The organism is Streptomyces sp. NPDC048507, from assembly GCF_043199995.1.
Lineage (GTDB): Bacteria > Actinomycetota > Actinomycetes > Streptomycetales > Streptomycetaceae > Streptomyces.
The window spans coordinates 120,007-228,360 of sequence record NZ_JBICWZ010000011.1; the positions used below are offsets into that span (position 1 = coordinate 120,007).

The window sequence follows — 108,354 nt, forward strand, 5'->3', positions numbered from 1 at the left end:
GAGTACTCGCGTGCGGTGAGCCGGTCCAGCCCCCGGCCGGGGGCGCTGCCCGTCAGCAGCTTCGCGATCACCGCCGGGTCCATGGCGGTGCCGCCCGCCGCGACGCGTTCCAGGGAGCCGATGAACTGCTCGGCGTCGAAGACGCTCTCCTTGAGGAGGTAGCCGACGCCGCCGGAGCCGTCGGCCAGCAGTTCGCGGGCGTACAGCTGCTCCACGTGCTGGGAGAGGATCAGGACCGGCAGGCCCGGGATCTCCGCGCGGGCGGTGAGGGCCGCGCGCAGGCCCTCGTCCGACTGGGCCGGGGGCATGCGCACGTCGATGACGGACACGTCCGGGCGGTGCGTCCGCAGGACTTCGAGGGTCTCGGGGCCGGTGGCGGCCGTGGCCACCACCTCGTGCCCGAACGCCTCGATCAGGCGGACCATCCCGTCGCGCAGCAGGTACAGGTCTTCGGCTACGGCTATGCGCATGGCAGGGTCATCCTCACACGGGTCGGGCCGCCCGGGGGGCTGGTGATCGCGAGCGTGCCGTCGAAGGCGGCCAGGCGGCGGCGCAGTCCGGCGAGGCCGCCGCCGGGCGGGGCGCCGGCCCCGCCCCGGCCGTCGTCCTCGACCTCCACGACGAGGCCCGTGCCGTCCCGTACGAGGCTGACGTGCGCCCGGGCCGCTCCGGCGTGCTTGACCGCGTTGGTGAGGAGCTCGGCGACGCCGAAGTAGACGGCCGACTCGATCGGCGGGTCCAGGCGCAGCGCGGCGCCGGCGCTGACGGCCACGTCGAGGGGGACGTCGAGCGCGAGGGCGCGGACGGCGTCGACGAGCCCGCGTTCGCTGAGGACGGGCGGGCTGATGCCCCGGATCAGCTCGCGGAGTTCGCTCAGCGAGGCGGCGGCGCCGGTGCGCGCCTCCCGCATCAGCGCCTTGGCCCGGGCGGGGTCCCGGTCCATCAGCGCCTCGGCGGTGGCGAGGGCGAGGCCGAGCGCGACGAGGCGGGCCTGGGCGCCGTCGTGGAGGTCCCGCTCGATGCGGCGGATCTCGGCGGCCTGCGCGACGGTGGCGTCGGCGCGCTGGGCGGTCAGCTCGTCCACCCGCCGCGCCAGCGCCATCGCGGGCGAGGGTCCCAGGAAGCGGACCGCCACCCGGGGCAGCGCCCGCCAGGCGTACGGGGCGCAGCCGGCGGCCACGGCGAGGGCGCAGGCCCCGGCCGGGCGCGGGGCGGCGAGTACGGCGAAGGCCAGCGCGGCCGGCGGGAGGGCGGTGACCGGCCCGGCGGTGAGCGGGGCGATGACGGCGAAGCGCAGGTCGCGCCAGGTGGCGGGGTCGCTCCAGAACAGCCGTATCCGCTGGTCCATGACGGCGTCCCGGCGGCTGCGTTCGTAGCTGAAGCCGTTCCACCAGTACCCGGTGGACAGTTGTGTCACGGGGCCGGCCTGCCGGTGACCGGCGGGGATGACGGTGCCGGTCCAGCGCGCGACGAGGTGGCGGGCCGCCCGGCAGACGGGCCGCGCCAGTGCGAGGGTGCCCGCGCACACGATCACGGCGGGCCCGATCCACGACCACGGGTGCTCCGCGCCGCTCCACGTCCCCAGCACCACCGCGCCGGCCCACACCAGCGGCACGAGCAGGCAGACGGCGGCGCCCGCACACGCCCGCCCGAAGCCCACGCCGGCCGACGCCGCCACCCGCACCAACCGGGATCCCACCCGTCCCATGACTCCCCCTCACTTCGCCTGCCCCGCCCCACTGTGCACCGCCCGGCGCCCCCTTCGCACCGGCCCGGTCCAGGAGTGGGTCTGGACCCACCCCCCGGTGGGTCCAGGCCGGTACCGCGCCGGGGGGCCGGTTCCTAACGTCGTGGTCATGGAAACCAACGCGCACACCACGGCCACGACGACGACCGCCGACGCCACCACCACCGCGGATCCGGCCCTCCTCGACGGTCCCGGCGTCCGGGCCGCCTTCGGCAGGGTCCGGGCCGCGGTCAAGGTCTACGGCGTGCTCACCTCGGCCGCCCTCCTGACGGTCGTCGCGGTCGCGGGTACGGGCCACCTGGTCAACCCGTTCATGTGGATCCGGGCGATCCTGCTGCCCCTCGTCGCGGTGCTGCTGCACCGGCTGGCCCGTTCCGCCGCCGGGGGTGCGCGGCGCCCCTTCGAGCGGCTGCGCGGAGTCTCGGCCGTCTTCCCCGTCGCGATCGTCGGGGTGGACCTGATCCCGGGCGTCTGCCCGTGGTGGTACGCGGCGCTGCAGGCGCTGTGCGTGCTCCCGGTCGCCCGCGTCGCCCTGACCCTGCGCGGCGCCGCCCTGCGCGCGGTGTTCGCTCCGCTCCCGAAGACGCGCTGAGCACCGGGCGACGCCGGTCGCGGGGCGCGCGCAGAACGAGGGCGCGCGGAGAACGCGGGGCACGCGGGGCACGCGGGGCACGCGGGGCACGCGGGGCACGCGGAGGGCCGGGGGCGCGCGGGGCGCAAAGAGCGCAGAGGGGGCGCGAGTTCTCGAAGATCAATTCGAGTGCGCCCCTGGGGGTACGGGCCCCCTTTTCTTGATCGCGCAGTTGTTAGCGTCCTGGCCGTGACTCACTTCATGGAGTCCGGCCAGAAGCCGGACCACGTCATGCTGCCCGCGCCCGGGGAAGCGAGCGAATCGTTTCGTCCCGTCGTCCTGGACCCCGGACGGCCCGTCGACGCCGCGGCCCTGGCCGCCCTGCGCGACGCGCCGCACCTGCGCGAGGTCCACGACCGGATCGAGGAGCAGGTCGAGGAGCTCCTGCGCTGCCGGGCACCCCGGGACCCCTTCGGCGGCCGGTCCGCCGCCCGGGCCGTCGCCGACGTCACGGGCGGGCGGCCCGGGACGTACGGCAGGTGGGTCTGGTACCCGTGGTCGGGCCGGCTGGTGCACCTGCTGCCCGAGGCGGAGTTCCGGCTGGTCCGCACCGACCGCAACCGCGACAAGATCACCCGTGACCAGCAGCGGAGCCTGCTGGCCCGCCGGGTGGGCGTCATCGGGCTCTCGGTCGGCAGCAGCGCCGCACTGGCCTGTGCCATGGAGGGCGTCGGCGGGGCCTTCAGGCTGGCGGACTTCGACCGGCTCGGCCTGTCGAACCTGAACCGGCTGCGGGCCGGGGTGCACGAACTCGGTCTGGAGAAGAGCGTGCTGTGCGCCCGCCGGATGTACGAGCTCGACCCGTACCTGGACATCGAGGTGGTGCGGGGCGGAATCACCGAGGAGACCGTCGGGGACTTCTTCGGCGATCCCGCCCGCGGTCAGGGGCTGGACCTGCTCGTCGAGGAGTGCGACGCCCCCTGGGTGAAGGTCGCCGCCCGCGAGCACGCCCGCCGCCACCGGATCCCCGTCCTCATGGACACCAACGACCGGGGCCTGCTCGACATCGAGCGCTTCGACCTCGAACCGGGCCGCCCCCTCTTCCACGGCCGCATCGGCGCCACGACCGCCGCCGACGTACGGGACCTGGGCCGGGAGGAGACCATCCGCTTCCTGCTCGACATCGTCGACGGGGACCGGCTGAGCCCCGCCATGACCGATGCCCTCACCCGGGTCGGGCACTCGCTCTCCAGCTGGCCCCAGCTCGCCAGCGGGGTCATGCTCGGCGCGGCCCTCGTCGCCGACACCGCCCGCCGCGTCCTGCTCGGCGAACGGCTGCCCTCGGGGCGCCACTCCGTCGACCTGGAGGCCCTCGTCCCCGCCGCCGAGGCCCTGCCCGCACCGCACGGGGGCACACCGTGACGCGCGTACCCGAACTGCGCGGCGCCCGCCTGCGGCTGCGCGAACTGCACGCGGACGACCACGCGGCCTTCGCGCGGATCCTCACCCACCGCGTGCTGACCCGCTACCTCGGCATCGACCGCATGGACGCCGGGCAGGCCCACGACACCTTCGCGCGGAGCCTGGCCCAGCGCCACACCGACCCGCGCCGCCGGTACACCCTGGCCGTGTGCTCCCCCGACGACGACGCCCTCATCGGCACGATGGGGCTCCTCGTCGAGGACTACGGCAGCAACGCCATGCTGACCAGCCTGGTGCTGCTGCCCGGGGCGCCCGTACGGGGGCACGGGCACGAGGCGGGCCGGCTGCTGATGGCGTACGGGTTCGGCCACCTGGGCCTGCACCGCATCTGGGCCGGACACCGCAGCGACCACCAGTTCATGCCGCAGGTGATGCACGCCGCCGGGCTCCGCCCCGAGGCCACGCTGCGCCAGCTGTTCCGGACCCAGGGGTGCTGGCACGACGTCACCACGTACGCCGCCGTCGCCCCCGAATGGAAGCTCCAGGCCACCCCCGCCGAGCTCGCCATCCTCGACGGCGCGGAGCTGCTCGACCCCGTCTGAGCCCCCTCCGACCCCCCTCCGACCCCCTCTGACCTGCCCGTGAGGGGCCCGGGACGCGCGCGGGAGCCGCTGCGGGGACACTGGCAGGACCACGAACGCAGGGAGGCGGGATGAGCTGGGCTTCATGGACCACCCGCGGTGTCTTCGCCGGGCGCTCCGGAGTGCGGACGGGCGAGGAGGGTCCCGTCCTGACCGGTGAGCTCGACGTGCACACCACCTGGATCGAAGACACCGGCCTCGCGCAGGTCACCGTCCAGTACAGCGGCGCGTCGGAGTGGCTCCCGCTGGCGGAGAGTCCCATTCCGTGCACCAGCGAGGACGCGAGCCGCGCCCTACACGACCTGGTGATCGACTCCATCCGCAGCGGGGCCCCGCTCCTGCTGGGCCCGGCCGCCCCGGCCGGCTAGGCCGTCTCTTCCGGACCTTGCCGGTCAAGACACCGCGGGGGCGCGGCCCGAAGGCGCGCCCCCGCGGTGTGGCCTGACCGGATCAGGCGGGTCAGGCGTTGACGCAGGTGTTGCCGAAGGCCGGGTTGAGCAGCCCGATGACGCTGACGGTGTTCCCGCAGGCGTTGACGGGGATGTGGACCGGCACCTGGATGAGGTTGCCGGAGAGCACACCCGGCGAGTACGCGGCCACGCCCTGCGCGCCCGCGTCGGCGCTGGCCGCCGACGCGCCGCCGGCCAGCACCGCACCGGCCGCCAGGGCCACTGCCAGACCTCGTCGCACACGAACCATGAGAAGTACCTCCGTAAGGGTGCCGTCGCCGTGCGGAGGGCCCGCGCGGCCGGTGCGGGGTCCGGGGAACCTTCCCCCGGCCTCCCCCACGTGCTGTCTTCGCCGCCGCCCTCGCGCCGGTTTGGCCGGTGCGGCATGCTTCCCCCGATCGGAGCAGTCGCGGACGCGGGGAGCGGACGCCTCCCATCCGCGGGGCCCCTCCGTCCTCGGGGGCGGCCGGGCCCCCTACCAGCGAGGACGAAGGACGACCGGTATGCGAGGAAGCCGCCCCGCCGGGGGCCGGACATGAGCGTGACGCGCGGCGGCGCGGGCGGCCCGGCGGGCCCCGCCCTGGTCCCCGTACGCCCGGGCGCGGCGCCGGGCGGCGCGAGGGCGGCGGTGCTCGTCCTGCACGGCGGACGCGCGGACGCGCGGACGACCTGCGGCCCCCGGACCGGCTGAGCCTGCCCGCCCCGCGCATGCGGCCCTTCGAGGCCGCCATCGCCCGCGCCGCCGGGGACGACGGCGTACTCGTCGCCCGCGTCCGCTACCGCCACCGCCACCGGGGCTGGAACGGCCGGCAGGCCCACCCGGTCGCCGACGTACGGCGCGCCCTGGACGAACTGCGCGCGCTCGCCGGTCCCCTGCCCGTCGTCCTGGTCGGCCATTCGCTCGGCGGCCGGGCCGCGCTGCGGGCGGCGGCGGACCCCGGTGTCACCGCGGTCGTGGCCCTGGCGCCCTGGTGCCCGCCCGGCGAGCCCACGGCCCCTCTGGACGGCCGTACGGTGGTCGCCCTGCACGACGAGGCTGACCGCGTCACGTCCGCGGCGGACACCTGGGCCTACCTGACCCGCGCCCAGCAGGCGGGCGCCCTGGTCCGGGGGGTCGCGATGCCCGCGGGCGGCCACGCCATGCTCCGCGACGCCCGCCGGTGGCACCGGCTGACGGCGCGGGCCACGGCCGCGCCCCTCGGACTCGGACCCGTCCCGGACGCACTCGCCGACGGCCCCGCCCGGACGGGCCGGCCCCCCCGGCCGCTCCGGCCCGAGGGGGCCGGCCCGGCGCCGTCCTAGCGGCGTACGTCCATGTGCAGGCGGACCGTGGTCCCCCGCTCCCGGGTGGAGCGGATCTCCACGAGGTCGCACAGCTGGTGCGCCAGCCACAGGCCCCGGCCGCCGATCTGCTGCGGGTCGGGGCGGCTGCGGCCCGCCATCACGTCGGCGATGTAGCCCGCGTCCCGGAACTCGCACAGGAACATCGCGTCCCGGGACCAGGTCCGCAGGGTGCCGCGGCCCCCGCCGTGCCGGATGCTGTTCGTCGCGATCTCCGTGACGGCGACGGCGAGCTTGGAGAGCCGCTCCTCGGGCACGCCCGCGTCGGCCGCGCACTGGGCCACCTTCGACCGGACCGCACCCAGGTCGCCCTGCGTGTAGCCGAACTCCTGGAACGGATCGCACGCGGCCGACAGGACGTCGAAGGGGTACTCGTCCCCGCCGAGGTACTCCTCGTTGGCCGCGTGCAGCCCGTCGCGGCGGATCAGCGGGTGGCAGCGCGACAGCGAGCGCAGGGCGTCCTGGTCCTCGTCCCCGGCGTCGTAGGGGCACAGCATCGACCAGGTGGGGCTGTGGGCGAAGGCCCGGTTCAAGAGCCACTCGTGGTACCGCAGTTCGGAGAGGTGCGCGGGGCTGCGCGCTTGACGCCAGGCGGTTTCGCCGATGCCGCGCACGGGCCGGTCGCCCTCGCCCCGCTCCCTCATCCAGGCCGACCAGGCGGCCACGAGCCGGCCGGGGTTGGGGCCCGCCGTCGTCGCGTCGACGAAGGTGACGGCGGGTTCGTCGGCGAGTTCGCCGCGCAGCAGCGAGGTCTTGTCGGAGGGCACGGCGACGACGACGGCCTCGCCGCCCTCCAGGGCCTCGTGGATGAAGTCCAGCGTCCCGGACAGGAACTCCGCGTCGCCGCGGTAGGGGTACAGCTCGTGGCGGAAGGGGCCCTCGGCCCCGCCGGACGCCGCCGCGCGCACGGTCTCGGTCATGACGTCATCACCACCGGTAGGCCTGCGTCCGCATAGCCCGCGAGTTCCCAGCACAGGCGCACGGTCTCGTTGGCTCCCTCGACGTCGATCCGGCGGCCGGGCAGGTGACGGGCCGCGTCGACGAGCGCGTGCATCCCGGCCGCGTCGATCATCCCGAGGGTGGCGAACTGCAGCCTGACCTCGGCCGTGTGCCGCATGGCGGCCCGTAGCGCGGCGTTGAACGCCGACGCGCACTCCGAATCGATCACTCCGTCAACGCTCCACCTGTCGGCACCGGTGCTGAACATCCGGAAGGCCGGACGCGGTGCGCGCGTGCCCGTCTCGTGGGGATGCATACATGCCGCCCGCTCCAGCGTCGGCGCGTCCCACAGCGAAGGCCGGAAGGCACACACGACGATGGCGCCGCTCTCGGAGGCGAATTCGTCGAGCTTGAGCTCCTGGGCGAGCAGTTCCTCGGCCCCGCCGGGCGCCGTCGCGGGGAGGCGCTCGGTGAGCACGCGGACCGACCGGAAGCCCTGGCGGGCAGCGGTACGGGCCTCCCTGCGCACCGCGGCCAGCACGGATTCGGTGTCCGCGTGGTCCGGCAGGTCCAGCACCACCGAGGCCGGGGGCAGGCCGTCGGGGGCGGGCCGGGTCAGGCCGGAGGCGCCGCGGGCGGAGGCAACGAACACGAGCTTGTCCCCGTAGAGGGCGCCGTCGGCCACGTACGCCCGCGCGTCCGTGAGGAAGGCCGCGGACGGATCCATCCGCCAGCAGACGTGGTCACCGAGCTCGACCTCGTCCAGCGTCGCCAGCGCGCGTGCCGTTCTCACCTCGCCCCCTTCCGGCCTGCCGGCCCTCCGATCGGGCTGTTCGCCCCCACCCGGCACCCTACTGCGCCCGACCCGCGCCCGGGGGCCGCACCGCATGCTGTGCGACTGCCCGCTCGGCGGGCTCCCAATCAGGCGGGCCCCGGCCGGCGGCTCCCAGGGCCCGGCCGGCGGCGGACTTCCGCCGGAGCGCCGCCGGAGCCTCCTGAAAAGTGCCATTCAGGATCTTGATGTTTGTTGATCCCCCTGCCAGATTCGGCGCCACCACCACGACGGGGGAGAGGCCACCCACATGCCGGCAGAGCGGCGGACCATCGAAGCCGTCCCGGACGCCGAACGGCACGGCACGCCGCGCAGCCAGTTCACCCTCTGGTTCGGCGCCAACATGCAGATCACCGCGATCGTCGACGGCGCGCTGTCGGTGGTCTTCGGCGCCGACCCGCTGTGGGCGATACCCGCGCTGCTCCTCGGCAACGTGCTCGGCGGCGTCGTCATGGCCCTGCACTCCGCGCAGGGGCCGCGGCTGGGCGTACCGCAGATGATCTCCAGCCGGGCGCAGTTCGGCGTGTACGGGGCGGTCCTGCCGCTGCTGCTGGTGATCCTCATGTACCTCGGCTTCGCCGCGACCGGCAGCGTGCTGGCCGGACAGGCGGTCGCCGCGCTGCTCCACGTCGGGACGGCCGCCGGGATCCTCGTCTTCGGAGCGCTGACCGCCGTCGTCGCCGTGACCGGCTACCGCCTCATCCACGTCGCGGGCCGCGTCGCGACCGTCGCCGGCGCTCTCGGCCTCGGTTACCTGATGGTCCGGCTGTTCACCCGGTACGACGTCGGCGCGCACGTCGGCGTCAAGGGGTTCGAGGCGGCGACCTTCCTGCTCGCCGTGGGGCTCGGGGCCGGCTGGCAGCTCACCTTCGGGCCCTACGTCGCCGACTACTCGCGCTACCTGCCGCGCGACACGAGCGCCCGGGCGACGTTCTGGTGCACCTTCGCCGGCTCCGTCATCGGATCCCAGTGGGCCATGACGCTGGGCGCGCTCACGGCCGCCGTCGCGGGCGCGGCCTTCCTGCCCGACCAGGTGGGCTTCCTCGGCGAGCTGGCCGGTCCGGCGTTCCCGGCGTTTCTCGTCTACCTGGTGATCGTCGTCGGCAAGCTGACCGTCAACTGCCTGAACGCCTACGGCGGATTCATGTCGGTCCTGACCACCGTCACCGCCTTCGACCGTCGCCCGCACGTCGCGCCCGGGGTGCGCGCCGCTTCCATCACCGGTTTCATCGCGGTGTCCCTGGCCATCGCGCTGGCCGCCAGCGACGACTTCCTGACCCACTTCAAGAACTTCGTGCTGCTGCTCCTGACCGTGTTCACGCCCTGGAGCGCGATCAACCTGGTCGACTACTACCTGATCTCCCGGGAACGCGTCGACATCCCGGCCCTCTACGACCCGGCGGGCCGCTACGGCCGCTGGAACGTCACCGCGCTGGCCTGCTACCTCCTCGGCATCGTCGTGCAGGTCCCGTTCCTGGCCACCGCGCTCTACACCGGCGCGGTCACCGAGCGGCTCGGCGGCGCCGACGTCTCGTGGATCGTCGGACTGGTGGCCACCTCGGCCCTGTACTGGCTCTGGGCGCGGCGCAGCGCCGACCCGCCCGCCGCGACCGTCCGTCCGGCCGCGGACGCGTAGAGGCGTAGAGGCGTAGAGGCCTAGAGGCGTGGGCCGGGACCCGCGTCCTCCGGGGGTGTCCGTGCGCCGTGGGGTATCCATGGGGCATGGAAACCGAACGGCTGACCTTCGACGGGTGGATCGCCGCCGTCGGGACGGGATCCGGCGCGCGGGTGGTCGTGGGCCACTGGCCGCGGTCGCCCTTCGGCCCGTTCAGCGACGTGATGCTGGAGCGCGCTGACGGCCTGCGCACGCTGCTGGCGCCCACCGCCGAGACGGCCGGGTACGTCGCCTCCGTCTACCACTTCGACGAGGTCCGGACGGTCCCGGTGAGCGTACGCGGCCGCGACGGCCTGTGGGAGGTCGCGGCGGGGCCGCTGGAGCTGTGGTTCCGGGCGGGTCGCCGGGGCCCGCTCGGCCTCGCCCTGCGGGCCGTCCCCCGGCCGCTCGCCCGCAGGCCGCTGTGGGCGGCCCTGGCGGACGCGCCCTCCCGCCTGATGACCGGCGTACGCACCCGGGGCAGCTCGCGCCCCGGATGCCGCCAGTGGTACGCCGCCTGCGACCTGCGGCCCATCGTCGCCGCCCGGGCCCGCCTCGACGGCGCCGACCTCGGCCCGCTGGCTCCGGTCTCCCCGCCCGTGCGGTTCGGCTTCGGGTCGGCCCCCGCGGCTCCGTCCCTGGTCCGGGTGGTCTCCACCGTCGAGCGCGCCGTGCCCTGACGGCCCCGGCCGGGCATGGGCGGCGCGCGGGCGGGGATGCTGTGGGCGGGGGGTGGTGCGGCATGGCGTCGACGGCTTGGGCGGTGACCGGCGCGGCCTGGTGCCTGGTGCTGCTGGCCGGGGCGCTGCGGCTCGGCGGCGGGCGCGTTCGGGTGCCCGTCGGGGCGCTGTCGCCGGTCGAGGCCGGGCTGTTGCGCGGGGGCGTACGGGCGGCGACGCAGACCGCGCTGGTCGAGCTCTACCTCGGCGGCGCGGTGCGGGCGGAGTTCCGGCGGACGGTCCTGAGCGTCCCCACCCGGGTGCCGCCGAAGGGCTGCTCCGGGCCGGCCCGCGCCGTGTACGGGGCCCTGTACCGGCGGACGCACCCCGGCAGGCTCCACGACCACGAGCGGGTGCGGGGCGCCCTCGGGGAGACGACCCGCAGGCTGGAACGGGCCGGGCTGCTGGTGTCCGCGAAGCGGCGGTGGGCCGAACGGGCGCTGCTGCTGCCGGTGTTCGCCGCCCTGCCGGTCACGGCCGGGGCGGGCGGGGCGGCCGGGGCACCGGCGGCATGGCTGTGGCTCGGCGGCCTCGCCGACGTGGGCGCGCTCGCGCTGTGGGCGGCGTCCCGGCGCACCCGGCGCGGTGCGGCCCTGCTGGCCCGGCTGCGTCTGCTGCACGCCGGGACGCGCCGGGCCACGGAACGGGGCGACCCCGGCGCGGTGTTGCTGAGCGCGGCGCTGTTCGGCGGGCCGGCGCTGCGCGCGCAGCTGCCCCGGTTCACCGAGGAGAGCGGGCTGCTGACCCGCCCCCCGAGGGAGCCCATGGAGCGCAGCGGGCAGGGGGGCTGGCACCCGTCGCAGGGGGGATGCGGAGGCTGAGGAGGCCGTCGGGGGCGAAGGGGCGGGGGGCCGGTGCGCACGGGGGAAGGGCACCGGCCCCCCGGGGGCCCGCGGCGGGGTTCCGGCCGCGGCCCGCACGGCGCCGGACGTCGCGGTGACCACGCCGGGGGGCGGGCGGGCACCGACGTCACAGCACCGGTTGAATCGTAAACCATTTGGCGGGAGGTGCGTCACGCACCCACCCGGTGGCGGAGCGGGGCGAAGGCCAGGAGGTAGAGCAGCCCGCCGAGCGGCAGGAAGTCGAGGTTCGCCGCGATGGCGACCGTGCCCAGGACGAACGCCACGAGCGAGGGGACGGCCCGGGGGCCCTTGAGCGCGGCGAGGAGGGCGATCACGCCGATGTAGAGGAAGACCGGTACGACCGTGTACACGACGGGCATCACCCCGGGCACGTCCTGCACCCGGGCGAAGATCTCGCTCATCTCCGCCTTGTCGTCGGCCCGGATCCCCGCGTAGATGTCGATCGCCGCCTGGGCCGTGGCCGCGGCCACGCCCGCCCACGCGACCGGCCAGGCCACGTTGACCACCCTCCGCCGGACCGGGCCGGCCTCCGCGGCCGCCGCGCGGCGCAGTCCGTCGCAGACCACTCCGAAGAGCAACACCCCGGAGAGGAAGGCGAGATGGCCGGTGATCCACGCCGCGCCCGGCTCCTTGGACCCCTCCACCAGAAGTCGGATGGACCCGTAGACCACGAGGAGGACGGGGGCCGCGATGAAGGAGATCCGGGTGAGTCGCACTGCTTGCTTTGTCATGACCACAGCTTGCCGACGGGTGTCGTGGCGCCGCCATTGGTGATCACCCTGACAACACCCCCAGGACATCGCGGGGTTGGATCAGGGGGCGGCTCGGGGTCGGAGTCCGGGTCCGAGGGCCCCGGGTCCGAGGGCCCCGGGTCCGAGGGCCCCGGGTCCGAGGGCCCCGGGTCCGAGGGCCCCGGGCCCCGGGGTCGGAATCCGGGGCCGGGGCCGGGGCCGGGGCCGGCGGTCAGCGGTCAGCGGTCAGCGGTCAGCGGTCCTGGGAGAGTTCGAGCAGTTCCGCGAAGGTACCGCCGGCATGGACCAGGTCGTCGTAGCGCCCCTGCTCGGTGATGCGGCCGTGTTCCATGACGACGATGTGGTCGGCGATCTTCGTGTTCTCCAGCCGGTGGGTGACCACGATGGTGATGCGGTCCCCCGCGATGGCCTTGATCCGCTCGAAGATCTGGTGCTCGCCGCGCGGATCCATCTGCGAGGTGGGCTCGTCCAGGATCAGCAGCCCCGGGCGCCGGTACAGGGCCCGGGAACAGGCGACGCGCTGCCACTGCCCGCCCGACAGCTCCGCGCCGCCGAAGACGTCGCGCGACAGCAGGGTGTCCAGGCCCGCGGGCAGGTCGTCGACGGCCTCGCGCAGACCGACCGCGTCGATCGCCTCCCACACCGGGGCGTCGTCGTGGGTGCGGGGCTGGCCCAGCGTGACGTTGTCGCGCACCCGCAGCGGCCACTGCGCGAAGATCTGCGGCACCAGACCCGTGTCCTGCCACACCGTGACGGGATCCACCTCGGCGAGGTCGGTGCCGTTCCAGGTCACCCTGCCCTTGTCCGGCAGGTAGATCCCGGTCAGCAGCCGGGTGAGGGTGGACTTCCCCGAGCCGTTCGCCCCGACGATCGCGAGGATCTGGCCGCGCCGCAGGGTGAGCGAGACCCCGTCGACGGCCGGCCTGGCCTTGCCCGGGTAGCGGTACGCGACCTCCTCCAGCCGGATCTCCTCGGCCGGTCCGGCGTGGGCGCGGGGCCCCCGCCGGGGGGCGCGGGCGGTGGCCTCGTCGAGGAAGGACTGCATGTCGCCGAGGTACAGGCTGGTGTGGAAGACCGCGGCTCCGTTCACGACGACCTGGGAGAGCGCGGCGAGCGTGCTCTGCACGGCGATGACGGCCGTCGCGGCCACCGCGAGCCCGATCCGGCCGGACACCGCCAGCCACGCCAGCGCGCCCCAGGTCACGACGAGGAACACGCCGCCGGCCCCGGCGGACAGCAGGGCGATCCGCAGGGTCCGGGGCGCCGCGGCGAGGGTGCGCCGGTCGCACCGGTCGGAGAGGGCCCGGTACCAGTAGACGAGGTAGTCCGTCATCGAGTTGGCGCGCACCTCGTCGGCGTACTTCGGCGTGGTCGCCCACCAGCGCATCATGCCGCGCACGTTGCGGTCGGCGACGTTCGCGTAGTGGATCTCGTAGTCGACCCGGGCGGTCAGGACGGCGCCGACGCCGGCGGGCAGCACGGCGAGCAGGAGCAGGGGCAGCAGCAGCGGGTTCAGCACGGACAGCACGCCGACGGCGCTCACCATGCGGATGAGCGCGGAGAGGAACCGCTGGGCGTCGGTGACCATCACGTGGGTGCGCATGACGCCCATCTCGGCCGCCTCGTGCCGGTCCGCGAAGCCGTCCTCCGCGTACGCCGAGGCCTCGACGCGGCACACCGCCTCGACCAGCGCCGTGTCCGTCTCGGTGGTCAGCCGCGGGGTGATGCGGCGCTCGGCGTACGCGGCCAGCGCCCCCGACACCCGGGCCAGCGCGGCGGCCGACGCCACCACCAGCAGGGCGGGCAGCGCACCGCGCAGCCGGTCGGGTGCGGAGCCGTCGCCCAGGACGGACCCCATGGCGCGGGCGGTGGCCGCGAGCAGCACGGCGGCCGCGACGCCCGTGACCGCCTGGCAGCCGGCGAGCAGTTGGACGGCCCGCCGGTCCGTCCGCCAGGACACCCGGGCGATGCGGGTGAGGACGGCCGGGATCTGCCCGCACATCCGCCGGAAGGAAACGGTGGCGAGCGGATTGACGGAGTACTGCCCGCTGTAGGTGATCTCCGCCGGCGGGGGCGGCGGGGGCCGCCGGCTGCCGGTGGTCTGCTGCTCTTGCGCATCGGCCGAGGTCAACTGCTCCCCCTGGAGGTCCGTCCGGCATCGTCACGGGGCTCAACGACGGGGCCGCAATATCGAACACATGTATTTCGGTCGGCCTCGGACCCCCGGGATCGCGGGCTTCGCGGAGCGTGCCGGGTGCATCGACCCGTCTCCCGCAACAGGAGTGCCACGCAAGGGGGTTGGCCGAATCGCCGAGGGCTGCCCGGGAGGGCGCGGCCGGGTGCCCGGGCGGCCGGGGCGAAACTGCGTGGACCGCTCGGGCCGGGACGTGATCCACTGCGGGCATGAGCCTGTCCGTCGATGTGTTCACCGCCGACGAGAACGGCGGCGTCCGTTTCCTCGACGTCCCTGCCGGGTCGTCGGACCTGGCGGGCTTCGAGAGCTGGCGCACCGAGGTGTGGGGATCGCCCGCCGTCCGCGCGCTCGGTGCGCGGTTCTTCCCCCAGCTGGCCGGGGGCGACCTCCGCGTCGCCCCGCACGACGTACGGGAGTTCCTCGCGGAGGCGCTCCTGCTGCGGGACCACCTCGACGCCATCGCCGCAGGCCCGGACCCGGCCGGGCCCGCCGCCCGGCGGACCGCCGCGATCGGCGACCGCCTGGACAACATCCTCGACGCCGCCCGGCGGGCCTCGCGGGCCGGCGGCGGGGTGCAGATCTGGTAGCGCGTCGCCGACCTGGTCAGGGACATCGTCGCGACCAGCAACCCCAACCTGCTGATCGTCACCGATGACGTCCACTGCACCTTCGTGCCCGGTTTCCGCTCGCTCGCCGCGGACCTCCCGCGCAACCCCCTGCTCGTGTACTCGTACTCTAAGCACTACGGCCGCACCGGGTGGCGGCTCGGCGTCATCGGGCTGCACGACGGATTGCCGACCGGGGCGGCCTCAGGGGCGGAGCGGCGCCCGCTCCCAGGTCCGTGCCGCGTTGAGGTCTGGCGCAGTACCGGCCGGTGCGTAGGCGTAGCCGTCCCCCTGTTGGAGGAGTCGGGGCTCCTCGGGGCGCAGGTGGCTCGCGCCTCCTCCCGCCGGTCGGTGGCGGCGCACGATCCCGGCCGGAGGTTGCCGGCGTTCCTCGAACTCGGCGAGCGGGCCGTTCGGCTTCGGCCAAGAGCCCGACTCCGGCTCGGTGCGGCGGTGTCGTCCCATCGGTGTCACATCCTCTCGGCTCGGGGCAGTGGCCGGCGTCGGCATGGGGATGGGGAGGTCCTGGCTGCGATCGTCTTCGTGGCCACCTCCGGGTGCACCTGATCGGCGGGCTGGACGCGCCGGGCGGCTTCCGCTACTTGCGGCTGAGGGTTTGAGCGTCCCCGTTGTCAGGATCTCCCACGCCGCGCCGCATCGTCGGATGCGCCCTCGAGCCGCCGAATTCCCACGGGTTGCCGTCGCAGACGGTGGTCCACACCTTCTCCGCTTCCTTGTCGTCGGGATAAGCGCCCCACTTGCCGGTGCCGCTACACTCCGACACCTTGTCGCCGTCGTTATTGAACTCGGCAAGGTTGGTTGCGACGACGGTGCCGTCGTTCTTGAAGAGCAGGGTTCCGGTATTACCCTCGGTCCAGGTGCCTACAATGTCGGGCCGAGCCAGTTTCTGTGGCTGCCCTAGGCACCCCGTGGCCAGCGTCAGCCCCGCGACTGCCAAGACCACTCCACGCAGCCCCGCAGCGACTCGCCCTCGTTCATCACGCATGACTCCCCCTTGCGTACGTCAAGCCCCGACTGCTTCGCACAGCAGATCGCCTGGCCCTCACACTGCCACGAAGCTTGAACATGTTCAACTCTGCTCGATGCGCACTGACAACCCCGCTGTGCACACCGCATTGAGCGATGGGCCGCTCGCCGGAGGACGCCATTTCATTTGATGATGCGGCGGTAGCAGATGAGGGTGCTGGCGATGCCGGCGAAGGCGAGGAAGCGCTCGGGCTTGCGTTCGTAGCGGCGGTGCAGGCGTCGGCATCCGTTCAGCCAGGACACTGTTCGTTCGACCACCCAGCGGTGCCTGCCCAGCGTGTCGGAGGCTTCGATCCCCCGTCGTGCGATGCGGGGCACGATCCGTCGACGCCGCAGCCAGTTGCGCAGATGGCCGTAGTCGTCACCCTTGTCGCCGTGGAGCTTGGCGGGGCGACGGCGTCGCGGGCCGAAGCGGGAGCGGATCGGAGGTATCCCGCGCATCACCGGAATGCGGGCCAGGCTGTCGTGGTCGTTGGCGGCCGAGACGCCGATCGAAAGGGGCAGACCGTTGCGGTCGACGATGAGGTGGATTTTCGATCCGGCTTTGCCACGGTCGGTCGGATTCGGTCCCGTCAGCGGCCCCCTTTGAGGGCCCGGACGCTCACGGAGCCGATCGCGCACCTCGACCAGTCCAACTCGCCGCGAGCACCGAGTTCATCCAGGACCAGACGGTGCAACTTGCCCCACACCCGGGCCCGCGACCACTCAGTGAACCGCCGGAACGCCGTCACTCCGGAGGGGCCGAAGCCGGGTGGCAGCTGATTCCACGTGCACCCTGACGTGGCCACGAAGATGATGGCGGCCAGCACCTCACGATCCCCATGCCGACGCCGCCCGCCGCCCTGGGGGCGTTCCGGCGCTGGCGGCACCACACGTTCGAACAACTCCCACAAGCCGTCCGGCACCATCCGCTGTACGAGCCCAGTCGTCACCACACCAGACTGCCGCAAGATCACGCCAAACCCGGAGGACGATTCAACCCGGGGCCTGCTCCTCGAACTCGCTGCCTTCGAGTCCGACCGCGCCGGCGAGCAGTGGAAGGAGCCCCACGATCTACGCCGCAGCCGGGGCCTTCCCGCGACGGGTGGCAAGCGGTGGGGTTCCGTCTGGCACCCGCGGCGTGTACCGGACGGGCAGGGCGGCATGCCGCTCCAGGAGGACCGGTACATCGCCGATCCGGACATGACGGAACTCTCCCTGGAGTCCTTTCCGGGCCCGGCGGTTGCCCCCGCGCGGGGGCCGGGGCAACCGCCTGACGCCCGGGGCGAAGGGTCACCCGGCCGCGGGCCGGGCGGGGATGTGGGGGGTGCCGGCCGGCTGGGTGACCGTACGGGCGCGGGAGGCCTCGCCGCCCTTCACGTGCTCGGTGCCCGCGGGCACCTCGACGGTCCGGGCGTACCGGCTCTGCGACGCTCCCGCCGCGCCGTCGGCCGCCTTGCGGGCCGGGACGTGTTCCGTGGACCGGGGCGCCTCGACCGTCCGGCGGTGGTCCTGGGCCGGGTGCGCCGCGGGGGCGGCACTGGCGGCTCCGGCCACCGCGAACGAGCCGATCAGCGCCGCGACGGAGGTGGCGACGATCTTCTTGCCGATGTGCATGGGAACTCCTCTGTTTACCTGCCGTGGTTGTCGTCTTCCGACACCGCCGAAGGTAGAGGAAAGGAACATTTCGGATCCTTAACGCAGCGGATCCGGACGTTCGAGCGAGATGCCCTCCGATCGTGAACAGCCGCCCCCCGCGACCCCGCACGGCGCCATGCTGGTGCACACGGCGTGTGACCGACGCCGCCGGACGTGCGAGGGGCGGGGAGTGACATGGCGCAGGAACCGGGGCGGCACACGGGCCTGGACGAACAGGCGGTACTACTGGCCGCCGGGCTGGCCGACCTGGCCCTGAGCACACTGGGCTCGGCCCTGGGCACGGTACGGGGGCTGCTGCGCCGCTCGGACACCGGCGCACTGGCGGCCGAAGCGGAACACGATCTGATGGCGCGCGGACGCCTGGCCCTGGACCGGTACGCGGCCCCGCCCCCCGCCCACCTGGAGATCCTGGCCCGGACCGTCCTGGCCCGGCAGCGCGCGGCGGCCGGCGCCGCAGCAGCGGACCCGGGCCCGGCGGGCCGGCCATGACGCCCGGCGAGGGCTGGGACCCGGCCGCGTTCAAGGCCCGCGTCGACGAGGTGCTCCAGCGCTACGTCGCCCGGGAGGCCGACCGGTTCGCCGCCGTGGACCCGCTCCTGGCCCCGGTGGCCCTCCAGCTCGAAGCGGCGGTCGCACACGGCAAGCGGCTGCGGGCGGCGTTCTGTTACTGGGGCTGGCGGGCGGTCGGACAGCCGGACAGCGACGCGCTGGTACGGGCCGCGGCCTCCATGGAGCTGGTGCACGCCGCGGCCGTGACGCACGACGACCTCATCGACGACAGCCCGCTGCGCCACGGCCGCCCGACCGCGCACGTCGCGCTGCGCACCGCCGTGCGCGGCCCCCGGGGCGGCCAGGACGCCGCGAAGTCGCTGGCCATGCTGACGGGCGACCTGCTGATGGCCCTCGCCGGCGACCTCTTCGCCACCAGCGGCCTGCCCGCCGCCTACCTGACCCGGGCCCGGCCCCTGTGGCTGCTGATGGCCCGGGAACTCATCGCCGGCGAGTGCCTGGAGATCCTGCGCACCGGGGCCCGCCCGGACGTCGCCCAGTCGCTGAAGGTCATCCGGTACAAGACGGCCAAGTACACCGTCGAGCAGCCCCTCCTCATCGGCGGCGCCCTGGCCGGGGCCGGGCGGCCGCTGCGCGAGGGCTACTCCGCGTACGGGCTGCCGCTGGGCGAGGCCTTCCAGCTGCGCGACGACCTGCTCGGCCTGTTCGGTGCCACCCGGGACACCGGGAAGGCCAACGCGGACGACCTCCGGGGCCACCGCCCCACGGCCCTGCTGGCGGAGACCTGGCGCCTCGCCGGGGACGACGAGCGCGAACTGCTGGACTCCCTCCTCGGCCGGAGCGACCTCGGCCGGGACGGCGTGGACGCGGTCCGCGAGGTGATGCGCGACCTGGGGACCCCCGACCGCATCGAGGACATGATCAGCGCCCGGGTCGGGGAGGCGCTCGACACCCTGCACGCGCTGGACGTCCCGGCCCACGCCGCGACGGCCCTGACCGCGCTGGCGCACTCGGCCGCGGTCCGCCCTTCCTGACCCGGACGACGACACGAGGAGCCCCGCCATGATCCACACCGCGGCGTCCATGGACGCCCTGCGCCGCAGCGGTGACGAGCTCGCCGACGCGACGGTGGCCACGCTGTTCGAACGCGGCGAGGTCGGCACGTTCAACACCCTGATGCGCTACGTGTCCACCGCCGGCGCCCCGCTCCCGGACGGACTCCCCGAGGTGGCGCGGGAGTACCTGGAAGCCACCCGCGTCCCGCCCTCCTGGGTGGACTGGGAGGAAATGGAGAGGGCCCGGCTCTTCTTCATCGACAACAACGTGCACATCACCACCGCGCTGTCCTTCGCGGCCATGCCCGCCTGCTACCTCGTCCCGCACGTCGCCAGGCTCCTGTCGGCGACCCACGGACTGCAGTACCCCTCCAAGCGGATGGCGGAGACCGGCCAGTTCACCGTCTACCTCATGCAGCCCGACGCCTTCGAGGCCGGCAGCCGCTTCATCCCGGCCGCGCAGAAGGTCCGCCTCCTGCACGCCTCCATCCGCCACCACCTCACGCGCGAGAACCGCTGGGACGGCGACGCGCTCGGCACCCCGATCTGTCAGGAGGACATGATCGGCGGGCAGATGTTCTTCTCGATGCTCGTCCTGGACAGCCTGCACCGCCTCGGCATCCACATGTCGGAGGAAGGCGCGCGGGCGTACTACTACGCCTGGCGGGTCGTCGGCGCCATGCTCGGCGTCGACCAGGACGCCGTACCCGCCTCCCTCGACGAGGCACGCCACTTCCTCGACCGGTACATGCTGCGGCACATGGGGCCCTCGGAGGAGGGCGCGCACCTCACGAGGCAACTGATCGACCTCTACGAGGAGGTGGTGCCCGGCACCCTCTTCGACCCGGTCGTCTCCGCGCTCATCCGGCACCTCGTCGGCGACACCCCGGCCGACTGGCTCCGGGTCCCGCGCACCTCGTGGGACACCCTCGTCAAGGCCGTGCCCCACCTGCTGGGCGTGCTGGAGACCCTGGAGGACCGCTCGCCGCTCGGGGCCTGGGCCCTGGACCGCCTCGGCCATCTGAGCTCGGTCTTCGCCCTGTCCTCCCTCACCCGCGGCCGCGTCATGCACTACGCCGTCCCCGAACACCTCAGGAAGGACTACGGCGTGCCCGGCTCCGTCTCCGGCAGCCGCCGCTGGACGCCGCCGGCCCCCGCGCCCGCCTGAGCCATGCCGAACCGCAGCGGTCCCACCCCGTGGTCCCCGCCGTCCGCGGGGCCGCCCGGCCGGACGGTCCCACGGACGACAGGGCAGGCGGAGCTCCCCCGGGTCAGCCGGCGATGGCGATCTTGCCGTCGGCGGCGGCCCGCGGCTCCCGCTCCGGGGCGGGGGCGGTGGCGGGGGCGGTGGCGGTGAGGCCCTTGAGGAGTCCCGCGAGGTCGATGCCGGTGGTGGCGCCGAGCAGTTCCATGCCCTGGGCGACGTTGTCGGCCACGCCCCGGGTGAGCTTGCCCGCGCCGTCGGTGGAGATGACGGTCAACTTGTCGATGGCCGCCAGCGGTTCGGCCGCCTTGGCCACGATCTGGGGCAGCGCCTCGACCAGCATCTGGACCACGGCCGCGTCGCCGTAGCTCTCGAAGGCGTCGGCCTTCTGCTGCATCGCCCCGGCCTCGGCGGAGCCCCGGGCCGCGATGGCCGCGGCGTCCGCCTCGCCCTCCAGGCGTACGGCCTCCGCTATCGCCGCGCGCCGGGCGCGTTCGGCCTCGCCGCGCTTGGCGCCCTCGATGGCCTCGGCCTCGGCCAGGGCCGAACGGCGCTGCTTCTCGCCCTCACCGGTCAGCCGGGCCCGCTCGGCTTCGGCCTGGGCCCCGGCGATGTCGGCCAGCCGCTCGGCCTCGGCCTGCTTGACCCGGGCCACGCGCAGCGCCTCGGCCTCCTGCTCCGCCTGGTAGCGGCGGGCGTCGGCGGGCTTGCGGACCTCGGTGTCGAGCTGGCGGTCGGTGAGCGCCGCCCGGCGTTCGGCCACCTTTTCCTGCTCGGCGAGGATCTGCTGCTGGCGGTCGGCGTCGGCCAGCGGGCCGGCGGCGTTCGCCCGGGCCGCCGCCGCGTCCGTCTCCGCCTTGATCTCGGCCTGGCGCAGGTACAGCGTCCGCTCGGCGACCGCGATCTCCTCCTCGGCCCTGAGCCGGGCCTGTTCGGCCGCCTGGCGGGCACTGGCCTCCGCGATGTCCGCCTCCTGCCGGGCCCGGGCGGCCTCCGGGCGTCCGAGGTCCTCCAGGTAGGAGCCCTCGGTGGTGATGTCCTGGATCTGGAACGCGTCGAGGACCAGCCCCTGCCCGGACAGGCTCGCCTCGGCCTCTTCGGCGACCTGGCCCGCGAACGCGGCACGGTCACGGATGATGTCCTCCACCGACATCCGCCCGACGATGGCCCGCAGGGCGCCCGACAGGACCTCCTGTGTGAAGCCGACGATGCCGTCCTGCTGCTGGAGGAAGCGCTGGGCGGCGGCGCGGATGGCGTCCTCGTTGCCGCCGACCTTGACGATCGCGACGCCTTCCAGGTTGGCCTTGATGCCGCGCAGGGTGACCGCGCCCCGCACCGCGATGGGGATGTGACGGCTGGACAGGTCGAGGGTGTAGCGCTGCTGGACGAAGGGGACGACGAAGACCCCGCCGCCGACCACGACCTTCTGGCCGCTGTTGTCGGTGAACACCGCCCCGGTATCGGGGTCGGTCGACCTCTTGCCACGGCGGCCCGTGATGATGAAGGCCTCGCTGGGCCCGGCGACCTTGTAGCGGGTGACGACGACGAGGGCGAGCAGCACGAGGAGTACGACCACTCCCACGACCGCGGTGACGACAGAACTCATGTGGATCCCCCCTGCCTCCCTGGGGGGGGGCAAGTTCGGTGGTGAACGGAACAGAACTGATGGGAAGGGGTACGGGAACGGGTACGGCCCGGTCAGGGCGCGACGGCGCGGACGACGACCGAGGTGGACGACGGCGTCGCCAGCACCCACACCTCGGCGCCGAGGGCGACGGGGCCGTCGGCGGTGGCCGCGTACTTGACCGGCTGGCCGCCGAGCCGCAGCAGCACCTCGCCGTAGCCGGCCGCCGGAATGGCGGTGACGACGGATCCGGCCGAACCGACGAGCTCGCCCTGCCGCGGGGCGGCTCCGGCGTCGTCCCGGGCGAGCGAGCGGGAGAACCGGTACGTGAGCCAGCCGGTGGCCGCTCCGGCGGCGGCCCCCGTGGCGGCCGCCGCTCCCGGCCCGAGACCGGTGGTCCCGAGCACGATCGCCCCCGTGAAACCGAGCATCGCCACGAAGCCCGCGATCACCGGGAGCGACAGCCACCCGTCGAACGGTCCGAGCGGGACACCGCCGAGGCTGCCTTCGAGCACCCCGTCGAACACCAGCGAACAGGCCAGCAGGGCGGTTCCGAAGATGCCGAGTCCCAGCAGTACCCCCATGGACGGCCTCCCCCGCGGCTGACGTTTTCGCCGGACAGCCCCATCGTGCCAGCGGGGGCGGCCCGCGTTCATTGCCAGGTTCCGGCAGTCTTTACGCGCCTTTGACGCAGCCAGGCCCGGCCGCCCACGGGGCTACGGCTCGATCAGGCCCACGCGGATCGCGTAGCGGGTCAGTTCGAGACGGTCGCGCAGCCCGAGCTTCTGGAGCAGATTGGCCCGGTGCCGCTCCACGGTCTTGGGGCTGATGACGAGGAGGTCGCCGATCTCCTTGGAGCTGTGGCCCTCGGCGACGAGCTTGAGGATCTCCTCCTCGCGTTCGGTGATGGGCCGTTCCGGGATCGGACCGCCGTCGCGGGCGCGGTCGAGGTAGGTGCGGATGAGGGTGGATTCCGCCCCGGGGTAGATGAACGGCTCGTCCCGCAGCACGGCCCGGCACGCTTCGACGAGGTCGCGGTCGGCGACGGATTTGAGGACGTAGCCCGAGGCGCCCGCGCGCAGCGACTCGAAGAAGTACTGCTCGTTGTCGTACATGGTGAGCATCAGGATCCGCAGCCCCGGGCGGGTGCGGGCGAGTTCCCGGGCGGCCTGCAGACCGGTCCTGCGGGGCATGGCGATGTCGAGGACGGCGAGGTCGAGGTCGAGGCGGTGTGCCAGGTCCACGGCTTCGGCGCCGTCGGCGGCCTCCGCGACCACGGCCAGGTCGGGCTCGGCGTCGAGGATGAGGCGGACGCCCCGGCGCACGAGGGTGTGGTCGTCGGCGAGCAGGATGCGGGCGGGCCGGGAGCCGGGCCGGGAGCCGGGGCCGGGGTGGGTCGTCATCGTGTGGCCCTCGTCGAGTCGGGGGAGGCGGCGGCGCCGGTGGTGTCGAGCCGGACCTCGGTGCCGCCGTACGGGCCGGGGCCGATGGCGAACGCGGCACCGATCAGCAGCGCCCGTTCCCGCATGCCCCGGATGCCGGCGCCCTCGGCCGCGTCCCCGAGCCCCCGCCCGTCGTCCCGGACCAGCAGGACGACGCCGCCGCGCGGCTGCGGCCGCAGGTGGACCTCGACGCGGGTGGCGCCGGAGTGGCGGGCGGCGTTGGTCAGGCCCTCCTGGGCGACGCGGTAGAGGACGAGCTCGGTGGCGGGGTCCAGGTGGGGCGGGCCGGGGGTGATGTGGGCGCTCACACCCAGCCGGCGCGGGGTGGTGAACTCGGCGGCCAGGGACCGCAGGGCGCTGTGCAGGCCGAGTTCCTCCAGGACGCCGGGGCGCAGCCGGCGGGCGATGCGGCGGATCTCGTCCAGGCTGGCGCGGGTGGTCTCCTGGGCCTGGTGCAGATCGGTGCGGACCGGCTCGGGGGCGCGGTCGGCGGCGTGCTTGATCTGGAGGAGGACGGCGGTCAGGGTCTGGCCGATCTCGTCGTGGAGTTCCCGCGCGATGCGCGTGCGCTCGGCCTCCAGCGCGGTGAGCACCCGGCCGCTGCTGGTGGCCCGCTCGGCTTCGAGGCGGTCGAGCATGGCGTTGAAGGTACGGGTGAGTTCGGCGACCTCCCCGCCGCCCGTGACGGCGGGCCGGGTTCCGGGCCTGAGCAGGTCCGCGGTGGCCATCGCCCGGTTCAGGCGGGCGAGGGGGGCCAGCCCGACCCGCAGCAGCACCGCGTTGACGACCAGCATCGCGCCGAGGCCGCCGAGGACGACGAGCGCCTCGCCGGCGCGCACGGGCGTGGAGACGGTGACGGGGCCCAGCAACAGGCCCACGGCGACGGCCAGGACACCGGCGTTCAGGAGGAAGATCCGCCAGTACAGAGACACGGACACACGCCTTTCCGGCCGGTCGCCCGGCATCCGCCGCGGCCACCCGGCCCGCCCGGCCGTCCCGCCTGCGGCCGTGCTGACCTGCGGCGGAACCCACGTCCCCGCCCCATCCTCACCGGGACGGCGGGCCGCTGTCCATCCGTGCCGACACCCATATTTCCGTCATGCGAAAAGTGGCACCATGGGCCCGCCGAGCGGCCTCCCCCTGCCCGGGGCCGAGCCGCCGGCTGTAGCTGTGTACGGAACGAACACGAGGGGGACGGCTGTGCCCGCCGCACGGATGCGCACCACACCACTGCCCGGCATCGGGGTCCAGTACGACCTCACCACCCGCGAACGCCGCCACCTGTCGGTGATCGCCCACCGTGACGGCACCCGGACGGTGAACGTCTACCGGGGCGACGACCCCGACGCGTGTGCCCAGTCACTGCACCTGACCGGGGCGGAGACGGGCTCGCTGATCGACGCGCTGATGCCCGCCCACCACAGCCCGAGCCTGCTGCACACCACCGACCTGGGGCTGGTCGCGGAGCGGATCGAGCTGTCCGGGCACTCGTACTGGAACGGGCGGCTGCTCGGCGAGACGCGGATGCGGACGGAGACGGGGGTGTCGATCGTGGCCGTACTGCGGCGCGCGGAGGCCCGTCCGTCACCGGCGCCGGACTTCCGGCTGGCCGGCGGGGACACGTTGATCCTGATCGGCACCCGCGAGGGCGTCGACGCGGCCGCCTCGATACTCGGACGGGAGTGACGCCCGTGCACTCCGCTGTCTTCCTGATCGAGTTCGGTGCGATCATCCTGGGCCTGGGGCTGCTCGGCAGGCTCGCGGGCCGCTTCCACTTCTCGCCGATACCGCTGTACCTGCTGGCCGGGCTGGCCTTCGGGACCGGCGGGCTGCTGCCGATGGGGGCGAGCGAGGAGTTCGTCGCGATCGGCGCCGAGATCGGCGTCATCCTGCTCCTGCTGATGCTGGGGCTGGAGTACACGGCCAGCGACCTGGTCTCCAACCTGAAGACCCAGTACCCGGCGGGGCTCGTCGACTTCGCGCTCAACGCCGTACCGGGCGCGGCCGCGGCGCTGCTGATGGGCTGGGGGCCGGTCCCGGCCGTGGTGCTGGCCGGCGTCACGTGGATCTCCTCCTCGGGGGTGATCGCCAAGGTGATGGGGGACCTGGGGCGGCTCGGCAACCGCGAGACGCCGGTGATCCTCAGCATCCTGGTCCTGGAGGACCTGGCGATGGCGGTGTACCTGCCGATCATCACGGCGCTGCTCGCCGGGGTGAGCCTGGCGGCCGGCAGCGCGACCCTGGCCATCGCGCTGGGCGTGGCGGGCGCGGTCCTGTTCGTGGCCGTCCGCTTCGGGCGCGTGATCTCCCGCTTCGTCTCCAGTGACGACCCGGAGAAGCTGCTCCTGGTCGTGCTCGGGCTGACGCTGCTGGTGGCGGGCATCGCCCAGCAGTTGCAGGTGTCCGCCGCGGTCGGTGCCTTCCTCGTCGGAATCGCCCTGTCCGGTGAGGTGGCCGAGGGCACGCACACCCTGCTCAGCCCGCTGCGCGACCTGTTCGCCGCCGTGTTCTTCGTCTTCTTCGGCCTGCACACCGATCCCGCGAGCATCCCGCCGGTGCTGCTGCCCGCGCTGGCGCTCGCCGTGGTCACGGCCGGTACGAAGATCGCGACCGGCTACTGGGCGGCCCGGCGGGCCGGGGTCGGGGTCAAGGGGCGCTGGCGGGCGGGGGGCACGCTCGTGGCCCGCGGCGAGTTCTCGATCGTCATCGCGGGCCTCGCGGTGTCGGCGGGCATCGAGCCCGCCATGGGGCCGCTCGCGACCGCGTACGTCCTGATCCTCGTGGTCATCGGCCCGTTGACCGCCCGTTACACCGAGCCCGTGGCCGCCTGGATCGGCGCCCGCCGGGCCCGCTCCGGGCCGGTCCGGGCCGCCGTACCCGCCGGGGCGGGGTCCGCGGAGGAGCTCAAGGAGCAGGCCGGGGCGCAGGATCCGGCCGGACGGCCCTGAGCGGCGGTCCCGGCCGGGGCGCGCATCCGGGCCAGGGGGGAGCCGGGCGGCCGGGGTAGGGTTGCCGGGGCCGTGGGCGGCGTCGCGCCGCCCGGCCCCTGCCGGCCGGCCCCTCCGTATCCTCCCGCACACCCGGCCCTGCCCGAACGGGTGTGCCCGAGCACGACAGGTTCCGTCTCCCGTGTCCTCCCCTTCCGCCGACGCGTCCACCGACGCTTCGGCTGACGCTTCCACCGGCGCTTCCACCGGCGCTTCCACCGGCTCTTCGGCTGACGCTTCCGCCGGCGCCGCCCGCGCCTCCGCGCCCGCCCCCGCCCCCGCCCCCGGCTCCGCCACGGCCGCGCGCCTGCGGGGGCTGAAGCCCGGCTGGATCTCCGACCCGAAGGTCTGGCGCACCGAGGTCCTCGCGGGCCTGGTCGTCGGCCTGGCCCTGATTCCCGAGGCGATCTCGTTCTCGGTCATCGCCGGCGTCGATCCGGCGCTCGGCCTGTTCGCCTCGTTCACGATGGCGGTCGTCATCTCGGTCGTCGGCGGCCGGCGGGCGATGATCTCCGCGGCCACCGGCGCCGTCGCCCTCGTCATAGCCCCGCTGAACCGCGAACACGGTCTCGGGTACCTGATCGCGGCCGTGATCCTGGCGGGCGCGTTCCAGATCGTCCTGGGCGCGCTGGGGGTGGCGAAGCTAATGCGGTTCGTGCCGCGTCCGGTGATGGTGGGCTTCGTCAACTCGCTCGCCGTCCTGATCTTCATGGCCCAGATCCCCGAGCTGTACGACGTCCCGTGGGCGGTCTACCCGCTGCTCGCCGCGGGCCTGGCGCTCATGGTGTTCCTCCCGAGGATCACCACCGTGATCCCCGCCCCCCTGGTCTCGATCGTCGTCCTGACCCTCATCACCGTCGGCGCGGCCATCGCGGTGCCGACCGTGGGCGACAAGGGCGAGCTGCCCTCCTCCCTGCCGGTGCCGGGGCTGCCGGACGTGCCGTTCACGCTGGAGACGCTGACCACGATCGCCCCCTACGCGTTCGCGATGGCCCTGGTCGGCCTCATGGAATCGCTGATGACGGCCACGCTCGTCGACGAGATCACCGACACCCGCTCGAACAAGACCCGCGAGTCCGTCGGCCAGGGCGTGGCCAACATCGTCACGGGCTTCTTCGGCGGCATGGGCGGCTGCGCCATGATCGGCCAGACGATGATCAACGTGAAGGTGTCCGGCGCCCGCACCCGGCTGTCCACCTTCCTCGCGGGCGCCTTCCTGATGGTGCTGTGCGTCGTCTTCGGCCCGGTGGTCTCCGACATCCCGATGGCCGCGCTGGTCGCCGTCATGGTCATGGTCTCGTGCGCGACCTTCGACTGGCAGTCCATCGCCCCGGGGACGCTGCGGCGGATGCCGGCCGCCGAGACCGTCGTCATGCTCGTCACCGTCGCCTGCGTGATCGCCACCCACAACCTCGCGATCGGCGTCGTCGTCGGCTCGGTCCTCGCCATGGTCCTCTTCGCCCAGCGCGTGGCCCGCTCCGCCGGGCTGAGCGCCGTCGTCGACCCCGACGGCGCCACCGTCGTCTACCGGGTCACCGGCGAGCTGTTCTTCGCCTCCGCCAACGACATCGTCGGCCGGTTCGACTACGCGGGCGACCCCGGCCGGGTCGTCATCGACCTCGGCGCGGCCCACGTCTGGGACGCCTCCTCCGTCGCCGCCCTCGACGCCGTCACGGCGAAGTACGCCCAGCGCGGCAAGACCGTCGAGATCACCGGTCTCGACTCCCCCAGCGCCCGCCTCCACGAACGGCTCAGCGGCGCGCTCGCGGCGGGCCACTGACCGCACGGTGCGGGTTCGGAGGCGGAGCGGCCTCCGGGCCGTCGCGGCGCAGGTCGGCCAGCAGCCGTCCGGCGTCGTTGAGGAGCGCGCCCTGCACCACGGGCACCGACGCGGGGGTCTCGGCGGTCGCCCGGGCCTGCCGTCGGATCCGCTCCAGCTCCCGCCGCGCCCCCTCGATCAGCTCGTCGAGGTCGCCGTCCTCCCCGGGAGAAGCGCGGCCGGTCTCCCGCAGCGCACGGCCCGCCGTCCGCAGCAGGCGGGCCAGCCCCTCGCGGAAGGGGGCGGTCAGGTGCTCCGTCTCCCGGTCGGCGAGGGCGTGGTCCAGCGCCCGGGTCATCGACCGCAGGTGGGTCAGGCAGCCTTCGGCGACGGCGACCGCTTCGCGCGCGCGGGGCAGCGCCTCGACCGCACCGGCGGTGCTGCGCCGGGGATTGAGGCGGCCGTTCTCGATCTCGGCCCCGATGCCGTGGCGCACGTCGTGGCAGCGCGCGGCCAGCTCCCGCCCTTCGCGGCGCCGGCGCCGGACCTGCTCCGCGTCGGGTCCGGCGGTGTCGAACGCCCCCGCGAGGTCCTCGGCCAGCAGTGCCGTCGCGTCGAAGAGGTCGGCGACGGCCTGCCGCCGGTGGTCGGTGTGGCGGGCGGGGGCGAGGATCAGGTGGGCCCCGAGGCCGCAGAGCGCGCCGATGGCCACGGAGGCGACCAGGTGTCCGATGTAGTCGATCCGCCCCGCCCCGGAGGAGAAGGCGAAGAAGCCGATGACGGCGACCTGGGTGCCGTGCTGCCCGAACCGGCGGATCCGTCCCAGGCACAGCGCGATCAGGGTGAGCAGGGCGAAGGTCCACACGCGGATGCCCGCCACGGCGGCCAGGGACGCGGCGAGCAGGGCCCCCACCGTCATCGCCACCAGGTACTGCACGCAGTCCCGCACCGAGCGGTACACCGTCGCCTGCAAGGTCACCAGCGCGGTGAAGGGCGCGAAGGTGGAGACGGCCGGCGGCAGCAGGTACCGGGCCAGCGTCCACGCCCCCACCGCCGCGCACACCGACTTCACGCCCAGTACCAGCGCGTCCCGTTCGCTCCCCGTCCCGCGCAGGGCGCGGCTCAGGTACCGGCCCCGCCCGGCCGCCGCCGCGGCGGCCCTCGCGGGCAACGCACGCCATCCGGGCAACGTCGACCACCTCCTGCCGCCCGCCTTCCCGGCCGCCGCGCGGCGAACCCCCCGCGCCCGGACCGCTCCGGCAGGGCTCCCGCAACCGCGCGGACCGGGCACCGGGGTGGGATCGGGAACTCCGGGTAGTCGCAGGTCATGGATGCCACAGAGAACACCCCGCTGCGCGCCGTCGCGCTGGTCTGCACCCTCTCCCCGTCCCCGGCCGCCTCCAGCTCCGAGCTCCTCGCCCGGCAGACCCTGGACGCGCTCGCCGAGCACGGCGTGAGCGGCAAGACCATCCGGATCGCGGACCACGACGTGAAGCCCGGCGTGGAGACCGACATGGGCGAGGGCGACGCCTGGCCCGACATCAGGGAGACGGTCCTCGGCACCGACATCCTGATCATCTCGACGCCGATCTGGCTCGGCCACCCCTCCAGCGTCTGCCAGCGGGTGCTGGAACGCCTCGACGCGGAGATCGGCGAGAGCGACGAGGAGGGCCGCATGCTCACCTACGGCAAGGTCGCCGCGGTGTGCGTCGTCGGCAACGAGGACGGCGCGCACAAGGTCAGCGCCGACGTCTTCCAGGGCCTGAACGACGTCGGCTTCTCCCTCGCCCCGAACGCCGTCACCTACTGGGTCGGCGAAGCCATGCAGGGCACCGACTACCAGGACCTCGACAAGACCCCCGAGAAGACCGCCGCCACCACCAGGACCCTCGCCGCCAACACCGCCCACCTCGCCCGCCGCCTCAAGCGCAGCGTCTACCCGCCCTCCTGAGCGCGGCGGCAGGGCCCCGCGACCGCGAAGGAACCGTGTACGGAGGAGTACGGAAGTGATCCGGAAATTGCAGGCGGTCGCGCTCGACTGCGCCGATCCGGCCGGGCTGGCCCGCTTCTACGCCGAGCTGCTGGGCGGCCGGGTGGTCCAGGACCCGCAGGACCCCGACTGGGTCGAGGTGCACGGGTTCGAGGGGACGCCGCTGGCCTGCCAGCGGGTGGCGGACCACCGGCCGCCCGAATGGCCCGGCGGACGCCCGCCCCAGCAGCTGCACCTGGACTTCGACGTGGATGACCTGGAGGCCGAGGAGGCGCGTGCCCTCGCGCTCGGCGCGACCGTGCTGGAGCGCACGGACCGGATCCGCCCGGACGCCAACTGGCGGGTCTACGCGGACCCGGCGGGGCACCCGTTCTGCCTCTGCCTGCACTGAACGTTTGGCGGCCGCGTACGGGGACATACGCGCGGTGGACGGTGGCGGCGGTGCGCCTCAGGAGACGGGCGCACCGCGGCGGCCGGGCGGCCGCAGGCGGCTCCGTTCCCCCCGGAGCCGCCAGGGCCGCCGCCGAACGCGGCCCCGGCGGGCAGGAGACCGGCATGGACGAGTCCCGGGGCGACGGGCGGCGCCGCCTGCGGGAGCGGGCCGGGGCGACGCTGTTCGGCCGGGTCGCCGGACCCTCGGGTCCCGCCAACCGCGCCCGGATCCACACCACGCCCGGACCCCGCTGGTTCGGCCCCGAACGCCCCATCCGCGCCGTGCACGGCGACGCCTCCATGTTCATCGGGGGGCTGAGCGCGCTCCTGCTCCAGTCCCTGCACCCGCTCGCCATGGCGGCGGTCGCCGCGCACTCCGGCTTCCGCGGCGACCCCTGGGGCCGCCTCCAGCGCACCAGCACCTTCCTCGCCGTCACCACCTACGGCACCGCGCACGACGCGCAGCTCGCCGTGGACCGGGTCCGGGCGGTGCACGCGGCCGTACGGGGCACGGTGGCGGGGCAGCCCTACACCGCGGCCGATCCGCACCTGCTGGGCTGGGTGCACGCCGCCGAGGTGGACAGCTTCCTGCGGGCCCACGAGCGCTTCGGCGCGCACCCCCTGGACGCCGCCGGGTACGACGCCTACGTCGCGGACACCGCCCGGGTCGCGGCGGCCCTCGGCGTGCTGGACCCGCCCCGCGACCGGGCCGCGCTGACGGCCCTGCTCGCGCGCTACCGTCCCGAGCTGGCGGCCACGCCCGCGGCCCTGGACGCGGCCCGCTTCCTGCTGCGCCGGCCGCCCCTGCCCCGCTCCGCCCTGCCCCCGTACGCCCTGCTCGCCGCGAACGCGGTCGCGCTGCTGCCCCCCTGGGCGCCCGGCCTGCTCGGCCTGCGCCCCGCGACGGGCCCGGCGGCGGCCTGCGTCCGCCTGTCGGGTCACGCCCTGACCCGCTCGATCCGCTGGGCCCTGACCCCACCCCCGCCCCCGCCCCCGTCACCGGCCGGCGGTATCTGAGGCCCGCGCCTCGTCCGCGCCGCCGTCGCCGGGGGGCTTGCGCCCCGGCGTGCGCTGGAGCCAGGCGGAGTCGGATGGTCGTGGACGACCGTGGCGGAAGGTCGCGCCGGGGCTGTCCGGGCCCATGGTCGAGCTCGTGGCACTGCTGCGCCGGGAAGTCGCTCCCGGCCGCCGCCCCGGCGCGCAGGGCCGGGTCAACGAGCTCTTCCGGCGCGTGCAGGGGACGAGGATCACCACCACGGCGGTCAGCACGGTCGCCATGCAGGCCGACGGCGCCAGGCGCGTCCGTGGTGCCCGTGCGGTCCTCGGGCGCGAAGGGGTCCTCGTACTCGGACGCCTCCCCACCGATCGGCGGGTCGCGCGGAGTCTGGGGCTTCCGCAGCTCGGCCGGGGGGAGTGGCTCGGCGTCAGGGTCGCGCGGGCGGCGGACGGCCCGGCCCCCGGCGCCTCCTTCGAGGCCGACGGGCGGCGGTGGGTCGTCGCGGGACCCGACGACCCCGTGGAGCCCGCACCGGACCTGCGCACCGTCGAAGCGGGCGACTGAGCGGACGACGGCCGGCTCCGCGAGGGACGGTCGCTCTCGGCCTGCGTCTGGCGGGTCAGGGGGCCGCGAAGGGGCCCGTGGGGGCGAAGGCGCGTGCCGCGAAGCGCTCGCCGATGCGCCGGTGGGCGGCCGCGTCGGGGTGGAGCCGGTCGGGGAGGGGGAGTTCGGCGCAGTCCTGCTCGCCGTAGAGCTCGCGGCCGTCCAGGTAGTGCAGGTGCGGGTCGGTGGCCGCCCTGGCCTCGACGACGCGGGCGAGGGTGTCCCGTACGACCTTCAGGGTGAGCTTGCCCGCCGCGACCTCGGCCGGGTCCCCGGCGGCCTTGAACTTCAGGCGGCCGGTGCCGAGGTTCTCGAAGTCCGCGGCGGTGGGGCCCGGGGTGTCCTCGTGCATGGGGCACAGTACGGGCGACACGACCAGCAGCGGGGTGTCCGGGTGGCCTTCGCGCAGGGTGTCGAGGAAGCCGTGGACGGCCGGCCCGAGGGCGCGCAGCCGCATCAGGTCGGTGTTGACGATGTTGATGCCGATCTTGACGCTGATGAGGTCGGCGGGGGTGTCGCGCATGGCGCGTGCGGTGAACGGGTCGAGCAGGGCGCTGCCGCCGAAGCCGAGGTTGACCAGCTCGACCCCGCCGAGCCGGGAGGCCAGGGCGGGCCAGATGGTGGTCGGGCTCTCGGCGTCCGAGCCCTGGCTGATGGAGCTGCCGTGGTGCAGCCAGGTCCTGCGCCCGCCGGGCACCGGGGCGGGGCGGACGGGGAAGTCCGTGCGCAGGGCGACGAGTTCAGTGATCTCGTTGTACGGCAGCCAGATCTCGACGTCCTTCTCCCGGTCGGCCAGGCCGGTGAAGCGGACGGTGCCGACGGGGCCGGCGACGGTGCTGGTGGTGCCGGCGGACGTGTCGAGGAGCAGGGTGTTGCCGCCGGTGGTGCTCGCCCGGCCGGCGAGGCGGCCGTCGATGACCAGGTCGTAGACGCCGTCGGGCCGTTCCGGGGCGCCCGCGTAGGCGTTCTTGGTGCGCAGGGTGTCCAGTTCGACGGCGGTCGCGCGGGTGCGGAAGGCGAGCCGTACGCCGCTGGGCTGCATCTCCGCCATGGCGATCAGGTCGCCCTCGGGGATCTGCCGGCGGGCCCGGGCGGGGAGCCGGTGGGGCAGCAGGCCGTGCGCGGTGCGTTCCAGTTCGAGGGCGCCGCGTACGAGTCCGTCGGTGAGGGGGGTGGTGGTCCAGCGGTGGCCGGGGGTCGTGCCGGGCATGGTGGGTCCCTGGTGCTCGGAGTGTCGGGGGCGGCGGGGGCCTCGGGGGCCGGGTCAGGGGGCCGGGTCAGGGGCGGGCCAGTTGCGCAGGAGCGCGTCGAGGGCGTTCAGGCACTCCTCCCAGGACTCCTGCGACCCGGGGGCGCTGTGGCTGAAGCCGCCCGCGAGTTCCAGGCTCACGTAGCCGTGGAAGAAGCCGCCGAGGAGGCGGACGGCATGCGTCTGGGCAGGCTCGTCCAGGTCGTAGCCGCGCAGGACGGCCCGTGTCATCTGCGCGTGGCGGCCGCCGGCACTGGCGGCGGCGGCTTGCGGATCCAGGGGGAACTGAGCGGCGGCGTAGCGGCCGGGATGTGCGCGGGCGTAGTCGCGGTACACGTTCGCCTGGGCGGTCAGGGCGTCCTTGCCGGCCCTCCCCGCCAGCGCCTCGGCACCTCGGTCGGCGAGCTCCTCCAGGGCGAGGAGGGCGATGCGCGTCTTGAGGTCGCGGGAGTTCTTCACGTGCGCGTACAGGCTCGCGACCTTGACGCCGAAGCGCCTGGCCAGCTCGGAGACGCTCACCTGGTCGAAGCCGAGCTCGTCCGCGAGCTCGGCGCCCGCCCGGACCAGTCGTTCGGTCGTCAGTCCCACTCGTGCCATGAACATCCTCCTGTTTGCCTTGGGCCAGTATGCATTTGCCTAAGAGCTTTAGGCAAACTAGCGTGGGCTCCATGAAGCCGTTGACCGAGCAAGAGATCCGCGCCGCGTTCGTGAACTGTTCCAAGGGGGAGGCCAAGCGCCTGTCGGTCCCCCGCGACCTGGACGAACGCCCCTGGGCCGACCTGGAGTACCTGGGCTGGCGGGACCCGCAGGCCCCGGACCGCACCTACCTGGTGGCCGAGCGGGACGGGACCGCCCGGGCCGTCGCGATGCGCTCACCGAACCACCTGGTGGGGCAGGGCAAGCGCAACATGTGCTCGCTCTGCCTGACGACGCACTCCGGGGGCGTCTCGCTGATGGTCGCGCCGAAGGCGGGCAGGGCCGGCAAGGAGGGCAACTCGGTGGGCACCTACATCTGCAGCGACCTCGCCTGCTCCCTGTACGTACGGGGCAAGAAGGACGCGGGCATCGGCGGCCGCCTGCACGAGACGATCACCCTGGACGAGAAGGTCCAGCGGATGGTGGAGAACCTGTCCGCCTTCCTCGCCAGGGTGACCGCGTGAGCCCCGGCTACCCGGTGTCCGCGGACCCGGCCGTCGCGTTCCCCGTCAGCACGCGGACGACGGCCGCGTTGCCGGCGGTCCGCTGGAGGAGCCGGAGGCGGGCCACCACCGCCGGATCCACCTGCGGCCCCACCTGCGGACCCGGCGGTTCCGGCCGTTCCGCGGCCCCCGGCGCGGGGACCGCGGAACCCTCGTGATCAGCCACTCAGCTTGATGGTGAGCGTCGCGCCGACGAACTGGCCCGTACCCGTCCAGCCCTCGTGCCAGGTGCGGCCCGCTTCCTGGCCGTACATGCGGAAGTACCACAGCGGATCGTTGCCGCTCGTGGTGTCCAGGCCGCCCTCGGGCTGTTCGCGGTAGTAGTTCTCCATGGTGACGTAGTCGTTCCCGCTCCTGGCGACGACCCCACCGAAGTGGTAGGGGGTGGCGCCCTGCGCCTCGTCGACCTGGGTGGCGTCGGGCTGCGCCATGACCGTCATGCCCTCCCCGACGTCGGGGGTGGGCGCGTGCTCGTTGACCCCCAGGTCCCTGAGCACCTCTTCGGCCCGCTCCGCGTCGTCCCTGACCAGCTGCTGGAAGCGCCCGCTCATGCCCCGCGTGATCTCCAGGTACCGCTCCGCGCCCGGTCCCCCGCGCGCACCGAAGCCCACGGCCTCCTGGTAACGGCCGCTCCACTCGCCCTGCGGATCCAGCCGCACGAGGAACCTCTCCACGACGTCCCAGTACGTCCGGTCGGCTCCGCTCGCGATGCCGGGCTTCCTGGTGACGAACCAGATCATCTCGTTGCAGCGCTGCGGTCCGTGCACCTGCGCACCCTTGAGCTTGTCCCCGCCCTTCTTCGCGCGGTACTTGGGCTCGACCTCGTACAGCGTGACCTTCCTGCCCGGTCCGTTGAGGGTCAGGGTCCGGCCCGTCTTGGAGAGGGAGATGCCCGCGCCCTTGTCCTTCCCCGGAAGCCGCGCGGCCGAGGCGCTGATCTGCTTGTCGGTGGCGAAGAAGTTCTTCGGCTCCTGCCCGCGGCCCGCGTGTTCCACGGCGAGGTCGAACCCGTCCGACACGGCGAGGTCCACCTTGCCCTGGTACACCAGGTGCGGCTTGGGCGGGTCGTCGGGTGAGATCTCGTCGAACCAGCTCTCCCGGACGTTCGTGTCCTGGCCGACGAAGAACGCGTCGGAATCGGGCTTCTTCACCGGATACTCCGCGGAGTCCGCCCGGATGACGTGCATCCGCTGGACGGCCGGGGTCCGGCCGCCGCCGCAGCCGTCGCCCGGGGAGCAGCCACCGCCCGCCGGATGCCCGGCGGGACCCTTGTCCGCGGTGTCGGGGCCGTGGTCCGCGCCGGTCGTGCGCTGCACGCTCGCCGGCCCGCTCATGACCGCCTCCGCCTTCCGTTCGGCGTGCCGCTCCCCCGCGTCGCCGGGGCTGGACATGCTGACGCCCGCCCCGCTGTCCGTACCCGGGACCGGGCCCGCCCGCTGGTCCTCGTAGTGGGTCAGCTCGTGGGCCCACGCCTTCTTGCTCATCTCGCCGCCGACGACGATGTGCGGACCGGAGGTGAAGGCCTCGGCGTCCAGCAGGGCGGCGGACTCGCGGGCTTGCGTCCCCTTGTGCACGAGGACCCCGCTGAAGTCGGCTCCCCCGAAGCGCTGCTCCATCTCCGTACGCAGGCCGTCCTCCATCGGCGTGGCAGGCGAGGTGATGCCCAGCTTGAGGGCGGAAAGCTGTAGCTGGGCGTGGTCGGGGGCCTGCTCCAGCGGACCCGGCCGGACCGGCGCCACGGCCTCGCGCTGGACGTGCTGGGGGTGTTGGACGTGCTGGGGGTGCTGGGGGTGCTGGGGGTGATTGACGCGCTGGACGCGCTGGATGTGCTGGATCCAGGCGCCGCTCAGCGTCGGTGCCGCAGGTCCGCCGACGGGCTTCCCCGCCGCCGTGCCCTCCGGCCGGCCGGTCCTCGGATGTAGGTTCCGCACGCGTTGTCCTCTCCGCCGCACAAGGTCACCTGACCCGCCATCACTACCGCGGCGGCCACCCGGCGGGAAGGTCCGCGAGTGCACCACCGGGGGCACGCGTGGCCGGACGGGCCCCGCCCCGCGGTCAGTCCCCCGCCGGACGGGGGTCCGCCGTCGCCAACGGGCCGGCCAGCGCCCGCCCTTGCCCCCGGGGCCGCCGGGCCGCGGCCGGGGCGGGGTCCAGGGCCGTGGTGAGGTGGCGGCGGAGCAGGGGGCCGAGCCGTCGGTCGACGTACCGGTTCAGCACGGCCGCCAGCAGCAGCGAGAACAGCAGGCCCACCGAGATCGACGGCAGCAGGCCGAGGTCCGGGACCGCCTTGAGGACGCCGCGGGCGACGGGTATGCCCACGCTCTGGTGGACCAGGTAGAAGGGGTAGGTCAGGGCCCCCGCGTAGATCAGCACCCGCCACCGGAGGTGGCGCATCCGGCTGAGGCCGGCCAGCAGGAGCAGCGCGAGGAAACCGGTGAGCACGGCCGCGCTGACCGGCCAGCCGGAGGTGGGGTGCGTGGCCACGCGGTCCTGGAGGACGGTGAGGGTGTAGCACCAGGCGAAGCCGGTCAGCAGCCACAGCAGCGGGTTGGGGCCGAAGCGGTGCATCAGGTAGCAGGCGATGCCGGCGACGAAGAGGCCGACGTACTGGCTCAGCAGGAGCTCGTCCAGGACGGCCGAGTCCAGCTCGCGGCCGATGGACGCCAGGAGCAGCCAGAGGAACCCGAAGGCCACGACGCGCAGATAGGTCAGGCCGATGAGCAGCAGGGCGCCCATGAGCAGGTAGAAGCGGGCCTCCACCCAGAGGGTCCAGGCGACGCCCGCGGTGAAGTCCACGCCCAGCGGGCCGGGGATCATCGTCAGGTTGCCGAGGGTGGTGCGCAGGTCGGTGGGCGCCCCGGAGCGCTGTCCGATGAGCACGGTGACGGTCCCCATCGCGACGACGAGCAGGACGACGGCCCAGTACAGGGGGAAGAGCCGGGCGATGCGCGAGACGGCGAACCGGGCCGGGGTGCGGTCCCAGCAGCTCATGCAGATGACGAAGCCGCTGATCAGGAAGAACGCCTCCACGCCGAGCCAGCCGTAGCCGCTGACGGCGTGGAGCAGCGGGGCGGCCTGGGGCAGGTCGTGGGTGTCGCCCCAGAAGCGGGGGGTCGGGGTGCCGACGTAGTGGTACGCGGCCACCGCCAGGGCCGCCAGCAGCCGCAGCGCGTCGATCGCGGCCAGGCGCCCGCCGCCGTCCGGCGCGTCCGCCGGTCGCGTTCGGGTGGCCCGGGCGGGACGGAGCACGGTGCGGGCGGCGTCGCGGACTGCGGACTCGGACATGGGTTCTCCTGTGGCGGGGCGGCCGGTCGCGGGACCGCCGGTGGGGGAAGGAGGAGGGCGGGCCGCCCCGGCCCGGCCGGGCCGTCAACTCGCCGGTGTCAGGCCGGGTTCACCGGACCGGAGCCGGCGCGGCGGCCGATGCGCAGGGCCACGGCGGCGAGCGCGAGGGCGCCGACGGCCGTCAGGATCTCGTCGGCGTCGACCCAGCCCGAGAAGGACAGGGTGACGAGGAGCGGCGCCGCCGCGAAGGCGAGACCGGCGGTGCTGCGGATCCCGGCGAAGGCCGGGCGGCCCGCCAGGACGAGGGCCGCGGCGAGCGGGACGCCGAACCGCCAGGGCAGGACGAGGCCGATGCCGAGCGGGTCCGTCACGACCATCACGCCCACCAGCAGTACGGCCCAGGCCACCAGGGCGAGCAGCCCGGCCGTGCCGCGCACGCGGCGCTCCGGGCGCAGGTCCGGCGGGCACGCCAGCGGGAGCGCGGCCATCAGGACCGGCGCGAGCAGGAAGCCCACCGCCCCCCACGGCAGTTCGAGCGGCTCGTGCCGGATCGGGTACAGGAACTCCGCCGCGCCGCCCACGGTCCCGGCGACGGCGCACAGCACCCCGGGGACGTGGCGTCCGGCCAGCGCGATGACCGCGCCGATCAGGGTCAGCAGGTAGCAGCCGTTGGTCAGGGTCATGAGCGGGCCCGCCGCGCCGTCGGCCCCGGCGGTGCGCATGACGTACCAGTCGCCGACGGTTCCGATGAGGTTGAAGGCGGCGTACGCGGCCGTCGCGGCCAGGGCGAAGGGGGCGGCGCAGGCGGACAGCCGGCCGCCCGGCTGGGCGGAGCCGATGCCCAGGCGCAGGCGCAGGGCGTGCGCGACGATGTCGGCGGCCTCGCGCATCCGGGCGCGCGGGCCCGCCCCCTCGGTCGCCTCCCGGTAGGACTCGGCTATCTCGCCGCCGAACGCGCGGCGGAACCCGGCCGGGTACAGGCGCAGCAGTACGGGGTTCACGCGGTGGCCGCCTTGCCGGTGGCACCGCCCGGGCGCCGGGCGGCACCGGCCAGGCGCCGGGTGGCCTCGCGCGCGGTGGTGGTGATCCGCTCTGCCTCGGCGGCCAGGGCCGCGCGTCCGGGAGGGGTCAGGGTGTAGGTGCGGCGCAGACGGCTGTCGACGACCTCCTCCTTGTGGACCTCGATCAGCCCCTGCTGCAACAGGCGCTCCAGAGCGCCGTACAGGGTGCCGGTCCGGAGCTTCACCCGGCCGCCGGAGATGGCCTCGACCTCGCGGGCGATGGCGTACCCGTGGCGTGGTTCGTCGGCGAGCGCGGTGAGCAGCAGCAGGGTCGGTTCCTGCATCGCACGGTCAGTCATGTGACCAGCATATGTCATTCACCGGCATATTCCGTCAGGTGGAGGGTTAGGCCAGGACACCGTCCCCTTGCCGTTGCCCTTGCCGTTGCCCTTGCCGTTGCCCTTGCCGTTGCCCTTGCCGCGGCGGGCGAACTCGTCCACGATGCTCCACAGCACACAGGACAGGGGAGACAGTGACCAGGAACAGCAGCCCAGGAAAGCGCCCCGCAGCGGCGGCAGCCCTCGTACCGTTCCTGGTGCTGGCCGGGTTGCTGCTGGGCCCGACGGCCACCGCGTCGGCGACCACGTCCGCCCCGGCCGCCGTGCGGCAGGCTCCCGCCACGGCGGCGCTCGCGCACGACGCCCTCGCGGCGGGCTCCGGCGTGGCGAGCGGGCTGCGCGCGCCGACGTCCGCCCAGGCCCGGGCCGTCACCGGCATCAAGAAGGGCAAGAAGAGCAAGAAGAAGAAGAGCGGGTTCCTCGGCAAGCTCGTCCTCATCGTGCTCGTGGTGCTCGTCCTGATCGTCGTCCTCTACCTGGTCCGCCGGACCCTGCGGCGCAGGTCCTCCTGAACTCTCACGAACCTCTTAGAACCGCTCCCTAGCCTCACCGGTCATGACGATCCGACGGACCTTCACCATGATCGGCGTTCTCCTCGCCGCGGCCCTCGCCCCGTCCGGCCTCGCGCCGGCGGCCACCGCCGCCCACGCCGCCCCCGCCCCTCCCGGCGGCGGGGCCGCGGGCCGGGGCCCGGCCCAGTACCTGTACTCCTCGATCGGGGACTTCGACACCGAGGTGAAGCCCCTGGCCGGGCGGTCCGACATCGCGGGCGTGCAGGTGGTCGTGCCGTGGAAGGCCCTCGAACGGCAGGAGGGACAGTACGACTTCTCCGCCATCGAGGAGGCCCTCGCCTACCTCCGACCCCGGGGCAAGAAGCTGTTCGTCCAGGTGCAGGACCGCTTCTTCAGCGCCCCCACCCGGCTCCCGGACTACCTGCTCACGGATCCGCGGTACGCGGGCGGCGCCGCGGCGACCACGAACGAGAACGGACTCGGAGCCGGTGAGCCGGGGGCCGTCGCGGCCCAGTGGAACCCCGGGGTGCGCGAGCGCTTCCAGAGCCTGCTGGCGGCCCTCGCCGACCGCTTCGACGGCCGGCTCGCGGGGGTGAACCTGCCCGAGACCGCCACGCAGGTGGACACGGACAAGGACCACAGCGGCTACACCGACGAGTCCTACTTCCGGGCCGAACTCGACAACATGGCCTTCGGCGCCAAGGTCTTCAAGCGGACGCAGTTCATCCAGTACGTCAACTTCTGGCCCGGGGAGTGGAACAACGACCACGGCCGCATGGCGGAGACGTTCGCGTTCGCGCGGGCCCACGGCGTGGGGCTCGGCGGGCCCGACGTCCTGCCGAACCGGCAGGCGCAGATGGAGAACTCCTACCCCTTCTTCGAGCGCTACCGCGGCCGGCTCCCGATGGTGGCGATGGCGGTGCAGGAGCCCGACTTCGAGTACACCAACCCCGCGACCGGCAAGCCCTACACCAAGCAGGAGTTCACCGACTTCGGCGGCCGGACCCTGGGCGCGGACGTGATCTTCTGGGCCACCAGCGCACCCTGGCTCCACCAGCCCGCGTCCTGACGGCAGCCGTGACCGGCTTGACCGCCGTGACCGACATGACCGGTATGACCGGCATGACCGGCGTGTGGTGATCGCACCCTCGTCGATCCGGGGCGGTCTGCCCCATAGTGGGCGGTATGGGAGATCACGAGGACCGCGCCGCGGGGCTGTGGCTGGACGGCGACGACCGGCGGGTCGTCGTGTACGTCGGCGGTGAGATGGACATCGACCGGGCCCCGATGCTGTACGACGCCCTGCGGGCGGCGATCGTCCGGCCGGACGGGCCGGGCGAGGTCATCGTCGACGTCGCCGTCATGTCCTTCTGCGACTCCTCCGGGCTCAACGCCCTCATCGGGGCCCGGCAGATCGCCGAGGAACACGGCAAGCGGCTCAGCCTGCGCGCGCCCCGGCCGCAGTTCCGGCGGCTCCTGGAGGTGACCGGCGTCATCACGCTCTTCCACGTCACGGACACCTGACCGTTCGGGAAACACACCGGCGGTTAGCCTGAGTTCCATGATCGGGAAGCATCTCAGCAAGCGGACGCCGGGTGCTCCGGCGTCGGACGGCCCGCAGCGCGCCCTCATCGGGGCGAACTTCGTCAGCCGGGTGGGCAACGGGCTGTTCAACGCCGCCTCGGTGCTCTACTTCACCCTCGTGGTGCACCTGCCCGCCGCACAGGTCGGCATCGGACTCACCATCGCCGGGCTGGTGGGGCTGCTGGCCGGGATACCGGCCGGGAACCTGGCCGACCGGTACGGGCCGCGTACGGTCTGGCTGGCCTCCCTCACGGTGCAGGCCGCGTCGATGGCCGCGTTCGTCCTCATCGACGACTGGGTCACCTTCACCCTGATCGCCACGCTGGACCGGCTCGCGGCGACGGCGAGCGGCGCCGCGGGCGGTGCGCTGATCGCCCGGGCCGGGGGCGAACGCCCCGCGGTGTTCAGGGCGCGGCTGCGCACGTTCGTCAACCTCGGCGTGGTGCTGGGCACGCTCGGCGCCGGCGTCGCCGTCTCGGTCGACACGCGCACGGCCTACACCGTGCTGATCCTCGCCAACGCGGCCAGCTTCGCGGGCGCCGCCCTGATCACCCTGCGCGGAGTCCCCGCCTACCGGCCGCTGCCCCGGCCCGCGCAACACCACCGCTGGGCCGTCCTGTCCGACCGGCCGTACGTGTCCTTCGTCGCGCTGTACGGGGCGATGGGCCTGCAGTACCAGACCGTCTCCCTGCTGCTGCCGATCTGGCTGTCGGCGCACACCGACGCACCGCGCTGGACGGTGGCGGCGGTCTACGCGGTCAACAGCGGGGTGTGCGTGCTGCTCCAGAGCCGGCTCGGCTCCCGGGTGGAGACACCGCGTCAGGGCGGCCGGGCGTTGCGCCTCGCGGGGCTGTCGTTCCTGGTGAGCTGCCCCTTGATGGCCCTGACCGCGGACGTGCCGGTCTGGATCGCGCCGCTGCTCGCCGTCCTCGCCGTCGCTCTGCACAGCCTCGGCGAGGTGTGGGAGTCCTCGGGCGGGTTCGCGCTCGGTTTCGGGCTCGCCCCCGACCACGCCCAGGGGCAGTACCAGGGCCTGTTCGGCCTCGGCTTCGGCGCCGGGCAGGCGCTGGCTCCGCTCGTCCTGACGACGGCGGTCCTCGGGCTGGGCCACGCGGGCTGGCTGGTGCTCGGGGTGTTCTTCGCGGCCCTGGGCGCGGCGGGGCCGCCGGTGGCCGCCTGGGCGGAGCGCACCCGCCGCCCGCCCCTCGACACCGCCCCGGCCCGGCCCGGCCGAGTCGGGGAACTCCCGCTCCCCGACTCGGCCTGAGCCGCGGAGCGGTGCCGTTCAGCGGGTCGTAGCGAGCCAGTCCCGGTAGGAGGTGGGGGCCGGGCGGACGTCGGGGCCGCCGGTCAGGACCTCGCCCTCGACGGCCGCGAACAGGCCGGCCCGCTCGTCGGTGACGACCGTACGGGGGTCCTTCCGGGTCGCCAGGGTGAGCCGGCCGAGCTCGTCGAGGGCGAAGACCTCGGGGCCCGCGACGTCGACGGTGGCGTTCAGGGGCGCGCCGGTGGCGACGTCCGCGAGCGCGGCGACGACATCGGCGGCGGCCATCGGCCGCAGGGGGGTGGACGGCAGCCGGACCGTGCGGTCGTCGGCGACCCAGGACAGCACCGCGTCCATGAACTCGAAGAACTGGGTGGCGCGGACGATCGAGTACGGGGTGGCCCCCTGCTTGAGGAGGTCTTCCTGAAGGGTCTTCGCCCGGTAGTAGTCCAGCTGCGGAACCCGGTCGACGCCGACGATGGAGAGGACGACCTGGTGGCGTACGCCGGCCCGCTCGCCCGCGGCCAGCAGGTTGCCCGTGGTGGTGCGGAAGAAGTCCGGGGAGGCCTCGTCGAAGGTCGGCGAGTTGGTCACGTTGACGACGGTGTCCGCGCCGGCGAGCGCCCCGTCCAGTCCGGTGCCGGTGAGCAGGTCGACCCCGCTCGACAGGGATGCGGCGACGACCTCGTGGCCGGCGGCGCGGAGCGTGTGGACGAGCTGGGAACCGATGAGACCGGTGCCGCCGATGACCGTGATCTTCATGACCGTGCCCTTCCGTGCGGGGAAGAGGGCGGCCCGCCGCCGCCCGGACAGTTCCACGCGCCCTTCCATGTGACCATCCCGGACGAGAAACGTCTGAGTTCGGGGGTACGTCCTGACCGTGCTCCCCCGCGAGATCACCGGTCCGGCCGCCCGACGCACCGATGCCGGAAGGCACCCCGTACAGTGCGCCCGAGGGGGGCTGACGGTGCAGCGGGTGCTCGCGGTGGGCGGCGACCGCATCACTCCGCCGACTCCCGCTACCGGCTCGATCTCACGCCGGGGGGGACGGTCCCCGACACGGCCGTGAAGGGCGTCGCCATCGACGGGAACGCCCCCCTGGTCACCACTGTGCGGTCCGTGACCTTCGCCGGGATCGCCCTGCTGGTGGCCGGCGCCGTGTGCGGCGCCCTCGCCCTGCGCCGCCGCCGCGCGCTGTCCGCGCTCCCGCGCGGCTGACGGCCCGGCCGCTCCGGCCGCCGCGCGGGGGCGCGGGCCGGCGGGCCTCGTCCGCCCGGTCGCGTACGTACGGATCGGCGTCCGCCGCCAGCCGCTCCAGCACGGCCGCGGCCCCGGCGGGTCCGTCCGGGGTCAGGAGGTGAGGGACTCCTGGAGCCTGGTCAGCATGAGGCGGGCGGCGGGGGCGCGTTGGTCCGGGCGGACGGCCAGGCCGAGGCAGGCGTGCGTCGGGGCGTCGGTGATGACGGCCGGCTCCAGGCCCTCGCCGGCCCCGGAGGACGGGCTCAGCACGGCCACGCCCGCTCCGCGCCGGGCGAGGCCGAGCAGGGTCTGCGGGGAGGCGGCCTCGATGTCCACGCGGGGTTCGGTGCCGCGCTGGAGGCAGGACCGCTCGTACGCCTCGCGGATGCCGGTCCCGCGGGGCAGGCAGAGGATCTTCTCCCCCTCCAGGTCGGCGAGCCGCACCGGCCGCCCGCCCCGCAACCGGTGGCCCTCGGGTGCGGCGACGGCGATCGGCTCGTCGACGATCACGACGGTGTCCAGACCGGGCTCGGGGTGTCCGGCGAACGCGATCAGGGCCAGGTCGAGGGAGCGGGCGAGCACGCCGGCGCGCAGGGCGTCCGAATCGTCCTCGTGGAGGCTCAGGACGATGCCCGGGTGGGTCCGTCCCAGGCCCGCGACGGCGTCCAGGAAGCCCGGGATCGCACAGCCCCTGATCATGCCCAGCCGGACCCGGCCCCGGACGGCCCGCGCGAACCGGGCCGCGGTGTCCTCGATGCCGTCGACCGTCTCCAGGGCCGCCCGGGCCAGCGGCAGTACCGCCTCCCCCGCGGCCGTCAGCCGGACCCGGCGCCCCGACCGCTCCAGCAGCCGTTGCCCCAGCTCCCGTTCGAGCTTGCCCACCTGCGTACTGATGCCCGACTGGCTGACGTGCAGCCGCGCCGCGGCGGCGGTGAACGTCCCCTCGTCGACGACGGCGGCCAGGTAGCGCAGCTGATGGAGCTCCATATGCCCTGATGATAGTGGGTATCCGGTCCATCTGTTGGACTGATGGGCGGCCCTGCGGGATCCTGGACGCATGAAGACACCGGCAGAGATTTCCGAGCAGTACTTCACCGCCTGGCAGCAGGGCGACTTCGACACCCTGCGCGGCCTGCTGGCCGACGACGTCGACTTCGTCGGCACCCTCGGCCGGGCGCGGGGCGCCGAGGAGTGCATCGCCGGCCTGCGCGGCATGGGCCGGATCCTGGAACGGATCGAGGTGCGCGCCCGGGTGGCGGACGACACCGACGTGATCACGTGGTTCGACCTCCACACGGCGGACGCGCCGCCCGCCGCCACCGCGAACTGGACCCACGTCGAGGACGGCAAGATCACCCGGATCCGCGTCACCTTCGACCCCCGGGAGATCCTGGCGCAGTCCGCCCGGTAACCGAGGCCGGGGTCACCGGACGCTGCCCTGTTCCCCCACCTCCGGGACCTGGCGTCGCACTTCCGACATCCACAGCCCCGCACCACCACGTGTCGTGGACTCAGCGGTTTCCCAGGCCACTTCCTCCAGGTACTCCACCCGCGCCCGCGCCAGGCCCAGCCGGCATTGGGACGTGCGACGGGGCCGCTCGCGGCAGGACTCGCGGGACGGGCGGGGCTGGTGGCCGTTTCGTCGGAGAACATGGCCACCACCGTCCCGCGCCCCGGAACGATGGACTCGGGGGTTCACGTGCGCGTCGCCCGGGCGGAGCGGGACTGGGCCCGCAGCGCGGACAGCCGGGCCCGGTCCTCCACTCCGGCCAGGCTCTCGTCCAAGGTCAGGAGCGAGAGGAGCCGCACCGGTCGGCCGGCGGCGGCAGCGGCCTCCAGTTTGTGGTGCCCGTCGAGGAGGAAGTGGGTCAGGCCCCAGTGCACGGAGGGGTCGTCACCGAAGCCGGTCTCGGGCCCGCACACGTCCAGCGTGGAGACCGCCACCGCCGTGGGGATCGTTCCCCGTTCCATGCTCGCGGTGTACGCCTCGACACGCTCCCGGTCGTTCCAGGTCGGGGGGACCATCGGCACGACGAATTCGTAGAGGTGAGCGTCCGTGGCGACCGCGGTCTCGAAGGTCCGGTAGTACGGGGTGCGGGGGTGCTCCGGGAGGCCCCAGAACTGGTCGACCCCCCACGACGTGACCTGTTCGGCACTGAAGTAGTCACCTTCCCTGCCGGGGATGATCAGCCGTGGTTCCACGTCCAGGAGCAGCGGACGGTACTCGCCCTCCGGCAACAACGCTCCGAAAGCGTCGATCACCCCGGCGAGATCCGGATCGTCCAGCGGGCCGCGGAGCCGTTCCTGCATGGCTTCCAGGGACAACTTCTCTGTCGCGGTGACCAGCCGGCGGAAGAGCAGTGGGCACGTGCCGCAGTAGAAGCTGAGCTCGAAGGCGGGCTGGTCGTCGACCATGAGCAGGCGGCGCCGCGGCCCACCGCCGAGTTCTTGCGCTTCCGTGTCGAAGCGCAACCGCGCTTCGGAGGAAGGGACGCCGAGCGTCCGGGGGTCGCCCGTCTTGATCATCACGGACCGACCGTACGGGAGACCGTCAAACAGCTCCACCGAGTACCGGGGCGGCGCCCGGGGCAGGGCGGGTGAACTGCCTTGGTGCGGGGTGCGGGTGGGGTGCGGGGGCGTCGGCCGTCACCCGAATGCCTGGTCAGCCCGTGCTTCGAGTGCGCGGGGAGCGGGCCTTGTGGTTTCCTGGGCCCGCCCCGCAGCGTGACGGGGCGATCACATGACGTGAGGGGATGCTGTCATGAGCGTTCTGGACATCAAGCTGGAGCGGGCGTTCGACGTCTTCGACGCGGACCGCGACGGGAAGCTCGACAAGGCGGACCTGACCCGTCTGTCGGACCGGCTCGCCGAGTCGCCCGACTACACCCCGCAGGACGTGGCCGGGCTGCGGAACTCACTGGCGGACCTCTGGGACACCGTCTTCCACAAGATGGACAAGAACGACGACGGCGGGGTCGACCGGCAGGAGTTCCGGGCGGCGTTCCGGGCCCGGATCGTCTCCGACCAGAACCGGATCTGGGAACGGATCAGGGTCATGAGCAACGCCTGGACCGAGCTCGCCGACCGCGACGGCGACGGCATGCTGAGCCGCGAGGAGTACACCTCCCTCCTCCACGGCATGTTCCGCCTGCCCCGGGAGACCTTCGACGAGGCCTTCAACCAGCTCGACGCCGACGGTGACGGGCGGCTGAGCCGTGACGAGATCAGCTCCGCGATGAAGGAGTACTACACGAGCGAGAAGCATTCGGCGCCCGGGAACCAGTTCTTCGGCCGGCTCTGAGCAGCGCGCAGGGGGCGCGGGGGGCTCCGCGCCCCCTGCGTCCCTGCCGGCGCGCCGCGTTCCCGACCGCTCGTACGACCCACCTGGAGGACCCCTTGATGGCCGATGCCGCACTGCCGGTGATCGTTCTCTCCGACTCCGATCCGATCCGCCGGCACGAGACGGCCGAGCTGGTGCAGGGCTGGTACCGGACCTCGTTCCGCGTCCTGCAGGTCGCCGGACCGGCGGAGGTGGTCCGGGCGCTGAAGTCGCTGGCCGACCGGAACGTGCCCGTGGCGGCCGTGCTCGCGGACGAGGCCCCCGGGCCCGGCGCCGCGCATCCCGGCGTGCGCTGGCTGCCGTTGGCCGGGCACCGCGGCATCGTGCCCGGCGCCCGTACCGGGGAGGAGCGGGAGGAGCGGGAGGAGAGTCCGGCCGACCGGCTGCGCAGCGCGCTCGACGACTCCCTGTGCACCTGGAACGCCGACTGCGAGGGGGAGCTGCCCACCGCCGAAGTGCGCGGCAGCCGGTTCTCCCCCGCCGCCTACGCGGTGCGCGACTTCCTCGGGCGCAGCGGCGTCCTCTTCCGTTGGCTCCCCGAGGAGGACGCGCGGGAGGCGCCGGTGACCGTCCGGCTCGGCGACGGCACCGAGATGGTGGACCCCACGATCAGCGCGCTGGCCGAACGCCTCGGCCTCATCCGGCCTGCCGGACGGGACCACTACGACGTCGCGGTGATCGGCGGCGGCCCGGGAGGCCTGTCCGCGGCGGTGTACGCGGCCGCCGAGGGCATGAGCGTGGTCGTCATCGAGGACGACGCGCCGGGCGGGCAGGCGGGATCGACCTCGCGGATCGAGAACTACCTCGGCTTCCCCGTCGGGCTCAGCGGCGGCGACCTGGCCCAGCGGGCCCTCCAGCAGGCGCGCAGGGCCCGCGTCGAGTGGCAGCCCACCCGGGTGGCCAGCCGGGTGACGCCGCTGGAAACGGGCGGCCACCGCGTCGAGTTCGTCAAGGCCGGAACCGACGAGGCGGCCTCGGTGACCGCCGCCGCCGTGGTCGTCGCCACGGGCGTGGACTGGAACCGCCTGACGGCTCCCGGTGTCGACCGGCTCCTCAACTCCGGCGTGTACTACGGTTCGTGCCTGTCCGACGCCCCCTCGACCGCGGGCGAGGACGTGTACATGGTGGGCGCGGGCAACTCCGCCGGACAGGCCGCCCTCTACTTCGCGCGCTACGCCCGCTCGGTCACGCTGCTGGTACGGGGCACGGACCTCGGCGCGTCCATGTCGAGCTACCTGGTGCAGCGCATCGAGCGGACCCCGGGCCTGTCCGTCCTGCTGGGCACCGAAGTGGCGGGCTGCCTCGGCGAGTCCACCCTCACCGGGCTCGCGCTGCGCGAGCGCGGGGGCCGGGAGCGGACCGTCGCCGCGCACTGCCTGTACGTGCTGATCGGCGGCCGCCCGTCGAGCGAGTGGCTCGGCGGGACGCTGGAGCTCGACGACCGCGGGTACGTCCTGACCGGCAGCGGCGGGGCCGCCCCGGAGGCGCTGGCGATGGAGACCAGCAGGCCGGGCGTGTTCGCCGTGGGCGACGTACGGTCCGGATCGGTCAAGCGGGTCGGCGCCGCCGTGGGCGAGGGCGCCGCGGTGGCCCAGTCCCTGGTCGAGTACCGGCGGCGCCACCCGGAGCGGTTCCAGGACGCGCGCACGCCCTGCGGTTTCTGACCGGCGGACCCGGCGGACCCGGCGGCGCGTCGGCGGCGCGTCGGCGGCGCGTCGGTCATCCGTCGGTGGCCGCTGCGAGCGTGGGCGTCGCGCCGCCCGAGGGGGCGGCGCGGCCGCCTCCGACAGCAAGGAACCCGTCGCCATGTCGTCCACGCCCGCAGCCCCGCCGCCCTGGAACGTCCGCCGCCTGCCCGGCGCCGGTGACCGCGTCTTCCTGGTCACCGGCGGCAACGCCGGCATCGGGTACTTCGTCGCGGAGCAGCTGGCGTCGACCGGGGCCACCGTCGTCCTGGGGAGCCGGGATCCCGCCCGGGCCGGGGCGGCCACCGGCTCGATCCGGGCGCGCGTCCCCGGCGCCCGGGTGCGGGCCGTACGGCTGGACCTCGCCTGCCTCGCCTCGCTCGAAGCGGTACCGGGCGCGTTGGGGGCGCTGGGGGTGGACCGCCTGGACGCGGTCGTCCTCAACGCCGGTGTCGCGCTCGACGACCCTCCGCGCCGGGAGACAGGGGACGGCCACGAGCTCATGTTCGGCACCAACCACCTCGGCCACTTCGCCCTCACCCGGTGGCTGATGCCCCTGCTGTCGGCCGCGCCGGCGGCCCGCGTCGTGACCACGGGCAGTTTCGCCGCGAAGTCCGAGCGGCTCGACCTCGACGACCTCCAGTCCCGGCACGACTACCGGCCCGGGCGCGCCTACGGACGCTCCAAGCTGGCCCAGATGTACTTCGGCGTGGAACTGGAGCGCCGGCTGCGTGCCGCCGGCAGCACGGTGGCCGGTGTGCTGGTCCATCCCGGTGGCGCGCTGGACTCCCTCACCCCGTCCCGGCCACCGGTGCACGTACGCGGCGCGGGCGCGCGGCTGGGCGCGGCTCCCGCGGCCCTGTTCCTCCAGGGGAAGCACGCCGGGGCGTGGCCCGCCGTCCGGGCGGTGCTCGACCCGGCCGTGCTCGGCCCGGCCGTACCGCCCGCGAGCGGGCTCTGGGAACCGCGCGGCTTCGGACTGCGCGGCGCACCCCGGCGCGCACCGCTGTGGAGCCACCTCGCCGACCCCGCCGTCGCGGCCCGCCTGTGGGAGGCGAGCCGCGCCCTGACGGGCGTGGACGTCTGCGCCCGGCCGGGGCCATAGTCTGGCCGGATGCCCGATGACATCCTCGCCCGGTGGCCCCGCGCGTCTGCCTCCGAGACCGACTGGCTCGCCGAACTCGCCCAGGACGAAGGCCTCACCGGCTACGAGGCACCCGGGCGACCCGACGCCGCCTGGGTGCTCGGCGGCATGTACGAGCGCGGAGCGGCCGCCGAGGATTCGGTCAACCACAGCCAGAGCCGGGACGAGCACCCCGGCCCGGGCTGGCAGCGGCTGCGCTGGGCGGAGCTGGCCGCCGGAGTCGGTGATCCGGTCGTGCCGCAGGGCCTGTACCCCTGCTGCCGCTGCTTCCCCTCCGCGAAGAAGGGGGCGGACATCCGGCGCGGCACCATCGAGTGGCCCGCCGAGGGCAGTCTCGACAGGCCGACGTGGGACCAGCTGATCCGGTTCCTCACCGAGCACAGCCCGCAGGGCGCGGACACCCCCTGTCTGGCGTACTACAACCCGATCATCGTGCGGGACTTCGAGATCGGGCACGTCCGCTCCGGCCGGCTGGGGGACGCCCGGGCCCTCTTCGACCACCCGGACATCCTGTACACCCCCTCCAACCTGTGGGCCGCGAACCGCTCCTGGGTCGTCTGCACCGACTACGACCTCTGGGCCACCAAGGTCTGCGGCCCCCGCCCGCTCGTCGAGGCGCTGCTCGCGGACACGGAGATCGAAGCCGTCCGCCTCCCCTGGACCAGCTGACGCCGCGACCGGGCACAGACTAGGCAGGTTCGGGGGTGGTGGGGTGGGGGTGGTGCAGGGTGTCGGGGAGTTCCGACCTGCGGCGGATGCCCAGTTTGCGGTAGGTGCTCGTCAGGTGGGTCTCCACGGTACGGCGGGCCACGTGCAGCAGGTCGGCGATCTCGGTGTTGGTCCGTCCCGCCGCGGCCAGTTCGGCGATGCGGCGTTCGCTGCCGGTCAGGGCCCCCGAGCCGGTGCGGGTGGCGGCCGGGAGCCGGGCGCCGCCGTCGCGCAGCGCCTGCTCGGCCAGGGCGAGCAGGCGCAGGCCGCCCTTGCGTTCGGCCAGGTCCGCGGCCTCGCGCAGGCGGTCGCGGGCGCGGGTGCGTTCACCGGCGGCGTGTAACTGGCGGCCCTGGGCGAGGAGGGCCTCGACCAGTTCCATGCCGGCGTCGGCGGGCGCGTCCCTGAGGGTCTCGACCGCCTCTTCGGCGAGGTACAGCCCCCGGCGGCCGCCGGTCGCGGCGCCGAGGACGCGCAGGGCGCGTCCCACCGTGCGGGGGGTGTTCCACACCCGGGCCAGCCGCAGTTCCTCGGCCGCCAGGGCGAGGGCCTCCTGGCCGCCGCCGAGGGCGAGGCGGCACTGGGCGACCGCCGTCCGCCAGGGGGTGACGACCGGGCTGAGGACTTCGCGGGCGCTCTGGCGGCGGCCGCACTCCAGGAAGTCGTGAAGGGCTCCGGCCGGGTCGCCGGCGGCGAGGCGCTGCACTCCCCGTGCATAGAGGAAACGGTTCAGCTCCCATGACTCCGGCGCCCGGCGCAGGTCGAAGGCGTCGGCGAGCCGTGCCGCTTCCCGTGCGCGCCCCGTGTGGACGAGGGCCATCAGGACGTGGGCGTCCCGGTTGGAGGGGCCGCCGTGGGCGCGGGCGGCGACGGCCGCGCCGTCGCCGCGTACGGAGATCAGGCGTTCCACGTCGCCCCGGGCGGCGGCGATGTCCGCGCGGGTGTTGAGCAGCGCGTGCTCCATGGGGTGCAGCAGGGCCGGGTGCTGGCCGGCCAGGCCGCGGTCCACGAGGCGCTCGGCCTCGTCGAGTTCGTCGGCCCATTCGGCCACCGCCGCCGCCGTGCCGAGCAGGAACGGCTCGGCCAGCGGGTCGGAGGGCTGGGCGAGCAGGGCCCGTACGCGGGCCATGGCCTCCCCTGCCGAGATCAGGCCGGCCGTGGCCTCGTAGCGCACCAGCAGCGCGCGGCTGGCGGTGCCGACGAGTTCGGGGGCGTGCCGGCCGCTCTCGGAGAGGTGACGGTAGGTCTCCTGCCGGGTCGCGAGGTCGGCGTCGGACAGCAGGGCCGTGGCGGTCCGTACCGTACGGGTGAGTCCCGGATGTCCGTCCAGGCCGTCCTCCGTGCGCCGCAGCACCTCCAGCGCCGTGGTGACCTCGCCCCGGCCGACCAGGGCCGTACCGAGGGCGACGGCCGCGCGGACCCGGTCGCGGGGGGCGGCCCGCAGGTGCTGCGCCTCCGCCAGCCGCGCGATGGCCACCGCGCCGTCGGCCGAGGCGTACTCCAGCGATCCCAGTTCGGTCAGCAGCCGTTGGCGCCGGTCGTCGGAGAGGGGTTCGTCCAGGGCTCGGCGCAGGTAGCCGGCGGCGTCGTGCGGGCGGGCGTCGTGCACGGCGACCGTCGCCGCCTCCCGCAGTACGCGCAGGGCCCAGGGCAGGCCGATGCCCGGGGCGCGCAGCAGGTGGGCGGCGACCGCCTCGACGCGCTCGCCGCGCCGCAGCAGCGTCGTGGCCGCCGCGCGGTGCGCCGCCGCGCGGCGCTGCGTCGGCCAGCCGGTCAGCACGGCGTCCCGCAGCAGCGGATGGGCGAAGCGGGGCAGGCCGGCGGGGTCCGGGCGGAGGAACCCGATGCGGATCATCGCGGTGAGCCAGCCCGTGACGCGCGCGGGGTCCGCGCCGGTCGCCCCGGCCAGCACCCCGGCCACGTCCGGAGCGGCCGGGTCGCCCCCGGTGGGTCCGGCCGGCCGGTCCGGCGGCAGCGGCCACGCCTCCTCCAGCGCCGCGAGGCAACGGGCCACCTCGGCCGTCGCCGCACCCGCGCTGTCCAGCCACCACGCGACGGCCGCGGGGTAACTGCCGGGGTACAGCCCGGCGCAGGTGTCCGGCAACGGCGCGGGCACCCCCGCCCGCGTTCCGCCGTGACCGGCGGGGCCGTCGGGGCCGCCGGGGCCGCCGGGGCCGGCGGGGCCGGCGGTAGCGGGGTAGGCGGGGCCGCCGGGGCCGGCGGGGCCGTCGGGACCGCTGGGACCGCCAGAACCGCGGGGCCCAGCGGGACCGCCGGGGGCGACGGAAGCGCAGGGGCCTCCAGGACCATCGGAAGCACCCGGCTCGCTGGGGCAATGGGGGTCACCAGAACCGCCAGGACTACCGGGGCCACCGGGACCGCCCAGGCCACCGGGACAGTGGGGACCGCCCGGGGCGACGGGACCGCCCGGACCGCCGGGGCCGCCAGGGCCGCTCGGGGCGTACGGGGCTGAGTTGGCGAGGTCGGCGAGGAGGGCGTGGAGGAGGAGGGGGTTGCCCGTGGCCGCCCGGACGCACTCCGCGGTCCAGTCGGGTCCGGCCGCCGGCAGGGCGGCCCGGACGAGCTCCGCCGCCGCCGTGTCGCCCAGGGGGCTGAGGGTGTGGCTGCGGACGAGGGACGGGGGCAGGGACTGGGCGAGCCCGGTCCGCCGGGGGTCGATGTCGTACTGGCTGCGCTCGCCGGCCACGAGCAGGACGGGTAATCGGTCGATGCGGCGCACCGCCTCGCGCAGCCAGCGGCGTGACGCGGCGTCGGCCAGGTGGACGTCGTCGACGGCCAGCAGGAGCGGGCCCTCGGCGGCGTACCGCAGGAGCAGCCGCCACAGCCGGGCGGCGCTCCCCCGGTCGTCGGAGTCGGGCGCGAGGTCGGTGAACTCCGCTGTCGGACCCAGGAGTTGCAACACAGTGGCGAACGCCACCCCGGTGTCCTCCGGCGAGCACCGGGCCCACAGCACCCGCAGCCCCCGCCCCGCGGCGTCCCGGGCGGCGCTCTCCAGCACGGAGCTGCGTCCGGTACCGGTGGCCCCCTGGAGCAGCACCAGGCCGCCGGAACCGGAGCGGGCCCGCTCCGCCTCGGCCGCGATCAGTGCCAGGGCGCGGTCGCGTTCACGGAGCGGTCCGGTCATCAGTGCCTCCAGTGGTGAAGGGGGTGCTCCGCCGCCGGGTGAGACGACGGAATCCGTATCGGGGTGACGCGAAGTGGCGCAGGTCACTGCCGCCCCCGGCGCCCGCCACCGCGCCAGGGCCGGCGCCGCCGGGACCGGCTGTGACCTGCGGCGACACACACGGCGGGGGCCGGTCTCGTGGTGGCCCGCGACGCGGCCTCGTGGTGCGGCTCGTGGTGCTCCACGATTGCGGCCCCCGGGGCGCCCGCAGAAGGGTTGAGGGTGCTCATCCGATACCGGCCCGCGCTCCGCGGCGGGGCGCTGAACAGGGGATACGGTTGCTCAACTCACCCCGGACCACGACCACGTCCGCTCCCGGCACGGGCCCCGGCACGGGCCGCTCCGCGGGCCCCGACCAGGGGCGTCCCGCGCAGCGGCGCGTGCCCGTCGCGGTGTCCGCCGCCGACCCGATCAGCCGCGAGGGAGCGGTCAGCCAGCTGCGCAGACACCCCGAGGTCGAGCTGCGCGAGGAGTCCGGCCCGGGCACGGTGTCCCTGTTCGTGGAGGACACCCTCGACGAGGCGGCGCTGACCCGGCTGCGCCGGGTGGTGCGCGGCGAAGGGGTGCGCGCCGTCCTCGTGGTCGGCTCCATGCGGGAGAGCGAGCTGCTGGACGTGGTGGAGTGCGGTGTCGGCACGATCGTCTGGCGCCACGAGGCCACCGCCGAGCGGCTGGTGCGGGCCGTACTGGCCGCGTCCCGCGGTGACGGCGATCTGCCCGCCGATCTGCTCGGCCGGCTCGTCCACCAGGTCGGCACGCTGCACCGGGGCGCGGCGGGCCGGAGCGGCACGCCCGCCTTCGGCCTCACGTCCCGTGAGGTGGACGTCCTGCGCCTGGTCTCCGAGGGCTTCGACACCGGCGAGATCGCGGGCAAGCTGTCGTACTCCGAACGGACCGTCAAGAACGTCATGCATGGCCTCACCACCCGGCTCCACCTGCGCAATCGGGCACACGCCGTGGCTTTTGCCCTTCGGGAAGGCTACATCTGACCGTTCGGGCAACCGGAGGCGGCGGGGGGCGTCCGCGGGGGCAGGGCGCGCTGCCCGGCGGCCGTCCCCCGCCCCCCTGCGGTCCGGGCGGCCGCCGGGGGACGATCGGCGGTGGACGACGGGCCGGGCGGACGGGCGGGCGGAGCGGGAGTGCAGGCGTGATCCACGAGGTGGACGAGATGCTCAAGGGCCTCCTCGGCGGCGGGGCGTTGACAGGGTCGGGCATCGAGGTGTCGTTCGAGGCGCCGACCCGTGACTGGGCTGCCCGGCGCAACGCCCCCGTCGTCAACACCTACCTGTACGACATACGGGAGGACGTGGCCCGGCGCCAGCGCGGCCAGGTGGCGGTGCGCGACGAGCACGACGTGGTCGTGCGGCGCAGTCAGCCGCCGCGCTGGTTCCGGCTGTCGTACCTGGTGACGGCCTGGACGAAGACCCCCCGGGACGAGCACCGGCTGCTCTCCGCCGTACTCGCGACGCTGCTGCCGCGGGAGGTGCTGGCGCCCGACGAACTCCCGCCGTCGTTGCGGTCGCTGGGGCTGTCCGTACCGCTGACGGTGGCCGGGATCCAGACGGAGGCGCGGTCCTTCGCCGAGATCTGGTCGGCGCTCGGCGGCGAGCTGAAGCCCTCGCTCGACCTGGTGGTGACCGCACCCTTCCCGGCCTATCCGGAGTACGCCGCCGGGCCGCCGGTCACCGAGGGAGCGACGCTCCGGGTCGGCGGTACGGACGGCGACCCGGCGGTCTCCGAGGGCCGCTCGCACCGGCCCCACCAGGTCGCGGCCGCCCGGGCCGCGCGAAAGGAGGCTGCCGCCCGCAAAGCCGCCCCCGCCCGTCCGAAGACTCCCCCGAGCCCGGACGCGCCGTGAGCGCCCCCCGTACCGCCCGGGCGACGGATCCGGCGCCCGGCCCGGGTGCGGAACGAGGTACGGGCCCGGCCGCAAGCCCGGCCCCGGGCCATGACCCGGCCCATCGCCCGGACTTGGGCCCGTGCCAGGGCCACGGCGCCGGCTGCGGCTGCACCCCGGACCAGGGCGTAGGCCCAGACCAGGGCGTAGGCCCAGACCAGGCCGCCGGTCCGGCCACGGACAACGGTCCCAACCGGGGTGCCGGCCCCAACCCGGACACCGGACCGAACCCGGACACGGGACGGAACCCGGACACCGGACCAGACCGGGACGCCGGACCGGCCACGGACGCCAGTCCGGACCCGGACACCGGCCTCAACCGGGGCGCCGGCCCCAACCCGGAAACCGGACCGGACCCGGAAACCGGTCCCCACCGGGGTGTCGGCCCGGACCGGGACGGCGGACCGGACCGCGACACCGGCCCCGGCCCGGGCGGCGGCCCGGGGGGCAGCCGCGGTCCGGGGCAGGGTGCCGGGCCGGGGCAGGGTGCCGGGGCGGGCAACGGGGTTACGGCGGGGGCCGCCCGGGCGTTGCTCGTGCGGCTCGGCCGGCTGCGCGGGCGGGTCTCCGCGCTGGTCGAGCGGCGGAGCGCCGACGACCCGACGGCCGACGACCCGCTGCGCGGCCTCTACCTGTCCGAGGCGGCGGTACGCCATCTCCTCGACGCCCGGCCCGCGACGGCCGACGGACGGGACGACGACACCGCCGCGGAGCCCGGGCCCGCCCAGGACCGGCTGGCCCGGCTGGCCGCGCGGGCGGCCCTGACCGCGCTCGACGTCACCGTCCTGCTCGTCGCCCTCGCTCCCGACGTCGACCGGACCTTCGAACCCCTCTACGGCTACCTCAACGACGACGTCAGCAGGCGCCGGGCCACCATCGGCCTCGCCCTCGACCTGTGCGGGGTGCCCGCGACGTCCGCCGCGGCCCGGGCCCGGCTGCACGCCTCCGCACCCCTGACGGCCCTCGGCCTGCTGGTGGCCGACGAGCCCGAACGGCCCTTCCTGACGCGGTCGCTGCGCGTGCCCGACCGGCTGATCGGCCATCTCCTCGGCGACGACACCCCGGACGCCGCGCTGCTCGGCCTGCTGCGGCCGCTCCCGGAGCCGCCGGCGTCCGGCACGGCCGCCGACCGGTTCACCGAGCGCCTCGCGGCGCTCCTGCGGTCCGGCCCCGCCCACGTCTACCTGCGCGAACAGCGCGAGGGCGACGGCCTGGCCGCGTACGCGACCGCCCTGCGCGCCGCGGGTCTGGACGCGCTGTGCTGCGAGGAACCCGGTGACCACGTCGCCGAGTTGCTGCGCGAGGCCCGCCTCGGCGGCCGGGCCCTCGTCGTGCCCGCGCTGCCCGAGCGGCCCGGCCCGCTGGTACGGGCCCTCACCGCCGCGCCCGACGTGAGCGTACTGCTGGCCGGGACCCGCCCGTACGACCCGCACTGGTGCCCCGAGGACCCCCTGGTGCTGGACGCGCCGGCCCGCGCGGACGGCGGCACGGCCGCCTGGCGGGCCGCGCTGGGGGCGGACGCCGACGGCTTCGACCTGGCCGCGACCGTCGCCCCGTACCGCCTGGGCGGGGACCGCGTACGGCGGGCCGCGCGGGCCGCCGGCGCGCTCGCCGACTTCGACGGCACCCCGCTCACGGCCGCCCACGTACGGGGCGCCGCGCGCCGCCAGTCGGCCTCGGGGCTGGAGGGGCACACCCGCCGCATCCGGCCGGCGGTGGACTGGGACGACCTGGTCCTGCCCGAACCGCCCCTCGCCCAGCTGCGCGAACTGTCCCTGCGGGCCCGCCACCGGGGCCGGGTGCTCGGCGACTGGCGGCTCAGCGCGGGCGGCGGGCGCGGCCGGGGCGTCCTCGGCCTGTTCGCCGGGGCGTCCGGCACCGGCAAGACGCTGTCGGCGGAGGTCGTCGCGGCCGACCTGGGTCTCGACCTGTACGTGGTCCAGCTGTCGTCGGTCGTGGACAAGTACGTGGGCGAGACCGAGAAGAACCTGGAGCGGATCTTCACCGAGGCGGACCGCACGGACGCGGTGCTGCTCTTCGACGAGGCCGACGCCGTCTTCGGCAAGCGCTCCGAGGTCAAGGGCGCGCACGACCGCTACGCCAACATGGAGAGCTCGTACCTGCTCCAGCGGCTGGAGTCGTTCGACGGGATCGCGCTGCTCACCACCAACCTGCGCGCGAACATCGACGAGGCGTTCAGCCGGCGGCTCGACCTGGTGGTCGACTTCCCGTTCCCGGACGCCGGGCAGCGCCTCGCGCTGTGGCGGCACGGGCTGAGGCACGTGCCGTCCGCCGACGGCATCGACCTGGACCCGCTGGCCAGGGAGTTCGAGCTGGCGGGCGGTTCCATCCGCGGGGCGGTGGTCACGGCCGCCTACCTCGCGGCCGGGCGCGGGGGCGAGGTGACGGCGCGGGACCTGCTGGAGGGCGCCCGCCGGGAGTACCGCAAGGCGGGGCGCCTGGTGCCGGGCGAGGGCGGCTGGTGATCCCCCGGCCCGGCGCGGGCGTCAGTCCGTCTTGGGGTGGACGATCTGCCACTCCTGGTTGCCGGTGTTGCTGCAGTCGGAGATGTTCAGCCTGTCCCCGACGGCGGCCCCGCCGTTGACGTTCAGGCACTTGTTGTTGCTGGCGTAGTTGCGGATCCAGTAGTCGCCGCTGTCCTGCTTGTCGAGCCACCACAGCTGGTTGTCGGCGGTGGTGCCGATGCAGTTGAACTCGCCGATGCCGGTGCCCACGGGCCGGCCCCCGTACTCGCCCAGGTCCATGCAGAACTGGTCCTTGACGTTGCGGATCTGGACGAGCGGCCCGCCTCCGGGGCCGAGGCTCGGGTACTTGACCTCGAGGTTCCACAGCTGGTTGTCCCCGGAGGTGCCGACGCAGTCGGCCTGCTGCACGGCCACGTTGATCGCGCCCTTGTCGTTGCCCGGCAGGTCGGCGCACTTGCGGGTGGCGGCGTTGCGCAGCAGGACCTTCTCCGCGGGCACCACGGCCGGCGGTTTCGAGGGCTTGGGGGCCTGCGCTCCGCCGCCCCCGGCGCCGCCGTCGTCGCCTTTGGGCTTCTCGCTCTTCGCCGGCTCCGGCGCGGCGCTGGGAGACGGCGGCGGCGGGGGCGGCGGGGCGAGGGGCAGTGCGGTGGGCAGGGCGGCGCCCGCCTGCTCGGTGGCCGCGCTGACGACCTTCGGCTGGTAGGCGAGCCAGAGCATCACGAAGGCGATGCCCAGGGCCAGCAGGAGCGCGGAGCAGGTGGCCAGCCAGCGCGGGAGGAAGCCGCGCTGGACGTAGGTGCCCTCGACCTCCAGCGGCTCGCTGCCGGAGCGGCGCACGGCCAGGGTGTAGGGCCGCTCCTCCTTGGAGCCGAACCAGATGATCTGCCGGGGCCGCAGGGTCGCATCGACGAACGCGGCCCGGCCGGGGTCGATCTGGACGTTCCCGGGGCGGATCTCGTACGCGAGGTGGTCCCCGTTGTCGCTGCCCGCGACGGAGGCCGTCACCCTGGTGTTGCCGAGGTTGTCGACGGCCAGCCGGGGCCGGCCGCGGAAGCGGCCCTTGACGGTCGGCGGCACGAGTTCGGCGCGCACTTCCGCGAACGGGGTGATCGTCAGGTTCCCCTCCGGGACCGTCACGGCCTTGGGGTGCTCGGTGGGCGTGATCCGCACCGCGTACGGGTTGGGCCCGGCGGTGGCGTCGGAGGTCCGGGGCGGCGCGAAGGTCAGCTCCACCGTCCCGGTGGTGCCCGGGTACAGCCGCAGGGTCGCGGGCTCCACCACCGTCCAGGGCGCGACGTCGCCGACGGGTTCGAAGCGGTACTCGTCGACCACGTCGCCGGTGTTGCGGACGCGCAGCCGCACGCGCGTGCTGCTGCCGGGGTCGACGGTGACGGACGCGGGTTCCAGGGAAGTCCAGAGGCTCACCCCCGCCACGCTAACGGCGCCCCCGCCGCCGGACAGGAGCCGCAGGGGCAGACCTGCCTGCCCCGGCGGACCCGCGCGGGCCCCGGGGGCCCCGGGGCTGCCCCTGCGGGCAGGGGCGGGGGCAACGGGGGTGCCCCGGGCCGGGTACCGGGGGGCGTTCCGGCGGGTGCGGCGCGCGGGTCAGGGTGGTGTGTCCTGTCTCGTACCGGAGGAGAGCAGAGCATGCCGTCCTATCTGTCGCCCGGCGTCTACGTCGAGGAGGTGGCCAGCGGTTCGCGCCCGATCGAGGGGGTGGGCACGTCGGTGGCGGCCTTCGTCGGTCTGGCGTCGACCGGCCCGCTGAACGAGCCCACGCTGGTGACCAACTGGACCCAGTACGTCGCGGCCTTCGGCGACTTCACCGACGGCTACTACCTCGCGCACTCCGTCTACGGGTTCTTCAACAACGGCGGATCGGCGGCGTACGTCGTGCGCGTCGGCGGTTCCGCCGGGGACGCCGCCGGCCGCGGGCAGGCGTCCGGGCCCGCCGCGGTCACCGGTACGGCCCCGCAGGCCGAGCGGGCCCCCCGGGCCGCCCTGCCCGCCGGGGAGTCCCGCCCGCTCGGCACCTTCGCCGTGGCCGCCACCGCGCAGGGCACCGGCGGCCCGCTGTCCGTCGAGGTCACCGACGCCGAGGGCGAGGGGCCCGCCGAGCGCTTCAAGCTGACCGTCAAGGACGGCGACAAGCCGGTCGAAACCTTCGACGTGACCGCGAAGAAGGGCGGCCGGTCCTACGTCGTCACGCAGGTCAAGGAGCGCTCCAAGCTCATCGCCGTGACCGAGGCCGCGCCGTCCGCGCAGCTGGCCCGGCCGGAGAACCAGACCGTCGCGCTGCCCGCGCCGCCCGCCGCGCCCGTCGAACCGGCCGCGGCGGCCGCACCGGCCGGCCGCGCCGAGGGCGCCGAGGGCGCCGAGGGCGCCCACCCCGGCCCGGCGCAGTACCTCGGCGACTCCGCCGACCGGACCGGCTTCGGCGGGCTGGAGGCCGTGGACGAGATCTCCATGGTCGCCGTGCCCGACCTGATGGCCGCCTACCAGCGCGGTGCGATCGACCTGGAGGCCGTCAAGGCGGTCCAGCTCGGGCTGATCGCGCACTGCGAGCTGATGGGCGACCGGGTCGCGATCATCGACCCGCCGCCCGGCCTCAACGCCCGGGACATCCGGGTCTGGCGGCAGGAGACGGCCAACTACGACTCCAAGTACGCGGCCCTGTACTACCCCTGGATCAAGTCCTTCGACCCGGCGACCGGGCAGTCGCGGCTGGTCCCGCCGAGCGGCCACGTCGCCGGCATCTGGGCCCGCAACGACTCCGAGCGCGGTGTCCACAAGGCCCCGGCCAACGAGGTCGTCCGCGGCGCCGTCGACCTCGAACTCCAGATCACGCGCGGCGAGCAGGACCTGCTCAACCCGATCGGCGTGAACTGCATCCGGGCGTTCCCCGGCCGCGGCATACGCATCTGGGGCGCCCGCACCCTCTCCTCCGACCCGGCGTGGCGCTACCTGAACATCCGCCGGTACTTCAACTACCTGGAGGAGTCGATCCTGATCGGCACCCAGTGGGTGGTGTTCGAGCCGAACGACCACAACCTCTGGGCGCGCATCCGCCGCAACGTCTCCGCGTTCCTGGTCAACGAGTGGCGCGGCGGGGCCCTGTTCGGGCAGAGCCCCGAGCAGGCGTACTACGTCAAGTGCGACGAGGAGACGAACCCGGCGGAGTCCGTCGACCTCGGCCGGGTCATCTGCGAGATCGGCATCGCGCCGGTCAAGCCCGCCGAGTTCGTGATCTTCCGGCTGGCGCAGTTCTCCAGCGGCAACGGGGAGCTGGAGGAGTAACCGGGGCCGGCCCCCGCCGCGCCCGCCGCCTCCCCGCGCCCCGCCCCTCTCCAGAAGGACAGCGAACACATGAGTCTCCAGCCGGGTGACGCCCTCACGTCACACAACTTCGGCCTCCAGATCGACGGAGTGATGGTCGAGTACCTCGCCGAGGTCAGCGGCCTGACCCTCGAACAGGACGTCATCACCTTCCAGCAGAACAGCGCGCAGGGGCGGCCCGAGGTGTCGCTGATGCCGGGCGTGCAGAAGAACGGCCAGTGCACCGTCGTACGGGGCATGACCCAGTCGGGCTCGTTCACGCAGTGGATCAACGACTCGATCCGCGGCCAGATGAGCACGGCCCGCAAGAACGCCTCCATCATCATGATGGACTACCAGGACAACCCGGTGAAGCGGTACAACCTGCGCAACGCCTGGTGCAGCAAGATCGAGACGAGCACGGTCAAGGCGGGCGAGGCGGCGGCGCTGACCGAGACCGTCACGATCGTGTTCGAAGAACTGGTCATCGAGTAATGCGGCGTTCGGCTGCCAAGGCTCCGGCCGTCACGGCGCCCCAGACCGCGGTGGCGGGGGCGGAGGGCCCCCACTCGGCTCCCGCCACCGCACCCGGCCACGCACCCGCCGGCCCGTCGGGCGACCCGGTGCCGCGGCAGTCGCTGCGGACCGAGTTCCCCTTCGAGCTGCCGCGCGGTTACGTCGACGACGCGGGCACCGTGCACCGCGACGGCGTCATGCGGCTGTCCACGGCGCGCGACGAGCTGGTCCCGCTGCGGGACGTGCGCGTGCAGGAGAACCCGGCGTACCTCTCGGTGGTGCTGCTCGGCCGGGTCATCACCCGGCTGGGCACGGTCCCGATGGTGCACGACGGGATCGTGGAGAACATGTTCGCGTCCGACCTGGCGTTCCTCCAGGACTTCTACCGCCAGATCAACGCGGAGGGCCACACCCGGGCGGCCGTGCGGTGCCCGCACTGCTCGGAGCCCTTCGAGGTGGAGCTCGGCGGGAGCCGCCTGGGGGAATCGTGACGTACGCGACCGACCGGCTGTACGAGGAGATCGCGTACGTCGCCTACCACTTCCACTGGGGCCCGGACGCGATCCTGGACCTGGAGCACCAGGACCGCCGCCGGTACACCGAGCAGATCGCGTCCCTCGTGACGCGTGCCGCGACGGAGGGCTGAGCGGGTGGCATTCCTGGACCGCCTCCGCGGCCGCCGCCCCACCGCCGCCGCGGGCCCAGCAACTCAGGCCGGCCCTACGGCCCCTGCCGTACCTGCGGCCCCGGCTGGCCCTGCGGCTCAGGCCGGGCCTGCGGCCACTGCCGGCCCGGCAACCCCTGCCGCAACGGCGGCCCCTGTCGGCCCTGCGGCTCAGGCCGGCCCGGCGGCTCCTCCGGCCCCGGCTGGCCCTGCGGCTCAGGCCGGCCCAGCGACCCCTGCCGCAACGGCGGCTCAGGTCGCTCCCGCGGCGCCGACGGCCCCTGTCGGCCCGGCGACCCCGGCTGGCCCTGCGGCTCAGGCCGGGCCTGCCGCAACGGCGGCTCAGGCCGGCCCGGCGGCCGCTGCCGTGCCTGCGGCTCCGGTCGCCGTGGCCGCGTGGACCGGGCTGCCGCCGCTGCGGCGGGCGACGGGCGAAGGGCCGACGGGCATCGCGGACCCCGGCTTCGGCGGACGGCTGCCGACCTGGCAGAACCCGTCCTTCGCCCGGTCGGCCTCCCCCGCCGTCCTGGACCCCGCGGCGGGCCGCGGTCTGCTGTCGCGTGCCGGTGACGGGCCCCTCCGGCCGGTCACGGCACTCGGACGGGCCGTTCCCGGCCCGCCGTCGGTCATGCCGGTGGCGCCGCTCCGAGCGCTCCGGCCGTCGGCGCCGACGCGGCCCGTGCCCCCCGCACCCAGGGCCGCTGCGGTGCGGGAGCCGGCGGCCGCCCCGGCGCGGGCGCGGACCCCCGGTGTCCGGGTGACGCCCGTGCCCCCGTCCGCGCCCCGGACGCGGGAGCTGCTGTCCACGGCCCCGGCCCCGCCCGCGGGCGACCGGCGGACCCTGCCCACGACGCCCGCGCCCGCCACCACCCCCGTCCAGCGCACCCCGGCACCCCGCGCCGACACCCCGACCACCCACGCGGCCCCGGCACCGGCGGCCACCCCGGCCCCAACCGCCCCCACCCCCGCGGCCCCGGCACCGGCGGCCACCCCGGCCCCGACCGTCCACCGCCCGGGACTCGGCGCCCCGATCCAGCGTCGGCCGGCCCCGGGCACCGCTCCGCGCGCGACGGCCGGGCCCGGCGGGCCGGGCCCGTCGGGGCACTCCGGCGGGAGCGGCGCACCCGGCCGGGGCGGCCCGCCCGACACCGCGGGCCGATCCCCCGGGTACGGCACGGCCAGCGCAGCCGACGGGACTCGCCACTCCCCTAGTCCCGGCAGCACCGGTCGGACCGGCGCAGCCGGCGGGTCCGGCACGGCTGACGACTCCGCCGGGGTCGGCGGAGGTACCGGGACGAGCCGGCCCCGCACGCCCAGCGGGACTGGAGGCAGCCGCGTACCAGACGGAACCAACAGCGTCGGCGGATCCGGCGCGCCCGGAGTCAGCGGGGCTGGTGGATCCGGCCGGACCGGCGGGCACGGCGCGGCCGGCGGCCACCCGGGCACATCCGGCACGACCACCGAGCCGCTCCGCCCCGGCACGCCCAGCGGCACCCACCGGCCTGGCGGGACCGCCGGCTCCAGCAGGCCGGACGCATCCGGCTCGGCCGGCGGAACCGATGCGCGCAGCGGGGTCGGCACCCCGCGCGGACCGGGCAAGTCCGGCACGCCCGCCGGGACCACCGGACCCAGTACGCCCGGCTCCGCCAGTGGGGTCGGGCATTCCGGCGGATCCGGCGCGCGCAGCGGAACTGGCGCCCCCGGTGGACACGGCACAGCCACCGGAAACGCCGACCCGGGCGGATCCGGAGTGTCCGGTACGGCCGCCCAAGCCCGCGGTTCCCGCACGCCCGGCGGCACCAACAGGACTGACGGGACCACCGCACCCGGCGCACGCATGCCCGGCAGCTCTGGCGGATCCGGCGCACGCAGCGGGACCGGCGACCCGAGCGGACCCGGCGAATCCGGTACGGCCTCCGGAGCCCACCGAACGAACACGCTCGGCGTCACCAACAGGCCCGGCATGCCCAGCGCTGCCGGCGGACCGGGCGAGTCCGGTACGCCCGCCGGGGCGCACCGCACGAACACCCCCGGCGGGTCCAGCACGCCCGGGTCCGCCAGCGGCACGGGCGATGCTGGCGAAACCGGCATGCCCAGCGGGCGCAGCGCGTCCGGCGGAACTGCCGGGCCCAGCGCGCCCGGTGGAGCAGGCTCCCCCAGCGCGCCCGGCAGGGCCGGCACCGACGGCCCGGGCCGACCCGGAGAATCCGGTACGGCCTTCGGGGCCCACCGCACGAACACCCCCGGCGGGACCGGCGGGTCCCGTACCTCCCGCGCACCCGGCAACTCCGGCACGGTAGGGGGCTCCAGAGCGGCCGGCGCGCCCGGCACGCCCGCCGGGGCCCACCGACCGCACACACCCGGCGGCCCCACCGGGTCCAGCACGCTCGGCGCACCCCGGTCCGCCAGCGCGGTCGGCACGGCTGGCAGGGACGCCACAGCCAGCGGCACCGTCGGGACCGGCATGCCCAGCACACCCGGCGCAGCCGGCGGAACTGCCGGGCCCAGCGCGCCCCGTGGAGCCGACAGGTCCACTGCATCCGGCGCGCGCAGCGGGACCGGGAGCCCCGACGGGCACGGCGCAGCCGGCGGCAGGCCCGGCAACCCGGGCGGATCCGCTGCGCCCGCCGGGGCCCACCCCACGAACACCCCCGGCGGGACCGGCGGGTCCCGCACCTCCCGCGCGCCCGGTACGACCGGCGGCCCGGCCGCGCCCGGCAACTCCGCCACGGCAGGCAACTCCGCCACGGCAGGCGGGACCGGCGGGGGCCGGGCGGCGGGGGGTGCGGGGGCGTCCGCCGTGCAGCGTGCGGTGGCCGGTCGGGGCACGCCGCCCGTCGCGAAGCCGACCCGTACGGAACCCCGAACGCCTGGTGGGACCGGCCTGGTCCCGCCCGCCCCCGCGCGGCAGGCGGCACCGGCGTCCGGCACGGCGGCGGGCTCCACCGTCCAGCGGGACGCGGGGCCGGTGCCCACGGGAAGCGGCCGGCCGCAGACATCCCCCGGCGGCGGCCCGGTGGCACCCCGGCCGACCCCGCGCACCGTGTCCCCCGCGCCCGCGCCCGTACAGCGGGCCGCCGCCGCGGCGGCCCCCGTACGCCCCCTACCGCAGCCCGCCGGCACGTCCGGGTCCGTTCCCGGCCGGGCGGAGCCGGAGCGCCAGGCTCCGGTCGCCGGGCCCCCGGGGCGGCCCGGCGCCGCGCCGCCCCGGGCCGGGCTCGGTGCGCCGGTCGCGCCCCCCACGGGCCGGGGCGCCGGGGCCGGCGCCCTCCCCGTGCGCAGCGTTCCCCCGCACCGGCCGCCCGTCGCCCCGACCGCGCTGACCCCACCGCCCGCGCCAGCGGTCCAGCGCCTCCCCTCCCCCACCCCCGGCTCCGCCATCGGCGCGCTCGCCGCCGCCGCGTCGGCGACCGTGGCCTCGACGCTGGGGCAGCTACGGCCCGCGCCGGAGCCGGCCCGCCAGGCCCAACGGCCCCCACACCCCCAGGAGCCGCCGCCCCGGTACGAGCCGCCGCCCCCGTACGAACCGCCCGGCGGCCGCCCGGCGGCGGTCTCCCCCGCGCCCCCGCCGCCCGAGTACACCGCGGTGAACGCCGCCGCGTTCGATCCGCGCGGGCTGACCGAGTTCCAGCTGGACGAGCTGGTGCACCGGATCATCGACCGGGTCACCCGCCTCGTCCGCGCCGAACTGCGCATGGACCGCGAGCGGATCGGCAGGCTCCGCGATCCGCGCGCCTGACCGGCGCCCCCGGCAAGAACCGCCCCCCACCCCACGACAACAGGAAGGCCGCCTCGGATGCGCCGCCAGGACCCCGGGTCCACCATCTGGTTCACCCTCACCATCGACGGCGCGAGCCTCGGCTACTTCAACGGGTGCGAGGGCCTGTCGTCCCAGGTGGAGATCGAGCAGCGCCAGGAGGGCGGCAACAACGGCTTCGTGTGGCAACTGCCCACCCGGGTCACGTTCTCCACCATCCGCCTCACCCGGCCGCTCACGCCGGACACCGCGAAGGTCGCCAAGTGGATCTCGTCGGTCCAGACGGGGATCAAGCGGCCCACCGCGCAGATCGCGGCGCTGCGCGCCGACGGCTCGCTGGTGGCCCGCTGGGGGCTCATCGACGTCCTGCCCGTGAGCTGGCAGGGCCCCACGCTCGACCCGGCGAGCCCGGGCGTGGCCACGGAGGTCCTGGAGATCGCCCACCACGGCTTCACGGACTGACGCCACACCACACCGCACCGCACCGCACCGCACCGGAGCGGAGAGGAAAGAGGAACACCCATGGCCACGAGCAGCAGGGGCGCGGGCAAGAGCCTGGTGCGCGCGACGCTGGCGATCCACGAACCCCCGGTCGGTACGAGCACGACGCCCGGGGCGCTGATGCGGACGTTCGGCTTCGAGTTCAATCCGGCGCAGCTGTCGCTGAGCCAGCGCGCGCAGTGGAAGGCCACGCCGACGATGGCGGTGCGCGACGGCTCCAAGCCCGAGTTCATGGGCGCCGAGCCGCGCGAGATGACCCTGGAGATCTTCCTGGACTCCTCGGCCGCGCCGACCGGCAATTCGGTGCTGAGGAAGGTCGAGTCGCTGCTGGGCTGCTGCGAGGTGACGGCGAAGAGCATCGCCGCCGACCAGCCGTCGCCGCCGTGGGTGGTCTTCGAGTGGGGGTCGTTCTCGACGGCCCGTTTCGTCGCGTACGTGGGTTCCGTCGAGGCTTCGTACAGCCTGTTCGGCACCACCGGGGTGCCCATCCGGGCCACCTGCCAGGTGCACCTGGTGGAAATCCCGGGCAAGACCAAGGGCCAGAACCCGACCTCCGGCGCGCTCACCGCCCAGCGCGTGCACCGGGTCGTGGCCGGGGACTCGCTGCAGTCGCTGGCCTGGCGGGAGTACGGCACGGCCACCGTCTGGCGGGCCATCGCCGAGATCAACGGCATCGACGATCCGTCCCGGCTGGCGGCGGGCACCGAACTGGTGCTTCCCGCACCCGAGGAGGTGGCGCGCTGATGGTGCGGCCCGCGTTCTCCAGCATCATGCAGGTGCGGATCGGCTCCGCGAAGCTGCCCGACGACATCGCCCCGCTGCTCGTCGAGGGCTGGGTCGACCAGGGCGTCGGCGTGCCCGCCGCGTTCCGGCTGACCTTCCGCGACCCGTACCGCCTGGTCCTCGGGGAGCTCGGCGTCACCTTCGGCACGAAGGTGGTCCTCACCCCGATCGCCGACGGCCAGGGTGGCGGCACGCCGCTGCTGACCGGCGAGGTCACCGCGCTGGAGGCCGACTACGACGGCACCGGCAGCTTCACCGTGATCCGCGGCTACGACTTCGGGCACCGGATGATGCGCCGGCGGCGCGTGGCCGCCTACCGCAATCAGAAGGCCTCCGACATCGCGCGCAAGCTCGCCGCCCTGGACGGCGTGCCGATCGGCCGGATCCAGTCCACGAAGGGCACGTACGGTTTCCTCAGCCAGTCCAACGTCACCGACTGGGACTTCCTGTCGCGGCTCGCCGACGAGAACAACATGGTGATGTCCCTGGACGCGCAGGGGAAGTTCCGCTTCGTCACGCCCGTCCCGTCCGACGGCGGTCCGTCCCCGCGCAGCGACGGGGACACGAGCCCCTTCGTGCTCCAGGCCGGACACGACATCCTGCGGCTGCGGGCGGCGGTCACCGCGGCCGACCAGGTCGGCACGGTCGAAGCGCGCGGCTGGAACGTCACCACCAAGAAGAAGATCGTCGAGACGGCCCCGGCCACCACCGACCCGGGCATCTCCATCGGCCTGACACCGGGCCGGGCGGCCGCGAAGTTCGCGGCGGCGCGGCTCGTGGAGACCGGCACGCCCTACGACCGGCAGGACGAGGTCCAGAGCGCCGCCAAGGCCCTGGCCGCCGACGTCACCTCCTCGTTCGCGGAGCTGGAGGTCGCGGTGTACGGCAGTCCCCGGCTGCGGCCGGGCGTGCCCGTGGCCCTGGGCGACGTGGGCAAGCCCTTCGAGGGCAAGTACACCGTCACCTCCGTACGGCACGTGTTCGGCGACGGCCGGCACTACGAGTCCTGGATCACGGTGAGCGGACGCCAGTGGCGTTCGCTGTACGGGCTGGCGGCGGGCGGGGGCGGCGCGGACGCCATGAGCGCCACCCGGCTGCCGGGCGTCGCCAACGCGATCGTCACCGACGTGCAGGACCCGCTGAAGCAGGGGCGGGTCAAGCTCCAGTTCCCGTGGCTGGACGACACCTACGTGAGCGACTGGGCCCGCAGCGTGCAGTCGGGGGGCGTGGGCGGCGGCGGGATCTTCCCCATGGACGTCGGCGACGAGGTGCTGGTCGCCTTCGACCGGGGCGCGCTGGACCACCCGTTCGTGATCGGCGGGCTCTACAACGGCCGGGACGTGCCGAGCCGGGTCGAGGACGTGCCCCTGCACGACGGGCTGAAGCGGAAGGCCGCCCGGCACACCCTGTCGGACCGGCAAGCCAACCGCGTCGACCTGCTCAGCCAGCGTTCCGGCAAGCGCAGGCAGGGCGTCCGCATCGCCACCGGCGACGACCGGCTGACCATCAACCTCGACCGCACCAAGACGGAGATCACCGTCGACAGTTCGGGGTCGGTGACCATCAAGGGCGGCCGCTCGGTGTCCGTCGAGGCCGGGACGGACCTGACGCTCAGCGCCCGGCGCCGGCTCACCATCAAGAGCGGCGGCCTCCTCGACATCGAGGGCCGGGGCATCGTCAACCTCAGGTCGCTCGGGGGCGCCCTGACGGTCGACGCGATGGGCGCGCTCAACCTCAAGGCCCTGGGCGCCACCCTGATCTCCTCCATCGGCACGGTCCAGGTCAATTCCGTCGCCAACGTCGGCATCCGCGCCGCCCGGGTCGACCTCCAGGGCCTCGTGTTCGTCAACACCGTGAAGTACCCGCTCCCCGCATGACCGAGGGGCACGACCAAGAGGCAGGTGGCCCCTGATGGCCGAACAGTTCATCGGCTCCGGCTGGGCGTTCCCGATGCGCATCGGGCCCACCGGGGGCATCGCGCTGGTCAGCGGCGAGCACGAGATCGAGGAGGCGATCCGGCTGGTCCTGGCCACCGCCCCGGGCGAGCGGCCGATGCGCCCGGAGTTCGGCTGCGCCATCCACGACCTGGTCTTCGCGCCGGTCAACGAGCAGACCGCGGGGCGCATCCAGCACGAGGTGCACGTGAGCCTGGACCGCTGGGAGCCCCGGATCGAGGTCCACGAGGTGGAGGTGTCCACCGGCGGCGACCAGAGCGTCCTGTTCATCGACGTCCGCTACTCCGTCCGCGGGACGAACAATCCGCGCAGCCTCGTCTTCCCCTTCTACGTCATCCCCTCCCACGACGAGCCGGGCGGACCGGACGGGCCGGACACACCGGGCGCACCGGACGCGTCGGGCCCGTACGGCCCGTCCGGCCCGTCGGAAAGCGACCGCTGATGTCCCTGCCCTCCCCCAACCTCGACGACCGGCGCTTCCAGCAGTTCGTCGACGACGCCAAGCGCTACATCCAGCAGCGCGCCCCGGAGTGGACCGACCACAACGTCTCCGACCCGGGCGTCACGCTGGTCGAAACGGTCGCGCACATGGCGGACCAGATCGTCTACCGGCTCAACCGGGTCCCGGAGAAGAACCACCTCGCCTTCCTCGACCTGGTGGGCATCACCCTCTTCCCGCCCTCCGCCGCGCGCACGGACGTCACCTTCTGGCTGTCCGCCCCGCAGGAGGACGTGATCCTGGTCCCGGCCGGTGCCGAGGTCGCCACCCTGCGCACCGAGCGGGAGGAGGCCGTCGTGTTCGCCACCGAACAGGACCTGGCCGTCGTCCCGTGCGCGCTGTCCCGCGTGGTGGTGCAGCACCGCGGCCGGCCCGTCGCGGACCGCACCACGGACCTCGCCGAGGGCAAGGACGTGCTGTGCTTCGCCGAGGCCCCGGAGCCCGGCGACTGCATGCTCATCGGGCTGACCGCGGCCGCCCCGCACTGCGCGCTCGCGCTGGAGCTCGACAGCCGCGTCGACGGCGTCGGCGTCGACCCGCGCCAGCCGCCGCTGGCGTGGGAGGCGTGGACCGAGGACGGCTGGCGGCCCTGCGAGGTGGACCGGGACGGCACCGGCGGGCTCAACCGGCCCGGCGACGTCGTCCTGCACCTGCCCGGCGGGCACGTCCTCTCGCGCAGCGGCGGGCACGAGGCGGGCTGGGTCCGCTGCCGGGTCACGGAGCCGCTGGCGGGCCAGCCCCCGTACACGACCTCGCCGAGCATCCGCTCCGTCGAGGCCTACACCATCGGCGGCACCACCCGCGCCGTGCACGCCGAGACCGTGCACGACGAGGCCCTCGGCGAGGCCACCGGGCTGCCCGGCCAGCGGCTGCGGCTCCTGCACGCCCCGGTCGTCACCGACGATCCGCCGCTGCTCCTGCAGACCGCCGACGACGCCGGGTGGCAGGACTGGCGGGTGGTCGCGCACTTCGCCGCGTCCGGGCCCGGCGACCACCACGTCACCCTGGACGCCGCCACCGGCGAGATCGCCTTCGGCCCCGCCGTGCGCGAACCGGACGGGAGCCTGCGCCAGTACGGGGCCGTCGCCGCCAAGGGCGCCGTCGTCCGCGCCCGCCGCTACCGCACCGGCGGCGGGCGCGGCGGCAACGTGGCGCGCGGCGCCGTCCAGGTGCTGCGCACCTCCGTCCCGTACGTCGCCGAGGTGGTCAACCGCGAGGCGGCGCGCGGCGGCGTCGACGGGGAGACGGTCGAGGAGGCCAAGCTGCGGGCGCCGGTCACGCTCCGCGCGCAGGACCGGGCCGTCACCCTGCGCGACTACGAGGAGCTCGCCCGCCGCGCCGCGCCCGAGACCGCGCGCATCACCTGTCTCCAGGGCGAGGAGGGCGAGCACGGCGCCTACGCGGTCCGCGTCCTGGTCGTCCCCCAGGCCGTCCCCGACCCGGGCGGGCGGCTGCGGTTCGAGCAGCTCGTGCCCGGCGACGCGCTGCTGGACCGGATCACGCGCCATCTCGACGAGCGCCGGCTCATCGGCACCCGGCTGGCCGTCGGGCCGCCGTACTACCAGGGCGTCACCGTCGTCGCCACCGTGCACGCCTTCCGCGGCGTCGACACCGACCGGGTGCGGCGCCAGGCCCACGACGCCCTGTACCGCCACCTCGATCCGCTGAGCGGCGGCGCCGACGGGCGGGGCTGGCCGTTCGGACGGCCCGTCCAGAGCGGCGAGGTGTTCGCGGTCCTGCAACGGGTCCCCGGCGTGGAACTCGTCGACGAGGTCGTCCTGCACCCCGCCGACCCGCTCACCGGGAAGCGGGGCGACGCGACCGACCGCATCGACCTGGAACGGCCCTCGCTGGTCTTCTCCTTCGACCACCGCGTCCGCGTGATCGGGGACGGCGGATGACGGCCGCCTCCCGCCGGGGCTCCGTCGACGGCCTCGGCTCCTCGCTCCCGCTGGGCACGATGCTCCCGGCCGTCTTCGCCGACGACGACCTCGCCCAGCGGTTCACGGGCGGGCTCGACGACGTCCTCGCGCCGATCCTGAACGTCCTGGACTGCCTGGACTCCTACTTCGACCCGGCGCTCGCCCCCGCCGACTTCGCGCGCTGGCTCGGCACCTGGGTGGGCGCCGAGACCGACGGCGGCGAGCCCGAGCCGCGGCTGCGGGCCGCCGTCGCGGCCGCCGTGGCGCTGCACCGGATCCGGGGCACCCACCGCGGCCTCGCGGAGGCGGTACGGCTGGCGTTCGGGGTGGCGCCGGAGATCGCCGAGAGCGGCGGCAGCGACTGGAACGCCCGCCCGCTCGGCCCCTTCCCCGGCGCCCCGCGCCCGCGCCTGCGGGTCACCCTGCGGCTGCCCGACCCGACGCCGGCCGACGTCCACCGCCTGGACTCCCTCGTCGCCGCCGCCCGTCCCGCCCACATGCCCTACACGGTCGAGGTGACCGCCACCGAAAGGACCCCGGAGACATGACCACGCAGAACTGCGCCGAGTGCGGAACGCGCGCAGAGCCCGGCCAGTCCTTCTGCGACGCGTGCGGCGCGGTGCTCGGCTGGGACCAGGGCGCCCGCGCCGCACGGCCCGCCGCCCCGTCGCCCCGCTCGCAGGAGTCCGCGGCGGCGCCCGAGCCCGAGCCCGAGCCCGCGGGTACGGCGGCCGGCGCCGTGGACGCCGCCCGGGAGCGGCGGGCGTCGGCGGCCGCGGGCCGCGCCGCCGCGCCCGGGTCCGGTGCTGCCCGCGGACCGGCGTCGGGGCCGCAGGCGCCGGACGGCCGGGAGCCGGACGGCGGTTCGGGCCCCACCGGCTCACCGCGCAGGCCGGACGGAGCACCGGTGGCCGCCGACGATCCCCCGGCGTCCGGGACCCCCGGCGCCCCGACGGAGCCGCTCGCCCCGGCCCCGCCCGTCGACACCGTGTCCGAGCGGGCCCGCTCCCTCCTGGTGCCGGTGGCGGACCCGCAGGCCCCGCACCCCGCTCCGGCGGACGCCGCGCCCGTCCTGCCCGGCCGGCCGGACGCCGACCGGCCCGCCGTCCGTACTCCGGGCCCCCAGCCCGGGGTGGCGGGCGGCCCGCCGTGCCGGTGGTGTGCGACGCCGAACCGCCCCGAACGCCACTACTGCGTACGCTGCGCGATGCCGCTGGCCGAGGCCGGCGAGGCTCTCGCACCGCGGCGGGCGCCCTGGTGGCGCCGGCTCTTCGGCGGGCGGCGCCGCGAGACCCCGTGGGCGGGCGACCGCCCACGGCTGCGCCGCGTCTTCGACCGGATCGGCACCTGGATCACCCTCGCCGTCGTCGTCGCCCTCGCGGTCCTCGGCCTCGTGTACCTGCCCGACGGCATCCGGGCCACCCGGGACCACTTCGCCAAGCGCGCCCCGGTCGCCCCGGACCGGATCGCGGCCTCCCGTTCGTATCCCGAGCACGCCCCGGAGCTCGCCTTCGACAAGCGCAGCAACACCTGGTGGGGGCCGGGAGTTTCGCAGTCCGGGCAGGGCGAGTGGATCGAGGCGGACTTCAGCGAGCCGACCCGGCTGCTGGACGTGGTCATCACCCCCGGCGTCTCCGCGAAGGCCGACAGGATCGGCGAATCCGCCCTGCCGCACCGGGTCACGGCGACGATCACCGGGAAGGACGGCAAGGTCACCACCCGCCGGCTGACCCTGGATCAGGGCGCGGGCGGCCAGCGGCGTCCGTTCGGCGTCGGGGAGGTCACGAAAGTCCGGCTGACGATCGAGTCCTCGCACGCGGTCTCCGCCGACAAGCAGGTCGCCATCGCGGAGATCGAGTTCTTCGGCCCGTCGAACGCCGGCCGCTGACCACAGCCCGCCGGTGCACGCCCCCCTGCGGGCCCCACGGGGTCGGCGGGGGGCGGTCGACCGGCCTGCCACCGCCGCGGTGGCGGCCCGATGCGTGATCCAAAAGTGCTGGTCGCCGGGGATCGGCACGGCTGGCGTCGGCCTGCCCGACCACGTACGCACCCGGGGGAACCATGCCTGCCCACGCACCAAGACCGACGGCCCTCGTGCTCACCGCCGCCGCCATCGCCGTCCTCGCCGCATCGGGATGCACCCCGCCGGCGTCGTCCTCGACGGCGTCGGACGGGGTCCGGGCCGCACCCCTGACCACGGAGCAGCTCAAGGACGCGGCACTGGTGGACGCGGACGTGCCGCAGGTGCAGAGCCCGATGACGGTGACGGAACCGGACGGCAGGCCCTCGGAGTTCCCGCCGGTCGCGGACCCGGTCTGCCGGACCTATGTCGAGGGGCACAGCGGCGAGCACTCGTTCGCGCGCGTCTACCAGTCCTACGACTGGAGCCGCCCCCGTCCTTCGGGGACGAGGCGGTGACCTTGCGGGAGCACACTCCCCTGGACGGCGCCGGCGAAGCCGACCGGCAGGTCACCGTCGTGCGCAAGGGCGACACGATCGCCGCCTTCTCCCGGCTGGACATAGGGCGGAGCTCTTCCTTCCCGCCCGAGCTGATCGAGCGGCAGATCGCCCGCCTCGACAACGTACGGAAATCGGCGGCCGGGCCCCCGGCGGACGGTCCGGCTCCCGGGGCTCCCGGCCGTCCCCTCGCCGCCGCCCGGCGGTGACCGCCGCCCCGTTCGGGGCCGGTCTCAGCCCTGCCGTACGTCCTTGACGAACACGAGGCCGTCGCCTGCCGCCAGGTGGGCCGGGTCGAGCGGGGCGTAGCCGAACCAGGGGGAGGTGCGCGGCGCCGGCGGTGTGCCGTCGAGGGCGGCGGCCAGCCGCCGGGCGTCCACGACGCAGCGGTCGTCCGGCAGGGCGTACAGCAGCCCTTCGACCGTGTCCGGCGCCGGCTCCTGCACTCCCCGGTGCCGGATCGTGCCGAGGGCCGTCGCCACGAACCCGTACCGCGCACCGAGCCGGGCGTGCACCAGCGCACCGGCGCTCCACCATTCCACCGGCCCCTGCCACATCCGCATCGTGCTCTTCTCCCGCTGGAGGTGGGAGTTGTGGGCGTGGACGAGGACGGGCCCGCGCGCGGCGAGGGCGAGGAGGTTGCGGGCCATCATCGAATCCCGCAGCGCGCACAGGCGCGTCATGCGGGCGGGCGAGGGGTCGGCCATCGCGTGGTGGTAGCGCAGCAGGCCGGTCGCGGTGCGCGCGTACAGGTGCGCCCGGTCGTGGTCCTCGCGCGGGGTCGCCGCGAGCAGGTGCGGCGTCTGCGCGTCGAGCAGCTCCGTCAGTTCGTCGGCGAGCAGCCGCAGCCGGCCGGCCTGTGGCGACCGTCCCACGGACGCGGCCGGGTCCTTCATCGCGGCGGGGTCGGTCCACCGGTCGTCGGCGCCGAGCAGGAGGTCGAGCGCCTGCGCGGTGCAGGGCAGGAGGTCCGCGTCGACGTGGGGCGCGAGGTAGCCGTGGAGCGCGGTGAGGGCCCGGCGGGGGCTCGCGGCGTCGGTGATCTCCAGCGGGCCGTCGAAGCCGGCGAACCGGATCCGCTCGGACGCGGGCCGGCCGTCGTTGTGGGCGCGCATCCAGCGCACGAGGGCGCGGTTGCCCGGGAAAGCGCCCCAGCCGTGGCTGAATCCGTGCTCCATGACCTCGTCGAGGGAACCCTCGCCCGAGGTGACGTAGGCGTCCACGGCCAGGCCCGCCACGCAGTCGCTCTCGATCGCGATCGTCCGGTAGCCCTCCTGCTCGACGAGTTGGCGGAAGAGCTCGTTGCGCAGGCCGAGCAGGGAGTCCTCGCCGTGGGTGGGCTCGCCCAGGGCCAGCAGCCGGGGCCGGCCCGGGAGCAGCCGCATGACGGCGGCAGCGTCGAAGGCACGGGTGGTGTCCTTGATGTCGGTAGCCATGGATTCAACCGTATCGTTGAACCTCCGGTGTAAACTTTTGCGCCCTAGCATGGGTGTCATGCGGCAAAACCTTCAAAGTGGTGGGCGGCGGCTCCGGCCGATCGACCTGGCGCGCGAGCACGGCCTGTCCACGCAGGCGGTCAGGAACTACGAGGACGCCGGGATCCTTCCGGCCGCCGCTCGCACACCGCACGGATACCGGAGCTACACCTCGGCGCACGCCGGGGCCCTGCGCGCGTTCCTCGCCCTGCTGCCCGGACACGGCCACCGGACGGCGGCGGCGATCATGCGGGCCGTGCACCAGGACGCGGCCGACGAGGCGTTCCGCCTCATCGACGAGAGCCACGCCCAGCTCCTGGAGGACCGGCGGACCCTCCGGGCGGTGGAGGACGCCCTGCGCGGTCTGGAGGCCGTCGCGGCGCCCGGACCCGCGTCGGCGTCGGCGTCGGCGTCCGGCGGCACGTTCATCGGGCCGCTGGCGCACGGGCTCGGCATCAAGCCGGCGACGCTGCGCAAGTGGGAGGACGCCGGTCTGGTGCGCCCGCGCCGCGACCCCCTGACCGGGTACCGCGTCTACGACGAGGCCGACGTACGGGACGTGCGGCTGGCCCACCAGCTCAGGCGGGGCGGCTACCGGCTGGAGCGGATCGCCCCGCTGATCGCCCACGTCCGCGCGGCGGGCGGCCTGGAGCCCCTGGAAACCACCCTGGCCGACTGGCGTGCCCGCCTGGCCGCCCGCGGCCGGGCGATGCTCACCGGCGCGGCCGCGCTGGACGGCTATCTCGACGGGCGGGGGCGGGGCTGAGCACCTCCAGCGCGGAGGAACGGAAAGCGGAACGAAAAAAGGGCCCCGCCCAGCCGGGGGGGGGTTGGCTGGACGGGGCGGGTCCTGACCGGCCGGGGGGGGATGGCAGGTCAGGACGTATGGGGGTGGGCTGAGAACGGCATTCGTCCCTCACCCACGTAAGGACGAACGTACAGGCATGTCCGGATGTTCCCACACACGGGTCCCCCCGTACGCGCGCCGCGCCCGACCGGTGGGGGTGCCGTGCGCACAGGTCAGGATCTGCACGCACGGCTGCCCACCAGAGCCGCTCAACTCCAGCCAAGACGCATGTGTCCCGCCCACCGGGTTCTACTCCTGTGACCCCGGCCACACCCGACTCCGCGGCGTCGGGCCCCGGCCTAGGAGCCGGGGCCGGCCGGCTTCGAGGGGGTGGGGGTGGGTTCGGGCTGGGCCGCTCCCGCGAGGGAGTGGCCGGGTGCCAGGGCCTCGGCGATGCGGCCGGCGATGGTCTGGGCGGTGTTGTACCCGGGCGCCTTGGTTCCCACGGTCGTGGTGACCGCGATGGCGAGCCGGTCGGACGGGAGGTACGCCTGGATCGCCGCGTAGCCCGCGAAGGACGGGTTCGACTGGATCCAACCGTTCTGGACGATCACCCCGTAGCCGAAGTGCCGCGCGGGAAGCTGACGGAAGCAGTCCCGGGGTGCGCAGCCGGGCGTGTCGCCGCCCAGGCCGACGGTGCCCGGGTCGAGCTGCGTCCTGAAGCCCTGCGCGCTGAGCAGCTCGCCCTTCCCGACCATTTCGGCCGACCGGGCCAGGTCGCAGATGTCGCTGTTCAGGACCGCGCCGGGGGCGGTGGTCCAGGAGGGGTTCCAGTACGTCGACTCCTCGTACTTCCCGCGCTCGGCGTCGTAGGAGTGCAGGACGGGTTCCTCGATCTCGGGGGTGAGGCTGTTGCGGGTGTCGTCCAGCCCGGCCGGATCCATGACGTTGCGCTCCAGCAGTTCGGCCAGCGGCATGCCGGAGATCTTCTCCAGGACCTGCCCGAGGAGCACGAAGTTCGCGTGGGAGTAGCTCCAGCTCGTGCCCGGCGCGTAGAGGAGGGGGTGGGAGGCGGAGAGGGCGACGAGCTCGTCGGGCGTCCACTGGCGGAACGGGTCGGCGTACAGGGCGGCGAGGAAGGCGGGGTCGGGCACGTAGTCGCGCAGGCCCGACGTGCTGCTGCCCAGCATCCGCAGGGTGATCTCGTCGGCGTGCGGGGCGTCGGGGAGCCAGCGCGCGATCGGGTCGTCGAGACCGGCCTTGCCCTCCGCGACGAGCTGGAGCGCGGCGATGCCCATGTAGACGATGGCCACCGAACCGACCCGGAAGTGCATGTCCGCCGTGGCCGGGACGCCCGACATCGACTGGCCGAGCACGGTCGTGACGACCTCCCGCCCGTCCCGCGTGACCCGCAGCACGACGGACTTCAGGTCCAGTTCCCGCTGGGCGGTCGTGGCGATGTCCAGGATCCGCTTCGCTTCGCCGCCCGTCGGGGCGGGGGAGGCCGCGCACGACGCGGGCGCGGCCCGCTCCGCTCCGGTGACGGCCCGGGCATCGCCGGCCGGGAGGGCCGCCGCAACGGCCAGCGCGGCGGCGCACAGCATCCCGAGCCGGGCCCGGTACGGGTGCGCGGTCATGGCTCCGGCAGGCCGGCCGGGCCTGCCGCACGGGTCGTGGGGATCATGACGACCTCCTGCCGTGAAGAGCCCCGGCCCGCGCCGGGACCGCGAACGCCCCCGTAGGAGCCGGTACGGCCACGGGGACGGGGCCTGTCGTCCTTCGATGAAACGCCGCCCGCGCGCGATGGGCCAATCGGGGCCGCCGCGCGTCAGGGGGCGGGCGGCCGGTGGACGAAGCCGCTCAGCGGGGCGAGGACCTGCCAGCCGAGCGCTTCGTACAGGGCCCTGCCCTGGACGGTCGCGCCGAGCATGCCCGTGGAGACCCCGTGCGCGAGGGCGGCGTCGGTGAGCGCGCCCATCACGACCGTCCCGAGGCCGCGGCGCTGGTGAGCCGGTTCGGTGACGATCTGGTCGTAGACGCACACGGCTTCGGTCCGCCCGGTCTGGCCGCACGCGGCGAGCTCCCCGTCCGCGGTCAGGACGCGTACGGAGGTGACGCCGCCGGCCGTTTCGACGGTGGCGGTGTACCCGTCCGGAGCCCGGGTGTGCGAGGGGCGCAGGTCGACGGCCATCAGGAAGCAGGGCTCGGTCGGTTCCCACGCGGGGGAGAACCAGGGTTCCATGTCCGCCGCCGGGAGGAACGCCTTGACGCAGGTGGTGGGTTCGGTGATCGTCCCGATGAGGCGGCGGGCGGTCTCCGCGTCCGCGTCGAGCAGGACGTGACGGACCGACTGGGCCGGCTGTCCGACGTCGATCCGCAGTCCCCAGGGCACGTCCACCGGCGCGGGGGTCCGCCGGGAGACGGCCCACCCCTCGGCCCACAACCGTCCGCCGTCCTCCATGGAGCCACCCCCGAAACCGCCCGCCGACATGCGGGAAGGAGCCGGTGGCCGGTGCGTGCGGCCCCGTGGGTCCCCTCCCCCTCGCACTGTACGTGAGGACCGGCGGCCGGCCGGCGGCCCGGCCGTCAGGGCGTGGGCGGGGTCCAGTCCGCGGGGAGGCCGGACTGGGCGAGGACGGTGGCGAGGCTGTAGTGGTCCTCGTCGGCGGTGATCCGGCAGCCGTGTCCGTCGAGGTCGAGGGTGGTCGTCATCGGGACGGCGAACGGCTCGGGAGCGTCCTTGAGGTGGCCGGAGTAGACGGCCCGCACGGTGATGCGGTCGCCGGTGCGGCGGGTGTCGCGCACGGTGACGTGGACGTCGTCGATGAGGAGGTCGGCGCGCGCCTTCCACCCGGCGATCTCCCGGCGGCCGTGGAAGGTGACGCCGATGCCCAGGTCGGCGTACGTGCCGTCGGTGGCGAACAGGGCGCCGAGCGCCCGGGGGTCGGTGCCGTTCCAGGCGCGGGCCCAGTCCGCGACGATCTTCGGCGGCCGGTGGCCGGCGGTCGCGGCGGTCGCGGCGGTGGCGGCGGTCGCGCAGAGGGCCGCGGCGGCGGGCCGGGGCCCGGCGGTCATGGCGCACAGACTCCCGCCGCACGGTGTCCGGTTTCCAGGCCCCGCGGCGCCCGGAGCTGTCCACCCCTGTCCGCCCGCGTACGCCGGGTACGTACGTGGAGGAATGCGCGAAAAACATGACGTACGTCGAAGGACCGCGCATGCTGGGGCCATGGGTGGAGAAGCGCTTTCCCGCACCTCGTGGACGTTCCTGACCAGCCACGCGCGCGTACTGCTGATCCTGGCCCGGGACCCCGGCGCCCGCCTGCGGGACGTCGCGGCGACCTGCGTCCTGACCGAGCGGACGGTCCAGTCGATCGTCTCGGACCTGGAGGAGGAGGGGTACCTCGTCCGGGTGCGCGAAGGGCGCCGCAACCACTACCGGATCACCGCCGGATCGACGTTCCGCCATCCCGCCGAGGCGGGCCGCGACATCGCGGGGCTGCTCGCCCTCTTCGCCGACGACGACCCCCCGCGGCCGCCCGCACACCGCGCCCCGCCCCGCCGCGCGACACAGCACGCCTGACGGCGGATACCGGCCCTCGCCGCCGGGTACCGGGCGGAGCAGCCCTGTGCGGAACAGGTCGGACCGCCGGCCCCGGGGCGTCCGCCATTCGGTTCCGTGATCCGCACCTGGGGGTGACGGCCGGGATCGGCGTGCGATCACCGGCGGTTCAGGTGTGCGAAGTTCGGTCACGGCTGCGAGGCGGCCACCGGATCCGAACGGCCCCGGCTCCTTCGTGCCCTCTCCTCCCGGAGCGCGCACCGGTGCCCGGTCCAGGGCGGGTGCGGCATCTGTGGACGGGCGGGCCCGCCCTGCGCCGGGCCCGCGCTGACGGCTGGAGGAACGGTATGACGACCCTCACCTGGGCGGCACGCGGTGTGGCAGCGGTATCGGGCGCGGTACTGGCCGGGGCGCTCCTGGCCCCGGCGGCGTTCGCCCACACCGGGCCCGACCCCAAGGCGCCGGCCAAACACAGCTCCGGCAAGAAGACCCCGGGCAAGAAGGCTCCGGCCAAGAAGGCGCCCGCGAAGAAGACCCCGGTCAAGCAGGCGCCGGCCCGACCCGGGCTGGAGGAACCCCAGAACGTGCAGCTGGCCGACGGCAGGTGCAGCACGAGCCGGGACATCAGCTCCGCGGTGGTCGACTACTCCGGCTCCGGCCTGTTCGAGACGGTTTTCCGCTCCGCGACCGACAACGACGGCCACGCCTTCCTCAACGACAGCCGCAACCCCGGCGTCTGGATCAACCTCGGCCTGGTCCCCGGCGCCCCCCGGTGCGTCTACGACACCGCCGTCTCCGTGACCGAGGAGAGCCCCGGCCACCTCTACATCACCCTCCTGGCCGGCGACGGCACCCTGCACCAGGCCGTCTGCACCTCCTCCGCCGCGGCCCCCTTCACCCCCGCCAACCTGGCCGCCGCCTGCACGCCCGGTTTCACGGAGCTGGCCGACACCCCCGTCTGAGACGAGCCGTCACGACCCGTACGACCCGCCGGGCGGGCCGGACCCCGGTCCGGCCCGCCCGCGGCGCGCAGCGGCTACGCGGGGACCGGACTGACCGGACTGACCGTGAAGCGGTTCGAGCAGACCTGGAAGGGCGTGTTGAGCAGGACGGCGTCCCGGGAGGCGGGCGGGTAGACCTTCAGGAACGCGCCCTTGGGCAGACAGGGGCCGCCGATCGGTCCGTTCGAGGTGTGCAGGGTGGCGGTGGCGCTGCGCCCGGGAGCCAGCGACACGGGCGCGGTTGCCTGGCCGTCCCGCTCCGCGGGCTGCCCGATCTGCTGCTGACTCCGGCTCAGCACGCTGACGCCGGGGTACCCGAGCAGGGTGCACGGGCGGTCACCGGTGTTGGTGAAGCGCAGCGGTACGTACAACTGGCCGGCCCCCACGTCCGGTTCCCCGGCGGACACCTTCAAGTTCCCCAGCGCGCAGGTGCCCTCGCGGACGGCCGGCCGCTCGGCCCCGGCCGCGGGACCGGCTCCCACCAGCGCGGCTCCTGCCGCCAGGGACAGCAGGACGGGAACCACCGTTCGTGCGGACGTCGACTTCACCATGACTCACCCCGATCGATCGGCCGGCACGGGCGCCGGCACAGGCGATTGATGCCTGTTCCACCTACCCGCGATGTGCCGCCTCACGCGATCGGGTCCGCCAACGCCCGCAGGGCACGGGTTCCGGATCGGATCCCGTGCCCTGCGGTCAACCGTGCGGTCAGGCGGCGGTGATGTTCTCCGCCTGCGGGCCCTTCTGGCCCTGCGTGATCTCGAAGGTCACGGCCTGGCCTTCCTGGAGCTCGCGGTAGCCGGTGGCGTTGATGTTCGAGTAGTGCGCGAAGACGTCGGGGCCGCCGCCGTCCTGCTGGATGAAGCCGAAGCCCTTTTCGGCGTTGAACCACTTCACGGTTCCGCTGGCCATGTCATGCCTCCCGGTCGAAGTCGGATCCGCACCGCGCGGACCCGGAGGTGATCGCCCTGGTCCGGCACTGCACAGCAAAACGCCCACGCCAGGGCGCGGGCAGGAACTGCGAACCACGACAGCTGAGCTGAAACTACACGCCGGATTCGCCTCTCACCAGAGAGCGACAAGGATCAAAATCCGTCACGTCGCGGAGGGGTGGATTCCCCTACCGGCCCCGCAGCCGGGCGGGGCGTTCCTGCGGGCGGCGCCCTCCCCCTCCTCCTTCCGGCCGAAGGGCCCGGGCCGGGGCGCACGGGCCCCGGGGCGGGGGGCCCGGCCGCCGGGCGCGCGCCTCCTCCGATCAGCCACTCATCCCCGGCCACAGGACCGTGGGGGCGCGGGAGGGCGACTCCTAGCCTGGATACCGGGGGGTGACCGCGTACCCGTGCGGCACGGACGGCTCCGCGTCCGCCGCCACCGACACCCAGAGAGGCCCTGCCATGTCCGCCACGTCCGCCACCTCCGCCCGGCTGATCGACATCTGCCTGCCCGGGGACCTCGCGGCCGCCGGCCTGGCCCGCGAAACCCTCGGCACCTGCGTCGCGGACCGGGAGCTGGCGGACGACGGCAAGCTGCTGCTCTCCGAGGCCGTCGCCAACGCCGTGGAACACGGCGGCAGCGACCGGCTGCGGCTGGTCATCCGGCACGACACCGCCACCGGCTCCCTGATGTGCGCGGTACGGGACGACAGCGCGGAGATGGCCCGTACGGAGGGCACGCCCGCGGGGTGCGCGGAGCGCGAGTCCGGCCGCGGGCTCGCGATCATCGCCGCCCTGAGCCTCGCCTGGGGTTTCAGCACCGACGGCTTCGGCAAGTGGCTGTGGTTCTGCCTGGGCGCCGCCGGCTGAGCCCGGCCCGCCGCGGGACGCTCCGCGTACTCACGCGCACCTGAGTACGGGAGCGGTGCCGCCCTGCCCGGCCCGCTGCTGGGATGGGCCCATGACGACGACGCCCGCTCCCGCCCCGCACCCCGCGCCCTCGCGCCGCCACCCCGCCAGGGCGCTGTCGGCGGGCGGCGCGGTGCTGCTCGTGGCGGCTTTCACCCAGGGCTGCGCGAGCGGCCGGGTCATGTCGGAGGCGGAGTTCCGCGGGCACCTGCGCCAGACCGAGGCGGCGGGCCGGGAGGCGGTGCGGCAGCTCGGCGCGGACCCGGCGGCCACCGTGGACCGGCGCTCGATGGACGACTCCTCCTGCAAGGACGACCTCGGCCTCGACTCCGAGGGCGTCACCCGTGACCAGCCGAGCGTCACCTGGGCGCCCGGCCTGTCGGGCCCCGCCGCGTACGAGGCGGCGCTCGCGAAGCTCCGCACGGCCTGGTCCGCGCGGGGCCTGGAGGTGGAGGAGGTTCCCGCCCCGGCGACGGGCCGGCCGGGGGCCGGTCTGCGGGGGATCCGGACGACGGACGGCCACGGCGTCGGACTGTCGCTGCGCCCGGACTGGTACTCGGGGGATCCGGTGCTGCGCGCCGACGGCGGCTGCGTCCGGCACCACGGGTACCTGGCCCGGTGGGAGTGAGCGGCCGCCCGGGCCGCCGGTGCGGCGGTGCCCGGCGCCACCGGGCCGCCACGGCGGCGGCCGGGTCACGTAGCCTCGGGGGCGTTCCACGACTTCGCATCCGGACGGCCCGTCACCTGTGAGCACACCACCCATCAGCACCGACGACCCGGCGCGTCGGCCACCGACCCCCGGGGTGATCGTGGACCGGACCGACCCCGCGTCCTCCCCCGGCCACCACCTGACGCCCCGGGGCGTCGTGGACCTGCGGGGCCGGGCCGGCGGTGACGTCAGGCTGTCCTATCCGGCGGACGCGGCGGTCGTCGTCGCCGGGCTCCCCGGGAGCGGGAAGAGCACGCTGCTGCGCGCCTGGTCCGCCGCGGCGACCGTCGTCGATCCGCGTGCCACCCGCGACGCCCACGAGGCCCGGATGCCCGACTGGCTCCCGTACGGCGCGTACCGGCCGTGGGCGCGGCTGAACCACATGCGCTGGATACGTTCCGAGATGGGGCGGCGCCGCCCCCTGCTCATACACGACTGCGGGAGCCGGCCGTGGATGCGGCGGTGGCTCGCGCACACGGCGGGCCGGGCCGGCCGTCCGCTGCACATGGTGGTCCTGGACGTCGGCCCCCAGGAGGCCCTGTCGGGGCAGCACGCCCGCCGCCGGCTGGTGTCGGCGCGGGTCTTCCGGGTCCACGAGCGGGGCCTCGCACGGCTGCTGGACCGGCTCGGGCCCGGCGACGGCCCGGCCACCGCGACCGCCGCCGCCGTGGCCACCGGGGTCAGCTCCGTGGTGCTGCTCGACCGCGCCCTGCGCGACCGCCGCGTCGTCTCGGTGCGCTTCGGCCCCGGGAGCGGAAGCGGAACCGGCCGGGAGGCCTGAACCGGGTCACTGGGCGCCGAGCGTCATCCACGACTCGGGCTTCTCCAACGGCGCGAAACCGACCTTGGCGTAGACCTCGTGCGCGTCCGCGGTGGCGAGCAGGATCCGGCGCAGGCCGTACGGGGCGAGGTGGTCGCGCACGGCGGTGACCAGGGCGGTGCCCAGCCCCTCGCCTCGCGCTTCGGGGGCGATGTACACGTCGCACAGCCAGGCGAAGTCGGCGTGGTCGGTCACCACCCGGGCGTAGCCGACCTGCTGCCCGGAAGTCCGCTCGTAGACGCCGAAGTTGAGGGAACCGGCGATCGCCCGGTCCTGCTTCTCCCGGGACCGGTCGCGGGCCCAGTAGGCGTCCTGCGACAGCCATCGGTGGACCAGGGCCGGATCGATCCGGGCGGAGTCGGCGGAAATCTCGTACGCGGCGGGAAGGATGGTCGTCATGGCCGCATCCAAACAGGTCCGGTCATTTCCGGCCGCCGATTTTCGTACGGGGCCGCCCGGGCCGTGCCGTACGGGCGGGTTGGTGACGCGCCCGGCCGCGGTTAGCCTGCCTCGTCGCGAACAGGCCATGGAGGTCACTCAGCATGAGCAGCACAACGCCGTCGTTCCCCGAGCGGATCGAGCTCTCGGGGGAGGGTCTCGTCCTACGTGACTGGGCGGAGGCGGACCTGGCCCCGATGCCGGAGCTCTTCGACCACCCCGACATCGCGTACTGGACCCCGATCGTCTCCCCCTTCGACGACGCGGCGGCCGCCGCCCGGCTGGTGCGGGCCCGGGAGCTGCGGCAGGAGGGGACGGCGATCCTGCTCGCCATCACCCTCGACGGGGGCGCGCCGCTCGGCGAGGTGATGCTGCGGCGGGCCCCCGAGGGGACCGAGATCGGCTACGCGGTCGGACCGGCCCACCGTGGCCAGGGGCTGGCGGTGCGCGCGGTGCGGGTGGTGGCCGCGTACGCCTTCGAGCAGCTGGGTGCGGAGCAGGTGATCCTGGAGCTGGAGCCCGAGAACGCGGCCAGTGTCGCCGTGGCGACGAAGGCGGGCTTCGAGCTGCTGGACGTACCGCTGATCACCGGCGAGGAGAAGGGGCGGCCCTACCGCCTCCAGACGTGGGGCCTCAGCCGCTCCTGACATCCAGCCCGCGCGGCCGCGGCGGCGGCACGGTGGTCCGCTGGTGGCGGGCGGCCTCGGCGGCGGTGTGGTGGACCGCGAAGGCGAACGCGTACGGGGACCGGTCCGTGGGCGCGCGGCGCCGCCGGCCGGTCCACTTCGCGCCGCGCGCCCGGGGCCCGGCTGGCGGCGCCGCCCTCGGGCACCTCTTCTTCGCCCTCGTCATGGCCGCCGGGACGATCGGACTGCTCGCCGGCTCGCCTGCTCGCAGCACGCCGCCCTCCGTGCCCCCGGCACCGCGCCGCGCCGAACGCCACGGCGTAGCGGGGAACGCTCCGCACGGCACGCGAAGATGGAACGCTCCGGCCCCCGCGACGCAGCCGACGGGCCGCGACAGGATGGAGCACCGTGACGTCTTCGTTCACCACCGCGGCCGAACACCGCGGCAACACCGTACTGATCAGCTTCATCGGAGACCTGGACGCGGCCGCCGCGCCCGCCCTGTACGACGTACTGCCGGTGCTCGCCACCGACACCGGCTCCGACGTGCTCATGCTCGACCTGCACCAGGTGTCGTACATGGACACCCCGGGACTGCTCCTGCTCCTGGACCTGCACCGCCGGGCCGAATGCCTCGGCCTGCGGGTCCTGGCCGTCGGCTGGCGCGAGCAGCCCCAGCAGCTCATGGCCACCGTCGCGGGCATCCGCGGACGCGGATCCGCCACGGGGGAGCGCTACGCGCTCGCCGGCTTCCGCCGCCTCATCGAGACGCGCGCCGAGCACTCCACGGCGGCCGAGGCGCAGGCCCAGGCGCAGGCCCACAGCGAAACCCAGGCCCAGGCTCACGTGCCCCGGCCCCTGGTACCGCACGGCACGGGGGTCGCCGAGCGCTCCCCCGCGCGGGCGAGCTCCGCCCCGCCGCGGTACTGACCTTCCTCCAACTCCCGCCCGTCGGTGCGGTGTCGGTGGCCCGTCGGGGCTGTCGGCCCGCTGTCGGTGGGACCCGGCACCGTTCGAGAGGTCGGCCGGGTGCTCATCCGGCCGCGGGTCAGGGAAGAGGATCTCTCATGCATGACGTCGTGATAGTCGGGGCCGGTCCGGTCGGTCTGTTCCTCGCCTGCGAGCTCGGCCTCGCGGGCTGTTCGGTGCTGGTGCTGGAGCGCGATCCGCAGCCGGACTCCCCGCTCAAGGGGGAGGCGCTGGGCATGCGAGGCCTGTCCGCCGCGTCCGTGGAGACGTTCGACCGCCGCGGGATGCTGGACGAGCTGGTGAAGGCTTCGGACGCGCTCGGTGACGACCCCTGGACGAAGCCGGAAGCGGACGCCCAGGCCGCACCGGACGAGCCGGCGCCCCCGCTGCGCGTCGGCCACTTCGCCGGCATGATGCTCGACCCGGCCCGGGTCGACGTCGCCGGTCTGCCGTACCGGATTCCCGGCCCGGCGACGGAGGGCATGCGGACGTACCTGGAGGCGCTGGAGACGCTGCTGGCCGCGCGGGCGTCCCGGCTCGGCGTGGACATCGAGCGCGGCGTCACCGTCTCGGCCGTCTCCCAGGACGACGGGGGCGTGGTCGTCCGGGCCGGGGAGCGGGCGTACCCGGCGCGCTGGGCCGTGGGCTGCGACGGCGGGCGCAGTGCGGTGCGCCGGCTGGCCGGCTTCGAATTCACCGGCACCGAGCCGCAGTTCACCGGCTACACCGTGCACGCCGACGTCACCGGTACCGACGAGCTGCGCCCCGGCTTCCACCTGACGCCGACGGGCATGTACCTGCGGGCCTCCCAAGGGCACATCGCCTTCATGGACTTCGACGGCGGCGCGTTCGACCGCTCCCGGCCGCCGACCCGCGAGCACCTCCAGACGGTGCTGCGCCGCGTGACGGGCACCGGGGCCGTGCTGGGCGACGTACGTCTGGTCTCGACCTTCACCGACCGGGCGATGCAGGCGACGACCTACCGGCGCGGACGCGTCCTCCTCGCCGGGGACGCCGCGCACATCCATGCGCCGCTCGGCGGCCAGGGGCTCAACACCGGCCTCGGCGACGCCGTGAACCTCGGCTGGAAGCTCGCGGCTACCGTGCGCGGGCACGCGCCGGACGGGCTGCTCGACACCTACACGGGCGAGCGCCATCCGGTCGGCGCGGCGGTGCTCGACTGGTCGCGGGCCCAGGTGGCGGTGATGCGGCCGGACCCGTACGGCCGGGCGGTCCAGGCCGTGGTGCGCGACCTGATCGCCACCCGTGACGGGACGACGTACATGTTCGCGAGGCTGTCGGGGACGGCGGTCCGCCACGACCTCGGCGACGGGCACCCCCTGCTCGGCCGCACCGCCCCCGACCTGCGCCTCGTGGACGGCACCCGGCTCGGTGACCTGATGGCGGACGGACGGGGCGTCCTGCTCGACTTCAGCGGTGACGGCTGCCTGCGCGAGGTGGCGGCGGCCCGGGCGGACCGGATCCGGTACGCGGCCGGTCCGGCGGGCCACGACCTGGGCCTGGCCGGCGTACTCGTCCGGCCCGACGGCGTGGTCGCCTGGGCGGCCGGGGACGGCCTGGACCGTGCGGCGTGGGAACGGGCCGCCGACCGGTGGTTCGGTGCTCCGCTCCCCCGCTGAACCGCACCCGGCACCCGGCACCCAGCGCCCCGCCCCCCTCCACGCCCCACCACGTCCGAGGAGCACGCATGACGATCACCATCCGCCCGGGCAGCACCGTGCTGTTCACCGGCGATTCGGTCACCGACGGCCGGCGGCTGGACAGCGAGGACGGTCTCGGCACCGGCTACCCGCTGCGCGTCGCGGGAGAGTGGGGGCTGCGGTACCCGGACCGGCCCGTGACCTGGCTGAACACCGCGAACGCGGGCGACAGGGTGGGCAACCTCGAAGCCCGCTGGAAGACGGACGTCCTCGACGCGCGCCCGGACGTGGTGTCGGTCCTCGTCGGGGTCAACGACATGGGCTGGCACACGCTGGACCCCGAGGGGCGCGTGATACCCGTGGAGGAGTTCGAAGCGGGCTACGACCGCCTGCTCGCGCCCCTCGCCGCGGCGGGCACGCGGCTGATCCTCATCGAGCCGTTCCTCCTGCCCGTCCGGGGCGTCGTCGAGGCCGGCGGCGTGCTCATCGGCGAGGCGGAGCGCGAGCAGTGGCGCACCGACCTCGATCCGAAGATCCAGGCCGTGCGCCGGCTCGCCCGCGGGTACGGAGCGCAGCTGATCGCGGCCGACGGCATGTTCGCCGCGCTCGGCGCGACGACCGGACCCGAGCACTGGTCCGCGGACGGCGTCCACCCGACACCGGCCGGCCACGCCGCCCTCGCCGCGGCCTGGCTGCGCGTCGTCGGCTGACCGGGGCCGGGCCCGGGGCCGGGGGGCAGCCGCCGCCCTGGCCCCGGGGCCGGGCCGTTGCGTACGCTGGCGGCATGCGGACGCGCCCCACACTGAGCTGGACTCCGACGGGGGAACCCCGGCCCGGCAGCACCGATGCGGAGCCGGTCGCCGAGGCGCTGCGCGGGGGCGGCGTGCTGGTGCTCAGCGGGGCGGGCATGTCCACGGAGTCCGGGATCCCCGACTACCGGGGCAAGGGCGGCAGCCTGAGCCGGCACACCCCGATGACCTACCAGGAGTTCACCGCGAGCGCCCGGGCCCGGCGCCGGTACTGGGCGCGCAGCCATCTGGGCTGGCGCACCTTCGGCCGGGCCCGGCCCAACGCCGGGCACCGGGCGGTCGCGGCGTTCGGGCGGCACGGGCTGCTCTCGGGCGTGATCACCCAGAACGTCGACGGCCTGCACCAGGCCGCCGGCAGCGAGGGCGTGGTGGAGCTCCACGGCAGCCTGGAGCGGGTCGTCTGCCTGTCCTGCGGGGCCTTCGAGCCGCGCCGGGAGCTGGCCGGCCGGCTGGCGGAGGCCAACGCCGGCTTCGAGCCGGTCGCCGCCGGGCTGAACCCGGACGGCGACGCCGACCTCACCGACGGGCAGGTCGGGGACTTCCGCGTGGTGGCGTGTACGCGGTGCGGGGGCGTCCTCAAGCCGGACGTGGTGTTCTTCGGCGAGTCCGTCCCGCCGGGGCGGGTCGAGCAGTGCCGCGCCCTGGTCGGCGGGGCCGCCTCGGTCCTGGTCCTGGGGTCGTCGCTGACGGTGATGTCCGGGCTGCGGTTCGTCCGGCAGGCGGCCGCCGCCGGGACGCCCGTACTGATCGTCAACCACGACCCGACCCGCGGCGACCGGCACGCCCTCACCCGCGTCGCGCTGCCCCTGGGGCCCACCCTCACCGCCGTGGCCGGCCGGCTGGGGATCGCGGTCGACGGCCGGCCGGTGGACTGAGGCGCTCAGGCCTGCGGCGGGCCCTCCGGGAGCAGGTGCACCTCGACCGGGTCGCTGCCGGGCTTCCCGCCGGGGCCGGGGCAGGCGGAGGCCCGCGCGGCGATCTCCAGGGCCCGCTCCTCGTCCCGGACGTCGACCACCCAGTACCCGGCGAGGATGTCCCCCGCCCGCGCCGGCCCGTCGGTGACCCGCGGCCGTCCGTCGTCTGCGGCCCGCACCGTCTTGGCCAGCGCGGGGCCGCCGAGGCCGCGCCCCTCGACCCATTCCCCGGCGGCCGTGAGGTCGGCGTTCAGGGCGCCCATGTGGGCGAACATGGCCTCCATGTCCTCCTTGGAGTAGGCCGTCATGACGGCGTCCCACTCGGCGGCCGGCACGTTCATCTGGATCATGTACTTCATGTTCCTCACCCTTCCGGGGCGGCTGCGGCTTCCCGGTTCTCCGGGCTTGTGAAGGGACAGACCGTCGGGCGCGGCGAAACTCATCGGCGGCGCCGGATCCGGATCGGTCCGCGGGCCGTGGCCGGGTCGACGCGGCGGCCGCCCTGGGTGATGTCCACCTCGCCGGACTCGGCCAGCCGCCGGGCCGCGCGGCGGACCGGTTCCATGAGCGCGCGCCAGCCGTCGCCCCCTCCGGTGTACGCCGCCCGGGCGGCGTCGGAGGGGCAGATCGTCGCGGACGGGCCGCGGCGCTCCAGCAGCTCCAGCACGGCCCGCTCCAGCCGCCGCTCCAGGTCCCGCTCCCCCGGTCGTCCGTGCTCGCCGTCGCCCATGGCGCCAGTGTCGCCCCGGTCCGGGCGCCGGCGCATCCGGCCCGCGGGCGGACGTACGAAGATCACGGGAGGGTAGGCTCGTGCCGCAACACGACGCGAAGGGGACGCGGTGGCGCGGGTTGCGGTGGTGGGCGGGGGCATCAGTGGGCTGGGGGCGGCACTCCTGCTGGGGAGGCGCGGACACCCGGTCACCCTGTACGAGCGGGACCCGCGGCAGGCCGGCGAGGACCTGGAGCGGGACTTCCACGACTGGCACAGACCCCGCACACCGCAGGCCGTACAGCCCCACTCGTTCCTCGCGCCCGTGCGCGGCGTGCTGCGCTCCGAGGCCCCCGACGTGTACGCGGAGCTGCTGGCGCGCGGAGCGCGGGAGTACCACGACTTCGACTGGTTCGGGGAGCATCCGCCGCACCGGGACGGGGACGAGGAGCTGGTGACCCTGCGCACCCGGCGGATCGTGCTGGAGGCCGTGCTGGCCGCGGCCGTGCGGCGCGAAGCCGCCGTTGAGGTGCGCCGCGGCTGCCGGGTGGACGGGCTCGCGATCGAGGACGGCGGCCCGCCGCGGGTCACCGGAGTGCGGGTGGGGGCGCGGGCGTACCCATCCGACCTCGTCGTCGACGCGGCCGGCCGCCGCTCGCCGGTACCCGGCTGGCTGGCCGCGGCCGGCTGCCGCCCGCCCGTGGTCGACAGCCACCGCACCGGCCTCGCCTACCTGTGCCGCTGGTACCGCACGCGTGCCGGCGGCCCGCGCGATCCCGGGCGGGTGCGGACCGGCTCCGGCGCGCCGTTCGCGCTCGCGGGCGTCTTCCCGTCCGACAACGACACCTTCGCGGTGAACCTGGTGCTCTCCACGGGGGATCCGACCCGGGGCGCGCTCACCGACCCCGCCGTGTTCGAGGCGGCCGCCCGGGCGTTCCCCGCCACCGCCGCCTGGCTCGCACTGGATCCCGAACCGCGGTCGGCGGTCCTGGCGATGGCCGGCCTGGACAACCGCTGGACCGCCTACGCCGATGCGGCCGGCCCCGTCGTCACCGGCCTGGTCAACACCGGGGACAGCCTCGTCCACACCAACCCCACCCTGGGGCACGGCGTGGCGTTCGGCCTGCGCGCCGCCCAGTACCTGGGCGTCCACGCCGACCGGGTCGCCGCGGACCCGGCCGGCTACCACGCCTGGACGGTGCGGGAGCTGCGCCCGTGGTTCGACGCCCAGGTGACGGCCGACCGCGCCAACGAGCAGCGGCTCGCGCAGGGTTCACCGCCCTGCGCGGACCGGCGGGCCGCCGCGGTGGCAGCCTGCGCCTTCGACGACCCCGTCGTGATGCGGGCCCGGGCCCAGGTGCGCCATCTGGTGCGGCCCGCCCACGAGGCCTACGGCACCGACGAGGTGGACCGGCACGTCACGGCCTGGCTGGCCGCCCGTCCGGACTTCGCCCCGTCGGACGACGGTCCGACGCGGGGCCGGTGGGAAGCGCTCGTCCGGGGCGCCGGGGCCTGAGCGCCCGTCCCGGCGGTGGACTCAGTGGGCGCCGGCGCGGGCCGAACCGGTGCTGGCGCCGCTGGAGTCGCCGAGGAAGCAGGTGACCTTGCGGTCGCCGAGCGTCCAGGTGGCGGCCTGCGGGAAGTAGTAGTAGACGTCCAGCTTGGCCGCGAGCTTGGGGTCGTTGCCCACGTAGTCGGTGAGCAGCGTGCCGCCGCACTTCTCCTCGGCCATCGCGACGACCTTGTCCGAGCCGGGGTACGCGCCGCCCGGCAGGTCGAAGACGGCGTACGCCTCGCCCTCGTGCGGCTGGGCGCAGGGCACGACGCTGACGGAGGGGGAGGCCTGGGCGCCGTCCTTGTCCTGGTATTCGGTCAGGTCGCCGTTGGTGTCGAAGCAGTCCCCGGCCCGGATGTCGTTGACCTTGCTGGAACCGGAGTCGGTGACCTGGCCGCTGGTGTCGCGCTTGGGCTCGGCGGTGCCGTGCAGCCCGCCGTTCAGTCCGATGACGAGGACCGCGCCGTAGAGCAGGATGGTCAGGCCGTGGATGACGATCGCCGCGATGGCGAAGCCCTTGCCCCGCTCGCCGCGGGAACGGATCTGGGACAGGGCGACGATGCCGAGGATCAGCGGCACCAGGGGGATCGCGCAGATGATCGACATGACGAACGCCACGACGGCCAGGACGTTCGTCTTCGGCAGCGCCGGCGGCGGCGCGTACCAGCCGTTCGGGCCGGGGGGCGGGCCGGGCTGCTGGCCCTGCTGACCGTACGGCTGGCCGTAGGGGTTGGGGGACGGCTGCGGCGGCGGGGGTATGGACATGCGCGTGGGGCTCCTCGTAGGACAGCGGAATGCGCCGGCGGCGGCCGGGCGATGGGGCCGCGGCCGTCGGGCGGCGTCTGATGGTCGCACGGTGCTGTGACAGGCGGGCGCCGGGGCGGCGGCTACACCGGGCCGGTGGTCCGGGGCCGGCCGGCCGCCCGGCCGGCCTCGATGAGGGGGACGAGGGTGAACGCGGCGTCCGTGAGGCCGCCGAAGGTGTGGCGGTGGGGGCCCGCCGGGCCGTGGGCGGGCTGGTACCCCGCCAGGTTCCAGGTGTGGACGGGGACATCGGCCGGTACCGGCTCGGCCGGCCCGCCCCGGCGGGTGTCGGGGGCCGCCTGTTCGTCGGTGACGATCAGGACGCGGTCGTGTCCGTCGTCGTGGGCGCGGACCGCCTTGGTGGTGGGGGTGCCGCCGAGGTCGCCGAAGCGTTCCAGTCCGTCGAGGACCGCTTCCCCGGCGCGGAACGGCACCGGCGCGCTGGACCAGCCGAACTCCACCGGGTCCGCCCGCTCGGCGCGCAGTGCCAGCGCGGTGACGGCACGTGGCGGCGGGCAGCCGGGTAGCGGAAGGGGAACGGGCCCGGTGTCCGTCCGCACACCGAGGTCCGGTGGGCGAGGAGTTCGCCGGGCTCGTCGGCGCGCTGGAGCACCGAGTCGATCACGGACCGGTTGGACGGGCCGCCGCGGGATCCGGCGGCCGGCCGGGCCCGGACGTAGCCGGCGGCTCCGCGCAGGGAGGCCGTGCGCATCCGGGCCGTACCGCGCAGCCAGCTCAGCGGGCCCGCGGTCCATTCGCGGCCGTCGCGCTCCGGGCCGCTCTCGTAGAAGGTCCGCCGGGAGCCGAAGTGGCCGACGGCCAGCAGGAAGAGCTCCAGCCTCGGCTCGCGGACGAAGGCGGGGCCGCCCTCGTGGGTGTGGGAGGCCCGGCGGTGGTGGACCAGATCTTGGAAGAGCGCGGGGCGTGGCGAGGCAGTGAATTCCCCCGGGGGCAAAGGACGTCACCGTACGCGGCTCGCCGCTCCGTGCACCAGCGATTCAACGCCGGGCCGGGCAGCGGCGTGGTGACCGCGGGACCGGCGGCCGGAGGCCTCCTCAGTCCTTGCGGTGCGGGCCGAGGTCGAGGAGGACGGCCGCCAGGTCCCCCGCGCTCAGCCCCGGAGCGGGCAGCTCCGTCGGGGGCCGTGCCCCGGACCGCAGGCCGTCGAGGAACAGGGCCAGTTGCCGGCGCCAGGCGTGCGGGGGGCCGGCGGCCGCGAGGGAGGGCACGGAGCGGCCGAGGGTGGCCAGGCCCAGGAGCACGTCCTCGACGGTGATGTCCGCGCGCATCACGCCGTCGCGCTGGGCGCGGTCCATCAGCGAGACGATGGTCGCGTGGTTGTGGGCGTGGACGGCGTCGAGGGAGGTCACGCCCTCCACGGCGGTGGTCATCAGGTCGTTGGCGCCGCGGTCGGCGGCCAGCACCGTGAAGACCTCCTCCAGGTACCGGGCCAGCCCGGCCCAGGGGTCCGCCGCGCCGCGGGCCGCCTCCCCGGCGGCGACGGTGCCCTGGAGGGCGTCTTCGAACACCGCGTCGATCAGGGCCGCCCGGGTGGGGAAGTGCCGGTAGAGGGTGGCGTTCCCGACGCCCGCCCGGCGGGCGATCTCGTCGAGGGGGGCGTCCAGGCCCTGGGCGGCGAAGGCCGTGCGGGCGGCGCCCAGCAGCAGCTCGCGGTTGCGCCGCGCGTCGCGCCGTACCGGCGCGGGCCGTTCCGTGCCCGGGGTCATCGTCCACTCCTCGCGTCTGCGGTGCCGGTCCGCGGGCCCCCGTCACGCGGGGAGCCGCCGGGACCACCGTACGGGCAGCGCGGCCACGCCCCGGAGCATGGCGCCCGAGCGACGCTCCACCTCCTCCGGCGCGACGGCCAGGGCGAGGTCCGGCAGCCGCCGCAGCAGGGTCTCCACGGCGATCCGCCCTTCGAGGCGGGCGAGCGGCGCGCCCAGGCAGTGGTGGATGCCGTGGCCGAAGGCGAGGTGCCCCCGGGCGGAGCGCCGGATGTCGAAGCGGTCGGCCTCGGGGAAGTGGCCGGCGTCGCGGGAGGCGGCGGCCAGCGAGAGCATGACGCTGTCACCCGCGGGGATGCGGACCCCGGCGATCTCCACGGGTTCGGCGGCGTACCGGAAGGCGGCGGCGGTGACGGGCCCGTCGTAGCGGAGCATCTCCTCGACGGCGCCCTCGATCAGGCACGGGTCGGCCCGCAGCGCGGCGAGCTGGGCGGGGTGGCGCAGCAGGGCGAGGACCCCGCTCGAGATGAGGTTGACGGTGGTTTCGTGCCCCGCGACGAGCAGCAGGAAGGCCATGCCGAGCAGTTCCCCGGGGGAGAGTCCGTCCTCCTCCGCGGAGGCCAGGACCAGGGCGGTCATCAGGTCCGCGCCGGGGTCGGCGGCCTTGGCGTCGATCAGCGCGGCGAAGTACGCGCTCATCCCGGCCGCCGCCGCCCCGGCCGCGGCGGCGGAGGAGGGGGCCACCAGCTCGGTCGACCAGGCGTGGAAGAGGTGCTGGTCCGAGGAGGGGACTCCGAGCAGTTCGCAGATCACGGTCAGCGGCAGCGGAAGGGCGTACGCGGCGACCAGATCGGCGGTGCCGGCGGGCGGGAGGGCGTCGAGGAGCCCGTCGGCGATCTGCCGGACGCGCGGCCGCATCGCCTCGACGCGTCCGGCGGTGAACTCGCGGGCGACCAGGCGGCGCAGGCGGGTGTGGTGGGGGGCGTCGGTCTGCAGCATGTTCAGCCCGATGGCGTTGCCGCCGTCGCTCTCCCACGTCGCGGAGTGGCGTATGTCGTTGCGCAGCCGGGGGTCCGTGAGCGCGGCGCGCACCTCGTCGCGGCCGAGGACGAGCCAGACGTCGCCGGTCGCGGGCACGTGGACGCGGTGGACGGGTCCCTGCTCGCGCAGGGCGGCGTAGACGGGGTACGGGTCGGCGGTGAAGTCGGCTCCCGCCGGGGCCAGTTGTTCGAGCGTCGGGGCGTTCGTGGCCGCGGTGCGCATGGCGGTTCCCTTCCTTGTGCGGTGAAACGGGGAGTAGTCCCCGCTTCACGAGGCAGACACTACCCCACGAAACGGGGACCTGCCCCCGCTTCGCCGGGAAAGGAATAGTAGCCATGGACATAGTTGCCATGTACCGTATGAGACATGAGTACGGTTCCGCCGGGTCCCACGCCCGGTTTCCTGGTGTGGCGGCTCGCCAACAAATGGCGCGTCGCGGTCGATCGCGCGGTGGCTCCGCTGGGCCTCACCCACGCGCAGTACTCGCTGGTCGCGTCGCTGTACGACCTGCAGAACTCCGGCGAGCGGCCGCCCAGTCAGCGCGCGCTCGCCGACCACACCGGACTGGAGGCGCTGTACGTCTCGAAGCTGGCGCGGGCCCTGGAGTCGGGCGGGCTGATCGAGCGCGCCCGCGATCCCCGCGATCCGCGTGCCGTTCAGCTCGTCCTGACCGAACGGGGCCTGACGGTCACGCGGCAGGCCGTCGCGGTGGTCCAGGAACTGATCGAGCGGCTGCTGCGGCCGCTCGGCGGCCTCGACGCCCCGAGGACCCGCGCGTTCACCGACGAGCTGACCGCCCTGCTCGGCGTACCGCTGACGCAGTCCCGGCCCGCCGGTCCGGCCGGACCGGCGACCACGAGCACCCGAACCCGAGGGGACACCCCGTCATGACCACCCCCGCACCCCACCCCGACGCGCCCCTCGCGGACGCACGCATGCTGGGCCTCGCCCACTACGCCGCCCGCGGCGTCCTGGAGCCGGTCCTGGCCCGGCACGGCATCACGTTCCAGGAGCAGGTCGCCCTGCGCGCCGCCGTCACCGGGGCCCCGCAGACGCGGGACGACCTGGCCGCCCGGGTCCGGGACTCCCTCAAGGCCGGCCCGGCCGAGGCCGCCGCCGCCGTCGACGGACTGCTCGCCAAGCGGCTGCTGTCGCGCACGGACGGGGCGCTGCTGGCCGCCACGGACGCGGGGAGGCGGCTGCTGACCGCCGTCGCGGCGGAGAGCGCCCCCGTCAGCGCCCGGGTCTGGGACGGCATCCCCGCCGGGGACCTGGCCGCGGCCGCCCGCGTCCTCACCCTGGTCACCGCCCACGCCGAAGCCGAACTCGCGGCGGCGGCGGGCGGATCGGCCTGAACGGCGGGGCCGGAATCCGGCCGGGCAAAACCCGTGGTCGATGCCGCGACCGGTGCATAGGATCACCCCCCATGCCCACCAACGAAGAAATCATCGAACAGGCCCTGCTCCGGATAGAGGAGGGGTACGTCTTCCCCGAGAAGGCCGTGGAGACCGGCGTCGAGATCCGGCGCCGGCTCGCGGACGGTGCGTACGACGGCCTCGACGAGCGGACGCTGTGCGAGACGGTCACGAAGCACTTCCAGGAGGTGTGCCCGGACAAGCACCTGCGCCTGCTGTGGTCCGAGGAGGCGCAGTCGATGGAGCCCGCGGACCAGGACGCCGGGCGGGCCGCGTTCCTGGCCATGCTCCGGGCCGACAACCAGGGCGTCCGCCGGGTCGAGCAGCTGGAGGGCGGTGTCGCGCTCATCGACATCCGCAGCATCCCCTCGGCCGACGAGGGCGCCCCCCTGGTCGGCGCCGCCATGCAGCTGGTCGCGGGCAGTTCGGCGCTGGTGCTGGACCTGCGGGAATGCCGCGGCGGAGCGCCCGAGGGAGCCGCCATGTGGTGCAGCTACTTCTTCCCCGACGACCAGGTCCACCTCAACGACATCTACGACGGGGCCAGCGGGACCACCCGCCAGTACTGGACGTCCGGCCACCTGCCCGCACCCCGCTACCTGGACCGTCCGGTGTACGTGCTGACCAGCGCGATCACCTTCTCCGGGGGCGAGGACGTCGCCTACACCCTCCAGGCCCACGGCCGCGCGACCCTCGTCGGCGAGACCACGCGGGGCGGCGCGCACCCCACGGCCCGGCACGCGGTCACCCCGCACGTCCTGGTGACGGTGCCGGCCGCCCGCGCGATCAACACGGTGACCGGCACCAACTGGGAGGGCGTGGGAGTCGTGCCCGATGTGGCCGCACCGGCCGACGGGGCCCTCGACGCCGCCCTCGCGGCGCTCCGGTCCACGGACGCCCCGGGGTCCGCCACCCGCTGACGCCACGGAGCGCGCCGCGCCGGCGTGCCCGGCCGGTCCCGGTCAGTCCCGGTCAGTCCTGGTACACGAGGACGAAGTCGTCGTAGGCGTGGGAGCCGGGACGGCCCGCCGTCTCGTCGAGGGCCCGGCGCAGGGTGCGCAGATGGGCGGCGGTGAGCTGGAGCGGGGGCTCGTCCGGCTGGTGGGTGGTGCCGCGCGGGTAGTCCTGCCCGGCCGTCGTGGTCATCTCGATGTGGCAGCCGAGGACGTCGCCGACCGGCCGGGCCGCGCAGAAGTCCAGCAGCCGGTCGACGGTGGCGGAGTACGCCGCGCGGTCCTCGACGTAGAGCCGGCCCGGGTAGAGGGAGTCACCGGTCAGCAGCGCCCCGGTGTGCCGGTCGTAGAAGACCAGCGCGGACTCCTGGTGGCCGGGGCCGGGGAGCAGGTCGAGGACCCGGCCGCCCAGATCGAGCTCGCCCGTCCGGTACGGCCACCCGCCCAGCCCGAAGTGCTCCGTGACCTCCGCCAGCCCGGCGCCCACGACCGTGGTGTGCGGCCGGCCGGCGAACTGCCCGTCCGCCGCCGTGTGGTCGCCGTGGCCGTGGGTGTGCGCGACCAGCAGGGAGTACCCGGGCCTGGGGTGGCGCGCCAGCCAGTCCTCGATCAGGGCGTCGACCGTCCGGCGCAGGGGGAAGTGGGCTGCGTCCGCCGAGGCGCCGGTGTCGAGGAGCAGGGCCCGTTCGTTGCCGAAGAGCAGGAACAGGAACGGGGCTTCGTAGTGCACGGACTTGTTCTGGCGCAGGATCACCGTGTGTTCGCTGTACGCGTGGACCTGGATCTCCGGGGCCGGGTCGTGCTTCGGCGAGGGCCAGCCCGCGTGCCAGACGACGTCGAGACCGTGTGCGACGGGGGCGTCCCGCAGGAAGTCGATCACGTCGCCAACCTACCTGCTCCGCTCCTCCGTTCGGTTCCGTGCGGGGTGCTTCAGCCGTGCCGGGCCACGACCTCGACGGAGCGGCGTTCGAAGGCGGCGGCGGCCGGGCCCGCCTGGATCCCGGGGAGGGCGGCCCCCTGGAGGCGTGCCTCGGTGGTGGCGGGACCCTCGTGCAGGTTCGGGAAGACGGTGAGCCCGCTGTGGCTCTCCCACGCGTGCTCGGCGCCGTCGCAGAGCGCGTCGCCGCCGCTGGTGCCCAGTTGGAAGTCCCCCTGGACGATCTTGACCGAGATCTGGAGCGCTCCCGTGGCCGAGGGGCCGGTGCAGCGGTAGGTGCCGAACAGGTGGACCCTGCCGTCCGGGGTGAGCAGGGCCCGCGGTGCCACGGCGATGGTGTCGCCGCCGCGCGCGGCCCGCGCCGGGGCGGGAAGTGCCGCGACGGCGGCCAGTGCGGCGAGTACGGCGAGTGCGGCCGGCGCGGTACGGACACCCGGAACGGGCACGGTTCCTCCTGTGGGGCGGGGCGACGGAACGCATTGTGCCGGGCCCGGGAGCAGGGCCCGGCGCGTGCGGACCGGCGGTGCGGGGGTGCGGCGCGCCGGACCGGGCGTAGCGCCGGGGGCCCGCCGCTCCCCCGGTCCGGCGGAGTTCCCCCGAAGGGATGGCGCCCCCCGACCGGGCCTCCCCGTCAGGCGGAGCGCAGGGCCTCGGTCGGGGAGGCGCGGGCCTCGCGGGCCGCCGGGTGGATGCCGGCAAGGGCGGCCACCAGCGGGATCGACGGCGGCCGGCCCTGCGCGAGCGCGTACGCGTACACGGCGAGGGCGCCCGCGGCCAGCCCGGCGAGGCCGCCGACCAGGCGCATCAGCACGGCCTCCAGCAGGAACTGCGCGGCGATCTGCCCGCCCCCGGCGCCCAGGGCCCGGCGCAGCCCGATCTCGCCGCGGCGCCCCATCACCCCCACCACCATGGTGTTGGCGATGCCGACGCCGCCCACGAGGACCAGGCCCGTCATGGCGCCCTTCGCCTCGTTGCGCGCGGTCAGCAGGTCCGAGGGACGGCTGACGGTGACCCTGCCGGGGGCGGCCGGGCTCGCGCTGGCCGCCGCCACGGCCTGGACGTCGGGCACCCGGTCGGGATGGGTGCGCAGGTACACGGTGGCGGCGGTGCCGTCCGCGCCCAGCTGCGCGGTGGCCTGCGGCCGCCCCACCAGCGCGGAACCGGGCGTGCTGGAAATGCTGCTCGCGGCGGACGGCGCCCCCGTCGCCACCGAGGAGCTGCGGGACCGGCTGTGGGACGCCGCCCGGGACCCGGCGACCACCGCCGTCCGCGTCACCGTCCACTCCCTGCGCCGCAAACGGGGCGCTCCTCCCCCATCACCCATGATCCCGGCTTCGGATACCGGCTGTGAACCGTCGCCCCGCCCGTCCGCCGGGCCCCGGCGCCGCCGCCCCCGGAGGCGTCGCGGCCTTCAGGACTTCCAGCACCGGGTGCTGTCCGAACTGCTGCTGCGCTCCTCGCTCCTGCTCGCCGCCCTGACCGCGCACGCCGCGCTGCTCGCCCGGTGGGCCGCCCGCCGCTCCCTGGAGGAGCGGCTCGCGCTCACCGGGCCGCACGACGAAGTGCGCGAGCTCAGCAACGCCTTCGACGCCGTGCTCGACCGCCTGGACCGCAGTTTCGCCGCCCGGCGCCACTTCACCGCGCACCCCGCTCACCATCCAGCGCGCCGCGCTGGAGACCCCCCGGCCCAGGGCCGGGTCCCCGCGGAGCTGAGGCCCGCCGCCCTCCGCACCCTGGAGGCGGGAGCCCGCACCGAGCGCCTCTTCGAAGCCCTGCTGACGCCGGCCCGCGGCGAGAGCGAGCAGCTCGCCTTCCGGCCCGTCGACCTCGGCGCCGACCTCGGCGCCGAAGCCCCTGCTGCGGCAGACCGCGCTGAACCGAACCGTTCCACCGCGGCCCGCAGCACGGCGGCAAGGGCTCGGGGCCGGGCCTCGCCGTGGTCCGCGCCATCGCCCCCACCCACCACGGCCGGATCACCGCGACCCCCCGGCCCGGCGGCGGCCTGACCGTACGGCTCGAACTCCCGCGCCGCCCCGCACCGTAGGCTCCGGCGGCCACCGCGCGGGGCGGCGGGCGGGCTCTGTTTGAATCAGCGCGTGAGTGGCGGGAACTGACTGCTGTCCGGTCGGTTCGCCGTCGCCCGGACCCCGTTTGACCGGCGGGGTGTGCAGGGGGTCCCCGGACGGTCCGGTCCGGGGCCCGGACCGGCGAGGGGAGCCGACGTGGTGTCCGTAGGCGAGAGACTGAGCAGGACGCGGGAGCGGGGCTTCATCGGCCGCGAGGAGGAACTGGGGCGGTTCGGCGAGGCGTTGGAGGGGGATCCGGGAGCGCCGTTCGCGTTCTACGTGTACGGGCCGGGCGGCATAGGCAAGTCGGCGCTGCTGCGCCGGCTGGCGGACGGGGCCCGGGCCGCCGGGCGCCCGCTGCTCGAACTGGACGGCCGCTTCGTCAGCCGGGATCCGGCCGACTTCGAGCGGGCGGCCGCACCCTTCCTGGACGTTCCGGGCACGGCCCTGTTCGTGGACTCCTTCGAGCACTGCCAGTGGCTGGAGAGCTGGCTGTGGCACCGGTTCCTGCCGCGCGCGGCGGACGACGCGCTGGTCGTGCTGGCCGGCCGGCTCGCCCCGCAGCCGCAGTGGACCGCCGACCCCGCCTGGGCCGGGCTCCTGCACGTGCGCGAACTCGCGCCGTTCTCCGAGGACCAGGCGCGGAGCCTGCTGGTGGCGGCGCAGATCCGGCCCGAGCTGCGCGAGCGGCTGCTGCGCTTCGCCGGGGGCAATCCGCTGGCCCTGTCCCTCGCGGCGGCCGGCGGGTCGGCGGGCTGGAGCAGGGAGGAGGTCTGGGAGCCCTCGGCCGACCTGCTGCGCACCCTGCTGACCGGGCTGATCGGCGAGGTGCCGACGGCCGCCCACCGGCGCGCCCTGGAGGTGGCGGCGCAGGCGCACTCGACCTCCGAGGAGCTGCTGACCGCGGTGCTGCCGGAGGAGGACGTCCACGTCCTGTTCGACTGGCTGCGCGACCTTCCCTTCATGGAGTCCACGGCCCGCGGCCTGCACCCGCACGACGCCGCCCGCGAAACGCTCTGCGCCGACCTGCGCTGGCGCGCCCCGAACGCCTTCGCGGAGATACGCCGACGGCTGGCGCAGGAGTACCTGCGGCTGCTGCGCGAGGCGCCCGAGGAACGCGTGTGGACCGTCACCGACGAGCTCTTCTACCTCTTCCGCGAGGGGGACGTCCTGGCCCGGCTGCGCACCTGGTCCCGCGAGGACGAGGTGCACGACCGGCCGCTGCGGCCCGAAGACCTCGACACCGTGCTGGGCATGGCCGAGGAGACCGAGGGTCCCGCCTCCGCCGAGCTGGTCCGCTACTGGGCGCGGCGCCAGCCGCAGGCCTTCAGCGTCTACCGCCTCGTCAGCACCGGCCGGATCGTGGCGTTCACGGCCCGGCTGGCGTTGCCGGCCCCGCCGGACCCGCAGGACCTGGCCACCGATCCCGTCGTCGCCGCCGCGTGGCGCTACACCGACGCCACGGCGCCGGTCAGCCCCGGCGAGCACATCGGCGTCAGCCGCTTCACCGTCTACCCCGGGCGCTACCAGGTGCCCTCGCGGGTCATCGACCTGAGCAGTTCCCGCGCCCAGGCGGAGTCGGCCCGCGCCCGCGGCCGCGCGTACGGGTTCGCGGTCTACCAGGACGCCGAAACCTGGGCCGGACGCGTCGAGGGCACCCTCACCGACACCGGGGCACGGCCCCGGGTGGGGGACCACACCTACGGGGTGTTCGGCGTCGACTGGCGCCGGACCCCCGTGGAGTCCTGGCTCCAGCGCTTCATCTCGACGGCCCCTCGCACACCGGTGCCGCCCGGGCCGTCGCCGCTGTCGCGCACCGAGTTCACGCAGGCCGTGCGCGAGGCGCTGGCGCACTGGCGGGACGCGGGCGCCTTCGCCGCGTGCGCCCTCGTACGCACGCGGCTCGCGGCCGACTCCGACGACGGGGCCGGGGAGTTGCGCGCGCTGCTGCGCCGGGCCGTGGACGACCTCGCCCGCGACCCGCGCGGCGTGCGCGCCCGCGAGGCGCTGGTGGCGGGCTACTTCTCCGGCGCCCCCACCCAGGAGGCCGCCGCCCGCCGCCTGGGACTTCCGTACGGAACCTACCGGCGCCACTTGCGCCAGGGGCTGGACCTGCTGGGCGAGGTCCTGTGGGAGCAGGAACTGCGCGGCCCGCGGGCGGAATAGGGCCCCGCTCCCCCGGCCCGGGGGGTGGACAGGGGCGGACAGCAGTGGACAGGCGCCGTCCCTGCCGGGCCTGGTGGGTGGACAGCGGCCCGCCCGAGGCTGTGCGGCATGAGAATCCTCCACCACCGCGTCCCGGCGGGACGGACGCCGTCCGCCCCCCGGGCGCCCGTCCCCCGGCCCACAGCCGTGCTCGCGGCCCTCGCCGCCGCCCAGTTCACCGTCATGCTCGCCACCTCGATCGTGAACGTCGCGCTGCCGCAGGTCCGGGCCGGAGCCGGGCTGTCGGACGGGGGCACCACCTGGGTGGTCAACGCCTACGGGCTGGCATTCGGAGCGCTGCTCCTGGCGGGCGGCCGGGCGGCCGACCTGCTCGGCCACCGCCGGGTGCTGCTCGCCGGACTCGCCCTGTTCACCCTCGCCTCACCGGTCGCGGGACTGGCCGCCTCCCCCGGCGTGCTGATCACGGCCCGCGCCGTGCAGGGCGTCGGGGCCGCCGCCATCGCACCGGCCGCCTTCGCCCTGGCCATGGGGCTGTTCCCGGCCGGGCCAGGACGCGGGCGCGTGCTCGGGGTGTGGGGGGCCGTCTCCGGCGCGGGCGGGGCGGGCGGCGTCCTGCTGGGCGGTGTGCTCACCCAGGCGTGGGGCTGGCCCTGGATCTTCCACGCGGTCGGACTCGGGACCGCGCTGGTCCTGGCGGCCGTACTCGTCCTCGTCCCGCCCGCGGCCGGCCGCGGCGAGGGCCGCTTCGACCTGGTGGGAACCGTCACCGTCACCCTCGCCCTGACCTGCCTGGTCTGGGGGCTGACCACGGCGCGCGGGGCCGGCTGGGGCGACGCCCGGGTGCTGGGCGCCTTCGTCGCCGCCGCCGGACTGTTCGCGGTCTTCGCCGCGATCGAGTTCCGCCGGCCGGACGCGCTGGTACCGCCGCGGCTGCTCGGCACCGGCCGGGTCGCCGCCGGAAACCTGCTGATGGCCCTGCTGGGCTCGGTGTGGATCGCCCTGTTCTTCTTCCTGCCGCTCTACCAGCAGCAGGTCCTCGGAGCCGGTCCCCTGGCCACCGGAGCCGGCCAGCTCCCGCTCGCCGCGGCCATCATGCTCGGATCGGCCCTCGCGCCGCGGATCTCCCGGCGCCTGGGCGCCACCGCGACCGTGGCCGGGGCGCTGATCACCGAGGCCGCGGGCATGCTGTGGCTGTCGCGGCTGAGCGCCGACGGCAGCTACGCCGTCGACGTGCTGGGTCCGAGCGTCCTCGTCGGCCTCGGCCTGAGCGTCGCCTTCGTGCAGCTCACCGCCTTCGCCGTGGACGGCCCGGCACCGCAGGACGCGGGGCTGGCCGGCGGCCTGGTGAACACCACCCGCCAGGTGGGCGGCGCGATCGGGCTGGCCGCGCTGACCACCCTGGCCGGCTCCGTCACCGCGCGGGCCCCGGCCTACGGGACCCATGCGCAGGCCCTCACCGCCGGGTACCGGGCCGCCTTCGCGGTCTCGGCCGGCGTACTGGCCACGACGGCCCTGCTCGCCGTCCTCCTCACCCGCCGCACCGGGACGGCCGCGGCGGCCGCCGCGCCCCCCGCGCCCCGGCCCCACCCCGTACGAACCCCCTGACGACCCGTCCGAAGAACCTGCCCCACCAGCATCCCCACCAGCATCCCCACCACCATCCACTGGAAGAGGCTCCGCCATGACCGCCGACAAGCCCTACCTGACCGGCCACTTCACGCCCGTCGTCCACGAGGTCACCGCCACCGGCCTCACCGTCGAGGGCACCCTGCCCATCGAGCTCACCGGCCGGCTGCTGCGCAACGGCCACAACCCCAAGCCCGGCGTCACCCCCACCCACTGGTTCAAGGGCAGCGGCATGGTGCACGGCATCCGGCTGCGCGAGGGCCGCGCCGAGTGGTACCGCAACCGCTGGGTGCACACCCCCGCACTGGAGGGTGCGCCGTACATGACCGAGAAGGGCCCCGACCTGACGGCCAGTGCCGCCGGGACCCACGTGATCGAGCACGCCGGGCGGCTGCTCGCGCTGTGCGAGGCGAACCTCCCCTTCGAGCTGACCCGGGAGCTGGAGACCGTCGGCGCGTACGACTTCGGCGGCAAGCTGCGCACGGCGATGACCGCACACCCCAAGGAGGACCCGGTGACGGGTGAGCTGCACTTCTTCGGCTCGGCCCCGTTCCCGCCGTTCCTGGTGCACTACGTCGCCGACGCGAAGGGCGAGATCGTCCACAGCGCCGAGGTCCCCGGAGCGACCGCCGCGCTCAAGCACGACTTCGCCATCACCCGTCACCACGTGGTCTTCGTCGAGGGCAACGTCACCTTCGACCCCACCGAGCAGTCCGGCATCCCCTACGGCTGGAGCGAGCGCCAGCCCGCCCGCGTCGGTGTCATGCCGCGCGGGGCGGACGGCGCCCGCAAGGTCCGCTGGTTCTCCATCGAGCCGGGCAACATGCTGCACGTCTCCAACGCGTACGAGGACGGCCGGGGCCGCATCGTCCTGGAGGGCCCCACCGTGGACCGCGAGGGCTTCCGGCTCTCCTGGAACTGGTGGACCGGCGCGCCCGGGCGCGGCAGCGAGCCCGTCTCCCGCTCCTACACCCGCCAGTGGGTCATCGACCTGGCGGCGGGCTCGGTCGACGAGCGGATCATCGACGACCTGCCGGTGGAGTTCCCGACCCTCAACGAGGAGTACCTGGGCGCCGAGAACCGCTTCCAGTACGCCATCTCCTTCCCCGACGAGAAGGGCTTCGGCGGCTACGGCGTGGTCAAGTACGACCGGACGACCGGCGCCCGGCGCATCCATCAGGTCGGCGACGCCCGGATGCCCGGCGAGGCGGTGTTCGTCCCGGCGGCCGGAGCCACCGGTGAGGACGACGGCTACCTGCTGACGGTCGTCTCCGACCTCAAGCAGGACGCCTCCCAACTGCTCGTCCTCGACGCGTCGGGGCTGGAGCGGATCGCCACCGTGCACCTCCCCCACCGCGTCAGCGCCGGGCTGCACGGCTCCTGGCTCCCCGACGGCCCCGCCGACGGCCTCGCGGACGGCCTCGCGGACGGCCTCGCGGACGGCACCGCGGACGGCACCGCCCGGGCGGCCTGACCGCCTGCGGCCCGGCGCGCCCGGCCGGACCCTCAGACCTCGGGAAGGGTCGGGTCGGGCGTGTAGGGGCTCGGTGCGGTCACGGCCCAGCGTTCGTGGTCGCGCCAGGCGCCATCGATGTAGAGGTAGGCGCGCGAGACCCCTTCGTAGTGGAAGCCCAGCCGCCGGACGAGCGCCAGGGACGCGTGGTTCGCCGGCTGGATGCCGGCCTCCAGGCGGTGGAGGCGCAGCTCGGTGAAGGCGTGGTGGAGGGTGGCCGTGAGCCCCTCGGTCATGTAACCGGCCCCGGCGGACGGGGCGAAGGCCGCGTATCCGAGGGACGCGCCCTGGTAGCGGCCCCGGATGATCGAGTTGATGTTGACCGTCCCGGCGGCCTCGCCCGTCTCCCGGACGCGGATCAGGAAGCCGAGGTTGCTGCCGTCCTCGAAGCGGCGCATCCAGGCCTGGAACTCCTCCGCCGTGGCGGGCAGCCGCATCCACGGCCGGTGCAGCGCGTCGCTGGCCCGGACGAGCGCGCAGAACTCGTCCTGGTCGGCGAGGGTGAGCGGGTGCAGTTCGACCCGTGACGGCATCCTGATCATGGACCCACGGTAGGCGTACGGCCGACGGGTCCGAAAGGGGCCGAGGCGCCCTCGCCGCCTGCGGTGGCCGAAGGCTGACGGCCCGCCACGGGTCCCCGTACCGGAACGCGAAGGCCCCGGTCTCCGTGAAGGAGGCCGGGGCCTTGATCGAGCGCTGGGCAGGCCTTGCACCTGCATCCCCCCACGGGAAGTGGGGTGTCTTTCCTTGGACCACCAACGCGAGCCCCACCACCGGGAATCTCCGGCCGCGAGAACAAGGCCAACCATAGCCCATGATCTTCCGCCGGTCACACCGGCCGGCCCGCCCGCGCGCCGCCCGCGCCGTGCGTGACCGACGCCCCGCATGGCCGCGCGCGCTCGAACAGTAGGGTGGGGCGGGTGGACAATCCCTCGCTCCCGCGTTCCTTCCGGCTGCTCGTGACCGGCGGAGGAACTGGCGGTCACACCTATCCGGCCCTCACGGCCATCCGTACTCTGCAGGGCCGGCTCGCGGCCGCCGGCAGCACGCTGGACGTGCTGTGGATCGGCACCGCCGACGGCCTGGAGGCACGGATCGCGCCGGCCGAGGGCATCGCGTTCAAGACGGTGGCCACGGGCAAGATCCGCCGCTCGTCGAACCCCCTCAAAATGCTGTCCGCCGCCAACGTGAAGGACATGGCGCGGGTTCCGCTCGGCGTGGCGCAGGCACGCAGCATCGTGTCCGAGTTCCAGCCGGACGTCGTCCTGGCGACGGGCGGTTACGTCGCGGTGCCGGCCGGGCTGGCCGCGCGGCTGTGCAAGCGTCCGCTGGTGCTGCACGAGCAGACGGTGCGGCTGGGCCTGGCCAACCGCAAGCTGGCCGGTTCGGCGACGCGCATCGCGGTGTCCTCGGAGTCCTCGCTGGAGCTGCTGCCCGCCGAGGTGCGCGACCGTGCGGTGGTCACGGGCAACCCGGTGCGCCCGGAGGTGCTCTCCGGCCACCCGGACAAGGCCGTGCAGGCACTGTCGCTGTACGGGTTCGACCGGCGGCTGCCGACGGTCTACGTGACGGGCGGCGCGCAGGGCGCCCAGCAGATCAACGGCGTCGTACGGGACGTGCTCCCCTGGCTGCTGAGCCACGCGAACGTGATCCACCAGTGCGGCCCGGCCAACGT

General features: G+C 75.0%; 113 protein-coding genes and 3 pseudogenes (2 of these 116 cut by a window edge). 70 read left to right on the plus strand and 46 right to left on the minus strand.

What is annotated here, in order from left to right:
- Positions 1–470 carry the 5' portion of a response regulator gene (locus ACGFXC_RS27055; protein WP_393716968.1) on the minus strand. It extends 178 nt beyond the left edge of the window, so only the first 470 of its 648 coding nucleotides appear in the window; its start codon is at positions 468–470; its stop codon lies off the left edge, out of view.
- Positions 461–1,708, minus strand: coding sequence for a sensor histidine kinase (locus ACGFXC_RS27060; RefSeq protein WP_393716970.1), 1,248 nt, complete (start codon positions 1,706–1,708; stop codon positions 461–463). Before ACGFXC_RS27060 ends, ACGFXC_RS27055 begins: the two co-directional genes overlap by 10 nt.
- Before the next feature lie 148 nt (positions 1,709–1,856).
- Between ACGFXC_RS27060 and ACGFXC_RS27065 the strand changes: the two genes are divergently transcribed.
- From ACGFXC_RS27065 to ACGFXC_RS27080, 4 genes are all read left to right on the plus strand, one after another.
- On the plus strand, positions 1,857–2,339 hold the full coding sequence (locus ACGFXC_RS27065; RefSeq protein ID WP_393716972.1) for a hypothetical protein: 483 nt from the start codon (positions 1,857–1,859) through the stop codon (positions 2,337–2,339).
- A 228-nt stretch (positions 2,340–2,567) separates the two neighbouring features.
- Positions 2,568–3,740: a ThiF family adenylyltransferase gene (locus tag ACGFXC_RS27070; RefSeq protein WP_393716973.1), complete on the plus strand. Its 1,173-nt coding sequence runs from the start codon at positions 2,568–2,570 to the stop codon at positions 3,738–3,740.
- A complete protein-coding gene (locus ACGFXC_RS27075; RefSeq protein ID WP_393716975.1) occupies positions 3,737–4,342 on the plus strand; it encodes a GNAT family N-acetyltransferase in 606 nt (201 codons plus the stop codon). Before ACGFXC_RS27070 ends, ACGFXC_RS27075 begins: the two co-directional genes overlap by 4 nt.
- 110 nt (positions 4,343–4,452) lie before the next feature.
- On the plus strand, positions 4,453–4,749 hold the full coding sequence (locus tag ACGFXC_RS27080; protein WP_393716977.1) for a hypothetical protein: 297 nt from the start codon (positions 4,453–4,455) through the stop codon (positions 4,747–4,749).
- A gap of 91 nt (positions 4,750–4,840) precedes the next feature.
- Here ACGFXC_RS27080 and ACGFXC_RS27085 read toward each other — a convergent pair whose 3' ends face one another.
- On the minus strand, positions 4,841–5,080 hold the full coding sequence (locus ACGFXC_RS27085; RefSeq protein ID WP_393716979.1) for a chaplin: 240 nt from the start codon (positions 5,078–5,080) through the stop codon (positions 4,841–4,843).
- A gap of 285 nt (positions 5,081–5,365) precedes the next feature.
- On the opposite strand from ACGFXC_RS27085, the gene ACGFXC_RS27090 reads away from it, so the two are divergent.
- Together ACGFXC_RS27090 and ACGFXC_RS27095 are read left to right on the plus strand one after the other, a co-directional pair.
- Entirely contained in the window at positions 5,366–5,521 is a 156-nt protein-coding gene (locus ACGFXC_RS27090; protein WP_393716980.1) for a hypothetical protein, read from the plus strand.
- Between the two features lie 17 nt (positions 5,522–5,538).
- On the plus strand, positions 5,539–6,132 hold the full coding sequence (locus ACGFXC_RS27095) for an alpha/beta fold hydrolase (RefSeq protein ID WP_393716982.1): 594 nt from the start codon (positions 5,539–5,541) through the stop codon (positions 6,130–6,132).
- Here ACGFXC_RS27095 and ACGFXC_RS27100 read toward each other — a convergent pair.
- A complete protein-coding gene (locus tag ACGFXC_RS27100) occupies positions 6,129–7,091 on the minus strand; it encodes an anti-sigma factor RsbA family regulatory protein (RefSeq protein WP_393716983.1) in 963 nt (320 codons plus the stop codon). The two genes, ACGFXC_RS27095 and ACGFXC_RS27100, sit on opposite strands and share 4 nt — an antisense overlap.
- Positions 7,088–7,903, minus strand: coding sequence for an MEDS domain-containing protein (locus ACGFXC_RS27105; protein ID WP_393716985.1), 816 nt, complete (start codon positions 7,901–7,903; stop codon positions 7,088–7,090). Before ACGFXC_RS27105 ends, ACGFXC_RS27100 begins: the two co-directional genes overlap by 4 nt.
- A 289-nt stretch (positions 7,904–8,192) precedes the next feature.
- Here ACGFXC_RS27105 and ACGFXC_RS27110 point away from each other — a divergent pair, with 289 nt between their 5' ends.
- The 3 genes from ACGFXC_RS27110 to ACGFXC_RS27120 all read left to right on the plus strand — a co-directional run bounded on the left by ACGFXC_RS27110 (position 8,193) and on the right by ACGFXC_RS27120 (position 11,136).
- Positions 8,193–9,578: a purine-cytosine permease family protein gene (locus tag ACGFXC_RS27110; protein WP_393716986.1), complete on the plus strand. Its 1,386-nt coding sequence runs from the start codon at positions 8,193–8,195 to the stop codon at positions 9,576–9,578.
- Positions 9,579–9,664: 86 nt separating this feature from the next.
- Positions 9,665–10,276 (plus strand): hypothetical protein, encoded by a 612-nt coding sequence (locus tag ACGFXC_RS27115; RefSeq protein WP_393716988.1) that lies wholly within the window; start codon positions 9,665–9,667, stop codon positions 10,274–10,276.
- A 62-nt stretch (positions 10,277–10,338) separates the two neighbouring features.
- Complete coding sequence (locus ACGFXC_RS27120; protein ID WP_393716990.1) at positions 10,339–11,136, plus strand: TIGR04222 domain-containing membrane protein; 798 nt, start codon at positions 10,339–10,341, stop codon at positions 11,134–11,136.
- 191 nt (positions 11,137–11,327) lie between these two features.
- Here ACGFXC_RS27120 and ACGFXC_RS27125 read toward each other — a convergent pair whose 3' ends face one another.
- Positions 11,328–11,909, minus strand: coding sequence for a hypothetical protein (locus ACGFXC_RS27125; RefSeq protein ID WP_393716991.1), 582 nt, complete (start codon positions 11,907–11,909; stop codon positions 11,328–11,330).
- 253 nt (positions 11,910–12,162) lie between these two features.
- Positions 12,163–14,061 (minus strand): ATP-binding cassette domain-containing protein, encoded by a 1,899-nt coding sequence (locus tag ACGFXC_RS27130; RefSeq protein ID WP_393716993.1) that lies wholly within the window; start codon positions 14,059–14,061, stop codon positions 12,163–12,165.
- 272 nt (positions 14,062–14,333) lie between these two features.
- Between ACGFXC_RS27130 and ACGFXC_RS27135 the strand changes: the two genes are divergently transcribed.
- On the plus strand, positions 14,334–14,711 hold the full coding sequence (locus tag ACGFXC_RS27135; protein ID WP_393716995.1) for a hypothetical protein: 378 nt from the start codon (positions 14,334–14,336) through the stop codon (positions 14,709–14,711).
- Positions 14,712–14,912, plus strand: a pseudogene (locus tag ACGFXC_RS27140) (aminotransferase class I/II-fold pyridoxal phosphate-dependent enzyme); the annotation flags it as partial.
- Positions 14,913–15,327: 415 nt separating this feature from the next.
- Here ACGFXC_RS27140 and ACGFXC_RS27145 read toward each other — a convergent pair.
- The 3 genes from ACGFXC_RS27145 to ACGFXC_RS27155 all read right to left on the minus strand — a co-directional run bounded on the left by ACGFXC_RS27145 (position 15,328) and on the right by ACGFXC_RS27155 (position 17,372).
- The gene (locus tag ACGFXC_RS27145) at positions 15,328–15,735 is read right to left on the minus strand and encodes a hypothetical protein (RefSeq protein ID WP_393716997.1); all 408 of its coding nucleotides are present in this window, start codon (positions 15,733–15,735) and stop codon (positions 15,328–15,330) included.
- A gap of 164 nt (positions 15,736–15,899) precedes the next feature.
- A protein-coding gene (locus ACGFXC_RS27150) for an IS5 family transposase (protein ID WP_393717188.1) occupies positions 15,900–16,684 on the minus strand; the annotation gives its coding sequence in 2 pieces (ribosomal slippage) (positions 15,900–16,351 and positions 16,351–16,684; 786 coding nt in all).
- 364 nt (positions 16,685–17,048) lie between these two features.
- Positions 17,049–17,372 (minus strand): hypothetical protein, encoded by a 324-nt coding sequence (locus tag ACGFXC_RS27155; RefSeq protein ID WP_393716999.1) that lies wholly within the window; start codon positions 17,370–17,372, stop codon positions 17,049–17,051.
- A gap of 216 nt (positions 17,373–17,588) precedes the next feature.
- On the opposite strand from ACGFXC_RS27155, the gene ACGFXC_RS27160 reads away from it, so the two are divergent.
- From ACGFXC_RS27160 to ACGFXC_RS27170, 3 genes are read left to right on the plus strand one after another with little or no spacing between them, the layout of a single operon-like run.
- Entirely contained in the window at positions 17,589–17,903 is a 315-nt protein-coding gene (locus tag ACGFXC_RS27160) for a polyprenyl synthetase (protein WP_393717001.1), read from the plus strand.
- Positions 17,900–18,958 (plus strand): polyprenyl synthetase family protein, encoded by a 1,059-nt coding sequence (locus tag ACGFXC_RS27165; RefSeq protein ID WP_393717003.1) that lies wholly within the window; start codon positions 17,900–17,902, stop codon positions 18,956–18,958. The genes ACGFXC_RS27160 and ACGFXC_RS27165 overlap by 4 nt, the downstream gene beginning before the upstream one ends.
- Before the next feature lie 28 nt (positions 18,959–18,986).
- Positions 18,987–20,147, plus strand: a complete 1,161-nt coding sequence (locus ACGFXC_RS27170; protein ID WP_393717005.1) for an oxygenase MpaB family protein — start codon at positions 18,987–18,989, stop codon at positions 20,145–20,147.
- 103 nt (positions 20,148–20,250) lie between these two features.
- On the opposite strand, the gene ACGFXC_RS27175 is transcribed toward ACGFXC_RS27170, so the two are convergent.
- The 4 genes from ACGFXC_RS27175 to ACGFXC_RS27190 all read right to left on the minus strand — a co-directional run bounded on the left by ACGFXC_RS27175 (position 20,251) and on the right by ACGFXC_RS27190 (position 24,181).
- Positions 20,251–21,789: a flotillin family protein gene (locus ACGFXC_RS27175; RefSeq protein ID WP_393717006.1), complete on the minus strand. Its 1,539-nt coding sequence runs from the start codon at positions 21,787–21,789 to the stop codon at positions 20,251–20,253.
- A 92-nt stretch (positions 21,790–21,881) separates the two neighbouring features.
- Positions 21,882–22,391, minus strand: coding sequence for a hypothetical protein (locus ACGFXC_RS27180; RefSeq protein ID WP_393717008.1), 510 nt, complete (start codon positions 22,389–22,391; stop codon positions 21,882–21,884).
- A gap of 132 nt (positions 22,392–22,523) precedes the next feature.
- Positions 22,524–23,210, minus strand: coding sequence for a response regulator (locus ACGFXC_RS27185; RefSeq protein WP_393717010.1), 687 nt, complete (start codon positions 23,208–23,210; stop codon positions 22,524–22,526).
- Positions 23,207–24,181: a sensor histidine kinase gene (locus tag ACGFXC_RS27190; RefSeq protein ID WP_393717012.1), complete on the minus strand. Its 975-nt coding sequence runs from the start codon at positions 24,179–24,181 to the stop codon at positions 23,207–23,209. Before ACGFXC_RS27190 ends, ACGFXC_RS27185 begins: the two co-directional genes overlap by 4 nt.
- Before the next feature lie 283 nt (positions 24,182–24,464).
- Here ACGFXC_RS27190 and ACGFXC_RS27195 point away from each other — a divergent pair, with 283 nt between their 5' ends.
- The 3 genes from ACGFXC_RS27195 (at position 24,465) to ACGFXC_RS27205 (ending at position 28,016) form a co-directional block, all read left to right on the plus strand.
- A complete protein-coding gene (locus tag ACGFXC_RS27195) occupies positions 24,465–24,935 on the plus strand; it encodes a cation:proton antiporter regulatory subunit (RefSeq protein WP_393717190.1) in 471 nt (156 codons plus the stop codon).
- 5 nt (positions 24,936–24,940) lie between these two features.
- On the plus strand, positions 24,941–26,197 hold the full coding sequence (locus ACGFXC_RS27200) for a cation:proton antiporter (protein ID WP_393717014.1): 1,257 nt from the start codon (positions 24,941–24,943) through the stop codon (positions 26,195–26,197).
- Positions 26,198–26,543: 346 nt separating this feature from the next.
- Entirely contained in the window at positions 26,544–28,016 is a 1,473-nt protein-coding gene (locus ACGFXC_RS27205) for a SulP family inorganic anion transporter (RefSeq protein ID WP_393717192.1), read from the plus strand.
- Here ACGFXC_RS27205 and ACGFXC_RS27210 read toward each other — a convergent pair.
- Positions 27,988–29,166 carry an aromatic acid exporter family protein gene (locus ACGFXC_RS27210; protein WP_393717016.1) on the minus strand — a complete coding sequence of 393 codons (1,179 nt, stop codon included), beginning with the start codon at positions 29,164–29,166 and terminating at the stop codon, positions 27,988–27,990. The two genes, ACGFXC_RS27205 and ACGFXC_RS27210, sit on opposite strands and share 29 nt — an antisense overlap.
- A 156-nt stretch (positions 29,167–29,322) precedes the next feature.
- Between ACGFXC_RS27210 and ACGFXC_RS27215 the strand changes: the two genes are divergently transcribed.
- From ACGFXC_RS27215 to ACGFXC_RS27230, 4 genes are all read left to right on the plus strand, one after another.
- The gene (locus tag ACGFXC_RS27215; protein WP_393717018.1) at positions 29,323–29,946 is read left to right on the plus strand and encodes a flavodoxin family protein; all 624 of its coding nucleotides are present in this window, start codon (positions 29,323–29,325) and stop codon (positions 29,944–29,946) included.
- Between the two features lie 55 nt (positions 29,947–30,001).
- Entirely contained in the window at positions 30,002–30,376 is a 375-nt protein-coding gene (locus ACGFXC_RS27220; RefSeq protein WP_393717020.1) for a VOC family protein, read from the plus strand.
- 164 nt (positions 30,377–30,540) lie between these two features.
- Positions 30,541–31,434: an oxygenase MpaB family protein gene (locus ACGFXC_RS27225; RefSeq protein WP_393717022.1), complete on the plus strand. Its 894-nt coding sequence runs from the start codon at positions 30,541–30,543 to the stop codon at positions 31,432–31,434.
- A gap of 124 nt (positions 31,435–31,558) precedes the next feature.
- The gene (locus ACGFXC_RS27230) at positions 31,559–31,978 is read left to right on the plus strand and encodes a NaeI family type II restriction endonuclease (protein WP_393717023.1); all 420 of its coding nucleotides are present in this window, start codon (positions 31,559–31,561) and stop codon (positions 31,976–31,978) included.
- Positions 31,979–32,033: 55 nt separating this feature from the next.
- On the opposite strand, the gene ACGFXC_RS27235 is transcribed toward ACGFXC_RS27230, so the two are convergent.
- Entirely contained in the window at positions 32,034–33,227 is a 1,194-nt protein-coding gene (locus tag ACGFXC_RS27235; protein WP_393717025.1) for an SGNH/GDSL hydrolase family protein, read from the minus strand.
- Positions 33,228–33,281: 54 nt separating this feature from the next.
- Positions 33,282–33,863, minus strand: a complete 582-nt coding sequence (locus ACGFXC_RS27240) for a TetR/AcrR family transcriptional regulator (RefSeq protein WP_393717026.1) — start codon at positions 33,861–33,863, stop codon at positions 33,282–33,284.
- 71 nt (positions 33,864–33,934) lie between these two features.
- Between ACGFXC_RS27240 and ACGFXC_RS27245 the strand changes: the two genes are divergently transcribed.
- A complete protein-coding gene (locus ACGFXC_RS27245; RefSeq protein WP_393717028.1) occupies positions 33,935–34,426 on the plus strand; it encodes an FBP domain-containing protein in 492 nt (163 codons plus the stop codon).
- 7 nt (positions 34,427–34,433) lie between these two features.
- On the opposite strand, the gene ACGFXC_RS27250 is transcribed toward ACGFXC_RS27245, so the two are convergent.
- From ACGFXC_RS27250 to ACGFXC_RS27275, 6 genes are all read right to left on the minus strand, one after another.
- The gene (locus tag ACGFXC_RS27250; protein ID WP_393717030.1) at positions 34,434–34,631 is read right to left on the minus strand and encodes a hypothetical protein; all 198 of its coding nucleotides are present in this window, start codon (positions 34,629–34,631) and stop codon (positions 34,434–34,436) included.
- A complete protein-coding gene (locus ACGFXC_RS27255) occupies positions 34,624–36,396 on the minus strand; it encodes a DUF4157 domain-containing protein (protein WP_393717032.1) in 1,773 nt (590 codons plus the stop codon). The genes ACGFXC_RS27250 and ACGFXC_RS27255 overlap by 8 nt, the downstream gene beginning before the upstream one ends.
- A gap of 124 nt (positions 36,397–36,520) precedes the next feature.
- A complete protein-coding gene (locus ACGFXC_RS27260) occupies positions 36,521–37,750 on the minus strand; it encodes an acyltransferase family protein (RefSeq protein WP_393717033.1) in 1,230 nt (409 codons plus the stop codon).
- A 98-nt stretch (positions 37,751–37,848) separates the two neighbouring features.
- Positions 37,849–38,751 (minus strand): hypothetical protein, encoded by a 903-nt coding sequence (locus ACGFXC_RS27265; RefSeq protein WP_393717035.1) that lies wholly within the window; start codon positions 38,749–38,751, stop codon positions 37,849–37,851.
- A complete protein-coding gene (locus tag ACGFXC_RS27270; RefSeq protein WP_393717037.1) occupies positions 38,748–39,110 on the minus strand; it encodes a PadR family transcriptional regulator in 363 nt (120 codons plus the stop codon). Before ACGFXC_RS27270 ends, ACGFXC_RS27265 begins: the two co-directional genes overlap by 4 nt.
- An 18-nt stretch (positions 39,111–39,128) precedes the next feature.
- The gene (locus tag ACGFXC_RS27275) at positions 39,129–39,266 is read right to left on the minus strand and encodes a hypothetical protein (RefSeq protein ID WP_393717039.1); all 138 of its coding nucleotides are present in this window, start codon (positions 39,264–39,266) and stop codon (positions 39,129–39,131) included.
- A gap of 17 nt (positions 39,267–39,283) precedes the next feature.
- Here ACGFXC_RS27275 and ACGFXC_RS27280 point away from each other — a divergent pair, with 17 nt between their 5' ends.
- From ACGFXC_RS27280 to ACGFXC_RS27295, 4 genes are all read left to right on the plus strand, one after another.
- Positions 39,284–39,661, plus strand: a complete 378-nt coding sequence (locus ACGFXC_RS27280) for a hypothetical protein (protein WP_393717040.1) — start codon at positions 39,284–39,286, stop codon at positions 39,659–39,661.
- A gap of 43 nt (positions 39,662–39,704) precedes the next feature.
- The gene (locus ACGFXC_RS27285; protein WP_393717042.1) at positions 39,705–40,730 is read left to right on the plus strand and encodes a hypothetical protein; all 1,026 of its coding nucleotides are present in this window, start codon (positions 39,705–39,707) and stop codon (positions 40,728–40,730) included.
- A gap of 116 nt (positions 40,731–40,846) precedes the next feature.
- Entirely contained in the window at positions 40,847–41,185 is a 339-nt protein-coding gene (locus ACGFXC_RS27290; protein WP_393717044.1) for an STAS domain-containing protein, read from the plus strand.
- A gap of 37 nt (positions 41,186–41,222) precedes the next feature.
- The gene (locus ACGFXC_RS27295; protein WP_393717045.1) at positions 41,223–42,512 is read left to right on the plus strand and encodes an MFS transporter; all 1,290 of its coding nucleotides are present in this window, start codon (positions 41,223–41,225) and stop codon (positions 42,510–42,512) included.
- Between the two features lie 18 nt (positions 42,513–42,530).
- Here ACGFXC_RS27295 and ACGFXC_RS27300 read toward each other — a convergent pair whose 3' ends face one another.
- On the minus strand, positions 42,531–43,271 hold the full coding sequence (locus ACGFXC_RS27300) for an SDR family oxidoreductase (protein ID WP_393717194.1): 741 nt from the start codon (positions 43,269–43,271) through the stop codon (positions 42,531–42,533).
- Positions 43,272–43,574: 303 nt separating this feature from the next.
- On the opposite strand from ACGFXC_RS27300, the gene ACGFXC_RS27305 reads away from it, so the two are divergent.
- The gene (locus ACGFXC_RS27305) at positions 43,575–43,727 is read left to right on the plus strand and encodes a hypothetical protein (RefSeq protein ID WP_393717047.1); all 153 of its coding nucleotides are present in this window, start codon (positions 43,575–43,577) and stop codon (positions 43,725–43,727) included.
- A gap of 132 nt (positions 43,728–43,859) precedes the next feature.
- Here ACGFXC_RS27305 and ACGFXC_RS27310 read toward each other — a convergent pair whose 3' ends face one another.
- Entirely contained in the window at positions 43,860–44,735 is an 876-nt protein-coding gene (locus ACGFXC_RS27310) for a LysR family transcriptional regulator (protein ID WP_393717049.1), read from the minus strand.
- Between the two features lie 70 nt (positions 44,736–44,805).
- On the opposite strand from ACGFXC_RS27310, the gene ACGFXC_RS27315 reads away from it, so the two are divergent.
- Complete coding sequence (locus tag ACGFXC_RS27315) at positions 44,806–45,159, plus strand: nuclear transport factor 2 family protein (protein WP_393717051.1); 354 nt, start codon at positions 44,806–44,808, stop codon at positions 45,157–45,159.
- A gap of 284 nt (positions 45,160–45,443) precedes the next feature.
- On the opposite strand, the gene ACGFXC_RS27320 is transcribed toward ACGFXC_RS27315, so the two are convergent.
- On the minus strand, positions 45,444–46,274 hold the full coding sequence (locus ACGFXC_RS27320) for a hypothetical protein (protein WP_393717196.1): 831 nt from the start codon (positions 46,272–46,274) through the stop codon (positions 45,444–45,446).
- Positions 46,275–46,509: 235 nt separating this feature from the next.
- Between ACGFXC_RS27320 and ACGFXC_RS27325 the strand changes: the two genes are divergently transcribed.
- From ACGFXC_RS27325 to ACGFXC_RS27340, 4 genes are all read left to right on the plus strand, one after another.
- Positions 46,510–47,049: an EF-hand domain-containing protein gene (locus ACGFXC_RS27325; RefSeq protein WP_393717053.1), complete on the plus strand. Its 540-nt coding sequence runs from the start codon at positions 46,510–46,512 to the stop codon at positions 47,047–47,049.
- 98 nt (positions 47,050–47,147) lie between these two features.
- Positions 47,148–48,752: an NAD(P)/FAD-dependent oxidoreductase gene (locus ACGFXC_RS27330; RefSeq protein ID WP_393717055.1), complete on the plus strand. Its 1,605-nt coding sequence runs from the start codon at positions 47,148–47,150 to the stop codon at positions 48,750–48,752.
- A gap of 142 nt (positions 48,753–48,894) precedes the next feature.
- Positions 48,895–49,878 carry an SDR family NAD(P)-dependent oxidoreductase gene (locus ACGFXC_RS27335; protein WP_393717057.1) on the plus strand — a complete coding sequence of 328 codons (984 nt, stop codon included), beginning with the start codon at positions 48,895–48,897 and terminating at the stop codon, positions 49,876–49,878.
- A 9-nt stretch (positions 49,879–49,887) separates the two neighbouring features.
- On the plus strand, positions 49,888–50,586 hold the full coding sequence (locus ACGFXC_RS27340; protein ID WP_393717059.1) for a hypothetical protein: 699 nt from the start codon (positions 49,888–49,890) through the stop codon (positions 50,584–50,586).
- Positions 50,587–50,605: 19 nt separating this feature from the next.
- Here the strand turns inward: ACGFXC_RS27340 and ACGFXC_RS27345 are convergent, their stop codons facing one another.
- Positions 50,606–53,770: an AAA family ATPase gene (locus ACGFXC_RS27345; RefSeq protein ID WP_393717060.1), complete on the minus strand. Its 3,165-nt coding sequence runs from the start codon at positions 53,768–53,770 to the stop codon at positions 50,606–50,608.
- Positions 53,751–54,020, minus strand: coding sequence for a hypothetical protein (locus ACGFXC_RS27350; RefSeq protein ID WP_393717198.1), 270 nt, complete (start codon positions 54,018–54,020; stop codon positions 53,751–53,753). The genes ACGFXC_RS27345 and ACGFXC_RS27350 overlap by 20 nt, the downstream gene beginning before the upstream one ends.
- A gap of 67 nt (positions 54,021–54,087) precedes the next feature.
- On the opposite strand from ACGFXC_RS27350, the gene ACGFXC_RS27355 reads away from it, so the two are divergent.
- From ACGFXC_RS27355 to ACGFXC_RS27365, 3 genes are all read left to right on the plus strand, one after another.
- Positions 54,088–54,798 (plus strand): response regulator transcription factor, encoded by a 711-nt coding sequence (locus ACGFXC_RS27355; RefSeq protein ID WP_393717062.1) that lies wholly within the window; start codon positions 54,088–54,090, stop codon positions 54,796–54,798.
- 158 nt (positions 54,799–54,956) lie between these two features.
- A complete protein-coding gene (locus ACGFXC_RS27360) occupies positions 54,957–55,667 on the plus strand; it encodes a DUF4255 domain-containing protein (RefSeq protein WP_393717064.1) in 711 nt (236 codons plus the stop codon).
- A 575-nt stretch (positions 55,668–56,242) separates the two neighbouring features.
- Entirely contained in the window at positions 56,243–58,192 is a 1,950-nt protein-coding gene (locus tag ACGFXC_RS27365) for an ATP-binding protein (protein ID WP_393717200.1), read from the plus strand.
- A 21-nt stretch (positions 58,193–58,213) separates the two neighbouring features.
- Here ACGFXC_RS27365 and ACGFXC_RS27370 read toward each other — a convergent pair whose 3' ends face one another.
- Positions 58,214–59,617, minus strand: coding sequence for an RICIN domain-containing protein (locus ACGFXC_RS27370; RefSeq protein ID WP_393717066.1), 1,404 nt, complete (start codon positions 59,615–59,617; stop codon positions 58,214–58,216).
- A gap of 222 nt (positions 59,618–59,839) precedes the next feature.
- Here ACGFXC_RS27370 and ACGFXC_RS27375 point away from each other — a divergent pair, with 222 nt between their 5' ends.
- The 14 genes from ACGFXC_RS27375 (at position 59,840) to ACGFXC_RS27440 (ending at position 74,770) form a co-directional block, all read left to right on the plus strand.
- A complete protein-coding gene (locus tag ACGFXC_RS27375; protein ID WP_393717068.1) occupies positions 59,840–61,489 on the plus strand; it encodes a phage tail sheath subtilisin-like domain-containing protein in 1,650 nt (549 codons plus the stop codon).
- A gap of 69 nt (positions 61,490–61,558) precedes the next feature.
- Positions 61,559–62,002: a phage tail protein gene (locus ACGFXC_RS27380; RefSeq protein WP_351777730.1), complete on the plus strand. Its 444-nt coding sequence runs from the start codon at positions 61,559–61,561 to the stop codon at positions 62,000–62,002.
- Positions 62,002–62,514 (plus strand): hypothetical protein, encoded by a 513-nt coding sequence (locus ACGFXC_RS27385; protein WP_393717070.1) that lies wholly within the window; start codon positions 62,002–62,004, stop codon positions 62,512–62,514. The genes ACGFXC_RS27380 and ACGFXC_RS27385 overlap by 1 nt, the downstream gene beginning before the upstream one ends.
- Complete coding sequence (locus ACGFXC_RS27390) at positions 62,511–62,669, plus strand: DUF6760 family protein (protein ID WP_393717072.1); 159 nt, start codon at positions 62,511–62,513, stop codon at positions 62,667–62,669. The genes ACGFXC_RS27385 and ACGFXC_RS27390 overlap by 4 nt, the downstream gene beginning before the upstream one ends.
- Before the next feature lie 3,061 nt (positions 62,670–65,730).
- A complete protein-coding gene (locus ACGFXC_RS27395; protein WP_393717074.1) occupies positions 65,731–66,426 on the plus strand; it encodes a hypothetical protein in 696 nt (231 codons plus the stop codon).
- 57 nt (positions 66,427–66,483) lie between these two features.
- Positions 66,484–66,906 (plus strand): phage tail protein, encoded by a 423-nt coding sequence (locus ACGFXC_RS27400; protein WP_393717076.1) that lies wholly within the window; start codon positions 66,484–66,486, stop codon positions 66,904–66,906.
- Between the two features lie 60 nt (positions 66,907–66,966).
- On the plus strand, positions 66,967–67,689 hold the full coding sequence (locus ACGFXC_RS27405; RefSeq protein WP_393717078.1) for a LysM peptidoglycan-binding domain-containing protein: 723 nt from the start codon (positions 66,967–66,969) through the stop codon (positions 67,687–67,689).
- Complete coding sequence (locus tag ACGFXC_RS27410; protein WP_393717079.1) at positions 67,689–69,605, plus strand: VgrG-related protein; 1,917 nt, start codon at positions 67,689–67,691, stop codon at positions 69,603–69,605. The genes ACGFXC_RS27405 and ACGFXC_RS27410 overlap by 1 nt, the downstream gene beginning before the upstream one ends.
- A gap of 34 nt (positions 69,606–69,639) precedes the next feature.
- Positions 69,640–70,125, plus strand: coding sequence for a GPW/gp25 family protein (locus ACGFXC_RS27415; RefSeq protein ID WP_393717081.1), 486 nt, complete (start codon positions 69,640–69,642; stop codon positions 70,123–70,125).
- Positions 70,125–72,083, plus strand: coding sequence for a putative baseplate assembly protein (locus tag ACGFXC_RS27420; protein WP_393717083.1), 1,959 nt, complete (start codon positions 70,125–70,127; stop codon positions 72,081–72,083). The genes ACGFXC_RS27415 and ACGFXC_RS27420 overlap by 1 nt, the downstream gene beginning before the upstream one ends.
- Positions 72,080–72,652, plus strand: a complete 573-nt coding sequence (locus ACGFXC_RS27425) for a phage tail protein (protein WP_393717085.1) — start codon at positions 72,080–72,082, stop codon at positions 72,650–72,652. Before ACGFXC_RS27420 ends, ACGFXC_RS27425 begins: the two co-directional genes overlap by 4 nt.
- On the plus strand, positions 72,649–73,992 hold the full coding sequence (locus ACGFXC_RS27430; RefSeq protein ID WP_393717086.1) for an NADase-type glycan-binding domain-containing protein: 1,344 nt from the start codon (positions 72,649–72,651) through the stop codon (positions 73,990–73,992). Before ACGFXC_RS27425 ends, ACGFXC_RS27430 begins: the two co-directional genes overlap by 4 nt.
- Positions 73,993–74,198: 206 nt before the next feature.
- The gene (locus ACGFXC_RS27435) at positions 74,199–74,522 is read left to right on the plus strand and encodes a hypothetical protein (protein WP_393717088.1); all 324 of its coding nucleotides are present in this window, start codon (positions 74,199–74,201) and stop codon (positions 74,520–74,522) included.
- Between the two features lie 2 nt (positions 74,523–74,524).
- Complete coding sequence (locus ACGFXC_RS27440; RefSeq protein ID WP_393717089.1) at positions 74,525–74,770, plus strand: hypothetical protein; 246 nt, start codon at positions 74,525–74,527, stop codon at positions 74,768–74,770.
- A 24-nt stretch (positions 74,771–74,794) separates the two neighbouring features.
- Here ACGFXC_RS27440 and ACGFXC_RS27445 read toward each other — a convergent pair whose 3' ends face one another.
- Positions 74,795–75,997, minus strand: coding sequence for an erythromycin esterase family protein (locus ACGFXC_RS27445; protein WP_393717090.1), 1,203 nt, complete (start codon positions 75,995–75,997; stop codon positions 74,795–74,797).
- A gap of 58 nt (positions 75,998–76,055) precedes the next feature.
- Between ACGFXC_RS27445 and ACGFXC_RS27450 the strand changes: the two genes are divergently transcribed.
- The gene (locus ACGFXC_RS27450) at positions 76,056–76,802 is read left to right on the plus strand and encodes a MerR family transcriptional regulator (protein ID WP_393717091.1); all 747 of its coding nucleotides are present in this window, start codon (positions 76,056–76,058) and stop codon (positions 76,800–76,802) included.
- Between the two features lie 380 nt (positions 76,803–77,182).
- Here ACGFXC_RS27450 and ACGFXC_RS27455 read toward each other — a convergent pair whose 3' ends face one another.
- The 3 genes from ACGFXC_RS27455 to ACGFXC_RS27465 all read right to left on the minus strand — a co-directional run bounded on the left by ACGFXC_RS27455 (position 77,183) and on the right by ACGFXC_RS27465 (position 79,898).
- Positions 77,183–78,460, minus strand: a complete 1,278-nt coding sequence (locus tag ACGFXC_RS27455) for a serine hydrolase domain-containing protein (protein WP_393717092.1) — start codon at positions 78,458–78,460, stop codon at positions 77,183–77,185.
- A gap of 191 nt (positions 78,461–78,651) precedes the next feature.
- Positions 78,652–79,284, minus strand: coding sequence for a GNAT family N-acetyltransferase (locus ACGFXC_RS27460; protein ID WP_393717094.1), 633 nt, complete (start codon positions 79,282–79,284; stop codon positions 78,652–78,654).
- A gap of 125 nt (positions 79,285–79,409) precedes the next feature.
- Entirely contained in the window at positions 79,410–79,898 is a 489-nt protein-coding gene (locus ACGFXC_RS27465; RefSeq protein WP_393717095.1) for a nuclear transport factor 2 family protein, read from the minus strand.
- A 151-nt stretch (positions 79,899–80,049) separates the two neighbouring features.
- Between ACGFXC_RS27465 and ACGFXC_RS27470 the strand changes: the two genes are divergently transcribed.
- Complete coding sequence (locus ACGFXC_RS27470) at positions 80,050–80,403, plus strand: helix-turn-helix transcriptional regulator (RefSeq protein ID WP_393717097.1); 354 nt, start codon at positions 80,050–80,052, stop codon at positions 80,401–80,403.
- 326 nt (positions 80,404–80,729) lie between these two features.
- Complete coding sequence (locus ACGFXC_RS27475) at positions 80,730–81,344, plus strand: hypothetical protein (protein ID WP_393717099.1); 615 nt, start codon at positions 80,730–80,732, stop codon at positions 81,342–81,344.
- Positions 81,345–81,418: 74 nt separating this feature from the next.
- Here ACGFXC_RS27475 and ACGFXC_RS27480 read toward each other — a convergent pair whose 3' ends face one another.
- Together ACGFXC_RS27480 and ACGFXC_RS27485 are read right to left on the minus strand one after the other, a co-directional pair.
- Positions 81,419–81,934, minus strand: a complete 516-nt coding sequence (locus ACGFXC_RS27480; RefSeq protein ID WP_393717101.1) for a DUF4232 domain-containing protein — start codon at positions 81,932–81,934, stop codon at positions 81,419–81,421.
- A gap of 157 nt (positions 81,935–82,091) precedes the next feature.
- A complete protein-coding gene (locus tag ACGFXC_RS27485) occupies positions 82,092–82,295 on the minus strand; it encodes a cold-shock protein (RefSeq protein ID WP_393717103.1) in 204 nt (67 codons plus the stop codon).
- A 482-nt stretch (positions 82,296–82,777) separates the two neighbouring features.
- On the opposite strand from ACGFXC_RS27485, the gene ACGFXC_RS27490 reads away from it, so the two are divergent.
- From ACGFXC_RS27490 to ACGFXC_RS27500, 3 genes are all read left to right on the plus strand, one after another.
- Positions 82,778–83,185, plus strand: a complete 408-nt coding sequence (locus tag ACGFXC_RS27490; protein WP_393717104.1) for an ATP-binding protein — start codon at positions 82,778–82,780, stop codon at positions 83,183–83,185.
- 91 nt (positions 83,186–83,276) lie between these two features.
- Positions 83,277–83,852 (plus strand): hypothetical protein, encoded by a 576-nt coding sequence (locus ACGFXC_RS27495; RefSeq protein ID WP_393717106.1) that lies wholly within the window; start codon positions 83,277–83,279, stop codon positions 83,850–83,852.
- A 118-nt stretch (positions 83,853–83,970) separates the two neighbouring features.
- A complete protein-coding gene (locus ACGFXC_RS27500; RefSeq protein WP_393717108.1) occupies positions 83,971–84,714 on the plus strand; it encodes an AAA family ATPase in 744 nt (247 codons plus the stop codon).
- Between the two features lie 6 nt (positions 84,715–84,720).
- On the opposite strand, the gene ACGFXC_RS27505 is transcribed toward ACGFXC_RS27500, so the two are convergent.
- Positions 84,721–85,152 (minus strand): GNAT family N-acetyltransferase, encoded by a 432-nt coding sequence (locus tag ACGFXC_RS27505; protein WP_393717109.1) that lies wholly within the window; start codon positions 85,150–85,152, stop codon positions 84,721–84,723.
- Between the two features lie 143 nt (positions 85,153–85,295).
- On the opposite strand from ACGFXC_RS27505, the gene ACGFXC_RS27510 reads away from it, so the two are divergent.
- From ACGFXC_RS27510 to ACGFXC_RS27530, 5 genes are all read left to right on the plus strand, one after another.
- Positions 85,296–85,838: a GNAT family N-acetyltransferase gene (locus ACGFXC_RS27510; RefSeq protein WP_393717110.1), complete on the plus strand. Its 543-nt coding sequence runs from the start codon at positions 85,296–85,298 to the stop codon at positions 85,836–85,838.
- A gap of 387 nt (positions 85,839–86,225) precedes the next feature.
- The gene (locus ACGFXC_RS27515) at positions 86,226–86,747 is read left to right on the plus strand and encodes an STAS domain-containing protein (protein WP_393717111.1); all 522 of its coding nucleotides are present in this window, start codon (positions 86,226–86,228) and stop codon (positions 86,745–86,747) included.
- 137 nt (positions 86,748–86,884) lie between these two features.
- The gene (locus ACGFXC_RS27520; RefSeq protein ID WP_393717113.1) at positions 86,885–88,426 is read left to right on the plus strand and encodes an FAD-dependent monooxygenase; all 1,542 of its coding nucleotides are present in this window, start codon (positions 86,885–86,887) and stop codon (positions 88,424–88,426) included.
- Between the two features lie 68 nt (positions 88,427–88,494).
- Entirely contained in the window at positions 88,495–89,157 is a 663-nt protein-coding gene (locus ACGFXC_RS27525; protein WP_393717115.1) for a GDSL-type esterase/lipase family protein, read from the plus strand.
- A 74-nt stretch (positions 89,158–89,231) separates the two neighbouring features.
- Positions 89,232–90,131, plus strand: coding sequence for an NAD-dependent protein deacetylase (locus tag ACGFXC_RS27530; RefSeq protein WP_393717117.1), 900 nt, complete (start codon positions 89,232–89,234; stop codon positions 90,129–90,131).
- 5 nt (positions 90,132–90,136) lie between these two features.
- Here ACGFXC_RS27530 and ACGFXC_RS27535 read toward each other — a convergent pair whose 3' ends face one another.
- Both ACGFXC_RS27535 and ACGFXC_RS27540 read right to left on the minus strand, forming a co-directional pair.
- Complete coding sequence (locus ACGFXC_RS27535; RefSeq protein WP_393717118.1) at positions 90,137–90,529, minus strand: YciI family protein; 393 nt, start codon at positions 90,527–90,529, stop codon at positions 90,137–90,139.
- An 80-nt stretch (positions 90,530–90,609) separates the two neighbouring features.
- Positions 90,610–90,900 (minus strand): DUF3253 domain-containing protein, encoded by a 291-nt coding sequence (locus ACGFXC_RS27540; RefSeq protein ID WP_393717201.1) that lies wholly within the window; start codon positions 90,898–90,900, stop codon positions 90,610–90,612.
- Positions 90,901–91,009: 109 nt separating this feature from the next.
- Between ACGFXC_RS27540 and ACGFXC_RS27545 the strand changes: the two genes are divergently transcribed.
- Entirely contained in the window at positions 91,010–92,395 is a 1,386-nt protein-coding gene (locus tag ACGFXC_RS27545) for an FAD-dependent oxidoreductase (RefSeq protein ID WP_393717120.1), read from the plus strand.
- Positions 92,396–92,416: 21 nt separating this feature from the next.
- Here ACGFXC_RS27545 and ACGFXC_RS27550 read toward each other — a convergent pair whose 3' ends face one another.
- The 4 genes and pseudogenes from ACGFXC_RS27550 to ACGFXC_RS27565 form a co-directional block, all read right to left on the minus strand.
- Positions 92,417–93,199, minus strand: coding sequence for a DUF4190 domain-containing protein (locus tag ACGFXC_RS27550; protein ID WP_393717122.1), 783 nt, complete (start codon positions 93,197–93,199; stop codon positions 92,417–92,419).
- A gap of 122 nt (positions 93,200–93,321) precedes the next feature.
- Positions 93,322–94,142 (minus strand): annotated as a pseudogene (locus ACGFXC_RS27555) (hypothetical protein).
- Positions 94,143–94,293: 151 nt separating this feature from the next.
- Positions 94,294–94,965, minus strand: coding sequence for a TetR/AcrR family transcriptional regulator (locus tag ACGFXC_RS27560; RefSeq protein ID WP_393717124.1), 672 nt, complete (start codon positions 94,963–94,965; stop codon positions 94,294–94,296).
- Positions 94,966–95,007: 42 nt separating this feature from the next.
- On the minus strand, positions 95,008–96,225 hold the full coding sequence (locus ACGFXC_RS27565; RefSeq protein ID WP_393717126.1) for a cytochrome P450: 1,218 nt from the start codon (positions 96,223–96,225) through the stop codon (positions 95,008–95,010).
- A gap of 144 nt (positions 96,226–96,369) precedes the next feature.
- Here ACGFXC_RS27565 and ACGFXC_RS27570 point away from each other — a divergent pair, with 144 nt between their 5' ends.
- The 3 genes from ACGFXC_RS27570 (at position 96,370) to ACGFXC_RS27580 (ending at position 98,338) form a co-directional block, all read left to right on the plus strand.
- Entirely contained in the window at positions 96,370–96,894 is a 525-nt protein-coding gene (locus tag ACGFXC_RS27570) for a MarR family winged helix-turn-helix transcriptional regulator (protein ID WP_393717128.1), read from the plus strand.
- The gene (locus ACGFXC_RS27575) at positions 96,891–97,358 is read left to right on the plus strand and encodes a MarR family transcriptional regulator (protein ID WP_393717129.1); all 468 of its coding nucleotides are present in this window, start codon (positions 96,891–96,893) and stop codon (positions 97,356–97,358) included. Before ACGFXC_RS27570 ends, ACGFXC_RS27575 begins: the two co-directional genes overlap by 4 nt.
- Positions 97,359–97,429: 71 nt before the next feature.
- Positions 97,430–98,338 carry a S41 family peptidase gene (locus tag ACGFXC_RS27580; RefSeq protein WP_393717131.1) on the plus strand — a complete coding sequence of 303 codons (909 nt, stop codon included), beginning with the start codon at positions 97,430–97,432 and terminating at the stop codon, positions 98,336–98,338.
- Between the two features lie 52 nt (positions 98,339–98,390).
- On the opposite strand, the gene ACGFXC_RS27585 is transcribed toward ACGFXC_RS27580, so the two are convergent.
- From ACGFXC_RS27585 to ACGFXC_RS27595, 3 genes are all read right to left on the minus strand, one after another.
- Positions 98,391–99,251 (minus strand): MBL fold metallo-hydrolase, encoded by an 861-nt coding sequence (locus ACGFXC_RS27585; protein WP_393717133.1) that lies wholly within the window; start codon positions 99,249–99,251, stop codon positions 98,391–98,393.
- 50 nt (positions 99,252–99,301) lie between these two features.
- A complete protein-coding gene (locus tag ACGFXC_RS27590) occupies positions 99,302–99,754 on the minus strand; it encodes a DUF6299 family protein (RefSeq protein WP_393717135.1) in 453 nt (150 codons plus the stop codon).
- Between the two features lie 185 nt (positions 99,755–99,939).
- On the minus strand, positions 99,940–100,458 hold the full coding sequence (locus ACGFXC_RS27595; protein ID WP_393717137.1) for an ABC transporter permease: 519 nt from the start codon (positions 100,456–100,458) through the stop codon (positions 99,940–99,942).
- Between the two features lie 25 nt (positions 100,459–100,483).
- Between ACGFXC_RS27595 and ACGFXC_RS27600 the strand changes: the two are divergent.
- The 5 genes and pseudogenes from ACGFXC_RS27600 to ACGFXC_RS27620 form a co-directional block, all read left to right on the plus strand.
- Positions 100,484–100,561 (plus strand): annotated as a pseudogene (locus ACGFXC_RS27600) (response regulator transcription factor); the annotation flags it as partial.
- A 683-nt stretch (positions 100,562–101,244) separates the two neighbouring features.
- Positions 101,245–101,352, plus strand: coding sequence for a hypothetical protein (locus tag ACGFXC_RS27605; RefSeq protein ID WP_393717139.1), 108 nt, complete (start codon positions 101,245–101,247; stop codon positions 101,350–101,352).
- Between the two features lie 181 nt (positions 101,353–101,533).
- The gene (locus ACGFXC_RS27610) at positions 101,534–103,540 is read left to right on the plus strand and encodes an AAA family ATPase (protein WP_393717141.1); all 2,007 of its coding nucleotides are present in this window, start codon (positions 101,534–101,536) and stop codon (positions 103,538–103,540) included.
- 108 nt (positions 103,541–103,648) lie between these two features.
- Positions 103,649–105,145 (plus strand): MFS transporter, encoded by a 1,497-nt coding sequence (locus ACGFXC_RS27615; protein WP_393717143.1) that lies wholly within the window; start codon positions 103,649–103,651, stop codon positions 105,143–105,145.
- Between the two features lie 76 nt (positions 105,146–105,221).
- Positions 105,222–106,640: a carotenoid oxygenase family protein gene (locus tag ACGFXC_RS27620; protein ID WP_393717145.1), complete on the plus strand. Its 1,419-nt coding sequence runs from the start codon at positions 105,222–105,224 to the stop codon at positions 106,638–106,640.
- A 32-nt stretch (positions 106,641–106,672) separates the two neighbouring features.
- On the opposite strand, the gene ACGFXC_RS27625 is transcribed toward ACGFXC_RS27620, so the two are convergent.
- Complete coding sequence (locus tag ACGFXC_RS27625; RefSeq protein WP_393717146.1) at positions 106,673–107,221, minus strand: GNAT family N-acetyltransferase; 549 nt, start codon at positions 107,219–107,221, stop codon at positions 106,673–106,675.
- Between the two features lie 378 nt (positions 107,222–107,599).
- Between ACGFXC_RS27625 and ACGFXC_RS27630 the strand changes: the two genes are divergently transcribed.
- Positions 107,600–108,354 carry the 5' portion of a glycosyltransferase gene (locus ACGFXC_RS27630; protein WP_393717148.1) on the plus strand. The gene runs 418 nt beyond the window's last position, so the window shows 755 of its 1,173 coding nt (coding positions 1–755); its start codon is at positions 107,600–107,602; its stop codon lies beyond the right edge, outside the window.

What these genes read in the sequence shown, in the direction of transcription:
- ACGFXC_RS27060 (WP_393716970.1), bottom strand. Translation starts at nt 1,708, where the DNA reads ATGGGACGGGTGGGATCCCGGTTGGTGCGGGTGGCGGCGTCGGCCGGC.
- ACGFXC_RS27065 (WP_393716972.1), top strand. Translation starts at nt 1,857, where the DNA reads ATGGAAACCAACGCGCACACCACGGCCACGACGACGACCGCCGACGCC.
- ACGFXC_RS27080 (WP_393716977.1), top strand. Translation starts at nt 4,453, where the DNA reads ATGAGCTGGGCTTCATGGACCACCCGCGGTGTCTTCGCCGGGCGCTCC.
- ACGFXC_RS27085 (WP_393716979.1), bottom strand. Translation starts at nt 5,080, where the DNA reads ATGGTTCGTGTGCGACGAGGTCTGGCAGTGGCCCTGGCGGCCGGTGCG.
- ACGFXC_RS27090 (WP_393716980.1), top strand. Translation starts at nt 5,366, where the DNA reads ATGAGCGTGACGCGCGGCGGCGCGGGCGGCCCGGCGGGCCCCGCCCTG.
- ACGFXC_RS27095 (WP_393716982.1), top strand. Translation starts at nt 5,539, where the DNA reads ATGCGGCCCTTCGAGGCCGCCATCGCCCGCGCCGCCGGGGACGACGGC.
- ACGFXC_RS27100 (WP_393716983.1), bottom strand. Translation starts at nt 7,091, where the DNA reads ATGACCGAGACCGTGCGCGCGGCGGCGTCCGGCGGGGCCGAGGGCCCC.
- ACGFXC_RS27110 (WP_393716986.1), top strand. Translation starts at nt 8,193, where the DNA reads ATGCCGGCAGAGCGGCGGACCATCGAAGCCGTCCCGGACGCCGAACGG.
- ACGFXC_RS27115 (WP_393716988.1), top strand. Translation starts at nt 9,665, where the DNA reads ATGGAAACCGAACGGCTGACCTTCGACGGGTGGATCGCCGCCGTCGGG.
- ACGFXC_RS27120 (WP_393716990.1), top strand. Translation starts at nt 10,339, where the DNA reads ATGGCGTCGACGGCTTGGGCGGTGACCGGCGCGGCCTGGTGCCTGGTG.
- ACGFXC_RS27125 (WP_393716991.1), bottom strand. Translation starts at nt 11,909, where the DNA reads ATGACAAAGCAAGCAGTGCGACTCACCCGGATCTCCTTCATCGCGGCC.
- ACGFXC_RS27135 (WP_393716995.1), top strand. Translation starts at nt 14,334, where the DNA reads ATGAGCCTGTCCGTCGATGTGTTCACCGCCGACGAGAACGGCGGCGTC.
- ACGFXC_RS27145 (WP_393716997.1), bottom strand. Translation starts at nt 15,735, where the DNA reads ATGCGTGATGAACGAGGGCGAGTCGCTGCGGGGCTGCGTGGAGTGGTC.
- ACGFXC_RS27155 (WP_393716999.1), bottom strand. Translation starts at nt 17,372, where the DNA reads ATGCACATCGGCAAGAAGATCGTCGCCACCTCCGTCGCGGCGCTGATC.
- ACGFXC_RS27160 (WP_393717001.1), top strand. Translation starts at nt 17,589, where the DNA reads ATGGCGCAGGAACCGGGGCGGCACACGGGCCTGGACGAACAGGCGGTA.
- ACGFXC_RS27165 (WP_393717003.1), top strand. Translation starts at nt 17,900, where the DNA reads ATGACGCCCGGCGAGGGCTGGGACCCGGCCGCGTTCAAGGCCCGCGTC.
- ACGFXC_RS27170 (WP_393717005.1), top strand. Translation starts at nt 18,987, where the DNA reads ATGATCCACACCGCGGCGTCCATGGACGCCCTGCGCCGCAGCGGTGAC.
- ACGFXC_RS27175 (WP_393717006.1), bottom strand. Translation starts at nt 21,789, where the DNA reads ATGAGTTCTGTCGTCACCGCGGTCGTGGGAGTGGTCGTACTCCTCGTG.
- ACGFXC_RS27180 (WP_393717008.1), bottom strand. Translation starts at nt 22,391, where the DNA reads ATGGGGGTACTGCTGGGACTCGGCATCTTCGGAACCGCCCTGCTGGCC.
- ACGFXC_RS27185 (WP_393717010.1), bottom strand. Translation starts at nt 23,210, where the DNA reads ATGACGACCCACCCCGGCCCCGGCTCCCGGCCCGGCTCCCGGCCCGCC.
- ACGFXC_RS27195 (WP_393717190.1), top strand. Translation starts at nt 24,465, where the DNA reads ATGCGCACCACACCACTGCCCGGCATCGGGGTCCAGTACGACCTCACC.
- ACGFXC_RS27215 (WP_393717018.1), top strand. Translation starts at nt 29,323, where the DNA reads ATGGATGCCACAGAGAACACCCCGCTGCGCGCCGTCGCGCTGGTCTGC.
- ACGFXC_RS27225 (WP_393717022.1), top strand. Translation starts at nt 30,541, where the DNA reads ATGGACGAGTCCCGGGGCGACGGGCGGCGCCGCCTGCGGGAGCGGGCC.
- ACGFXC_RS27230 (WP_393717023.1), top strand. Translation starts at nt 31,559, where the DNA reads ATGGTCGAGCTCGTGGCACTGCTGCGCCGGGAAGTCGCTCCCGGCCGC.
- ACGFXC_RS27235 (WP_393717025.1), bottom strand. Translation starts at nt 33,227, where the DNA reads ATGCCCGGCACGACCCCCGGCCACCGCTGGACCACCACCCCCCTCACC.
- ACGFXC_RS27240 (WP_393717026.1), bottom strand. Translation starts at nt 33,863, where the DNA reads ATGGCACGAGTGGGACTGACGACCGAACGACTGGTCCGGGCGGGCGCC.
- ACGFXC_RS27245 (WP_393717028.1), top strand. Translation starts at nt 33,935, where the DNA reads ATGAAGCCGTTGACCGAGCAAGAGATCCGCGCCGCGTTCGTGAACTGT.
- ACGFXC_RS27260 (WP_393717033.1), bottom strand. Translation starts at nt 37,750, where the DNA reads ATGTCCGAGTCCGCAGTCCGCGACGCCGCCCGCACCGTGCTCCGTCCC.
- ACGFXC_RS27270 (WP_393717037.1), bottom strand. Translation starts at nt 39,110, where the DNA reads ATGACTGACCGTGCGATGCAGGAACCGACCCTGCTGCTGCTCACCGCG.
- ACGFXC_RS27285 (WP_393717042.1), top strand. Translation starts at nt 39,705, where the DNA reads ATGACGATCCGACGGACCTTCACCATGATCGGCGTTCTCCTCGCCGCG.
- ACGFXC_RS27290 (WP_393717044.1), top strand. Translation starts at nt 40,847, where the DNA reads ATGGGAGATCACGAGGACCGCGCCGCGGGGCTGTGGCTGGACGGCGAC.
- ACGFXC_RS27295 (WP_393717045.1), top strand. Translation starts at nt 41,223, where the DNA reads ATGATCGGGAAGCATCTCAGCAAGCGGACGCCGGGTGCTCCGGCGTCG.
- ACGFXC_RS27300 (WP_393717194.1), bottom strand. Translation starts at nt 43,271, where the DNA reads ATGAAGATCACGGTCATCGGCGGCACCGGTCTCATCGGTTCCCAGCTC.
- ACGFXC_RS27310 (WP_393717049.1), bottom strand. Translation starts at nt 44,735, where the DNA reads ATGGAGCTCCATCAGCTGCGCTACCTGGCCGCCGTCGTCGACGAGGGG.
- ACGFXC_RS27315 (WP_393717051.1), top strand. Translation starts at nt 44,806, where the DNA reads ATGAAGACACCGGCAGAGATTTCCGAGCAGTACTTCACCGCCTGGCAG.
- ACGFXC_RS27320 (WP_393717196.1), bottom strand. Translation starts at nt 46,274, where the DNA reads ATGATCAAGACGGGCGACCCCCGGACGCTCGGCGTCCCTTCCTCCGAA.
- ACGFXC_RS27325 (WP_393717053.1), top strand. Translation starts at nt 46,510, where the DNA reads ATGAGCGTTCTGGACATCAAGCTGGAGCGGGCGTTCGACGTCTTCGAC.
- ACGFXC_RS27330 (WP_393717055.1), top strand. Translation starts at nt 47,148, where the DNA reads ATGGCCGATGCCGCACTGCCGGTGATCGTTCTCTCCGACTCCGATCCG.
- ACGFXC_RS27335 (WP_393717057.1), top strand. Translation starts at nt 48,895, where the DNA reads ATGTCGTCCACGCCCGCAGCCCCGCCGCCCTGGAACGTCCGCCGCCTG.
- ACGFXC_RS27340 (WP_393717059.1), top strand. Translation starts at nt 49,888, where the DNA reads ATGCCCGATGACATCCTCGCCCGGTGGCCCCGCGCGTCTGCCTCCGAG.
- ACGFXC_RS27345 (WP_393717060.1), bottom strand. Translation starts at nt 53,770, where the DNA reads ATGACCGGACCGCTCCGTGAACGCGACCGCGCCCTGGCACTGATCGCG.
- ACGFXC_RS27375 (WP_393717068.1), top strand. Translation starts at nt 59,840, where the DNA reads ATGCCGTCCTATCTGTCGCCCGGCGTCTACGTCGAGGAGGTGGCCAGC.
- ACGFXC_RS27380 (WP_351777730.1), top strand. Translation starts at nt 61,559, where the DNA reads ATGAGTCTCCAGCCGGGTGACGCCCTCACGTCACACAACTTCGGCCTC.
- ACGFXC_RS27385 (WP_393717070.1), top strand. Translation starts at nt 62,002, where the DNA reads ATGCGGCGTTCGGCTGCCAAGGCTCCGGCCGTCACGGCGCCCCAGACC.
- ACGFXC_RS27400 (WP_393717076.1), top strand. Translation starts at nt 66,484, where the DNA reads ATGCGCCGCCAGGACCCCGGGTCCACCATCTGGTTCACCCTCACCATC.
- ACGFXC_RS27405 (WP_393717078.1), top strand. Translation starts at nt 66,967, where the DNA reads ATGGCCACGAGCAGCAGGGGCGCGGGCAAGAGCCTGGTGCGCGCGACG.
- ACGFXC_RS27410 (WP_393717079.1), top strand. Translation starts at nt 67,689, where the DNA reads ATGGTGCGGCCCGCGTTCTCCAGCATCATGCAGGTGCGGATCGGCTCC.
- ACGFXC_RS27415 (WP_393717081.1), top strand. Translation starts at nt 69,640, where the DNA reads ATGGCCGAACAGTTCATCGGCTCCGGCTGGGCGTTCCCGATGCGCATC.
- ACGFXC_RS27420 (WP_393717083.1), top strand. Translation starts at nt 70,125, where the DNA reads ATGTCCCTGCCCTCCCCCAACCTCGACGACCGGCGCTTCCAGCAGTTC.
- ACGFXC_RS27425 (WP_393717085.1), top strand. Translation starts at nt 72,080, where the DNA reads ATGACGGCCGCCTCCCGCCGGGGCTCCGTCGACGGCCTCGGCTCCTCG.
- ACGFXC_RS27430 (WP_393717086.1), top strand. Translation starts at nt 72,649, where the DNA reads ATGACCACGCAGAACTGCGCCGAGTGCGGAACGCGCGCAGAGCCCGGC.
- ACGFXC_RS27445 (WP_393717090.1), bottom strand. Translation starts at nt 75,997, where the DNA reads ATGGCTACCGACATCAAGGACACCACCCGTGCCTTCGACGCTGCCGCC.
- ACGFXC_RS27450 (WP_393717091.1), top strand. Translation starts at nt 76,056, where the DNA reads ATGCGGCAAAACCTTCAAAGTGGTGGGCGGCGGCTCCGGCCGATCGAC.
- ACGFXC_RS27455 (WP_393717092.1), bottom strand. Translation starts at nt 78,460, where the DNA reads ATGACCGCGCACCCGTACCGGGCCCGGCTCGGGATGCTGTGCGCCGCC.
- ACGFXC_RS27460 (WP_393717094.1), bottom strand. Translation starts at nt 79,284, where the DNA reads ATGGAGGACGGCGGACGGTTGTGGGCCGAGGGGTGGGCCGTCTCCCGG.
- ACGFXC_RS27465 (WP_393717095.1), bottom strand. Translation starts at nt 79,898, where the DNA reads ATGACCGCCGGGCCCCGGCCCGCCGCCGCGGCCCTCTGCGCGACCGCC.
- ACGFXC_RS27470 (WP_393717097.1), top strand. Translation starts at nt 80,050, where the DNA reads ATGGGTGGAGAAGCGCTTTCCCGCACCTCGTGGACGTTCCTGACCAGC.
- ACGFXC_RS27475 (WP_393717099.1), top strand. Translation starts at nt 80,730, where the DNA reads ATGACGACCCTCACCTGGGCGGCACGCGGTGTGGCAGCGGTATCGGGC.
- ACGFXC_RS27480 (WP_393717101.1), bottom strand. Translation starts at nt 81,934, where the DNA reads ATGGTGAAGTCGACGTCCGCACGAACGGTGGTTCCCGTCCTGCTGTCC.
- ACGFXC_RS27485 (WP_393717103.1), bottom strand. Translation starts at nt 82,295, where the DNA reads ATGGCCAGCGGAACCGTGAAGTGGTTCAACGCCGAAAAGGGCTTCGGC.
- ACGFXC_RS27490 (WP_393717104.1), top strand. Translation starts at nt 82,778, where the DNA reads ATGTCCGCCACGTCCGCCACCTCCGCCCGGCTGATCGACATCTGCCTG.
- ACGFXC_RS27495 (WP_393717106.1), top strand. Translation starts at nt 83,277, where the DNA reads ATGACGACGACGCCCGCTCCCGCCCCGCACCCCGCGCCCTCGCGCCGC.
- ACGFXC_RS27505 (WP_393717109.1), bottom strand. Translation starts at nt 85,152, where the DNA reads ATGACGACCATCCTTCCCGCCGCGTACGAGATTTCCGCCGACTCCGCC.
- ACGFXC_RS27510 (WP_393717110.1), top strand. Translation starts at nt 85,296, where the DNA reads ATGAGCAGCACAACGCCGTCGTTCCCCGAGCGGATCGAGCTCTCGGGG.
- ACGFXC_RS27520 (WP_393717113.1), top strand. Translation starts at nt 86,885, where the DNA reads ATGCATGACGTCGTGATAGTCGGGGCCGGTCCGGTCGGTCTGTTCCTC.
- ACGFXC_RS27525 (WP_393717115.1), top strand. Translation starts at nt 88,495, where the DNA reads ATGACGATCACCATCCGCCCGGGCAGCACCGTGCTGTTCACCGGCGAT.
- ACGFXC_RS27530 (WP_393717117.1), top strand. Translation starts at nt 89,232, where the DNA reads ATGCGGACGCGCCCCACACTGAGCTGGACTCCGACGGGGGAACCCCGG.
- ACGFXC_RS27535 (WP_393717118.1), bottom strand. Translation starts at nt 90,529, where the DNA reads ATGAAGTACATGATCCAGATGAACGTGCCGGCCGCCGAGTGGGACGCC.
- ACGFXC_RS27540 (WP_393717201.1), bottom strand. Translation starts at nt 90,900, where the DNA reads ATGGGCGACGGCGAGCACGGACGACCGGGGGAGCGGGACCTGGAGCGG.
- ACGFXC_RS27550 (WP_393717122.1), bottom strand. Translation starts at nt 93,199, where the DNA reads ATGTCCATACCCCCGCCGCCGCAGCCGTCCCCCAACCCCTACGGCCAG.
- ACGFXC_RS27560 (WP_393717124.1), bottom strand. Translation starts at nt 94,965, where the DNA reads ATGACCCCGGGCACGGAACGGCCCGCGCCGGTACGGCGCGACGCGCGG.
- ACGFXC_RS27565 (WP_393717126.1), bottom strand. Translation starts at nt 96,225, where the DNA reads ATGCGCACCGCGGCCACGAACGCCCCGACGCTCGAACAACTGGCCCCG.
- ACGFXC_RS27570 (WP_393717128.1), top strand. Translation starts at nt 96,370, where the DNA reads ATGAGTACGGTTCCGCCGGGTCCCACGCCCGGTTTCCTGGTGTGGCGG.
- ACGFXC_RS27575 (WP_393717129.1), top strand. Translation starts at nt 96,891, where the DNA reads ATGACCACCCCCGCACCCCACCCCGACGCGCCCCTCGCGGACGCACGC.
- ACGFXC_RS27580 (WP_393717131.1), top strand. Translation starts at nt 97,430, where the DNA reads ATGCCCACCAACGAAGAAATCATCGAACAGGCCCTGCTCCGGATAGAG.
- ACGFXC_RS27615 (WP_393717143.1), top strand. Translation starts at nt 103,649, where the DNA reads ATGAGAATCCTCCACCACCGCGTCCCGGCGGGACGGACGCCGTCCGCC.
- ACGFXC_RS27620 (WP_393717145.1), top strand. Translation starts at nt 105,222, where the DNA reads ATGACCGCCGACAAGCCCTACCTGACCGGCCACTTCACGCCCGTCGTC.
- ACGFXC_RS27625 (WP_393717146.1), bottom strand. Translation starts at nt 107,221, where the DNA reads ATGATCAGGATGCCGTCACGGGTCGAACTGCACCCGCTCACCCTCGCC.